99 protein-coding genes, 4 tRNA genes, 1 CRISPR repeat array and 1 riboswitch (2 of these 105 running past the window's edge) are annotated in these 115,343 nt (G+C 29.4%); of the genes, 84 read left to right on the top strand and 19 right to left on the bottom strand.

Annotated elements, in window-relative coordinates; genetic code table 4:
* Nucleotides 1-741 carry the 3' end of an AAA family ATPase gene (locus tag SSYRP_RS04900; RefSeq protein WP_016341190.1) on the top strand. It extends 1,083 nt beyond the left edge of the window, so the window shows 741 of its 1,824 coding nt (coding positions 1,084-1,824); the start codon falls outside the window, past its left edge; its stop codon occupies nucleotides 739-741.
* A 5-nt stretch (nucleotides 742-746) separates the two neighbouring features.
* Nucleotides 747-1,349, top strand: coding sequence for a 4Fe-4S single cluster domain-containing protein (locus SSYRP_RS04895; protein WP_016341189.1), 603 nt, complete (start codon nucleotides 747-749; stop codon nucleotides 1,347-1,349).
* 39 nt (nucleotides 1,350-1,388) lie between these two features.
* On the opposite strand, the gene SSYRP_RS04890 is transcribed toward SSYRP_RS04895, so the two are convergent.
* From SSYRP_RS04890 to SSYRP_RS04880, 3 genes are all read right to left on the bottom strand, one after another.
* Nucleotides 1,389-1,802: an HIT family protein gene (locus SSYRP_RS04890; protein WP_016341188.1), complete on the bottom strand. Its 414-nt coding sequence runs from the start codon at nucleotides 1,800-1,802 to the stop codon at nucleotides 1,389-1,391.
* 77 nt (nucleotides 1,803-1,879) lie between these two features.
* Nucleotides 1,880-3,562: a lipoprotein gene (locus tag SSYRP_RS04885; RefSeq protein WP_016341187.1), complete on the bottom strand. Its 1,683-nt coding sequence runs from the start codon at nucleotides 3,560-3,562 to the stop codon at nucleotides 1,880-1,882.
* Between the two features lie 2 nt (nucleotides 3,563-3,564).
* Entirely contained in the window at nucleotides 3,565-5,850 is a 2,286-nt protein-coding gene (locus SSYRP_RS04880; RefSeq protein WP_016341186.1) for a lipoprotein, read from the bottom strand.
* Nucleotides 5,851-6,028: 178 nt separating this feature from the next.
* Here SSYRP_RS04880 and sufC point away from each other — a divergent pair, with 178 nt between their 5' ends.
* From sufC to SSYRP_RS04830, 10 genes are all read left to right on the top strand, one after another.
* A complete protein-coding gene (sufC, locus tag SSYRP_RS04875; protein ID WP_016341185.1) occupies nucleotides 6,029-6,859 on the top strand; it encodes a Fe-S cluster assembly ATPase SufC in 831 nt (276 codons plus the stop codon).
* Nucleotides 6,843-7,676 carry a SufB/SufD family protein gene (locus SSYRP_RS04870; protein ID WP_016341184.1) on the top strand — a complete coding sequence of 278 codons (834 nt, stop codon included), beginning with the start codon at nucleotides 6,843-6,845 and terminating at the stop codon, nucleotides 7,674-7,676. Before sufC ends, SSYRP_RS04870 begins: the two co-directional genes overlap by 17 nt.
* Nucleotides 7,677-7,678: 2 nt before the next feature.
* Nucleotides 7,679-8,905: an aminotransferase class V-fold PLP-dependent enzyme gene (locus SSYRP_RS04865; protein ID WP_016341183.1), complete on the top strand. Its 1,227-nt coding sequence runs from the start codon at nucleotides 7,679-7,681 to the stop codon at nucleotides 8,903-8,905.
* Nucleotide 8,906: 1 nt separating this feature from the next.
* A complete protein-coding gene (gene sufU, locus SSYRP_RS04860) occupies nucleotides 8,907-9,347 on the top strand; it encodes a Fe-S cluster assembly sulfur transfer protein SufU (protein ID WP_016341182.1) in 441 nt (146 codons plus the stop codon).
* A gap of 15 nt (nucleotides 9,348-9,362) precedes the next feature.
* On the top strand, nucleotides 9,363-10,775 hold the full coding sequence (sufB, locus tag SSYRP_RS04855) for a Fe-S cluster assembly protein SufB (protein ID WP_016341181.1): 1,413 nt from the start codon (nucleotides 9,363-9,365) through the stop codon (nucleotides 10,773-10,775).
* On the top strand, nucleotides 10,775-11,329 hold the full coding sequence (locus SSYRP_RS04850; RefSeq protein WP_016341180.1) for a 5-formyltetrahydrofolate cyclo-ligase: 555 nt from the start codon (nucleotides 10,775-10,777) through the stop codon (nucleotides 11,327-11,329). Before sufB ends, SSYRP_RS04850 begins: the two co-directional genes overlap by 1 nt.
* 34 nt (nucleotides 11,330-11,363) lie before the next feature.
* A riboswitch (cobalamin riboswitch) is annotated at nucleotides 11,364-11,524 on the top strand.
* Between the two features lie 153 nt (nucleotides 11,525-11,677).
* Nucleotides 11,678-12,472: a hypothetical protein gene (locus tag SSYRP_RS04845; RefSeq protein ID WP_016341179.1), complete on the top strand. Its 795-nt coding sequence runs from the start codon at nucleotides 11,678-11,680 to the stop codon at nucleotides 12,470-12,472.
* Nucleotides 12,473-12,521: 49 nt separating this feature from the next.
* A complete protein-coding gene (locus tag SSYRP_RS04840; RefSeq protein ID WP_016341178.1) occupies nucleotides 12,522-13,511 on the top strand; it encodes a hypothetical protein in 990 nt (329 codons plus the stop codon).
* Between the two features lie 54 nt (nucleotides 13,512-13,565).
* On the top strand, nucleotides 13,566-13,931 hold the full coding sequence (locus SSYRP_RS04835; RefSeq protein WP_016341177.1) for a hypothetical protein: 366 nt from the start codon (nucleotides 13,566-13,568) through the stop codon (nucleotides 13,929-13,931).
* An 81-nt stretch (nucleotides 13,932-14,012) separates the two neighbouring features.
* Nucleotides 14,013-14,516, top strand: a complete 504-nt coding sequence (locus SSYRP_RS04830) for a methylated-DNA--[protein]-cysteine S-methyltransferase (RefSeq protein WP_016341176.1) — start codon at nucleotides 14,013-14,015, stop codon at nucleotides 14,514-14,516.
* Nucleotides 14,517-14,520: 4 nt separating this feature from the next.
* On the opposite strand, the gene SSYRP_RS04825 is transcribed toward SSYRP_RS04830, so the two are convergent.
* Nucleotides 14,521-15,669 carry a hypothetical protein gene (locus tag SSYRP_RS04825; protein WP_016341175.1) on the bottom strand — a complete coding sequence of 383 codons (1,149 nt, stop codon included), beginning with the start codon at nucleotides 15,667-15,669 and terminating at the stop codon, nucleotides 14,521-14,523.
* A 397-nt stretch (nucleotides 15,670-16,066) separates the two neighbouring features.
* Between SSYRP_RS04825 and SSYRP_RS04820 the strand changes: the two genes are divergently transcribed.
* From SSYRP_RS04820 to SSYRP_RS04755, 14 genes are all read left to right on the top strand, one after another.
* Nucleotides 16,067-16,855 (top strand): TMEM164 family acyltransferase, encoded by a 789-nt coding sequence (locus tag SSYRP_RS04820; protein WP_016341174.1) that lies wholly within the window; start codon nucleotides 16,067-16,069, stop codon nucleotides 16,853-16,855.
* A gap of 195 nt (nucleotides 16,856-17,050) precedes the next feature.
* Nucleotides 17,051-17,947, top strand: a complete 897-nt coding sequence (locus tag SSYRP_RS04815; RefSeq protein ID WP_016341173.1) for a hypothetical protein — start codon at nucleotides 17,051-17,053, stop codon at nucleotides 17,945-17,947.
* A gap of 779 nt (nucleotides 17,948-18,726) precedes the next feature.
* A complete protein-coding gene (locus SSYRP_RS04810; RefSeq protein ID WP_169336069.1) occupies nucleotides 18,727-19,200 on the top strand; it encodes a hypothetical protein in 474 nt (157 codons plus the stop codon).
* Nucleotides 19,201-19,206: 6 nt separating this feature from the next.
* Nucleotides 19,207-20,316 carry a hypothetical protein gene (locus SSYRP_RS04805; protein ID WP_016341171.1) on the top strand — a complete coding sequence of 370 codons (1,110 nt, stop codon included), beginning with the start codon at nucleotides 19,207-19,209 and terminating at the stop codon, nucleotides 20,314-20,316.
* Between the two features lie 234 nt (nucleotides 20,317-20,550).
* Nucleotides 20,551-20,988, top strand: coding sequence for a 50S ribosomal protein L11 (gene rplK, locus SSYRP_RS04800; protein ID WP_016339340.1), 438 nt, complete (start codon nucleotides 20,551-20,553; stop codon nucleotides 20,986-20,988).
* Nucleotides 20,988-21,674, top strand: coding sequence for a 50S ribosomal protein L1 (gene rplA / locus SSYRP_RS04795; protein WP_016341170.1), 687 nt, complete (start codon nucleotides 20,988-20,990; stop codon nucleotides 21,672-21,674). The genes rplK and rplA overlap by 1 nt, the downstream gene beginning before the upstream one ends.
* A 197-nt stretch (nucleotides 21,675-21,871) precedes the next feature.
* A complete protein-coding gene (locus SSYRP_RS04790) occupies nucleotides 21,872-23,026 on the top strand; it encodes an AEC family transporter (RefSeq protein WP_408020052.1) in 1,155 nt (384 codons plus the stop codon).
* A 9-nt stretch (nucleotides 23,027-23,035) separates the two neighbouring features.
* Nucleotides 23,036-24,040 (top strand): NAD(P)-dependent oxidoreductase, encoded by a 1,005-nt coding sequence (locus tag SSYRP_RS04785; protein WP_016341168.1) that lies wholly within the window; start codon nucleotides 23,036-23,038, stop codon nucleotides 24,038-24,040.
* Between the two features lie 324 nt (nucleotides 24,041-24,364).
* Nucleotides 24,365-26,686 (top strand): type II CRISPR RNA-guided endonuclease Cas9, encoded by a 2,322-nt coding sequence (cas9, locus tag SSYRP_RS04780; protein ID WP_016341167.1) that lies wholly within the window; start codon nucleotides 24,365-24,367, stop codon nucleotides 26,684-26,686.
* A 91-nt stretch (nucleotides 26,687-26,777) separates the two neighbouring features.
* Nucleotides 26,778-27,656, top strand: a complete 879-nt coding sequence (locus tag SSYRP_RS04775) for a hypothetical protein (protein ID WP_016341166.1) — start codon at nucleotides 26,778-26,780, stop codon at nucleotides 27,654-27,656.
* 188 nt (nucleotides 27,657-27,844) lie between these two features.
* Entirely contained in the window at nucleotides 27,845-28,786 is a 942-nt protein-coding gene (gene cas1 / locus SSYRP_RS04770; RefSeq protein WP_016341165.1) for a type II CRISPR-associated endonuclease Cas1, read from the top strand.
* Nucleotides 28,773-29,105: a CRISPR-associated endonuclease Cas2 gene (gene cas2, locus SSYRP_RS04765; RefSeq protein ID WP_201763889.1), complete on the top strand. Its 333-nt coding sequence runs from the start codon at nucleotides 28,773-28,775 to the stop codon at nucleotides 29,103-29,105. Before cas1 ends, cas2 begins: the two co-directional genes overlap by 14 nt.
* A gap of 1 nt (nucleotide 29,106) precedes the next feature.
* Nucleotides 29,107-30,276 (top strand): OLD family protein, encoded by a 1,170-nt coding sequence (locus SSYRP_RS04760; protein ID WP_016341163.1) that lies wholly within the window; start codon nucleotides 29,107-29,109, stop codon nucleotides 30,274-30,276.
* Nucleotides 30,277-30,303: 27 nt separating this feature from the next.
* Nucleotides 30,304-32,123: direct repeats of the CRISPR family, unit length 36 nt; unit sequence GTTTTAGTCGGCTGTCATTTTATTGTAGAATATAAC.
* 110 nt (nucleotides 32,124-32,233) lie between these two features.
* Entirely contained in the window at nucleotides 32,234-32,698 is a 465-nt protein-coding gene (locus SSYRP_RS04755; RefSeq protein ID WP_016341162.1) for a lipoprotein, read from the top strand.
* A 51-nt stretch (nucleotides 32,699-32,749) separates the two neighbouring features.
* Here the strand turns inward: SSYRP_RS04755 and glpK are convergent, their stop codons facing one another.
* From glpK to SSYRP_RS04735, 4 genes are read right to left on the bottom strand one after another with little or no spacing between them, the layout of a single operon-like run.
* Nucleotides 32,750-34,261 carry a glycerol kinase GlpK gene (gene glpK / locus SSYRP_RS04750; protein WP_016341161.1) on the bottom strand — a complete coding sequence of 504 codons (1,512 nt, stop codon included), beginning with the start codon at nucleotides 34,259-34,261 and terminating at the stop codon, nucleotides 32,750-32,752.
* Nucleotides 34,262-34,277: 16 nt separating this feature from the next.
* Entirely contained in the window at nucleotides 34,278-35,453 is a 1,176-nt protein-coding gene (glpO, locus tag SSYRP_RS04745; RefSeq protein WP_041614508.1) for a type 2 glycerol-3-phosphate oxidase, read from the bottom strand.
* Nucleotides 35,454-35,477: 24 nt separating this feature from the next.
* Nucleotides 35,478-36,227, bottom strand: a complete 750-nt coding sequence (locus SSYRP_RS04740) for an MIP/aquaporin family protein (RefSeq protein ID WP_016341159.1) — start codon at nucleotides 36,225-36,227, stop codon at nucleotides 35,478-35,480.
* 55 nt (nucleotides 36,228-36,282) lie between these two features.
* A complete protein-coding gene (locus SSYRP_RS04735; protein ID WP_016341158.1) occupies nucleotides 36,283-36,603 on the bottom strand; it encodes a hypothetical protein in 321 nt (106 codons plus the stop codon).
* A 204-nt stretch (nucleotides 36,604-36,807) separates the two neighbouring features.
* Here SSYRP_RS04735 and ptsP point away from each other — a divergent pair, with 204 nt between their 5' ends.
* The 8 genes from ptsP to gatB all read left to right on the top strand — a co-directional run bounded on the left by ptsP (nucleotide 36,808) and on the right by gatB (nucleotide 46,428).
* Nucleotides 36,808-38,538, top strand: a complete 1,731-nt coding sequence (gene ptsP / locus SSYRP_RS04730; RefSeq protein WP_016341157.1) for a phosphoenolpyruvate--protein phosphotransferase — start codon at nucleotides 36,808-36,810, stop codon at nucleotides 38,536-38,538.
* Nucleotides 38,539-38,612: 74 nt separating this feature from the next.
* Nucleotides 38,613-38,891: a hypothetical protein gene (locus SSYRP_RS04725; protein ID WP_016341156.1), complete on the top strand. Its 279-nt coding sequence runs from the start codon at nucleotides 38,613-38,615 to the stop codon at nucleotides 38,889-38,891.
* 102 nt (nucleotides 38,892-38,993) lie between these two features.
* On the top strand, nucleotides 38,994-39,473 hold the full coding sequence (locus SSYRP_RS04720; RefSeq protein WP_016341155.1) for a PTS sugar transporter subunit IIA: 480 nt from the start codon (nucleotides 38,994-38,996) through the stop codon (nucleotides 39,471-39,473).
* Nucleotides 39,474-39,576: 103 nt separating this feature from the next.
* Complete coding sequence (locus SSYRP_RS04715) at nucleotides 39,577-41,193, top strand: hypothetical protein (protein WP_016341154.1); 1,617 nt, start codon at nucleotides 39,577-39,579, stop codon at nucleotides 41,191-41,193.
* Nucleotides 41,194-41,220: 27 nt separating this feature from the next.
* Complete coding sequence (gene ligA / locus SSYRP_RS04710) at nucleotides 41,221-43,224, top strand: NAD-dependent DNA ligase LigA (protein WP_016341153.1); 2,004 nt, start codon at nucleotides 41,221-41,223, stop codon at nucleotides 43,222-43,224.
* 6 nt (nucleotides 43,225-43,230) lie between these two features.
* The gene (gatC, locus tag SSYRP_RS04705) at nucleotides 43,231-43,521 is read left to right on the top strand and encodes an Asp-tRNA(Asn)/Glu-tRNA(Gln) amidotransferase subunit GatC (protein ID WP_041614506.1); all 291 of its coding nucleotides are present in this window, start codon (nucleotides 43,231-43,233) and stop codon (nucleotides 43,519-43,521) included.
* A 2-nt stretch (nucleotides 43,522-43,523) separates the two neighbouring features.
* Entirely contained in the window at nucleotides 43,524-44,993 is a 1,470-nt protein-coding gene (locus SSYRP_RS04700; RefSeq protein ID WP_016341151.1) for an amidase family protein, read from the top strand.
* On the top strand, nucleotides 44,986-46,428 hold the full coding sequence (gene gatB / locus SSYRP_RS04695; RefSeq protein WP_016341150.1) for an Asp-tRNA(Asn)/Glu-tRNA(Gln) amidotransferase subunit GatB: 1,443 nt from the start codon (nucleotides 44,986-44,988) through the stop codon (nucleotides 46,426-46,428). Before SSYRP_RS04700 ends, gatB begins: the two co-directional genes overlap by 8 nt.
* A 7-nt stretch (nucleotides 46,429-46,435) precedes the next feature.
* Here gatB and SSYRP_RS04690 read toward each other — a convergent pair whose 3' ends face one another.
* On the bottom strand, nucleotides 46,436-47,131 hold the full coding sequence (locus tag SSYRP_RS04690) for a potassium channel family protein (protein WP_016341149.1): 696 nt from the start codon (nucleotides 47,129-47,131) through the stop codon (nucleotides 46,436-46,438).
* Between the two features lie 164 nt (nucleotides 47,132-47,295).
* On the opposite strand from SSYRP_RS04690, the gene SSYRP_RS04685 reads away from it, so the two are divergent.
* Nucleotides 47,296-47,505 (top strand): hypothetical protein, encoded by a 210-nt coding sequence (locus SSYRP_RS04685; RefSeq protein ID WP_016341148.1) that lies wholly within the window; start codon nucleotides 47,296-47,298, stop codon nucleotides 47,503-47,505.
* A gap of 146 nt (nucleotides 47,506-47,651) precedes the next feature.
* The gene (locus SSYRP_RS04680) at nucleotides 47,652-49,220 is read left to right on the top strand and encodes a TrkH family potassium uptake protein (RefSeq protein WP_016341147.1); all 1,569 of its coding nucleotides are present in this window, start codon (nucleotides 47,652-47,654) and stop codon (nucleotides 49,218-49,220) included.
* A 13-nt stretch (nucleotides 49,221-49,233) separates the two neighbouring features.
* Here the strand turns inward: SSYRP_RS04680 and SSYRP_RS04675 are convergent, their stop codons facing one another.
* Nucleotides 49,234-50,226, bottom strand: a complete 993-nt coding sequence (locus tag SSYRP_RS04675; protein WP_016341146.1) for an SGNH/GDSL hydrolase family protein — start codon at nucleotides 50,224-50,226, stop codon at nucleotides 49,234-49,236.
* Between the two features lie 184 nt (nucleotides 50,227-50,410).
* Between SSYRP_RS04675 and SSYRP_RS04670 the strand changes: the two genes are divergently transcribed.
* The 12 genes from SSYRP_RS04670 to SSYRP_RS04615 all read left to right on the top strand — a co-directional run bounded on the left by SSYRP_RS04670 (nucleotide 50,411) and on the right by SSYRP_RS04615 (nucleotide 58,424).
* Nucleotides 50,411-50,501, top strand: a tRNA-Ser gene (locus SSYRP_RS04670).
* A gap of 96 nt (nucleotides 50,502-50,597) precedes the next feature.
* Nucleotides 50,598-52,136 (top strand): cardiolipin synthase, encoded by a 1,539-nt coding sequence (gene cls / locus SSYRP_RS04665; protein WP_016341145.1) that lies wholly within the window; start codon nucleotides 50,598-50,600, stop codon nucleotides 52,134-52,136.
* Nucleotides 52,137-52,194: 58 nt separating this feature from the next.
* Nucleotides 52,195-52,875, top strand: a complete 681-nt coding sequence (locus tag SSYRP_RS04660; RefSeq protein ID WP_016341144.1) for a hypothetical protein — start codon at nucleotides 52,195-52,197, stop codon at nucleotides 52,873-52,875.
* Between the two features lie 3 nt (nucleotides 52,876-52,878).
* Entirely contained in the window at nucleotides 52,879-54,300 is a 1,422-nt protein-coding gene (proS, locus tag SSYRP_RS04655; protein WP_016341143.1) for a proline--tRNA ligase, read from the top strand.
* 51 nt (nucleotides 54,301-54,351) lie between these two features.
* Nucleotides 54,352-55,644 carry a hypothetical protein gene (locus SSYRP_RS04650; RefSeq protein ID WP_016341142.1) on the top strand — a complete coding sequence of 431 codons (1,293 nt, stop codon included), beginning with the start codon at nucleotides 54,352-54,354 and terminating at the stop codon, nucleotides 55,642-55,644.
* 55 nt (nucleotides 55,645-55,699) lie between these two features.
* Nucleotides 55,700-56,074 carry a hypothetical protein gene (locus SSYRP_RS04645; protein WP_236608043.1) on the top strand — a complete coding sequence of 125 codons (375 nt, stop codon included), beginning with the start codon at nucleotides 55,700-55,702 and terminating at the stop codon, nucleotides 56,072-56,074.
* A gap of 80 nt (nucleotides 56,075-56,154) precedes the next feature.
* A complete protein-coding gene (locus SSYRP_RS04640) occupies nucleotides 56,155-57,234 on the top strand; it encodes a TMEM164 family acyltransferase (RefSeq protein WP_016341140.1) in 1,080 nt (359 codons plus the stop codon).
* A gap of 86 nt (nucleotides 57,235-57,320) precedes the next feature.
* The gene (locus SSYRP_RS04635) at nucleotides 57,321-57,545 is read left to right on the top strand and encodes a phosphopantetheine-binding protein (RefSeq protein ID WP_016341139.1); all 225 of its coding nucleotides are present in this window, start codon (nucleotides 57,321-57,323) and stop codon (nucleotides 57,543-57,545) included.
* Nucleotides 57,546-57,559: 14 nt separating this feature from the next.
* A complete protein-coding gene (locus tag SSYRP_RS04630; protein WP_016341138.1) occupies nucleotides 57,560-58,033 on the top strand; it encodes a Fur family transcriptional regulator in 474 nt (157 codons plus the stop codon).
* Nucleotides 58,034-58,102: 69 nt separating this feature from the next.
* A tRNA-Trp gene (locus SSYRP_RS04625) sits at nucleotides 58,103-58,178 on the top strand.
* 62 nt (nucleotides 58,179-58,240) lie between these two features.
* A tRNA-Trp gene (locus SSYRP_RS04620) sits at nucleotides 58,241-58,315 on the top strand.
* A gap of 16 nt (nucleotides 58,316-58,331) precedes the next feature.
* A tRNA-Ser gene (locus SSYRP_RS04615) sits at nucleotides 58,332-58,424 on the top strand.
* A gap of 73 nt (nucleotides 58,425-58,497) precedes the next feature.
* Here the strand turns inward: SSYRP_RS04615 and SSYRP_RS04610 are convergent.
* Together SSYRP_RS04610 and SSYRP_RS04605 are read right to left on the bottom strand one after the other, a co-directional pair.
* Nucleotides 58,498-59,361 carry a DegV family protein gene (locus SSYRP_RS04610; protein WP_016341137.1) on the bottom strand — a complete coding sequence of 288 codons (864 nt, stop codon included), beginning with the start codon at nucleotides 59,359-59,361 and terminating at the stop codon, nucleotides 58,498-58,500.
* Between the two features lie 26 nt (nucleotides 59,362-59,387).
* Nucleotides 59,388-60,227, bottom strand: coding sequence for a DegV family protein (locus SSYRP_RS04605; protein WP_016341136.1), 840 nt, complete (start codon nucleotides 60,225-60,227; stop codon nucleotides 59,388-59,390).
* Nucleotides 60,228-60,360: 133 nt separating this feature from the next.
* Here SSYRP_RS04605 and SSYRP_RS04600 point away from each other — a divergent pair, with 133 nt between their 5' ends.
* From SSYRP_RS04600 to tyrS, 7 genes are all read left to right on the top strand, one after another.
* A complete protein-coding gene (locus SSYRP_RS04600) occupies nucleotides 60,361-61,464 on the top strand; it encodes a M42 family metallopeptidase (RefSeq protein ID WP_016341135.1) in 1,104 nt (367 codons plus the stop codon).
* On the top strand, nucleotides 61,457-62,086 hold the full coding sequence (gene ytpR / locus SSYRP_RS04595) for a YtpR family tRNA-binding protein (protein WP_016341134.1): 630 nt from the start codon (nucleotides 61,457-61,459) through the stop codon (nucleotides 62,084-62,086). The genes SSYRP_RS04600 and ytpR overlap by 8 nt, the downstream gene beginning before the upstream one ends.
* Nucleotides 62,073-63,095, top strand: coding sequence for a nicotinate phosphoribosyltransferase (locus SSYRP_RS04590; RefSeq protein ID WP_016341133.1), 1,023 nt, complete (start codon nucleotides 62,073-62,075; stop codon nucleotides 63,093-63,095). Before ytpR ends, SSYRP_RS04590 begins: the two co-directional genes overlap by 14 nt.
* A 39-nt stretch (nucleotides 63,096-63,134) precedes the next feature.
* Nucleotides 63,135-64,235 (top strand): hypothetical protein, encoded by a 1,101-nt coding sequence (locus tag SSYRP_RS04585; RefSeq protein ID WP_016341132.1) that lies wholly within the window; start codon nucleotides 63,135-63,137, stop codon nucleotides 64,233-64,235.
* Between the two features lie 80 nt (nucleotides 64,236-64,315).
* Complete coding sequence (locus SSYRP_RS04580) at nucleotides 64,316-64,672, top strand: hypothetical protein (protein WP_016341131.1); 357 nt, start codon at nucleotides 64,316-64,318, stop codon at nucleotides 64,670-64,672.
* Nucleotides 64,673-64,674: 2 nt separating this feature from the next.
* The gene (locus SSYRP_RS04575; protein ID WP_016341130.1) at nucleotides 64,675-65,181 is read left to right on the top strand and encodes a hypothetical protein; all 507 of its coding nucleotides are present in this window, start codon (nucleotides 64,675-64,677) and stop codon (nucleotides 65,179-65,181) included.
* A gap of 51 nt (nucleotides 65,182-65,232) precedes the next feature.
* Entirely contained in the window at nucleotides 65,233-66,474 is a 1,242-nt protein-coding gene (gene tyrS / locus SSYRP_RS04570) for a tyrosine--tRNA ligase (RefSeq protein WP_016341129.1), read from the top strand.
* 54 nt (nucleotides 66,475-66,528) lie between these two features.
* Here tyrS and SSYRP_RS04565 read toward each other — a convergent pair whose 3' ends face one another.
* Nucleotides 66,529-66,861, bottom strand: coding sequence for a hypothetical protein (locus tag SSYRP_RS04565; RefSeq protein ID WP_016341128.1), 333 nt, complete (start codon nucleotides 66,859-66,861; stop codon nucleotides 66,529-66,531).
* A gap of 172 nt (nucleotides 66,862-67,033) precedes the next feature.
* Here SSYRP_RS04565 and SSYRP_RS04560 point away from each other — a divergent pair, with 172 nt between their 5' ends.
* The 14 genes from SSYRP_RS04560 to SSYRP_RS04495 all read left to right on the top strand — a co-directional run bounded on the left by SSYRP_RS04560 (nucleotide 67,034) and on the right by SSYRP_RS04495 (nucleotide 87,575).
* Nucleotides 67,034-67,330, top strand: a complete 297-nt coding sequence (locus tag SSYRP_RS04560; protein ID WP_016341127.1) for a PTS sugar transporter subunit IIB — start codon at nucleotides 67,034-67,036, stop codon at nucleotides 67,328-67,330.
* A gap of 52 nt (nucleotides 67,331-67,382) precedes the next feature.
* On the top strand, nucleotides 67,383-68,525 hold the full coding sequence (locus SSYRP_RS04555; RefSeq protein ID WP_016341126.1) for a hypothetical protein: 1,143 nt from the start codon (nucleotides 67,383-67,385) through the stop codon (nucleotides 68,523-68,525).
* Between the two features lie 18 nt (nucleotides 68,526-68,543).
* On the top strand, nucleotides 68,544-70,739 hold the full coding sequence (locus SSYRP_RS04550; RefSeq protein ID WP_016341125.1) for a DUF4091 domain-containing protein: 2,196 nt from the start codon (nucleotides 68,544-68,546) through the stop codon (nucleotides 70,737-70,739).
* 20 nt (nucleotides 70,740-70,759) lie between these two features.
* On the top strand, nucleotides 70,760-71,971 hold the full coding sequence (locus tag SSYRP_RS04545; protein ID WP_016341124.1) for a hypothetical protein: 1,212 nt from the start codon (nucleotides 70,760-70,762) through the stop codon (nucleotides 71,969-71,971).
* Nucleotides 71,959-73,236, top strand: coding sequence for a hypothetical protein (locus SSYRP_RS04540; RefSeq protein WP_016341123.1), 1,278 nt, complete (start codon nucleotides 71,959-71,961; stop codon nucleotides 73,234-73,236). Before SSYRP_RS04545 ends, SSYRP_RS04540 begins: the two co-directional genes overlap by 13 nt.
* Before the next feature lie 190 nt (nucleotides 73,237-73,426).
* Nucleotides 73,427-76,156 carry a magnesium-translocating P-type ATPase gene (gene mgtA, locus SSYRP_RS04535; RefSeq protein WP_051090651.1) on the top strand — a complete coding sequence of 910 codons (2,730 nt, stop codon included), beginning with the start codon at nucleotides 73,427-73,429 and terminating at the stop codon, nucleotides 76,154-76,156.
* Between the two features lie 545 nt (nucleotides 76,157-76,701).
* Nucleotides 76,702-77,262: a lipoprotein gene (locus tag SSYRP_RS04530; RefSeq protein WP_016341120.1), complete on the top strand. Its 561-nt coding sequence runs from the start codon at nucleotides 76,702-76,704 to the stop codon at nucleotides 77,260-77,262.
* A 437-nt stretch (nucleotides 77,263-77,699) separates the two neighbouring features.
* Nucleotides 77,700-78,779, top strand: coding sequence for a lipoprotein (locus SSYRP_RS04525; protein ID WP_016341119.1), 1,080 nt, complete (start codon nucleotides 77,700-77,702; stop codon nucleotides 78,777-78,779).
* A gap of 91 nt (nucleotides 78,780-78,870) precedes the next feature.
* Nucleotides 78,871-81,669 carry a hypothetical protein gene (locus SSYRP_RS04520; protein WP_016341118.1) on the top strand — a complete coding sequence of 933 codons (2,799 nt, stop codon included), beginning with the start codon at nucleotides 78,871-78,873 and terminating at the stop codon, nucleotides 81,667-81,669.
* On the top strand, nucleotides 81,670-83,829 hold the full coding sequence (locus tag SSYRP_RS04515) for a hypothetical protein (protein WP_016341117.1): 2,160 nt from the start codon (nucleotides 81,670-81,672) through the stop codon (nucleotides 83,827-83,829). It begins immediately after the preceding gene.
* A 136-nt stretch (nucleotides 83,830-83,965) separates the two neighbouring features.
* A complete protein-coding gene (dhaK, locus tag SSYRP_RS04510; protein WP_041614503.1) occupies nucleotides 83,966-84,961 on the top strand; it encodes a dihydroxyacetone kinase subunit DhaK in 996 nt (331 codons plus the stop codon).
* Entirely contained in the window at nucleotides 84,961-85,560 is a 600-nt protein-coding gene (gene dhaL, locus SSYRP_RS04505) for a dihydroxyacetone kinase subunit DhaL (protein ID WP_016341115.1), read from the top strand. The genes dhaK and dhaL overlap by 1 nt, the downstream gene beginning before the upstream one ends.
* Nucleotides 85,561-85,956: a dihydroxyacetone kinase phosphoryl donor subunit DhaM gene (gene dhaM, locus SSYRP_RS04500; RefSeq protein WP_016341114.1), complete on the top strand. Its 396-nt coding sequence runs from the start codon at nucleotides 85,561-85,563 to the stop codon at nucleotides 85,954-85,956.
* Between the two features lie 215 nt (nucleotides 85,957-86,171).
* Nucleotides 86,172-87,575, top strand: coding sequence for a hypothetical protein (locus tag SSYRP_RS04495; protein ID WP_016341113.1), 1,404 nt, complete (start codon nucleotides 86,172-86,174; stop codon nucleotides 87,573-87,575).
* A gap of 36 nt (nucleotides 87,576-87,611) precedes the next feature.
* Here SSYRP_RS04495 and SSYRP_RS04490 read toward each other — a convergent pair whose 3' ends face one another.
* Nucleotides 87,612-88,148, bottom strand: coding sequence for a hypothetical protein (locus tag SSYRP_RS04490; RefSeq protein WP_016341112.1), 537 nt, complete (start codon nucleotides 88,146-88,148; stop codon nucleotides 87,612-87,614).
* Nucleotides 88,149-88,383: 235 nt separating this feature from the next.
* Between SSYRP_RS04490 and SSYRP_RS04485 the strand changes: the two genes are divergently transcribed.
* Nucleotides 88,384-90,720 carry a hypothetical protein gene (locus SSYRP_RS04485; RefSeq protein ID WP_016341111.1) on the top strand — a complete coding sequence of 779 codons (2,337 nt, stop codon included), beginning with the start codon at nucleotides 88,384-88,386 and terminating at the stop codon, nucleotides 90,718-90,720.
* A gap of 15 nt (nucleotides 90,721-90,735) precedes the next feature.
* Here the strand turns inward: SSYRP_RS04485 and SSYRP_RS04480 are convergent, their stop codons facing one another.
* Nucleotides 90,736-92,082 carry a M17 family metallopeptidase gene (locus SSYRP_RS04480; RefSeq protein ID WP_016341110.1) on the bottom strand — a complete coding sequence of 449 codons (1,347 nt, stop codon included), beginning with the start codon at nucleotides 92,080-92,082 and terminating at the stop codon, nucleotides 90,736-90,738.
* 161 nt (nucleotides 92,083-92,243) lie between these two features.
* On the opposite strand from SSYRP_RS04480, the gene pepF reads away from it, so the two are divergent.
* A complete protein-coding gene (gene pepF / locus SSYRP_RS04475; protein WP_016341109.1) occupies nucleotides 92,244-94,046 on the top strand; it encodes an oligoendopeptidase F in 1,803 nt (600 codons plus the stop codon).
* A 29-nt stretch (nucleotides 94,047-94,075) separates the two neighbouring features.
* Here the strand turns inward: pepF and SSYRP_RS04470 are convergent, their stop codons facing one another.
* Nucleotides 94,076-94,615, bottom strand: a complete 540-nt coding sequence (locus tag SSYRP_RS04470) for a cob(I)yrinic acid a,c-diamide adenosyltransferase (RefSeq protein ID WP_016341108.1) — start codon at nucleotides 94,613-94,615, stop codon at nucleotides 94,076-94,078.
* Nucleotides 94,616-94,627: 12 nt separating this feature from the next.
* Entirely contained in the window at nucleotides 94,628-96,001 is a 1,374-nt protein-coding gene (locus SSYRP_RS04465; RefSeq protein ID WP_236608041.1) for a YitT family protein, read from the bottom strand.
* 185 nt (nucleotides 96,002-96,186) lie between these two features.
* Here SSYRP_RS04465 and SSYRP_RS04460 point away from each other — a divergent pair, with 185 nt between their 5' ends.
* The 4 genes from SSYRP_RS04460 to SSYRP_RS04445 all read left to right on the top strand — a co-directional run bounded on the left by SSYRP_RS04460 (nucleotide 96,187) and on the right by SSYRP_RS04445 (nucleotide 100,574).
* Nucleotides 96,187-97,398 (top strand): hypothetical protein, encoded by a 1,212-nt coding sequence (locus SSYRP_RS04460; protein ID WP_016341106.1) that lies wholly within the window; start codon nucleotides 96,187-96,189, stop codon nucleotides 97,396-97,398.
* Nucleotides 97,399-97,521: 123 nt separating this feature from the next.
* Nucleotides 97,522-98,508, top strand: a complete 987-nt coding sequence (locus SSYRP_RS04455) for a fructose-bisphosphatase class II (RefSeq protein WP_016341105.1) — start codon at nucleotides 97,522-97,524, stop codon at nucleotides 98,506-98,508.
* A 45-nt stretch (nucleotides 98,509-98,553) separates the two neighbouring features.
* Nucleotides 98,554-99,360 carry an aldo/keto reductase family protein gene (locus SSYRP_RS04450; protein WP_016341104.1) on the top strand — a complete coding sequence of 269 codons (807 nt, stop codon included), beginning with the start codon at nucleotides 98,554-98,556 and terminating at the stop codon, nucleotides 99,358-99,360.
* Between the two features lie 50 nt (nucleotides 99,361-99,410).
* A complete protein-coding gene (locus SSYRP_RS04445; RefSeq protein ID WP_016341103.1) occupies nucleotides 99,411-100,574 on the top strand; it encodes a hypothetical protein in 1,164 nt (387 codons plus the stop codon).
* Nucleotides 100,575-100,604: 30 nt separating this feature from the next.
* Here SSYRP_RS04445 and SSYRP_RS04440 read toward each other — a convergent pair whose 3' ends face one another.
* Nucleotides 100,605-101,465: a Cof-type HAD-IIB family hydrolase gene (locus SSYRP_RS04440; protein ID WP_016341102.1), complete on the bottom strand. Its 861-nt coding sequence runs from the start codon at nucleotides 101,463-101,465 to the stop codon at nucleotides 100,605-100,607.
* Nucleotides 101,466-101,631: 166 nt separating this feature from the next.
* Here SSYRP_RS04440 and SSYRP_RS04435 point away from each other — a divergent pair, with 166 nt between their 5' ends.
* The 5 genes from SSYRP_RS04435 to dnaJ all read left to right on the top strand — a co-directional run bounded on the left by SSYRP_RS04435 (nucleotide 101,632) and on the right by dnaJ (nucleotide 108,577).
* Nucleotides 101,632-103,773, top strand: coding sequence for an ATP-dependent Clp protease ATP-binding subunit (locus SSYRP_RS04435; RefSeq protein WP_016341101.1), 2,142 nt, complete (start codon nucleotides 101,632-101,634; stop codon nucleotides 103,771-103,773).
* A 93-nt stretch (nucleotides 103,774-103,866) separates the two neighbouring features.
* Nucleotides 103,867-104,889, top strand: coding sequence for a heat-inducible transcriptional repressor HrcA (hrcA, locus tag SSYRP_RS04430; protein WP_016341100.1), 1,023 nt, complete (start codon nucleotides 103,867-103,869; stop codon nucleotides 104,887-104,889).
* A gap of 18 nt (nucleotides 104,890-104,907) precedes the next feature.
* The gene (locus tag SSYRP_RS04425) at nucleotides 104,908-105,552 is read left to right on the top strand and encodes a nucleotide exchange factor GrpE (protein ID WP_016341099.1); all 645 of its coding nucleotides are present in this window, start codon (nucleotides 104,908-104,910) and stop codon (nucleotides 105,550-105,552) included.
* 52 nt (nucleotides 105,553-105,604) lie between these two features.
* Nucleotides 105,605-107,380 (top strand): molecular chaperone DnaK, encoded by a 1,776-nt coding sequence (gene dnaK, locus SSYRP_RS04420; RefSeq protein ID WP_016341098.1) that lies wholly within the window; start codon nucleotides 105,605-105,607, stop codon nucleotides 107,378-107,380.
* Nucleotides 107,381-107,452: 72 nt separating this feature from the next.
* Nucleotides 107,453-108,577: a molecular chaperone DnaJ gene (dnaJ, locus tag SSYRP_RS04415; RefSeq protein WP_016341097.1), complete on the top strand. Its 1,125-nt coding sequence runs from the start codon at nucleotides 107,453-107,455 to the stop codon at nucleotides 108,575-108,577.
* Nucleotides 108,578-108,604: 27 nt separating this feature from the next.
* Here dnaJ and SSYRP_RS04410 read toward each other — a convergent pair whose 3' ends face one another.
* A complete protein-coding gene (locus SSYRP_RS04410) occupies nucleotides 108,605-108,928 on the bottom strand; it encodes a rhodanese-like domain-containing protein (protein WP_016341096.1) in 324 nt (107 codons plus the stop codon).
* Between the two features lie 110 nt (nucleotides 108,929-109,038).
* Between SSYRP_RS04410 and SSYRP_RS04405 the strand changes: the two genes are divergently transcribed.
* The 4 genes from SSYRP_RS04405 to SSYRP_RS04390 all read left to right on the top strand — a co-directional run.
* Nucleotides 109,039-111,147 carry a polyribonucleotide nucleotidyltransferase gene (locus SSYRP_RS04405; RefSeq protein WP_016341095.1) on the top strand — a complete coding sequence of 703 codons (2,109 nt, stop codon included), beginning with the start codon at nucleotides 109,039-109,041 and terminating at the stop codon, nucleotides 111,145-111,147.
* Between the two features lie 96 nt (nucleotides 111,148-111,243).
* Complete coding sequence (plsX, locus tag SSYRP_RS04400; RefSeq protein ID WP_016341094.1) at nucleotides 111,244-112,248, top strand: phosphate acyltransferase PlsX; 1,005 nt, start codon at nucleotides 111,244-111,246, stop codon at nucleotides 112,246-112,248.
* 2 nt (nucleotides 112,249-112,250) lie between these two features.
* Complete coding sequence (gene rnc, locus SSYRP_RS04395; protein ID WP_016341093.1) at nucleotides 112,251-112,991, top strand: ribonuclease III; 741 nt, start codon at nucleotides 112,251-112,253, stop codon at nucleotides 112,989-112,991.
* Nucleotides 112,992-113,066: 75 nt separating this feature from the next.
* Nucleotides 113,067-115,343: the 5' portion of an FtsX-like permease family protein gene (locus tag SSYRP_RS04390; RefSeq protein ID WP_016341092.1), read on the top strand. Its footprint extends 1,248 nt past the window's final position; only the first 2,277 of its 3,525 coding nucleotides appear in the window; the start codon lies at nucleotides 113,067-113,069; its stop codon lies off the right edge, out of view.

Here is a 115,343-nt window from a genome sequence, read left to right as displayed (position 1 = left end):
TTCTTATTTGGGGATGAAAAAAATTGTATCCGTTTTGATATGTCAGAATATAATCAAGAAGCTAGTGATCAAAAATTAATTGGAGCACCTCCCGGTTATGTTGGATATGAAGAAGGGGGGCAATTAACTAATGCCATTAAGGAAAAACCTTTTAGTGTTTTACTATTTGATGAAATTGAAAAAGCTCACCCCCGAATTTTAGATAAGTTTTTACAAATTTTAGAAGATGGCCGTTTAACAGATAATAAGGGTCAAACAGTTAGTTTTTCGGATTCGTTTATTATTTTCACTTCAAATATTGGTGCTAGTGAAGTTGACGATAAGTTACCATTTTCGGAAATTCAAAAACAATTTATTGAAAAAGTATCTAACCATTTCCGCACCGAATTAAAACGACCAGAATTATTAGGAAGAATTGGAAATAATATTGTTCCTTTTAACTTTATTAAAGATGAACATTTCAAAGCAACCTTAATTTTACATAAATTAAAACCAATTCAATTTGCTGTTAAAGAAAAATATAAAGTAAATTTAGAATTTATGAATGTTAATGAACTGTTACCGATCATTATGCAAGATGCTGATGATAAAAAAGGGGGACGGGACTTATTAAATAGTATTGAACAACATGTTGTAGATAGTTTAAGTGAGTTTATTTTCAATAACCAAGCCCAGTTTCGCCCTGGTCAAACAATTCAATTAATTGTTCGTAACAGTCAGATTGAATATGCATTGGGATAAAATCAATGACAAATAGTAATTTAATAAATTTTAATCGCTTTGTTTCGTTAACAACAATTGAAGGGCCTGGGAAACGCTTTGCCTTATGAATGCAAGGATGTATTTTAAATTGTCGGGGATGTAGTAATCAAGAAATGATTCCGCTATTAAATAAAAATGTTATGCCTGTCGAGGAGTTATTTAAGGCTGTCCTAGATGCAAAAACCCGCTTTGATATTGAAGGAGTTACTGTTTTAGGGGGAGAGCCATTTATCCAACCAAAAGCACTACTAGAATTTTTAACATTGTGTCAGGCTAATGGGTTAACAACCCTAGTTTTTTCTGGTTATTTATATGAATTATTACTAGAAAAACACCCCGATATTTTGGCCAAAATTGATATTTTAATTGATGGGCCCTTCGTTATTGAAAAATTAGATAAATCACGTCGTTTAATTGGTTCAACAAATCAAAGGGTTTTAAAACTATCACCAGTTTATGCTAATAGTGATTACTTTGAGCAAAGTCTTGTTGAAGCGGAATTTACTGTTGGGGCGAATAGCCTAGTTATTAATGGCGATGGGGCCCATTTATTTGCCGAAAACGACCAAGAACTTAAGAAAAAATAAAAACTCCGAATTATTTATTCGGAGTTTTTATTTTTTAACCTATTTAATTTCTAATAGATTTTTAATTGTTGCTAAATCCTGCATACTATTTTGATCAGGGATCAGGTTAAAGTTATAACCTTTGTTTTTTTCATATTTGGGAACAATATGTAAATGATAGTGGAAAACTTGTTGAAAAGCTAACTCTTTTTCGTTACTAATAAAATTGATTCCTTCTGGTTTTAGGGTTTGATAAATTTGTTGTGCAATTTTTTTAGCGGCAATTGCCACCTCACTTAAATATTTATCAGAAGTATCAGTATAATATTCTGAATGAACTTTTGGAATGACAAGAGTATGGCCATTACTGTTAGGGAAAATGTCTAAAAAAGCATAAACAAATTCATTTTCATAAATTTTATGACTAGGAATTTCTTGGGCAATAATTTGGCAAAACAGGCAATCTTTTTTCATTTTTTAACACTCCTTATTTTAATGTAATTATACAATAAAAAAATTGAAAAAATAAAAATGTTGATAAATCAACATTTTTAGTCTTTTTGAATATATGAGCCAATTTCATCATATAGTGTTTGTGAATAAATATTATCAGGATTATTCGCAAAAGCATTTGAATATAGTTTAGTTTTGGCTGCTGTTTGAAGATCATCGCGAGTAGCAAAAGTATACTCTAATCATTTTAATAATTTTGCTTTTTCAATTCCTTCAGCAGGAGTATTAACAAGACTACCATCTTCATTATAGATTGGATTTCCTTTATCATCGTTTGTTCCTAAAAATCCAACTTGGTTATATAATCAAGTAATTGATTTTTGTTGTTGTAATCATTCTTGGTCCAAATCTTCAATTGGTGAATTACCAGCGTATCAGTTTAAATCAACATTATGTGATGTTTCTGCTTTTTCACTATAATTTAGACTAGTATTTTTCATTAAATCGATTGCATAAATTGGTAAAACAATAACAACTGAACCATAGCGCTTATTACTATCAATAAATTGATAACTTGATGGATTTTGACCTTCACCTGATTTTAACAATCCAACGGCTGCTGGATCAACTAGTTTGTCTTTATAAGCATCAATTCCAGGATTGGTTGTAAAGATGTCGGCAGCTGCAGGTGTTCCTGATGTTTTTTTCATTCCAATGAAACCTTTGAAGTTATTTACTCCAAAAATAGGGTCAATTCCTTCATGATTTTCACTATCAGCAGTACTAAATGCAGTTTTAATGTCTGTTATTAATGCAGCTTTATCAGTTCGAAATTTAGTATTAAAGGCAGCAGGGTCTTTAAATACTCCTCCTGTTTCAAATAAAGCGTTTAATTTATCCATAGGCAGTTTTAATTCTCATGCCATTTTAACATAGGTGTTTCAAGTTGAACCTGTTGTAGTATTTCATGACTGAATAGCATTAAATAATGTTCCATTTTTGTTTAAATAAATTGATGTTTGTCCATTTGTTCGTAATTGATTTTGATGTAAATATGTTGCAGTTAAGATATTATCAAGAACTTTTGGGACTAGAACGTGATCAAAATAATCTTTAAAACGAACTCGTAACATTTTCTTTTGTTTATTAGCATCTTTTTCTTTTGTAAAATCTGCATAAGTTGTTCCTAGATCCTTTGAATCTAATTTAAAATTTTCTTGATCAAGTTCAGAACGACTTTTTGTATAATCAAAGTTTGTCAGACTTTCTGTTCAGAAATATGATTTTACTCCAGCAACATATCAGTTATCTGTTTGATAATCAATTGAATAACCATCTTTGGCAATTTGAATTTCTAACGGATTAGATTTTTCAATACTATTTAAATAACTAGTATATAAATTATCCATCGCTACTTGTTCAACAAAGTTAACTAATTGTTGAGCTATTTTTGAATCGGGACTATCATTTGGTAATGACACAGAAGTAAAACGTGCTCGACTTGATTCTTCCGCCCCATAGAAAAATTTTGAAATAACAGTATTAATTAAACGAACAGCGGCAGTTTTTAGTTCTGCTTTTGTAAACAGATCATTAAATGAGTATTTAACTGTATTTGAAGCATTATCTGAATCAATTTGGGCTAAAACTCACCGTTTAATTTCATCATTAATAGCTGGTTTAGTAAAACGGTCGTTAGTATTACTATTACAAGCAATAACGTTAGTTGTTGTTGCTGTGATAAGTGCAATTGAACCTAATAGGCTTAATAATTTTTTCATTGTTATTGCCCCTTTCTAGTAGTGTAAAAACGATTTGTATTAACATTATTAGGTAAAGTTACCTGATAATTTTGAATGCTATATTTCTCATCTTGCAAATTTACTGTATTTGGATTAATATTTACGATATTTTTAACACTACTTTTAACTTCTGGGTTAGTAGTTCAGAATTTTTCCTCAGTGATATCTTTTAAAATCTTATTAGTTTCAATTGTTAATGCTGGTCCATTTTCTTTATAGTTTTTAATTTTAGTATTTTCTTCTTCTAATTTAGTTCGTAAAGTTGATAAGGCTCCTCCTGAAATATTAGTATCAGCGGCATTAATTTGGTTAATGAATCATGTTGGTTCAACAGTTGTACCTGTTGAGTCTTTAAAAGTTAAAAAATTAGTATATCACTTATCATTATTTAATTGTAAGATGTTGGCATAATTATTAAAGAAATCAAAAATTCATGTTCACCACATTGAACTATCTCCACCTGCGTATGATTTAACTTCACTTAAAAGATTAAATTTTAACGGGCTTGTTGCTGGTGAACTAGTATTAACTAAACTACGGTTTGCCAAATATCATAAGTATTGAGTGTCACTAAAGTGCGTATTCATTTGTTGGCCTTTATCTTTTGAAACAATGATTTGTGATTTATCAGTCATTTGACTATATACATTTCTTGAGTAGTTTAACTCTCTAAATTGTCAGTTGTTATTAAAGGTTCCCAATTTTTCTAATTTATTATCACTAGTACTATCTAGTAAAAATTCATTTCCATCAATATGGGCAATATGTAAACCGTCTGTTACATCAAAGTAAGCAATAATATAGTCATTTGAAGTACCAATTTTTCATGCTTTACTTAATTGAGTTCCATTTGAACGATCAATAGGTTTCATAAGATCATCAAACGTTGTTGGTAAGGCACCAATTGCTTTAGTTTGAGAGGCCTGATTAATTCCATCATAAAGACTAGCTTTTAGAATTCCTGATTTATCTGAGTTTAATGTCACAAGAGTATCTGAAGCAGTAACAGTTTGATCAGTTTTCTTAATAAATTCACTTCAATCGTTTGTTTTTAATGTTGTTAAATCAGCTAATATTCTATCTTTAGCTGATTGGTCAAAAGAATCACTTTTAATTCCATTTTCTTCTACTTTAGCATCAGTTTTAAAATTGTAAACAACTTCTGAATAAGCTAATGGTTTTTCATTTTGGAATCATTTATCAATCATATATTTTTGGAACATTGAATATTGACCAGTATCATATGGTAAATTCAAACTTGGTGTCCCAATTTCTTGTTCTGAGCTACCCCTAAAGATAGGTGTTGCTACAGCCCGATTTTGTTGTAAAAACTTGTTAACATCATAATTGACTCCCGCATCCTTTAATTTTTTTGCAATATTGGCTAAATACTTATCTATTATTTCTAACGTTAAATTGCTTAGGTCTAAAGATGTAGAATCATTAGGATTTAAGTAATCTCCTTTAGCAAAATCATAATTAAATGCTAAAGCTAATTGAATTTTATCATTTATACTTGCTGGTCAATTTTTTTCATCACTATTATTACGTAAAAATTCATTGAAGTTTTTTAAAATTGGAGTTGCTGAGTTAGCATCATTAGTATTATAAGTACGCATATTGTTATTTAACAAAATTTCTGTTAATAATGCTGAAGCACTTTTCGTGTTTTCCACACCCTGTGTCATCATTGCAGCCTTAAAATTTTCTTCTTCAATTTTATATTTTTGGCTACCACTAGCCCCTGAAATATCAGGATAGTTATCATCTAAGAATTTATGATATTCTTTTTCTCAATTTTTCCCAGCTGAATTTTTAAAATCTTGGATTTTATTTTCTAGGCTGTTATTTGTTGCTTGGACTAATAATTTTCATTGCGCTTTTAAAATATCGCTTAAATCATGATAATCTGCAATGTTAATATCTTTTTTGGTATTGTCACTTAGAAATTTCTCCGGGTTAGCTAAAATAGCAACACTTAAAATTTGCATTAATTGCTTTGACATTTTTAATTGTGTACTACCATCTCATTGGTTAGGATCATTTGACCAACTTTGTCCCGTTCTGATGTTAGGGGTTGTTAAAGTATTTCAAATGTCAGGAGATGTCACATCTTGACCCCCATAGATTCCTGGTAATCATGCTCAAATACTATCACCATTTGAATTTTTATGTTTATTTTCATCTTTACTACTACATGCAATAACCCCAGAAGCGGCAGTCCCAGTTAGCACCAAACTACTTAAAATTGATAAAAGTTTTTTCATTTAGGTTCATCCTTCTTTCTTATTTTATTAACCATAATTCTTAAATAGCAACTATATTGTATTAAAAAAATAAAATAAAGTCTACTTTTATTGTACAATAAAAGTAGACTTTATTTAAAAACAAAATAAAAATTTCTTGTTGTAAAAAGGTTATTTATGCAAAATGGAGGGGATAAAAATGAAAAAAATTGAGATTAAAAATTTAGTTGTAAGTGTTGAGGGGGAAAAAATCCTAAATGGGATTAACTTAACAGTTAATAATAATGAAATTCATGCCTTAATGGGACCGAATGGAAATGGGAAATCAACCTTATTAGCAACAATTATGGGTCATCCTAGTTATACAGTTGAAGATGGCGATATTTTAATTGATGGGGTCAGCGTTTTAGAAATGTCAGTTGATGAACGTAGTCGTTTAGGAATCTTTTATGCAATGCAATCACCAGTTGAAATCCCTGGGGTTTTAAACTTAGATTTTTTAAAGAGTATTATTAATGCCCACCGGGATGAACCAATTAAATTGCCAGAATTATATAGTCAAATTAATACAAATGTTAAAAATTTAAAAATTGATGATAGTATGATTCGCCGTTATTTAAACAATGGTTTTTCAGGGGGAGAGAAGAAAAAAAATGAAATTTTACAGTTAAATTTATTAAAACCAGATTTAGCGTTAATTGATGAAATTGATTCAGGTCTTGATGTTGATGCTTTAAGCGTTGTTAGTGAAGAAATTAATAAACGAATCAATGATAATTTTGCGGCAATTATTGTTTCACATTACGATCGTTTTTTCAACTTGGTCCAACCAACCCATGCCCATGTTATTATTAAGGGAAAAATTGTTAAATCAGGGGATAATCAGCTAGTTGAACGGATTAATAAAGAAGGTTATGAATGACTATTAGCAGAACTAAATTTAACAGCACCAGTTGCTAAAAAACAACAACCAATTATTGGTGGGATCGGCTGTGCTGCTAACAAAGGAAATAATGGAAATAACAAGTAATAAAAAAGTTCATTCAGACCATAATTTTTTAATAACGACAGCTGAAAACCAAAATTTAGTACTAAGAGCAACAAGCGATAATGATGATGTTGAAATTACGATTGCAAAAAACCTGCAAGATTTTACAATTTTACTATTTTGTTATTTTGATAAAAAGGTAACTGTTAAATTTCGTTTAGAAGAAAATGTTAATGTTAATATTATTAATATCTATAAAACTAGTCAACAGGACCAAAACTGTGATATTACATATTATCAAAGTATGAATAGTAAAGCTAAAATCTATGATTTAAATATTGCCAATACAAGTATCTTAGCAAATGTTAATTTTGAATTGGCCGGAAAAAAGAGTGCCGTTAGTTATTATCTAGCTAGTTTAGCTGTTGATAGTAATCAAAAAACAGTCAATCTTTATGCCCATCATTTAGCCCCCCAAACATTAAGTGATATTAAAACTTATTCGATTGCCAAAGATCAATCTCTTCAACAAGTTAAATGTACTAGCCATATTGAAAAAACAATGGCAAAATCAGAAGCTCATCAAGAATTGCGCTTATTAGTATTTGATAAAACATCAAAAGCAATTTCGGACCCAATTCTATTAATTGATGAAAATGATATTAAAGCAAGTCACGCTAATGCTGTTGGGATGTTAGATCCAGACCAGATTTTTTATTTACAAACAAGAGGATTAACAGTACCACAAGCGCGAAAATTAATTTGTATGGGTTATTTTAAAAATGTGATTGATGCGATTGTTGATCCAGAGTTGCAAACAGAAATTATCAATGAAATTGATGCGGAAATTGGTGAATAATAATGCAAGATTTTCGTGAAGCAAAAACTTGATTTCCATTTTTTACCAATCATCCCAATGAAATTTATTTTGATAATTCAGCAACAACATTAAAACCACAAAATGTGATTGATGCGATTGGCGATTATTATGCGAAGTATGCTACTAATCCACATAATACCGATAGTGATTTAGCATATCAAACAGCAGTTAAATTTGAAGAAGTTCGTTTCAAAGTCCAACAGTTTATTAATGCTCCGCAAGTGGAAGAAATTATTTTTACCGCTGGAACAACAGCGGGGATTAATCAAATTGCTTATGGTTTAAGAAAACTTATCCAACCAGGAGATGAAATTTTTTTAACCCAACAAGAGCATGGGGCAAATATTTTACCGTGGTATCGCTTAGCAAAAGAATGCCAGGGGGAAATTAAATACTTACCAGAACAAAACTATCAAATTGATATTACTGCTTTGGAAAAAGTTATTAGTCCAAGAACAAAAATTGTTACTTTTGCTAATATTCCTAATATTCTTGGTTATGAAAACGATGTTCCTAGAATTGTTAAACGACTTAAAACAATAAATCCAAATATTATTGTTGTTGTTGATTGTGCACAAGGGGTATTACATACTAAAACCGATGTTCAAGGATGAGGCGCTGACTTTATTGTTTTTTCTGCCCATAAAATGTTTGGCCCAACGGGTGTTGGGGTTTTATGAGGAAAAACTAACTTGCTAGAGCAATTAGAACCCTTATTTTTAGGGGGCGGAATGAATAATGCCATTAATCCAACAGATTTAACTTACCGCAAAAAAGCCCTTCCTGCTTGTTTGGAAGGAGGAACGCCAAATGTTAGTGGTATCTTTGGTTTTGGGGCGGCTCTTGATTTTATTAATAAAATTGGTTTAGATAACATTATTAGTTATGCCGAAAGTTTAAAAGCTTATGCTGTTACGCAGTTTGAAGAGCATTTAAAAGATAAAGTTATTGTTTATAATAAAACAACCCCAACGCCAATCTTAGTCTTTAATATTAAGGAAGTTTTCTCCCAAGATGTTGCTACGCATTTAGGAACAATCGATCATATAACAGTTCGTAGTGGTGATCATTGTGCGCGGTTAATTGGGGCCGTTATTAACGAAAAAAATACTGTTCGGATTAGTTTTACAATATATAATGATAAAAATGATATTGATGAATTAGTGCAGGCAATCAAAAAAGAAACAGCATTTTTAGGAAGGTTATAGTATGAATATTGATAATAAAGACCCGTTATATCTTCGCCAAATCATTATGGATCACTATAGTAATCCGCGGCACAAAGGATTAACAAAGCAAGCAGATACCTTGTATATTCATCAAGCCTCTGATTCATGTATTGATGATTTACAGTTAGAACTATTAATTAAGAACGATGTCATTACTAACGCTAGATTTGATGGTGTTGGTTGCGCCATTTCAACTTCAACAACAGATATTATTGCTGATTTAATAATCAATAAATCAGTTTCAACAGCAATGAAAATTATTGAAAATTACTTGGCAATGATTTATGCAAAACCATACCAAGAAGAATTATTAGATGAATTAGTTGCCTTTACAAACATTCCCAAACAACCAAATCGGATTAAATGTGCGACAATTGGGGTTAATGGTTATGTAAAATTATTAACAACCGAAAAGCAATAAGCAAGGAGCGATAAAATGCCAAAACTAAAACAAGAACAAGAAATTAAAGATCTTTCAAGTTATAAATATGGATTTAATGATGGGGAAATTTCATACTATAATACAGGGGAAGGAATTAATGAAGAGGTCATTCGGACAATTTCGCATTATAAAAATGAACCAGAATGAATGCTGCAGTTCCGCCTTGATTCATATCGTCAGTTTTTAAAAATTAATAATCCAAAATGAGGGCCTGATTTATCATTTATGAATTTTGATGATTATGTTTATTACATCAAACCAACCGATCATGTCGCAACAACATGAGATGATGTCCCAGAAAAAATTAAAAACACTTTTGATCGCTTAGGTTTACCAGAAGCGGAACGGGATTATTTAGCTGGAATTAAAGCGCAGTATGATAGTGAATTAGTTTATGGAAGTATGCTAGAAGAGGTCGAAGAAAAAGGCGTAATCTTTTTGGACTGTGATACTGCTTTACGTGAACATCCTGAATTATTTAAAAAATATTTTGGGACATTAGTACCAAATACTGATAATAAATATGCGGCTTTAAATAGTGCTGTTTGATCAGGAGGGTCATTTATTTATGTTCCAAAAGGGGTTAAATTAGATAAACCACTACAAGCTTATTTCCGTATTAATTATGAAAATGGGGGCCAATTTGAGCGAACATTAATTATTGTTGATGATGATGCGGAATTGCATTACATTGAAGGATGTACAGCGCCGGTTTATTCACGAGATTCATTGCATGCAGCGGTTGTTGAAATCTTTGTTGGGAAAAATGCTAAGATGCGTTATACAACTGTCCAAAATTGAAGTGATAATGTTTTAAACTTAGTAACAAAACGTAGTATTGTTGATACAAACGGTCAAATGGAATGAATTGATGGTAACATTGGTTCACGAATTAATATGAAATATCCAAGTATTATTTTGAAAGGTGATCATAGTAAAGGCCAATGTATTTCAATTGCTGTGGCAAAAGAAAATGTTATTCAAGATGCTGGGGCGAAAATGATTCACTTAGGAAAATATACTTCATCAAAAATTATTTCTAAATCAATGACTTTTAATGGGGGAACAGCCAATTATCGTGGCCTTGTCCACATTGGTCCTGCGGCACAGTATTCGAAAGCCCGCGTGGAATGTGATACCTTAATTTTAGATGGAAAATCACATTCTGATACAATTCCCCAAAATAAGGTTTTTAATAATGAATCACAAATTGAACATGAAGCGACAGTAAGTAAAGTTTCAGAAGAACAATTATTTTACTTAAAAAGTCGTGGCTTAGATGAACAACAAGCCTTGGAAATGATTGTAATGGGATTTTTAGAACCATTTACACGCGAATTACCAATGGAATATGCTGTTGAATTAAATCAGTTAATTCGCATGGATATGGAAGGTAGTGTTGGTTAGTGCCAAACGAGAAAAAAACGTTACGCAAAAACAATTTACAAAAGCGACAAAATATTGAACCAGGTTTACATCAACGGAAAACAGCTAAAATTGTTAAAAAAGTTTTAGCGCATCCGCGGGTTAAAACAGCTAAAATAATTGGCGTTTATTATGCGATTAATAATGAAGTACGAACAGTTGATTTAATCAAAGCTTTGTTAGCAAAAGGTAAAATTGTTTGTTTACCCCGAATTAATGACCAAGAATTAACTTTTTTTGCCATTAACAGTCTTGTTAATACTTTAGAACCCCATCGTGTTTATCAAAGCTTACTTGAACCAAAAGAAAGTAATCCTAAAATAAAAGATAAAAATGAGTTAGATGTTATTATTACCCCTGTTGTTAGTTATGATGATGACAATAATCGTTTAGGCTATGGGGGAGGCTTTTATGATCGCTTTTTTGCGGATTACCAGGGTTTTAAAATGGGTTTAGCCTTTTATGAACAAAAACATTCAACGCTATTACCAACAGAACAAAACGATGTCAAATTAGATGAGATTATTGCTGGTTAGAAAAAAAGTATGATATGATAAAAAAGACAATTTAATAAAAATAGTTATGTTAGAACCAGGGAAATAAGTGAAATTCTTATGCTGTCCCAGCAACTGTAATACGGATGAAAGCCATTAGCCACTGAAAGTAATTTTGGGAAGGCGGCAAGTAAAATGATGTTAAGCCAGAAGACCTCTCTAATAATAATTAGCCTATTATATAACTCCTGGGTGTGAGTCATGTAATTATTTTTTTGAATAATTTAATGATATAAAGTTATATAAAGCATTTTGAACAAATGCTTTTTTCTTTGTTAGGTTATTAAATTGATCATTGATAAAAATATGATATTTTAGAAGGGACTTTAAATGAAATTACCATTACTGCGTGTTATTTGTAAATATTGGTTTACTTCGTGGCACACTTATCTTTTATCATTTGTTTTACCCGTTGCCCTATATTTTATTAGTACACGTGTGACAAATATGTTCAATAGTAATGCTAGCTTTTTAGCATTACCTGGGAGCATTCTTTTAGCGGTTGTTATTAATGGCTTGGTTGATTTACCAATTGCTTTTTTTGAGTTTAAGCAAACAACCTTTGCGCGGCAATTACATTTGCTTCAGGCTTCAACAGGGCACTTAATTATTTCCCTCTTGTTTATTAATTTTTGTGTTAGCATAGCAGCCGGAATATGATTAGTGGTAATTGCAATCGTAAGTTACCACCAAGCAATGCATTTGCCATGAATTAATTGATTAACATTAGGTTGAACAGTTATTTTAGCAAGTTTTACTAGTGGTTTAATTGGCATTATGATTGGCTATTTTCATCGTGATTTAAAAATAATTTTAGTATTAGCAATTAGTGTTTTTTTAATCTTAGCTTTTTTAACGGGGATGTTATTTCCGCTAGGTGTTATTCGTAGTGATCAAATCTTAAATTTTTTAGGATATTTTTTCCCGACAACTTTTTTAGCTAATTTAATGAATAGTAGTTTCTTTTGAAATGTGCCAAGTTGAATCTTAGATTCAAATTTATATCCAAACTTAACTTATTTTTCCCAATTACATAATATTTGGTTACCAACCATTATTAGTTTTGCTTGAATCTTAGCTTTTACATCAATTATTTTCTGACAAAATAGCTATCAGGATAAATAAGTAACCAAGGATAATAAGTCATAATTTTTAAAATTAGAAGGAGAGAAAAATGAAAAAACTTTTATTATTAATGTTAAGTACAACAATTACTGTCAGTCCATCGCTATTATTGGTGGCATGTCAAACAAAAGGAGAAGTTAACGATCAACTGCCTCTTCCACAATGATTAGGAAAATTAAAATCATCAGCAACAAATGGGGTGGCAGTTGGTTATAATGGTTATTTACTACCATCAGTTAGTAACCCTTATCAACAAACAAATTGGGTTGATTTAGAAGATAACCATTACTTGTATTTATATTTAGAAAAAGCAACAACTTTATCAGAAGCGGTTCAATATTTTAAATTTAATGATTCAGCTGATTTAGCATTAACAACGAATATTTTAGAACCCATTACTTTCCATCAAACCGGGGATTATTATGGATCTGATTCGTTTTTAACACAAAATACGTGGGTTAATGGCCGTTCAGTTTTTCCAAATCAAAAATGAGCAGATATTAAAAACAGTAAAAATATGAAACAACTAAATGATAAATTCCAAGCTGAATTTAATACTCATGGGACAATTAGTGATGGTCATCCGATTCAACCGGGTTCAGATGGTCAACAATTTGTTTGATGGAATTCTAATAAATGAGAAACGCTTTTAACAACAAAAACCCAAAAAGATATTTATGGGGTTTGAAGTAACACAAGTGACCCGTTAACGGTTGGAATGAATGTTCCCCTTAGTTTAATTGCAGAAGATTCAATTAAGCTACAAGCAACCCCAGAAGAACATGTTTTTGCTTTAACCCTTAATGTTAAAGAGCGTTGAATTGATAATAATTTTAATATTGTTGAATATGATTCACCACACTGGGGATATTCTTTTTCAATTTTAGATGATAGTCAAGAAAAACTTTATTCTTCTAGTCAATTGATTCCATATCGTTCAAAAACTTTCGCAGTAACAGAATTTAATCAGTATTTAAAAGAACGAGATTTTTATTCTTTTAATGACAAAGGATATCAAGATAGCACTAGTTTACAATAGATTGTGCTGTCTTTCACTTTAGGATATAATTAACCAATAAAGGAGAAAACAAAAATGAAGACATTTACTTGACCAAAAATATTGATGTTAATTGGAGCCGCATGAATTATCTTAATTGGAATTTTATCTGCAGCAGGTGTTGCAGTATCATTATCAATTTATGGATGAGGAAACGATAATGTATCAGTACTTTGACCATTATTATTAGTTTTAGGAATTTTATATATTTTAGTTCCTTTCTCAGTTAAGCCAGGAATTTGATCATTTATTTGAGGATCTGTTATCACTGGTTTGGCAGTAATCTTTTTAATTGGTTTTTTTGTTAGTGCTGATTATAAATCAGTGTGAACTTATTTAGGGGCAATTCCTAATTTACTAATTGGGGTTGGAGCTCTGGGATGAGTTTTAATTCGTAAATAAAGAGTTAATAAAAAACAGATGATATTAATCATCTGTTTTTTATTTTGATACAATGAAAGTAATAACAAAGGTGGGATAATAATGGGACAAACAGTAACTTGATATTATTGTAAAATGATAATTAATAATGAAGAATGAATAATAGCTGCGTCTGATAAGGGGTTAATATTTGTTGGCCAAACAGAGCAAGAACTAATTAATTATAAAGATAAGATAAAAAATCAAGAAATAATTTTGAGGGAAAACGGGGATAAATTAGTCCGATATTGTAACCAAATTAAGGAATATTTTCATCACCAGCGAAAAGTATTTACATTACCATTAGATTTAATTGGGACAACCTTTCAACAAGTTGTTTGAAACAGTTTGTTAACAATTCCTTACGGGCAAACAAAATATTATCAAGAAATAGCCGAGATAATTAATCGCCCGCAAGCAACTCGTGCTGTTGGGCAAGCGATTGGGGCAAATCCAGTTTTAATTATTGTTCCTTGTCACCGCGTAATTGGCAAAAATAAGAACTTAACTGGGTTTCGTGGGGGCTTAACCTTAAAAGAACACTTGTTAAAACTTGAACAAGAATAATAATTTAATTAGTTTTAAATTCTTCTGGGGTTTCAGTCCCTTTTAAAATTTTTATAATACTAATTATTCCTAAAATTGGCCCAATTATTGTAAATCAGCTAAAAATTGTTAGGTTAATCATTAACATAGCAATTAAATTTTTAGCTTGTAGAGAACCTTTTTTCGTATATTTAATTGCGGGAATTAAAATTATTAAAATAATAAAACTAATAATCAAAAGAGAAACCCCACCGATAACTAACCAAAGTGGTCATGATGTAGATTTAAATGCTGCTGCAATTGCTCCTATAATTAATGCTGAAAAAATTAAAATACTAGTTAAAGCAAGAGTTATAATAAAAACTATAATAGTACAACTAAGAGCTAATCTAATTCCAACTTTAACTTTATGGTCAAACTTTCATATTAAACGAATATTATTTGGTGGGGATCATTCCGTAATGTGTTTATTTTTATGACGTTTGATGTATAACTTATTATTAAGTCAAATGTAAAAATATTGCATCCCAATCGCAATCGCTAAAATTACTAACAACGCAATTGTTAATAGAAAAAACCATGTGTCAGAATAGATGTCTAAGAAAAAATATGGGAAAAGAATATCACTATCATATTTGAAATGGTGTAGAATAATGCCTTTAATTAAGGATGTTATTAGGAAAAAAAACATGTAAACTAGAATAATTCATAGATTTTTTTTGGCATGGTTTTCTCAAAAATAATATTTTTTACCACAAGTAAAACAAAAAACGGTGATCATAATAATTGGGTTAATTAAGTGTAAAAAAAATGTTCCAACTCAATGTCAACCGTCATATTGATTAAGTTCATTTCCTTTTGAAGCAATTCCCCCTCAAAAAACTAGCATTGTAATTGTAATATAGGTTGTAATTGCTAGTAAGAGTGGGAATTGGGGATATTGTTGTTTTTTTCGCATTTTAATGGCGGCAATGTAGAAAAAGATTGTTACTAAATAATTGGTTTGAATAGTAAAAAAAGAATAGTAGGTTAAAATTCGTAACCCATAATTTAGATTAGCGAATTTTGGCATTGGGTCAAAAAGTGCAAGAAAGAAGTCATATACTAAAAAGGCAGAAACAACTAGCGCAAGGCTCAACATAATCTTAAAGTATATATTATTAACTTTTAACATTTTTCTTCCTCCAATGTTTTAATTGCTTGGGATAAATAAAATTTTAGTGGTACTTTAAGATAGTTTTTCTGCTTGTAATAATTTTATGCCTTAATTCTAGCAAAATTAATCTTGTTAATCAATTTTGCCTTTGCATTTATAAAGATTTTTAGTAATAAAATTACCAAAAAATATCAAAAAAAGAAAAAACTTACTGGTAAAAAACAAAATTAAATTGTAAATTAATTTTTTAATGTACTATAATTACCTTAAATATCACTTGTATTAACCTATTAGCAATATCAAAAATTATTAATTACAAGGGAGCAGATAAAATGATGATAAAACAAATTAGTTTAGTTTTAGAACAAAATATTTTTTTGGGGATCAAGAAGATAAGGGATAAACTAGCAGACTAATGACAATTTTTTATTGATTAATTGCTCTTGTTCTAATCATTTTTGCTTGCTTATCATTAAATATGTTTCCAAAATTTTATGCTAAAACTGCCGAAAAAATTTATTTACGACTAATTGTTTCTCTGCTTGTTGTTATAGTTCAACTTTCTCATTTTATTAGTTATGCAATGGAAAAAGGATTTGACAATATTATTTCCTATTTTTATTTGCAAGTTTGTACAATTACAAGTTTTGCTTTAATAATTTTATTGATTTATCCAAAAAAAATTTTCTTAGAATGTTTTGCCCCTTTAGCAATTACGGGACCATTATTTGCTTTAGCAGTACCATTAGAATATTATCCAAGTAGTTTTTGATACTATGAATATTATTTTGGTCATGGCGTTATTACTTATGGTTATTTATATGTTTATTGATATGGAATCACTAATTATAAATTTGACCGTCATACTGTTTTCAGATCGGCAGTTACCTTAGTTATTATTTATTTATGTGCGGAGTTATTTAACAACTATTTTGGAACCCAATATATTTTAGATACCTATTGATATATGGCTCGATTATTCCCAGAAGGATGACATATGAAGGACTGGCCTCGCCCAGCTATTACAGCTGTTTTCTTATTTGTAATTGGCCCAGTTGTTATTCTAATTGGGGTTTTACCATTACGGTTTTTTAAACCAATCTATGATTTGCAACAAAAACAGTTTTTACATCCAACATGATCAAATATTCTGTGGGGTAAAATTAAAAAAAGAAAAATGATCGAGGAAAAAGAATCTTGTTAAGATAAGGATTTAGTTTATAAAAACAAAAATAATTTTGTTGCTTCTAATTTTTAATTATTTTTTATATTAATAAATAAGCTTAATATCATTCTTATTAATCTATAAAATAATGATTTATATCGATAACTAAATGCCAAGATATTTTTATCACTAATTAGGTGGGTTTTGGTTAGGCTCACGAAAGGACTTGTTAGAATGAAAACTTTGTTAATTATTTTATCTTCTTTAACAATTGGTGCATCAGGAGTTTTGACTGCTATTAAATCGGGAACAGATAATCAAAAACAAGAAGAACAAAAATTTAGTCTTAATTTTTCAAATGTTGATTTAAACAGTATTGAAAATTATTTTACTGAAAAAGATTTGAATTTGTATAGAGAATTTGGCCAAACGATTAATTTGAAAACAGATTTAAAAAAAATGAATGAAAAAGCTAAACTTGAAGCAGTTAAATTTATTCATAGTATTAAAGATAAAAATTTAACATGAGAACAATTCCAACAAAGTATTAGTAAAAAAGCTCAATATTTTAATGGAAAAGATAATTATAAAATTCCTAATAATATTAATACTAAAATAGAATTTAATAACATTTCATTAAATCAAAAAAATTTTTCTTATATTAGCACATATAATAGTACACAGAGATTAGGTATCAATAATGTAAATGAGGCTAAGAATGTTTTAACTAAATTTGATAAAGACTTATTAACTGCACAAAATTCTTTGGCAACACTTTCAGCCCTTGCCGGCGTTGCGGCAGCAGGCTTTTGAGCGGCTGCATGATGGTTCGGGATTAGTATTCCTTGAGCTATTGCTGCTACAGCAATTTCTGCTTCTTTTGGCGTTGCGGCAGCAGGTATTGGGTTTTACCGTAGTAAACATAATTTAAGTCCTGGAATCATTAATGCTGCAACTTGGGCATGACAAATCCGAACAATTGCGTCATCCTTTAAAGACATTGTCTATCCAATTTTAGCAGCATCAGAAACAGTAGTAGCATCATCATCATGGGCTTTTCCAGCTGCAACAGCTGCGCTTGCAGTTATTTTAGTTATTTATGCTTGAGTATCAGAATTTACTAGTGTTTAATATAATTTAACAAATTAAAGCAACTTAAATTAAAAATAATATTTTATTAAGTTTATTGGTCTTTTTATTTTTCTGGAAACATTTAATATTACAAAAGATACCAGATTAAGCTAAAAAATAAAATTAATTTTATAATTGAAAACTAGAATTTGCAATTAAATTTTAGTTTTTATATTATAATTTAAATAAATATCAACATTATAAAATAGTATTAATTCATAAAATAAATTTATTTATTGGTATTAAAAGTTTATTTGATTTAAAAATAAAATATAATTCAATTAATAAATATTATCGAAGAGAATATAAAAATTGTAATAAAAAAATTAACAATTTAATAAATATAATCTTTTAATAAAATTAGAGGGAAGATCGATAAAATTTATTAAATACATTTTAAAGTTTGGGAATATATGTTACTGTAAGAAAATTAAAAATTAATTCTGATATTGATTTAAAACGAAAATTGAAGGTAAAAATATTTGTATTTTTTAATAGTTCTTATTTTGAAATATTAAGATACTAAAATAATAAATAGATAGGGGTGTATGTATATAATGAACAGTTCAATTAATATTAATGATAATGTTTTAGCAAAAGCAATTATTAATTTTGTCTGAAATATATTAATTTTGTTTGTACCTTCCTCATTAATTTCGTTTTTAGGTATAAGATCTGAATTATATATTAATTTAATAATTACTTTTCTTCCAAGTTTTATTTATATAATATATGTAGGGACTATAATAATATATAGATATTTTAGAGTTAAAAGATATTTGCAATCAATTCTTTTAGAAAAAAATTATTTAGGCAAAGGTTTTTATTTTTTGGATTTAACATCTTTTATTAAAAATAATGATAAAAACAATGATAGTATTTCTGAAAATGAATTGTCTATTTATAAATCTTCATTTGAATCACGTATAAAAATAAAATATAAATTATCAACAAATTCTCTAATAGTTTATACAATAAATAAATCATATAATCAGGATAGTAGCACATCAAAATCAAAATTTAGTCATTTAGAGTTTGACCCGGATAATCATAATAATTTCAATATTTTTTATGCTTTTTCAAATAATTCAAACAAATTAGCTGATTTAAATTCAAATAAAATTCATAAATTATCTGATTTTATTGGATACGCTAAAATTAGTATAATTAATAAAAAAATAGTCTCTTTTTCTTATGTTTCTGATTTTATTAATAGGTTTTCATTTGGAAACTATGTTTTAGAAGAGGAGTAAAATAAAATGAATAATGAATTGATGATCCCAACTATTTCAGATATGATTACTAGAAGTGATACACCTGAATATATTAAAGACACTATAAAAAAAATTAGAAATATTATTGAATATGATATTGAAGTATACAATTTATTGTATTTAAATAATTTAATTAAAGAAAAAGACAGAAAAAATAATAAAAATCCAATAGAAATTAAATTTCATGGTTCTTATAATAGGCATACAGGATCATTTTTCTTTAGAAAAATAGAGCAAAGTGACATTGATATGTATTTAAAAATAGGAGACTATTACTCAAGCCCATCGATTTTTAAGAATAGAAATCAAGTGGATAAAAATTTTAATGAGTTCAAAGATCAATGAAGTTCTGGAATTTATAATAATTTTTGATTTAATAATGATGATGGCGGAATTTCTTATATTCCAATTAGTCATTTTGCAAAGTTTAAGAGAGATTTAACTAATTATCTTATAAAAACATTAAAAAATAATTGCGAAGTTCAGGATTCTAATAAGGTCATAAAAATTAGAACGGGTAATTTAACAATTGAATTAGCAATTTGTGGTGCGTTTTGTTTACAATTGAAAAATAGTTTTAAAGGCTTTGAATTAGTTAAGAAAATTAAAAAATATTTTAAAGATAAAGAATCTAATGGTGAGTATCTATTTAGCGAAGACAATAATTCTTTGACTATATATGGTATAAATGTTATTACATCTGATTTAAAAGAAATTCAAAATTTTCCGATATTAAATGAAAAATTTATCAGATTAAAAAATTCTGCAACAGATGGTTGATTTTCTAGCTATGTAAGATTTTTTAAAAATTTTATAAAATTTATTAACTTAAATACAGAGGAAAAAATACCATTGTCTTCATTTCATATTGAATGTATATTGTATAATATTAATGATAAATTTTTCCTTGCCTTAAATAGCGAAAATGCAAAATATTATTTAAAAAATATTGTTTTAGAAATATTAAATACTTCTGAAAATGATTTCAAATATATAAACGAAATTAATGATTTAATTAGAATTAATAAAAAAATTAGTTATTTTGATTTTAAAGAATCTATGTTAATTATTCAAAAATATATAAAAAGTTATTAGTAATATTGTTGTCTTAGTAACAAACAAAATTAGTTCAAGATGTAAGGTACCATAGACATTTAAGATTATCTAGGTTTTTAAATATATTTGCATTTCTCCTGATTTCTTGTTATATTTATATAGGCACTTATTTTAAATAAGTATTTTTACTGAACAAAATGTGCTTAAATGTGGTAGCAAATTATTTATTTGCGTTAGGACCACAGCGAGAATGCAAACAAGGAGGAATTGCTCGTGGCAAAAATTACAAGAATTGCAAAATTAGAGTTTAATGCAGGGCAGGCAAAACCAGGGCCAGAATTGGCTTCATTGGGAATTAATATGCCTCAATTCTGTACACAATTCAATGATGCAACAAAAGACCGAATGGGAGATGTTGTTCCCGTTGTTATTACAGCGTTTGACGATAAGTCATTCAAATTTGAGTTAAAAACAACTCCAGCAGCGATTTTATTAAAAAAAGCAGCTAAAATTCAAAAAGGATCACCAAAAGCGAAAGAACAAAAAGTGGCTACAATTACCGCGGATGATGTGCGTAAAATTGCCGAATATAAATTAGTTGATTTAAATGCAAATGATGTTGAAGCAGCAATGAAAATTATTGCGGGAACTGCTCGTAATATGGGAATTGTCGTTGAAGGAATGCCTTCAAATGAAGGGAAGAAAGCATAATGGCTAAATTTGGAAAAAAATATAACCAAGCAGTAAAATTAGTAGAAGCTAATAAACCTTATCCAATTTTAGAAGCTTTAGAACTTGCAAAAAAAACTTCAACAACTAAATTTGACGCAACAGTGGAAGTCGCTTTTAACTTAAATGTAGATCCTCGTCATGCTGACCAACAAATTAGAGGGGCTGTTGTTTTACCAAAAGGAACAGGGAAAACTCAAAAAATCTTAGTTTTAACTAATACAAAAGAAGCTGATGCAAAAGCAGCAGGAGCAGATTTTGTTGGTGGGAAAGACTTAATTGAAAAAATTCAAAAAGAAAACTGATTTGATTTTGATGTTATTATCGCAACACCAGACATTATGGCTGAATTAGGTAAAATTGGGAAAATTTTAGGGCCAAAAGGTTTAATGCCAAACCCTAAAACTGGAACAGTAACACCAGATGTTAAAAAAGCCGTTGAAGATGTTAAAAAAGGGAAAGTTGAATACCGTGTTGATAAAAACGGGAATATTCATGCGATCGTTGGAAAAACATCATTTGCAACCGATGCTTTAAAAGATAACTATGATGTTATTTTTGATACAATCCGTCGTGCTAAACCAGCTGCTGTTAAAGGAGCATATATTAAAAATATTGCTGTTTCAACAACAATGGGGCCAGGAATCAAAGTTTTAATTGAATTATAATTCTAAAATAAAAAATTACTAAAATATTTTTAGTAATTTTTTATTTTTTATCCAAGTTTTAATCAAATTGAAGCATATAATATATTTAAGTACCAAAACGTACCAAATTTATTAAAAAGTTTTAAGAAAAGGAGACAAGATATGCAGTGATATCTACAAGCAGATGTGGGCAAAGCAGTTGCAACAACTTTGCAATCATGAGCTTTTTGAAGCGCAATCTTAGCAACCATGTTTGTTATTTTTTAGGTTGATTTTTAACAAAACGGGGAACTTTTAAGAAAGACTGAGAAGCAGTATTAATTAAAGTGGTAATGGTCGTAGGCCTACCAGCCTTAGCATTTAATGGATTTATGAGTGATACTTCAGTTGGGGAAGTTAAAACCCAATTAGCTATTTTATTAGTTGGATTTTTATTTTATATAATATTGGGGATTATAGCAAAGTATTTTTACATTAAATACGAAAAAGATGTTCGTGATGCACTAACTATGTCTACAGTATTTGCCTCAACAACATTTTTTGGAATTCCAATTGTTACAGCTTTATTCGGGAATGAATCATCGGTACCAGCCAATATTTTTAATATTCCGTACCGTGTTTTCCTGTACTCATTAGGATTTATTGTGATGAGTAAATCAGTTGCCCCATTAATCGCAACTGAAGTGCAAACAGTTAAAACAACAATTGTTGATGTTGGGCAAAACAGTGTGATGGCCCAACAAACAGTTGGGGAAATTAAAGCAGCAAAGAAAAAAGCTGTTGTAACAAATTTAAAACAAATCTTTTTAAACCCAATTTTAATTGCAACATTAATTGGTTTTACCTTCTGAGTAACCCAATTAATTCCAGGAATTAAAGTTGTCCCTGATCAGATAAAGATTGGTTCAGGAAAATTGTTCTCACCATTACGATTAGACAATACTTTCCCACCATTATTTAAAATAACAAAAACATTAGAAGGAATTTGTACTCCATTAGCATGATTAGCAATTGGGATTACATTAGCAAAAGGGAACTTTAAAGAAGCAATGGCTGATAAAAAAGTATGATATGGGACAATGATGAAAGTTATTTTTGCCCCAACCGTTGGGCTATTATTAACAATTGTTTTTGCTGCTATTGGAAAAACAACAGGAGCATGACATTTAGACACAATTGGTTTATCAGTAATTGTGATTATGTTAGCAGCCCCACCAGCTTCGGTTATTGTGGCTTATTCAATTAACTATAAAAAACAACCACTATTAACAAGTAATTTAACATTAACAGCAACCTTGTTCTCAATTATCGTGTTACCAATTTGAGTAATTGTAACAACGGCAATTGGAGCAACAAGCTTATTTACATACTAGGAGGTTTAGATGAGCAATAAGATTAAAATGGTATGTTATGGGGTCCGTAAAACAGAACGCCCATTATTTGAAGAACTTAATAAAAACTATGGTTATGATTTAACATTATTAGAAGAATATTTAACAAAAGATAATATTGCAACAGCGAAGGGTCATGATGCTGTCATGGTGCGGGCTAATTGTGATTGTAAAACCGAAAACTTGCTAAAAATGCAAGAGTATGGCATTAAATATTTATTAACAAGAACAGTGGGTTATAATCACATTGATTTAGATAAAGCCCATGAATTAGGATTTAAAATGGCTTATGTGCCAGGGTATTCACCAAATGCGGTCAGTGAATTAGCGGTTGCAATGGGGAATGCGTTATTACGAAACTTATTTTATATGGCTGACCGCCAACATCATACTAATTTTAAAGTTGATGACTTTATGTTTGCCAAAGAAATCCGTAATTCAACAATTGGAATTATTGGGACAGGACGAATTGGGGTAGAAGCGGCGAAAGCATGAGCTGGAATGGGGGCAAAAGTCTTAGGATATGATGTTTACCAAAGCGAACATGCGAAAGAAGTATTAACTTATGTTGATTTAGATACCTTAATTAAAGAAAGTGATTTAATTTCATTACATTGTCCTTATATTAAAGAACAAAATCATCATTTAGTTAATAAAGACTTTTTAGGAAAAATGAAACCAGGATCAGTTTTAATTAATGCAGCTCGTGGGCCTTTAGCGGATTTAGAAGCCGTTTATGAAGCGGTTAAGAGTGGGCATTTAAAAGGAGCAGGGTTAGATGTATTAGAAAATGAAGGAGCAGTTTTCTTCAAAGACTTTAATGGTCAACCAACTCCCGATACAATTACTAATAAATTATTAGAATTATATCCTCGCGTTATTATTACACCCCACATTGGTTCTTATACTGATGAAGCTGTTAAAAATATGATTGAAATTACGTATGAAAATTTAAAAGTTATTCTTAGTGGCGAAGACTGTAAGAATAAAATTTAAATAAATTTTTAACATATAAAAAATACCTTTAAATAAGGTATTTTTTATATGTTAAAAATTATTAATTAAAAAGAATTTTAATTAATAGAAAAAGATTTTTTTTGTTATAATAAAGTCAAATAGCAACTATATCAAAATATAATTTTAGTAAAAATAATTTAATATCTTATTTATATTATTTATTAGTTTTGCGTAGTTAAATAAATATTTAAATTAAGTTTTTCCTAGTCTAATAAAAAATTAAATAATGTTTATCTTATCTGTAACTATAATTTTAATTTGTAGTTGAAATTTAAAAATTATATATTATTTATAGGAGGTTTTATGAATTATAAAAAACTAATACTAGGTTTGGATCTAGGAATTGCTTCATGTGGTTGAGCAGTAACTGGCCAAATGGAAGACGGAAATTGAGTTTTAGATGATTTTGGGGTTAGACTATTCCAAACCCCAGAAAATTCAAAAGATGGTACAACTAATGCGGCCGCTCGCCGTTTAAAACGAGGAGCAAGAAGATTAATTAAGCGAAGAAAAAATCGAATTAAAGATTTAAAAAACTTATTTGAAAAAATTAATTTTATTAATAAAGCATCATTAGATAAATATATTAATGAACACAGTGCAACTAATTTGGTAGAAGATTTTAATAGACATGAATTATATAATCCATATTTTTTAAGAAGTATAGGGATTACAGAGAAGTTAACAAGGGAAGAATTGGTTTGGTCATTAATTCATATTGCAAACAGAAGAGGTTATAAAAATAAATTTGCTTTTGATATTGAGGGTGATGGAAAAAAACGAGAAACAAAATTAGATGAAGCGATTAGTAATGCATTAATTAGTTCAAATTTAACCATATCACAAGAAATAGTTAGAAATAAAAAATTTCGTGATGCTAAAAATAAAAAAGCTCTTTTAGTTAGAAATAAAGGTGGAAAAGAAGGAGAAAATAATTTTCAATTTCTTTTTGCTCGTGATGATTATAAAAAGGAAGTGGATTTATTATTAGCAAAACAAGCTAAGTTTTATCCAGAATTAACAGAAGAAATAAGGGCTAAAGCTGCTGATATTATATTTCGCCAGAGAGATTTTGAAGATGGACCAGGACCAAAAAAACAGGAATTACGGGAAATATATAAAAAAGAAAATAAACAATTTTCCAAAAACTTTACACAATTAGAGGGACGATGTACTTTTTTAAGAGAGCTTTCTGTTGGTTATAAATCATCTATTTTATTTGATTTATTTCATATTATTTCTGAAGTTTCAAAAATATCTAAATATATTGAAGAAAATGATCAATTAGCGCAAGATATTATTTCCTCATTTTTATATAATGAGGCGGGTAAAAAAGGAAAGACACTTTTAAAAGAAATATTAAAAAAACATCATATCAATGATGATATTTTTGATACAAATGCCTATAAAAATATTGATTTTAAAACTAATTATTTAAATTTATTAAAAGAAGTATTTGGCAATGATGTATTAAAAAATTTAAGTTTAAATAGATTAGAAGATAATATTTATCATCAATTAGGATTTATTATTCATACAAATATTACCCCTGAACGAAAAGAAAAAGCGATTAATCAGTGATTGCTAGAAAATAATATTATACTTGCTAAAGAAAAATTAAACATTTTATTAAAACCTAATTCAAGTATTTCAACAACAGTAAAAACTTCATTTAAATGAATGAGTATTGCCATTTCAAATTTTTTAAAGGGAATTCCATATGGTAAATTCCAAGCCCAATTTATTAAAGAAGATAATTTTAAATTACCCGAATCATATGCAAAACAATATCAAAAATACTTAACGGGCGAAAAAACTTTTGAAATGTTTGCTCCAATTATTGATCCTGATTTATGGCGGAATCCGATTGTTTTTAGAGCAATTAATCAAGCCCGAAAAGTTATTAAAAAATTATTTGAAAAATATACTTTTATTGATCAAATAAATATTGAATTGACACGAGAAATGGGGCTTTCTTTTAGTGACCGTAAAAAAGTTAAAGAACGCCAAGATGATAGCTTAAAAGAAAATGCTAAGGCCAAAGAATTTTTAATGGCTAATGGTATTATTGTTAATGATACAAATGTATTAAAATATAAATTATGAATCCAACAAAATAAAAAATCGCTCTATTCGGGCAAAGAAATTACAATTGCTGATTTAGGGGCATCAAATGTCTTGCAAATTGACCATATTATTCCATATTCAAAATTAGCAGATGATTCTTTTAATAATAAAGTTTTAGTTTTTAGTAAAGAAAATCAGGAAAAGGGTAATCAATTTGCTGATCAATATGTTAAGTCATTAGGAACTGAAAACTATAATAACTATAAAAAAAGAGTTAATTATTTATTATTTCAAAATCAAATTAATCAGAAGAAAGCTGAATATTTATTATGTTCAAATCAAAATGAAGAAATATTAAATGATTTTGTCTCTCGTAATTTAAATGATACAAGATATATTACTCGCTATGTAACAAATTGATTAAAAGCAGAATTTGAATTACAAAGTAGATTTGGTCTTGCAAAACCTAAAATTATGACTCTTAATGGTGCAATTACCTCAAGATTTAGAAGAACATGATTAAGAAATTCACCATGGGGGTTAGAAAAAAAAAGTTAGAGAAATTACCCCTTGACATCATGCAATTGATGCAATTGTAATTTCAAATTTTAATAATTTTTCTGAAATTCAATTTGCCAATGATATTGTAATGCTAACAACTTACCGTAATAAATTATCTGATAGCGAATGAAATGAACTTTATAGTCAAGTTTTAAAAAAATGAAAAAATAATAACAACTTATATATTCCAAATGTTGAAAATAGATTATTTTTAATTAAAAATAATAAAAATTCATTAAGTCATTATAGTTTAATTGATAATTTAAGTAATATTATTACTCAACGAATGCCAATAGAATTAACAAAAGAAATTGTTAAACAAGAAATAGTTGATAGAAAAACAAAAGAAAAATATGATGTAAAAATAGCAATTCCAAAATTTGTTTGTGTCAAAGACCCGGATGAATATTTAATTAAAAATAAAGAAATGATTGGCAATATTCGTTATCCTTATGCATCATATAAAATTGATAAAAAAAATTCTGGGGATTTATTAGGCAGTGAATTACCTGTTCCTAAAACAGCTAAAAACTTATATAAAGATGGCGAAGTTAATCATTTAAAATATTTTGTTGATAGTAAAAATACAATTTGAAATAATGAATCTTATGCTTTTTTAAATATTTGGAAAGATGATGGTAAAAAACATGGCTATGACTACGAATTTGTTAAATTTAACAATTATTTCAAAGATAAAGAGAAATTTGTAAATAGAGGCTATAAACTATATAAATCAACCCTAGTGAGATTTATAAGAGATGGAAGATATCATTATAAATATTATCAAGCAAAAATGGGGTCTAAAATTTATTCAAATCTATTAAATACAGTTTTTATTTCTGTTTCTGAAAAAAGTAAAGAAATTTTTACTGTTCAAAACTCTTATGACTCGTTATCAAATTGATTTAATAATTTAGAAATAGTCCAAATTGATATTTTAGGGAATCCAACTTTAGTAAAAATTTAAAAATTTTATTAAAATTATCATCATTTTGTGTTAACATAATAGTGAGTTATGAAAATAATTCATATTCTACAATAAAATGACAGCTGCTAAGATAAACGCTTAGTCGTGTAGGAGGGTCATCCTTATAAAGACCGAGAAAAACCACCTATTTTTAGGTGGTTTTTCTTTATTTTAGGTTAAGAAAGATTATGTCTTGAAGAACACTAATTATTAATAAGTCAAAAAAAATTAATGTAAAAAATAATAATATTTGTGTAACAGATAGTGAAGGTAAAGAAATTTTATTTGCCTTCACTGAAATTAATTCAATAATTTTTGAAAATAACTATACCCTAGTTTCTTGCAATTTATTAGCTAAAATTTGTCAATATAATATTTTTGCTGTTTTTTGTGATGAAATATATGAACCAAGGGGATTATTACTATCAATGTCAAATCATTTTCAGCCTTATGCAGTTTTAAATATGCAACTTAAAATTACAGCAGATTTAAAAGAAAAATTATGAAAAGAAATAATAAAAAAGAAGATATGAAATTCTTCAATTGTTCTTGAAAATGTTACTGATTTTTTTGAAGTTGTTTTAATCCTTCAAAAATATTCCAATGAGGTAATAAATGGAGATTTAACAAATAGAGAAGGTTTAAGTGCTAAAGTTTTTTTTAGAACATTATATGGTAGTGCTTTTATCCGACAAACTGATGATTTAATTAACTCTGCCCTTAATTATGGCTATAAAATTTTAGTTTCCTGTATTTCAAGAACCCTAGTTAAATATGGTTTGATTTTACACTTAGGTATTCATCATATTGGAAAAACAAATCCTTACAATTTATCCTATGATTTTATAGAACCTTTACGCCCACTAGTTGATTACTGAGTTACTAAAAATTTATATACTTTAGATGGGAAATTAACCTATAATCAAAGAATCTCCCTAATTAAATTATTAGATGAAAAAGTTGAAATTGATGGACGAATTATGAATGTCAATAATGCAATTAATTATATGATAAAAAGTTTTATTTCTTGTTTAAAAGACCAAGATGAAAATTTATTAAAATTACCGTCCCTTTTATTAAAAGATAGTAATAATAACGATGAGGAGGAACTTAATAGTGAAGGAGAGTAGGTATCGTCAAATGAGAATGATAGTATTTTATGATTTACCAACTATTGTAAAAATTGATTTAAAAAACTATAATAAATTTCATAAATTTTTAATTAAAAATGGATTTTATATGATTCAATATTCAATTTATTGTAAATTATGCATAAATTTGGATGAAGTTAATAAAAATAATAACAAAATTGATTTAAATAAACCTCCAAAGGGCAATATCCGTATTTTAGTTATCACAGAAAAGCAGTATGAGTCAATAAAAATAATAGTTGGTAGTAAAAGTTACCAAGAAAATTATATGACAACAAGTACAGTGATGGAGTTATAACATGGAATATAAATTAATTAGTTTTAAAGATCAAAATAAAGAAATACAAACATTTAAATTATATGATAATAAACTTTTAATAATGGGGGACAATAATAGTGGTAAAACCCGGCTTTTAAATAAATTAAGTAATGGTTTTTTAGGAAAGGATAGTACTTTTCATATTGATGATAAGCAAATTGGCTTTGGAGATTATCAGGTAGTTTATTTAAAAGAAAAAATGGAATTAGTTGAAGAAATTAAACTAATCAAAACTTCAGATTTTCGAAATAAGTTAATTAAATCAATAAATGAGATTATTTTAAATAACAACAAATATAGTCAAACTTTAGATTTAATTAAGAAAATTAATGATTTATTTAATTTCCTTTTATTAGAAACTGATTTAATTTCTAATAATAATACATTAATTAATTCTTCATTACTTTTAAAATCAAATTTTTCTAATGTTTCTATTGAGGGATTTATTGATAAATTATTAAAGTTTGATATTTATAATAATGAAGAGTTATTAATTGATGCAACTAAGTATAGTTCATATCATTTAAGAATATTGTTATTAAATATTTTAGTTAAATATAGTGATATAAATGATAAACTTCGTCCTGTAGTTTTTATTATTGATCAGCCGGAGTTATATGGTACTATTAATTCTTTGTGACAGTTAATTAATGACATTAAAAATTTAATTAATGAAAAAAGCATAACTATTTTAGCTTCAAATTGCCCAATTTTATATAATTTTTTTATAGATGAATTAGAACAAGTTGTATTTTTAAAAAATAATAAAATTAATTCATTTGAATTTATAAAGTCAATAGTTGCAAAAACAATTTCTATTTATGCATTTTTAGATTCAGATAGTTGTGAATATGAAGTTTTTCTAAAAGATTTAAGTTATGTTTTAACAGACGAAGATATAGTATTTGAAAAAAATAAGTATTTAAAAAATAATATGTTTTTTATTTTGCATGCTATAAATTGTAAAAAATTATTTTTAAAAATATCCGCTATTAATTTGTTTAATATTACAAATGATATGTTTTGTTTAGAATTAAGTAAAGAAAATATAATTTTTGTCTACTTATTCTTAAAAAATTTGGATATAGAACTTATATTAGAAAATGATATAAAGATTTTTTTTGATAAATGCAATTGGCTATTTAATTAATACTTTTTTTGATATAATAAATTTGAGGTTTTAGTCGGCTGTCATTTTATTGTAGAATATAACTTGATGTATATGGATCAAACAATGGTCTTAGTTTTAGTCGGCTGTCATTTTATTGTAGAATATAACGAAAATATAAATAATTATGTTGAAGATTTCGTTTTAGTCGGCTGTCATTTTATTGTAGAATATAACTGCTTATGTTGTTCCATATATTGAAAGTGGGTTTTAGTCGGCTGTCATTTTATTGTAGAATATAACTTATTTGATAAATATCAATTTGAAATGTTAGTTTTAGTCGGCTGTCATTTTATTGTAGAATATAACTCAAGCAATAGATATATAACAGGATCAACAGGTTTTAGTCGGCTGTCATTTTATTGTAGAATATAACATTTAATGCCAAGTGATGTTGATGATATTAGTTTTAGTCGGCTGTCATTTTATTGTAGAATATAACAATCCATCCATAATAATAGCTTCATTAGGGGTTTTAGTCGGCTGTCATTTTATTGTAGAATATAACACATCACATACTATACTAGCAAGTAGTTAGGTTTTAGTCGGCTGTCATTTTATTGTAGAATATAACTAGTTTTTCACAAGGAGGAGTAGCTTATACGTTTTAGTCGGCTGTCATTTTATTGTAGAATATAACAAAATAAGTATGATAAGATAAAAGGGTCAAGTTTTAGTCGGCTGTCATTTTATTGTAGAATATAACTTGGAGCATTTGATTATTCAAATACTACAAGTTTTAGTCGGCTGTCATTTTATTGTAGAATATAACATATTATGGATAATACTTTTAATAAAGATTGTTTTAGTCGGCTGTCATTTTATTGTAGAATATAACGATTCCAATGAATGAAACAACTTATGGAGAGTTTTAGTCGGCTGTCATTTTATTGTAGAATATAACAAAATACTGTTTATATGATTGATAAAATTGGTTTTAGTCGGCTGTCATTTTATTGTAGAATATAACACGACTTAATTTTGTTAAAGTAGTAATTTCTGTTTTAGTCGGCTGTCATTTTATTGTAGAATATAACATGAAAAGCTTTAACGACTTACGAAATATGGTTTTAGTCGGCTGTCATTTTATTGTAGAATATAACTACAGTTAGATTAAATGGTGTAATGCCAATGTTTTAGTCGGCTGTCATTTTATTGTAGAATATAACTATTGATTGGTGGTGTTATTGCCACAATCGGTTTTAGTCGGCTGTCATTTTATTGTAGAATATAACGACGAGTTTATGGACTACTTAAAAAAAGTTGTTTTAGTCGGCTGTCATTTTATTGTAGAATATAACTTAGCATATGTTGATAGTGTGTTAGCTATTGTTTTAGTCGGCTGTCATTTTATTGTAGAATATAACTTAATCTATTGCAACTTATTAGCACACACTGTTTTAGTCGGCTGTCATTTTATTGTAGAATATAACCTCCTACTCATTCAGCACCACACAACAGCAGTTTTAGTCGGCTGTTATTTTATTGTAGAATATAACAAATTTACCTTCTATACAGCAAATAAGGTCGTTTTAGTCGGCTGTCATTTTATTGTAGAATATAACTAACAAAAGAATACTTTAACTTCCCCGACTGTTTTAGTCGGCTGTCATTTTATTGTAGAATATAACAGGGGTTACCTGCCCTATCGCTACTCACTGGTTTTAGTCGGCTGTCATTTTGTTGTAGAATATAACAAACCATTAAAGCGATTAGCATTCACATTGGTTTTAGTCGGCTGTCATTTTATTGTAGAATATAACTGGATCATTACAAAGTTGAAAAAAACAAGAGTTTTAGTCGGCTGTCATTTTATTGTAGAATATAACGCACTAGTATAGTTCTTTTTACTTAAAAAAATATTGTTTTTTAAAAAAATATAAAATATAATACTCTTGAAAAACTATTAAAATGAGTAGGGTTAGTCAGGAGACATAAAATGAAAAAATTACTAGTAATGTTTACTGCAGTTTCCATGATAACATCTACCTCGTCATTAGCAGTTTCTTGTGGTCCGGATCGAAATCCATATGTTTCAGAAAATAATAAAGTTGTGCTTAATAAATATAATTTTCAATTGGATGAAGACTATATTTATGCAACATTAATTTTTGGGGCCTTAGTCAATGACAATACGAATATAACAAAATTTAATGCTTTTTTTAATGATAATGATAATCATTATATTGATTATTTAAAGGTTAAAGAAGAACTACCAGTTCAAGATAAATATGATAAACGGATTTATCATTTTACAATAATTAGAGATTTAAGATACTCAGCAATAATTGATTCAGAAGTTAGTTGTACTCTTTCGTTTAATATAAATAATACAATTCAATTTTCTAACAATTTAAAAACAAAGATAACTATCTTACCCCCAATGAAACAAACACAGTCGTAATTATTTTTAATATAACAATAAAAAAAATAGCCATACTAGGTAGGCTATTTTTTATGCGATATCTTTTAATCAATTAAATGTTCGTGCTACCGAAACTTTTCAACCTTTTAATAATTTTTTAACAATTATCTGATCTAATTTTGGTTGATATTTTTTGTCAACAATTAAAATATCTTTGATGTCATCAATTGATGCTCAGAAATTTAAAGCTAACCCTGCTAAGAAAGCTGCTCCCATTGCCGTTGTTTCAATGTTTTTTGGTCGGACAACTTCCACTTGACTAATATCAGTTTGGAACTGCATTAAATAATTATTGCGACTTGCTCCGCCATCAACTTTAATTGTTTTAATCGCTTGTTGCAAATCTTCTGCCATTGCCATAATAACATCATATGATTGATAAGCTAATGATTCTAGTGTCGCTTTAACAAGATGTTCTCGTCTTGTTCCACGTTCTAGACCAAAGATTGCTCCGCGTGAATATGAATCCCAATATGGTGAACCTAAACCAGTAAAGGAAGGAACAACATAAACTTGTTGGTCATCATTTACTAAACTAGTATATCAATCAGTTTCACTGGCATGATAAATAATTTTTAGAGCATCTCGTAATCATTGAATTGCCGCTCCGGCCACAAAAACTGATCCTTCTAAGGCGTAAGTAATTTTATTATTGTAGTCTAAAGCGATTGTTGTTAATAGACCATTACTTGATTTAACCGGAGTTTCTCCTGTATTCATTAAAATAAAACATCCTGTTCCATAAGTGTTTTTAACTTCTCCAGGCTCTAAACATAATTGTCCGAATAGCGCAGCTTGTTGGTCCCCAATTGCACTAGCAATTGGAATGCGAATTTCAGTTTTTTTGCTCAATAGTCCTGGGAATGTTGACCCATATACTTCTGAAGAAGATTTAACCATCGGTAAAATATTTTTTGGAATATCAAACAGGGCTAATAATTCTTCATCTCAAGTTTGGGTATGAATATTAAACAACATTGTACGACTAGCATTTGTTGAATCCGTAATATGGACTTCCCCCCCAGTTAAACGATAAATTAATCAAGTATCAATTGTTCCAAACATTAGATTATTATTTGCCGCTAAAGTTCGTGCTCCTTCAACATTATCCAAAATTCATTTGATTTTTGAAGCTGAAAAGTAGGGGTTTATAATTAAACCAGTTTTTTCCCGAATCATTTCTTTTTTTCCGGCTTTAATTAATTCATCACAGTAGTCAGCTGTTCGGCGATCTTGTCAAACAATGGCATTATAAATTGGTAATCCTGATTGGCGATCTCACATGACAACTGTTTCCCGTTGATTTGTAATTCCAATCCCGACAATTTCTTCAACGCTAATTTTAGCTTTATTAACAGACTGGACTAAGGTTGTTCGCTGGGAGTTTCAAATCTCAATAGCATCATGTTCAACTCACCCCGCTTTCGGGAAAATTTGGCTGAATTCTAAGGCATCACTAGCAACAATTTCTCCTTGATGATTAATAATTAATGTTCGACAACTAGTTGTTCCTTCATCTAAACTAATAATATATTTTGCCATTAATATTCCTCCTTTCTTAAATTGTTGGAATAATTTCTTTTTGGATTGGGTCAAAGGCCGGGTTAACTGTTAAATCTAATCCTGTTTCTTTTAATAAAGTTGTAATGTATTTTGCAATGGCTGGTGCTGAACTTAGTCCCGGTGATTTTGTTCCAGCAACATTAATAAATTTTGGATTAGCATGAGCCCTAGCTAAGTAAAAATCTTTTGTTACTGGTTCAATTGGGCGTGACCCAGCAAAACGATAGCAATTTTTTTCCATTTTAATTGCTGGAATAATATGCTGGCCAATTGCTCCAATTTGGGGTTCCATTGCCGGGGTTACTAACCGCGTTTCATTTTTAGGGACATCTTCTTGGGCCGTTGGGCCAACTAATAGATGGCCATCTAACATTGGCGCAACAATAACTCCTTTGCCATGAATTGTGGGGACCATAAAAACAATATTGTTTACTAAGTGTCCTTCACTTTTTTCTAAGACACAATATTCACCGCGTAAGGTTGTTAATTGAAAATCAGGATAGCCAGCCATTGCGGCAATTTCATCGCAATAATGTCCGGCGGCATTAATAATGTATTTGGCATGATATGTTTTAATCTCATTTTCTGTTTTAGCAGTAATTGTAAAATAATTATCTTGATAAGTAATGCTAGATACCAACTGGTCTAAACAAAGATTAACACCATTTTTAATACTATTGGAAAAGAAACTTTTCGTTAAAACAACTGGATCAACAACATAAGAGGAGGTACATAATAAGCCCCCAATTACTGCTGGATTAAGATTTGGTTCAAGTTGATGAACTTCTTTTTGATCAAGTAGTTTTAAATGCTCTGGCTTAACTTGATTTGTTAAACCCCGTTGGTATAGTAATTCTAATTGTTCTTGTTCGGCTTTATTAAAAGCAATTACTAATGAATTTACTTGTTGGTGGGGAAAACTTAGTTCTTTAAAAATTACTTGATAGAGATGATTTCCTTCAAGGTTTAACTTTGCTGTTAATTTACCTGGTGTTGGATCAAATCCTCCATGGATCACCCCCGAATTTCCTTCCGAAGTTTCCATTGCAACTTTTTTATTTTTTTCAAGAACAACTACTTTTAAATGATAGCGACTTAATTCACGGCTAATTGCCGCCCCAATTACTCCGCCACCAATAATACAAACGTCATAAATTTCTTCGTTAGTCATCATTTCTTCTCCTCGCTTTATTGGTTAAAATAGTAAAAAGATTGCTCCCCCAACTAAGCCAGCAGCACTAGGGGCAAGTACTGGGACTCAACTGTAACTTCAGTTTGAACTACCTTTATTTTTCAGTGGTAAAACAAAGTGTACTAACCGAGGTGCTAAATCCCGAATTGGGTTAATTGCATAACCAGTTGTTCCTCCTAATGATAATCCAATTCCAAAGACTGTCAGTCCAACAAATAATGGACCTCAAGCTCCTAGACTAAAAGTATTATATTTTCCAATTGCTAAAATGGCGCTAACTAAGACAAATGTCCCAATAAATTCAGCAAAGAAATTGAAAAAATTGTTTTTATGAGTTGGCCCAGTTGAATGGATTGCTAAGACAAAGTCTGGTTGGTCAGTAACAGTATCTTTAATGTGTTTTCAATAAAAAATGTCTACAATAATTTGACCAACAATTGCTCCAACTAATTGGCCAAGCAAGAGGGCAGGTAATAGGTACCATCCGTTTGCATTAAACCAAGTTTGTTGAACAACCATTGCAAAGGTTACAGCAGGGTTTAGATGGGCAACCCCTTTTAGGGCACTAGCGACCATTGCCCCGACTAAAACGGCAAAACCTCATCCAGCAGTAATTGCAAAAAAACCTTGACCATTTCCCTTTGTTTTTTTCAGAATTGTATTAGCAACAACACCATTTCCTAAAATAATTAACAACATTGTCCCGAAAAATTCTAGACCAAAATGTTGTAAGAATAATCTTGTTTCTTCCATAATGATTAATTCTCCTTTCTATCTTTTTTATAACATTTTCGGGGGCTTAAGTTTGCTAAGAATTCTTAGCAACGGGGGAAAGCGCTAATAACTGCAGATAATAATTGGCAAAACAACTATTAATTTCTTGCTGAATAATTGTTAAATTTTCTCGTCATAATTGATAATTTTCAAGATTAAAAAGAATCGCACTAAAAATATGAATAAGATCAAGTTTAATGTATGGTTTATGACGATTAGTATCTTTGGCAATCGCAAGGCGATAACCTTCGCGCGTTAAGGATAAAAAAGCCGCAAATTCAAGCTGACTAATTTTTAAATGCATACGAATATTTTCTAAACAGGTAATAACTTTTTGGTAAATTTCTGTTTCCATTCAGGACTCCTCCTTGTGCAATTTTCAATTTTTTATTGTTAGTTATTAAGACGGGTGGTAAATTAATTGTTATTTTATTATATTGTAAGGTATTTTGATTCAATTGAAAAGGGTGTAAGAAATAAAATAAAATTATTCAACTTTTGTTTTTTCGTTTATAATAAAAATGAAGTGAAAATTTTTAAATAAAAGAGGAGAAAAAATATGTCAAATAAAATGCAAGGAATTGGTGCTAGTCAAGGGATTGCGATCGCCAAAGTTTTTAAATTAGAAGAACCAAAATATCTTATTCCTGAAGAAAATGTTAATGATACAACTGCTGAAATTGCAAAATTAGAAGCAGCAATGACAAAAGCTAGTGCTGATATTACTAGATTACAAGAAATTACTTTAGAAAAATTAGGAGCAGAAAAAGCAGCTATTTTTGAAGCTCATGGCCAAATTTTAAATGACCCAGCAATGATTGATGATGCAAAAGCAATGATTAATAATGATCAAAATAATGCCGCTTTTGCTATTCACACAGTTGCCCAAAAATTTATTGCGATGTTTAGTGGAATGGATGATCCATATTTTAAAGAACGTGCCGCTGATATCAAAGATGTTACTGACCGTTTAATTAAATATTTATTAAATGTTCCAGTATTAGACTTAGCAACAATTAATGAAGAAGTTATTATTGTTGCTGATGATTTAACACCATCACAAACAGCACAATTAGATCCAAAATTTGCCAAAGGATTTGCCTGTGATATGGGAGGAAGAACAAGCCATGCCGCAATTATGGCGCGTAGCTTAGAAATCCCTGCAGTTTTAGGATTAAAAACAATTACAAGTCAAACTAAACACCATGAAAATATTATGATTAATGGTGAAACGGGAGTTGTTATTTTAAACCCAAGTGATAATGAAATTGCTGAATGAACAGCTGCTCGTGCTAAATTTGCTGAACAACAAGGGGAACTATTAACTTTTAAAGATAAAGCAACTGTTTCAAAAGATGGTTACACAAAATTTGTTTTAGAAGGAAATATTGGATCACCAAAAGACGTTCACGGGGTATTAGACAATGGGGGTGAAGGAATTGGGTTATTCCGTAGTGAATTCCTATACATGGATAATGATCACTTCCCAACCGAAGAAGAACAATTTGTAGCTTATAAAGAAGTGTTAGAAAATATGCAAGGGAAAGCTGTTATTATTCGAACATTAGACATTGGGGGAGATAAAACATTATCATACTTTGAATTCCCACATGAAATGAATCCATTTTTAGGATATCGAGCAATTCGTTTATGTTTAGATAAAGAAGACGTATTCCGAACACAATTAAGAGCATTATTACGTGCAAGTGTTTATGGCCATTTAGGAATTATGTTCCCAATGATTGCAACCGTTGATGAATTTAAAGCAGCGAAAGCAATTGTTTTAGAAGAAAAAGCAAAATTAGTGCAAGAAGGACATAAAGTTGCTGATGATGTTGAAATCGGAATGATGATGGAAATCCCAGCCGCGGCAGTAATTGCTGATCAATTTGCAAAATATGCTGATTTCTTCTCAATTGGAACAAACGATTTAATTCAATATACAATGGCTGCTGACCGTATGAGCCAATTTGTGTCGTACTTATACCAACCATATAATCCATCAATTTTACGATTAATTAAATCAATTATTGACGGAGCACACCAAGCAGGAAAATGAGTTGGAATGTGTGGCGAAATGGCCGGAGAAGCGGCGGCAATTCCATTATTAATGGGAATGAAGTTAGATTACTTCTCAATGTCAGCGACAAGTATTTTAAATGCTCGTCGAATTATTAGTAAATTAGAAGTATCAGCAATGGAAAAATTAGTTGAGCAAGCAATTATGTGCGAAACAAATGATGAAGTTTTAGCGTTAGTTGAAGCCGCAACAAAAGAAGCATTGCAATAATTAAATAATTTCGTTAAAATTACACTATATTAAAGTAGTGTTTTTTTATTTTTAAGTTAGGAGATGTAAATCCAATGAATACAACCTTATTAATTGCCCTCATTCTAGTGGCTGTTTTTGGTGTTTTAACTTTAGTTAGTGGATTATGGTATTGTTGAGAACGCCATCAAAGAATTAAGCAGACCCCAACAGGAGTTGCTGTTGATTCAAAACAAAAAATTAGCGTAAAAAAACTGTTAGTTAAAAATAAAGCCTTAATTATTTTATTAATTTTTTCGCTATGTCTGTTAGCTTCTGTTGTTGTTATGATTGAAGGTCTTGTTATTATGACCCCAAATGTTTATGGCAGTTAGCAAAAATAGTTAGCAAAGTTATTTGCAAATTTGTCCTCGTAATTCTAAATTTTATAGTATACTTAAAGTATATTTCAAGAATTTAGAAAGGGATAATTCAAAATGGGATTGTTTACAAAAAAAAGTAAAGAGATTGAAATTATTGCCCCAGTTGATGGTGAAATAATTAAATTAGACGATGTTAATGATGAAGTATTTTCACAAAAAATGTTAGGAGATGGTTTTGGAATTAAACCAAGTGCCGGAAACTTTTTAGCCCCAATGACTGGAAAATTAATGACAGTTTTTCCAACTGGTCATGCTTATGGAATTAAACATGCAAGCGGAGTTGAAATGTTATTACACATTGGAATGGATACAGTTTCATTAAATGGTGAAGGTTTTAACATTAAAGTTAAACAAGATGATAATGTTAAACAAGGAGACTTATTGTGTGAAGTTAATTTAAGCCAAATTAAAGATAAAGTCCCAAGTTTAGACACTCCAATTGTTTTCACACCAGATGCAATTGGTAATCATACAATTAAACTTTTAAAAACTGGAAAAGTTAAACAAGGTGAAGTTGTCGCTGTTGTTGAATAACCAGATAAAAAAATCTTATTAATAAGATTTTTTTATTTTTTGGCAATTATCCTTTTTACGACACTTTTTGCTATAATTGTTAAAAAGAAAGGAAATTAATTCAATGGTTAAACTAATCTTTATTGCGATTGCTTTTTCAATATATTATTATTGGATTTTTTCCTCAACAGGGGCAGTTTTAACAGAAATGCTAAAATTACGAACAAAAAATATATATTTTGGGATGATTATTGGTTTTTTCTTTTATTTTGCTGTTGTTTCGCTCTTTTTAATGCCGTTTCAATTAATTCCGGATTTACGTTATATTTTCCTAGTTTATTTACTAGGGGCTATTAATGTCCTTTATTCCTTAGTCCTCTTAATTTTAATTCGGTTTTGATTTAATATTCGTTTATTAGATAAAAACCATGCCATTTTTTTGTTTGCGATGGCGATTTTTATTGTAGTTTATTATCTTAAAAACTACTTTATTTCGCCGGCCGGTCAAAATCTAAATACTAGTTATATTTTAACTTTCTTTACCCGTGATCAAAAAGATTTAACTAAATTTGTCTTAGACCCTAGTGTTATTATTGGTAATACCAGAGCTTTAGCCTCATTGGGATGGTTTACGAATGTTTCAATGTGATTTACAATTACTAACTTAGATCCGAATGAAATTATCTTAAATTTATTAGATATATTAGATGCGATGGTGTTTGCGGCATTATTTGTTACGCTATTAAATAATTTTTCACGTAAAAATAATAACAATTTAGTTAGTGGGTTTTTTTCCCTCCTAATTTTAATGGGTTCCAAACTCCTAATTTATTATTTTGGTTATGATGCCTGGCACCCCGAAAATATGATTACAAACTTATTTTTTGTTATTTTTATTATTTTAAGTATTTATACTAATGCTGAGTATCGCAATCGTAATATGCCCTGGATCATTGGAATTATTTTTACAAGTTATATTACCTTTGACTGAGATGCTACTTATATTATTCTTTTCTTAGTTTATGTTAGCGGTTGAATTACAATGTTGAAGTACCAAGTAAATTTTTTAAAGGATTTAGTAAAATTTACGATTTTCCCAACAATTTGTTTCATTTTCTATAATATTTGATATGGGACAATTTGATTAATTTTTGTTTTCTTAGGGTTAATGTTAATTATGATTATTTTATCGATTTTACTATATCGGAATTATGCACGGATTTTTGAAATTGAGAAGGCAATTTATAGCCATAATCGGGTTTTAATTTTTGTTATCCCAAGTTTATTTACAATTGCTTCTGTTTTAATTTTATTAGCTTCAGGAAAAATTAAACTTGATTTTTGAAATCTTGAAGCAATTGCTTCCTCAATTTATACTCAGTTAGGATTAGCAAAAATTAAGGACTTAGCTAATAGTATTTTCTTAATTATTTCCTTTATTTTTCTTGGGTTTGGATTATTATGAATTTTCTTTATGGAACGAATTCCCAATTTTTCAGCTAAAACCTCAATTAATATGTTGGCAATTTTAACGGTTACTTTCTTTAACCCCTTAGTTGGTCGTTTCTTAATTTGGCTCTTTAATGACCGGGCTTTATTAAATAATGCAACCGTCTTTATTGTGGCGATTTTAGTTGCCATTAATACGTCTGTTTATGCCATTAAAATTAAACAATTTAAAAAAATTACTTGAAAACCGCAGCAAAAACAGCAAAAGCAGATTAATTACAAGCAAAAATAACTATTAAAATACAATGGAGGAAAAACAATGAACCAAGCAGCAGCGCAAAGCAGAATTGAAGAATTAAAACAATCGTTAGAAGAATGGAATTATCAATATTACGTTCTTGATAATCCTAGTGTTTCTGATCAAGAATATGACCGGGCAATGCAAGAATTAATTGCTTTAGAACAAGAATTTCCGGCTTTAATTACCCTTGATTCCCCAACTCAACGCGTATCAGGGACAGTTAGTGAAAAGTTTAGTAAATATTTCCATACGAGTCCAATGTTAAGTTTAGGGAATGCTTTTAACTATGAAGATTTAGTTCATTTTGATGAACAAATTAAAGAATTAACGGGCCTATCAGCAATTGATTATACTTGTGAATTAAAAATTGATGGCTTATCAATTTCATTAGTTTATCAAAATCATCTATTAGTAATGGGGGCAACACGAGGTGATGGTATTGCGGGAGAAGATGTGACAACTAATATTAAAAAAATTAAATCTATTCCTTTAAAAGTAGCCCAACCTAATTTGATTGTTCGTGGGGAAGTCTACTTATCATTAGAAGAATTTAATAAAATTAATGCTGAGCGAGCGGCGAAGGATGAACCACTATTTGCTAATCCTCGTAATGCTGCCGCTGGAACGTTACGGCAATTAGATTCAACAATTGTGCAAAAACGAAACTTAGATGCCTTTTTATATTATTATGTTAATGCCATTGAAGATGGGATTCCAACCCAGTATGAAGCTTTAAAACATTTAGAGGGATTAAAATTTAAAACCAATAAAGAATATCAATTATGTCATAACGTTGATGAAGTATGAAATTATATTCAAAAATATCAAGATTTACGTCATCAATTAGGTTATGAGATTGATGGAATTGTCATTAAAGTTAATGATTTTAAATTATATAATCGAATTGGTTATACCGCTAAAAATCCGAAGTGAGCAGTTGCTTATAAGTTTCCCGCTGAAATTGTTACAACAAAATTAGTTGATATTTTTCCTAGTGTTGGACGAACTGGCAAAATTACCTATAATGCTGTTTTAGAACCTGTTCGCATTGCTGGGACAATTGTGCGCGCGGCAACATTACATAATGGTGATTTTATTATCAAACGCGATATTCGGATTGGTGATTATGTTGAATTAAAAAAAGCGGGTGATATTATTCCTGAAGTAATTCAGCCGTTACTTGATCGACGACCAGAAGAGACAGTTAAATGAACGATGGCTAAAAAATGTCCTGATTGTGCTAACTGATTAGAAAAAACCGATGATGAAGTTGACCAATATTGTGTTAATTCTTTATGTCCAAAAAAAATTACCCGGGGATTAGAACATTTTTGTTCTCGCAATGCAATGAATATTGAAGGTGTTAGTGAAAAGATTATCAATCGTTTATTTGATTTGGGATATTTAAAAAGCTTTAGTGATTTATATTTATTAGAAAATTATCGTAATGAGATTATTGAATTAGATAATTTTGGTGAGAAATCTTTTCAAAATATGATTGACTCAATTAATCGCTCAAAAGAAAAGTCATTAGAACGATTGTTATTTGCCTTAGGAATTCGTCATGTTGGCCAAAAAACAGCCCAATTATTGGCAAAAAAATTTCAAACAATTAACGCAATTCAAAACGCAACAGTTGAAATGTTATCAGTAATTAATGATGTTGGGCCAATTGTTGCAACTAGTGTAGTTGACTATTTTAATGTCCCAAATAATGTTGAAGAAATTAGCAAATTAATTAACCACAATGTTAATGTTAAGTATTTAAAAAGTGATAGTTTTGTTGTTCAAAAATTAGAAAATCAGCGCTTTGTTATTACGGGGACATTATCAAAACCGCGGGAATATTTTAAAGAATTAATTGAAAATTATGGGGGCCATGTTTCTGATAGTATTAGTAGTAAAACAACTTATTTGTTAGCCGGAACAGATGGGGGTAGCAAATTATTAAAAGCAGCAAAATTAAATGTTAAAATAATTAGTGAGATAGATTTTATCAACCTAATTGAAGGAGGAGAATAGGAAGTAATGAAGATGACAACAGAACAGTTAAAACAATTAGCAAATGATATTATGCTAGATTTTGGGGCGGAAGAATTAGAGAAATTAAAAAATGAATTTGATGTGATTTTAAAACAAATGGATTTAGTGCAAAAAATTGACACAACAAATGTTCATTCAATGCATTTTCCTTATAATTTAACCGTTGATTATTTACGCGAAGATGTTGAGCCAATTGCTGAACAACAAAAAGATATTTTAGCATTAGCACCAGTTGCAGAAGGGGATTATATTGTAATTAATAAGGTCGTAAAATAGAGATGAAGAATTATACAGTAAAAGAATTACATGAAAAATTAGTGGCAAAAGAAATTACCCCTTCAGCGGTAATTAAAGATAGTATTGCCAAATTAAAAAAATATCAAGTTTTAAATGCAACTGTAACAGAATTAGAAACAATCGCAACAAATTTTGCCGCGCAATTAGATAATAGCCCAATTTTACCAGGGGATTTTTTAGCGGCGATTCCTTATGTAGCGAAAGATAATTTTGCGACAAAGGGAATTTTAACAACTGCTAGTTCAAAAATTTTAAGTAATTTTGTTCCTACATATGAATCAACTGTAACAGAGTTATTAAAAAAAGAACAAGCTATTTTAGTCGCAAAAACGGCTTTAGATGAATTAGGAATGGGTGGCCATGGTCTTTATGCCTATACGGGGGATGTTTTAAACCCATGAGATTTAATAAGAATTACCGGGGGTTCATCATCTGGTTCAGCAGCTTTAGTCGCAAGTGGAGTTGTCCCATTTGCTCTGGGAACAGATACAGGAGATTCAGTTCGTAAACCAGCTAGTTATTGTGGAATTGTTGGTTTTAAACCTAGTTATGGTTTAATTTCACGCTTTGGGGTTATCCCATATGCACCATCATTAGATACAGTTGGTTATTTTACCCGTTCTGTTGTTGATAGTGCCATCATTTTAGATTATTTAGCAAAAAATGATCACCAAGATGCAACATCATTGGCTAGTTCAGAAAAAGATTATTATCAAAACTTAACAACCGATTTAAAAGGGAAAAAGTTTGCGTATTTTCCGTTTGTTCATAAGCAATTATCACCAGAATTAAAAACAGCTTTTAATGAGTTATTTGTAAAATTAAGAGAACAAGGGGTAGAAATTTGTGAAGCAACATTCCCAGAACAGTTATTAAAAACATTATTACCAGTTTATATGATTATTTCTTATGCCGAAGCAATTAGTACCCATTCAGCGTTAGATGGAATTAATTTTGGTCTTCGTGTTCCAGGTGAAACATATGAAGATGTTATGATTAATTCGCGGGTTAGTGGTTTTGGTCGTGTTGTTAAACGTCGTTATGCAATTGGATCATATGCCTTATCAAAAGATAACCAGACCTTATTATTTTTAAAAGCAAAACGAGTTCGTCGTTTAATTGTTGATGAATTAACAAAAGTTTTTGCTAATTATGATATTTTATTGCTACCATCAGCAACAACAGTAGCACCAAAAATTAGCGATGTTAAAGCACATACTTTAACAGAGGAAGATTTAGAATTTTATTTTGATGATTTGTTAGTTTTAGCAAATATGATGGGTAATCCATCAATTACTGTGCCGTTAACATTAGTTGATGGTTTACCAGTGGGGGTAAATATTAATGCCAAACCGTTTGCTGATCAAATTGTTTTAAATGCTAGCTTATTAATCGAAGAAATTACGGGGTTAAAAAATCTTGTTGCCCCAGGAGGAGAAGATAATGAATAATTTTGAAGTTGTTATTGGAATTGAAAATCATGTTGAATTAAAAACAACAACAAAAATGTTTTCTCCGGGGCCAGTTAGTTATGGGGCAACCCCAAATACGAAAGTTAATATTATGGATCTTGGATATCCTGGTGTAATGCCAACCGTTAATAAAAAAGGAGTTGAGCTAGCTTTAATTGCTTGTCATGCTTTGCACCTTGAAATTGACCCAATTGTCCAATTTGATCGAAAAAATTACTACTATCCAGATTTATCAAAAGGATTCCAAATTACCCAACAATATTATCCAATTGGAAAAAGAGGACATCTAACAATTATTGATGAAGATAATACTCCTGTTGTTGTTAAAATTGAACGTTTACACATTGAAGAAGATACGGCTAAACAATTACATTATGAAGATAAAACCTTATTAGATTATAATCGCGCTGGAATTGGGTTGATTGAAATTGTGACAGAACCAGTTTTACGAACAAGTTATCAAGTTCGTAAATATTTAGAGCAATTACGGGAAATTTTATTATATGCAAATATTAGTGATGCCAAAATGAATGAAGGATCATTACGTTGTGATGTTAATATTTCCTTACGTCCCTTTGGGAGTAAACAATATGGGAATAAAGTTGAATTAAAAAACTTAAATTCCTTGGCAAATGTTGAAAAAGCAATTGAGTATGAAATTAACCGTCAATCACAAATTTTATTAACGGGAGGAACGGTTGAGCAAGAAACTCGTCGTTTTGATGAAAAAACAAAATCAACGGTTTTAATGCGGAAAAAAACTGATGCCACCGATTATAAATATTTTTCAGAACCTAATATTTTCCCAATTAAGTTAGCCCCAGAATGAATTAATGATGTCATTAAACAAATTCCAGAATTACCAGCGGCAAAAAGGGTTCGTTATCAGAAAGATTTTCAGTTAAAAGAAACCGAAATTGAAGTTATTCTACAAGATTATAATTTAATGCGCTTTTTTGAATTAACTGCTAGTCAAACAACAAATTATGCAATGTTAGCGAATTATTTAATTGGTGATATTCAAGGTTATTTAAATCAAAATGGTTTAACTTGAGGACAAATTACTTTGCAACCCGAACAGTTAGCAGAAATGTTAAATTTAATTTCTGATAATACGATTTCAACAAAACATGTTAAGACAATTTTACCAATTTTATTAAAAGAAAATGTCAGTCCAAAAAGTTTAGTTGATAAATTAGGTTTAAAACAAATTACTGACCCAGCTGAAATAGCAACAATTATTGAACCAATTATTGTTGCTAATGGGGAAATGTTATCCCAATATGATGATCGCCCAGAACGGGTAATTAAATTCTTTATGGGAGAATTAATGAAGTTAACAAAAGGGCAAGTAGCGCCAGAAATTGGCCAAAAAGTTGTCGAAGAGTTAATTGTTAAAAATCAAAAAAAATAGATGGAAATTACTTTCCATCTTTTTCATTGTCGGTTGTTTGCAGTTTAATTACTAAATCGTTAATTGCATTAATTTTTGAAATAACTAATAATTCATCTCCTAATTTTAATGTATCAACATCAGCTGGCAAAATAATTCGGCCTTTTCTTTTAACATGGACAATATTATAGTCCTTGTTGTTAATTAAACGTAAATCTAGTAATGATTGTCCTTCAATTGAAGGTTCAGTAACAATAATTGAAACTGATGCATAGTTTTCATCAACTGTTTGAATTTCAATATCAACATCAAATAATGCTTTTGAAGCAGTCATATGCCCAGCCATTACATCTGGTTGAACAATATTAGTGATTCCTAATGCCTTTAAGATTCTTGTGTGACGAGAATCTTTTGCTTTCGCAATAATATTAACAACACCAATATCTTGTAAACTAATGATTGTTAGAATACTTGCCTCAATATTTGTCGCCATTGTCACAATTACCGTATCATATTGTTCCATTCCTTGCTCAATTAAATTAGCTTTAATAGTTGTATCTAACGCTACACCATCAACTTGCTCATAACTTGCCACCATATTATTAATTTTTGTTTGGTCAATATCAAAAACCATAATATGCTGTTTTTTCTGAATTAATGTATCAACAATTGCTTGCCCAAAATTATTAATCCCGATAATTGCAAAACTTTTTTTTCGTGCCATTTGTTATCTCCTCAATTTCTAGTATAAACATTATACTATTTTTTACTTTTTTAGGCAAAAATATCACGAAGATTAGGCCCTTAACATTTACGGAAAAATGGGGTAAAATAAGATTAGTAATATTAATTCATAATAACTTTTTAAAAGAGGAAAGGATTAATTTTATGACCAGAAATGATAAAGAAAAAATTTTAGCGCATTTTCGCCGCCAATTTAATGCCCCAGATATTTTCCCTTGTGTATTATGTGGAGAACCAACTGAGGAACACCAAAGTTGTTGTTCAACTTGTATGTATGATTTAACCCCAAAAATGATTGAAGATTATCAGCGGATTGGGCCGGAAAAATTTTGATTTAAATACTATGAAAAATAATTTTAAAATTCTCAATAAAGCAAAACTTTATTGAGAATTTTTGTTTAAAAAATGATTTAGTGCTATTTTATTAACTAATACGGATATTATTAAGACCTTGTAGTATAATGTTATTAATAAATAGAGATGGTAAGGGGTATAAATTAATGCAGATTTATCAGCAATTTTTTAAAAATATTTTTAAAAGAAAGCATGAACCAAGTAAAGGCAAGGGTGAAGATACTGCTGCTCCAATCACCCGCTCACGCTTTCATTTTTTACCGTTTTCAAAAGTCGCTGGAAAACTATTTTTAATCTATGTTTTAGTTGTTTTTATTACCGGTTTTCTATTATCTGTTCCGGGGATTGTTGTTGGGAATCGCATTGTTTATGATCCTTGGGGAGAAATCATTGGGGAATATAATTTTCAGTGGAATTTCTTAGTAGGATTATTTACCGCTTCAAGTGCTTTTTCTGATACCGGATTATCAATTGCTAATGCTGCCGCTGATTATACTTTTTTTGGCCAATTTATAATTATTGTTCTAATCCAAATTGGTGGTTTTGGAGTTTTAACATTTAAAGTAATGTTGCTTGTTTTATTAGGGCGTCGGATCTCAATTAAAGATCGTCAATTAGTCCAAGGGGAACGCGGAAGCAGTAACTTTGGTCAAACAATGGATTTAATTAAAAATAGTTTTATTTTTTTAGTTATCATTGAGTTTATTGCCGCAGTGCTACTATTTTTTAATTTTTATTTTTCACCAGGATCAACAGCGGGGGAACATATGATTGATAATGTTACTTACCATGATTTTTGAAATAGTTTATGAAGTGGGGTTTTTCACTCCGTATCAGCAATTAATAATGCTGGGTTTGATATTATTGGAAACTCATCGTTAATGCCATATAATGGTAACTATTTTATGCAATTTATCTTTTTATTTGAATTTGTTATTGGTGGTTTAGGGTTCCCAACTTTTTATGATTTAAAACGTAAAATTATTGCCTGAAAAAATAAGGAAAATGTTAAATTTAGTTTATTTACTAAAATTAACTTTATTACCTATGTTCTAATTTCCTTTGTCGGAGTTTTTGGTGTTTGGTTAATTGAATTTGTTAATATTAATGCTCCAGGAGAATCAATTTTAGCGCAAGCATCATCAAATTGGAATGGTTTTATGAATGTCTTTTTTAATACCATGTCAACGCGGAATGCTGGTTTTTCAACTGTTGATATGACCAAATTCTTACCCGGATCGCGGGCAATTATGTCGATGATGATGTTTATTGGATCTGCTCCCAGTTCAACAGCTGGAGGGATTCGGACAACAACCTTTGCGATTATTATTTTAGCAATTTGATCGGTTATCCGGAATAATGACAGTGTTAACGTCTTTAAACGGAAAATCCCCAATGAAACGGTCAAACGGGCATTAGTTGTCACGGTAATTTCCGGCATGCTTGTTGGCCTAGCTGTTACAATTATTTGTGCTGAAAATCCCCATTTAAACTTCTTAAATGTTTTATTTACAATTTGTAGTGCCTTTGGGACAGTAGGATTAAGTGCCTTTTCCTTTACCGAGATGTATGGTCTAGGAGTTTTTAGTACGTTAGTTTTAATTCTGTTAATGTTTATTGGACAATTAGGAGTTTCATCAACATTATTAGTATCAGTACGAGGAACAGGGAAAAAAGAATATAGTTATGTTGAAGAAAACATTGTTATTGGTTAAAAAAAAGAAACTTTTATCAAGCTTCAATAATTTGGTATAAATCTTCGGCGACTTTTTGATGGGCCCATCTTGTTGGGTGAAAATTATCAAAAAAGAAGTGTTTGCTTAAATTTTCGGGACTAGTATTATCATAATATTTTGGAATAATTTTTCCGGTGCGCAGCTCTTTAAAATCAAAGTTAACACAAGGATCAGTAATATTATGGTGAGGATCAAGCTCTTGAAAAGCCAACAGAAATTGATTTGAACGGGTAAATAAATCATATTGTTTAATAATTATCTTTTCATTTTGGGCGGCTATTTTGGTGATTATTTTATCAATTCCGCTATTATATTTTTTTGTCATTTTTGTTGCTAGTTTACGTTGTTCATTATTTTGAAAATAGGGGATACTTCCCAAATCAACGCTATTAATTAACAATAAATTTTTAACTCCTTGTGTAATTAAGACATTAAGAGTTTGTTCAAGATTAATTAAACTATTATTTAGGTGGTTTTGTTTAACTGCCAGCTCAGTATTTTCTGTCAAAATGTTAATTAAATCATTACCACCAATTTGAACAATAACTAAATCTGTTGTTCCAACATTATGTTGTTCTAGTAATGCGGTTGCTTGGTTTGCAAGATTGAAATGGTTAAAAAATAGCCGTGATAATAGGTTATCCATTGGCCCTGTTGTGGCCCCAGCAATAGCATAGTTATTGCCATGTTTACTATATTTTTCATCTTTATATATGAAACTTCATCCGGCTGTTAGGGGTCAACCCATTTTTTCCGCTAACACTTTAACACTCACATCACCATTTGTAAAAGAATTATTGACAAATGGTTTGGGCATCATAATGGCCTCAACTGTTTCGGTTTTTCCAGCATTTAAAAGAACTGTTCCAGCCGTGGCCAGACCATTTGAATCACTTAAACTATCACCCAAAATAAAAAAATTAGTAAGTTTTTGATTTCCTGGTTTTGCTGTTTTATTACTATCTTTTGTGTTATTAAATAACATATGAAATACCATCTCCATTGCCTTGTTGTAAAAATAACTTATTTTAAATATAACCGAAAAACAATAGATGTCAAGAAGAAAAAATTATTGTCGTAAAAAGTTTTAGATAAAGATTTCCGAAAAAAATAGTTGTTTTACTTGTTTAATAATTTAAGTTTTGTATAATAATAATTGTAATCAATTTGGAACAATACTCAAGTTGGTGAAGAGGGCACCCTGCTAAGGTGTTAGGTCGGGTAACCGGCGCGAGAGTTCGAGTCTCTCTTGTTCCGCCATTAAATTTAAAGATTAGTTATGAAGTTATATTTTACTATAACTTTTTTTATTTTAATTGATAAAATATAAGTATGAAAATAATGTGGGGTTAAGTTATGAAAAATTGGTTAAAAATTATTTTATCAATGATTTTCTTATTTGGATTAGTAGTATTAGCAATTGTCGCAGTAGCAGTTGTTTTTAACATTCAATATACTTTTATTTTTCTGGGGTTTATTTTAATTGACTTTTTGTTTTCTTTTGTGATTTTTTTCTCAAAACGACGTTATGAAGTTAAATTTTCTTGAATTATTTTTATTAATTTTGTCCCAATAATAGGGCTTTGTTCATATTTTATGTTTGGACGAAAATACCATTATTCAAATCAAAAAACCTTATTTTATGAAAAAATTAATAAAAGGGAATATCAAAATAATTTATTAACAAATAATGAAGCTAAAAAAACGGCTGGTTTATTACCTCAACATTTTGTTAAAACAGTTGATTTAATTAATGAAATTGCGGAAAAACCGTTATATCAAAATAATGCGATTGAAATTATGGAAAATGGCGCAAAATGTTTTCAACGAATGTTAGATGATTTGGCCAATGCTAAATCATATATTTTACTAAATTATTTTATTATTGCGGATGGGGAATTATTTGAAATTGTTTGTGCTGTTTTACGTGAGCGAATTGCCGCTGGGGTCCAAGTTTTTATGATTTATGATCATGTTGGAAGCTATTTTAAAATTAGTAAAAAAAGTATTCGTAAATTACGAAAAATTGGGGTTATTGTTCAAAAGTTTTTACCAATTATTACTCCATTTATCAATGGTAATGCCAATTATCGTAATCACCGTAAAGATGTTGTAATTGATGGTTTAGTCGGTTATACGGGAGGAATTAACTTAGCAGATGTTTATGCTAATCAATCGGCAAAGTTTGGTTTATTTCATGATGTCCAAGTTCGGATTGCTGGAAAGGCCGTCCGCGGATTAGAAGTTACCTTTGTTGATGATTGATATTTTGCAACAAAACATCAAGAAAAGTTAACAGAATTAGTCCCAGCGATTTTACAAACAAAAAACTATAATAGTCAAGGAACAGCGATGGTTCAAATTGTTAGTCATGGTCCAAGTATTGACCAATCAATTACAAAAGATGTTTATTTATCGTTAATTAATAGTGCGCAAAAGCGAATTTGATTATCAACACCATACTTTATTCCCCCAATCGAATTAATTGAAGCGCTTAAATTGGCTGCGCGGTCAGGGATTGATGTCCGTTTAACAATTCCAGGTCTAACGGATAAAATTTTTGTTCTTGATATTACGAAAACTTATTGCCGTGAATTAATTGCGGCGGGAGTAAAAATCTTTGAAATGAATGGTATTTTTAACCATAATAAAATTGCCATTTTTGATAATGATGTCACAATTATTGGTTCTTGTAATTTAGATTACCGTAGTTTTTTTGCCGATCATCAAACAAGTGCAATTATTTATGATCAAACGGTTGTTGAAGCTTTTTTACCACGCTGAGAATGAGACTTTCAGCATGCTATTATGTGACAAGAATGACCAATTAAATATAAGCCATTAAAATATCGCTTTTTGTTAGTTTGTCTAAAACTTTTTGCACCAATTTTATAAGTTGAAATAAAAATAAAGTATAATTATTTTGTAAGTAAAAGTAGAAGGAAGTGGGCTAATGTTATTTAATAAATTAAAAAAATCAGATGACCAACATGAACCAGAGCAAAAAGAGAAAAAAGTTAAAAACTTATTACAAGAAGATAAAGATGAAGCAGCAGTAGCAGAATTATTTGAAGAAAAACCAGTTGGGGATGTTAAAACTGGCTTTAGTTTTCGCCGTCGAAAAACCCAAAAAATTATTAAAGAAATTAATAATCAAAAAGTAAAAGTGCTACTCTTTTATACTGATGTAAAAAATATTTTACGACAATTAGAGTTTGGCCTACAACCGGTTAATAACATTCATTTAGGTAAAAATGATGAATATACTGTTTGAACCTATTTAGAAAAAAAAGATCATTTAGAATTTGAGTTAGATAATTCAACACGACACTTTTTTTGAGAGTGAATTGCTGAGCAAAAAGTTGATCCCAATCAAATTGCAATAATCGCTTTAGATATTAAAAAATTATATGAACAGACAAAAGCGGATTGAGAATATGATGAAGTGACTCGCCGGATTAAAATCTCTGAAAATATTAAACCAGAAGTAATTTCATGAATTTTAGTTAAAAACCCAGAATATGTTAAACGGATTGAACAATATTTAATGAGCCAAAATAATTTAAAAATTAAATTATTTAAAGGGGAAAAAGGTAATATTGAAAATTTAACAGTTAAAAGTAGAAAGAAGTAAATTATGAGTAAGAAATTAGATAAGATAACACCTCGTAGTGTTGACTTTCCCCAATGGTACACTGATATTGTTTTAAACGCTGATTTAATTAGTTATGGGCCAGTTAAAGGGACAATTATATTTAAACCTTATGGTTATGCAATTTGAGAACATATTCAACAAATCCTTGATGGGGAATTTAAAAAATTAAAAGTTAAAAATGTTTATTTTCCATTATTAATTCCTAAATCATTGTTTAATAAAGAAAAAGATCATATTGAAGGTTTTGCTCCGGAAGTAGCAACAGTCACAAAAGTTGGTGATAAAGTGTTAGATGAAGAGCTATATATTCGTCCAACTTCTGAAGTATTATTTGGGACGTTTTTTAGTAAGGAAATTCAAGGTTATCGTGATTTACCATTATTATATAATCAATGAGTGAATGTCTTACGCTGAGAAAAAACAACCCGCCCATTTTTACGCACAAGTGAATTTTTATGGCAAGAAGGACATACTGTCCATAGCAGTGCACAAGAAGCCCAAGATTTTACTTTAAAAATTTTAAATCTATATGCTAAATTTGCTGAAGAAACATTATTGTTACCAGTTATTAAGGGTCAAAAAACGGAATTTGAAAAATTTGCTGGAGCCGATAAGACATATACAATTGAGGCATTAATGTATGATGGGCAAGCTTTACAATGTGGAACAAGTCACTATTTTGGCCAAAATTTTACTAAACCATTTGATATTAAATTTTCAAATAAAGAAAATCAATTAGAGTATGCTTATTCAACATCATGAGGAGTATCAACACGACTAATTGGGGGAATTATTATGAGCCACAGTGATGATAGTGGGTTAGTATTACCTCCAGCAATTGCCCCAATTCAAGTGATGATTGTTCCAATTAAAAATGATGAACAATTAACTACAGTAAGTAATGAAGTAATAGCAGCTTTAACAAACTATCGTTGTGAAATTGACTTTTCAGACAAAAGCTATGGTTTCAAAGCAGCAAATACTGAAATTAAAGGGATCCCGTTACGAATTGAAATCGGGCCACGTGATTTAGCTGAAAATAAGGTGACAATTGTTCGCCGTGATAATTTTGAAAAAATTCCAGTTTTATTGGCTGATATTCCAACTGTTGTTGATAAACTGTTAAAAGAAATTAGCGTTAATTTATATGAACGTGCTTTAAATAATCGTGATGCAAATACAAAAAGATTAAATACTTTTGCAGAATATAAAGCGGCGCTTAACGCTGGAAATGGTTTATATTTAGCGCCATTTTGTGGCAAAATTACTTGTGAAGAAAAAATTAAGGCTGAAACGCAAACAACAACTCGTTGTATTCCCTTTGGCATTGAACAAGAAAAAGCAAAGTGTTTTTACTGTCAAAGTGATTCAGAATTAATTGTTTATTTTGCTAGGTCATATTAAAAAGGAATTTAACCTCTTATTTAGGTAAAACTAAAATAGGAGGTTTTTATTTTGTTTGCTGTTAATGAATCATCAATTTACAATAATGATAGTCATAATTTTATTGGCAACAATAAAATTAATTTAAGTTTAGATGTGGCAATTGAAACTTTAGCCCTTCCTGGTGGGGAAGGTGAAGAATTATATCCGTTTTATTTTCGTCCAACAATTGGGATGATCGAACCATGATTTGACAAACATGGCCAAACAACAGAAATATATCGCCAAGATCGCTATGGCCATTTTAAATCATACCAATGATTATTTAATCATTTTCCAAGTTTAAATCTAAAGATTATTGAATTAGAAGTTGTTATTAATGTTAATAATAAAAAAGGTTGTCTATTTGATAATTTAGTCAAAAGTAATAATAATTATATTATTAATATTAAAGATAAAACAATAAGCTTTGGGCATTGAGCAAAATTAGCTATTCCTAATGGCTGTTTTACGACAACTGAGGTTAATAAAATGAGCACAGTTATTACAATTCCTAGTTTAGAAGATAATGGTCTTGTGGCAAAAACATCCTACTTAGAAACAATCGTTAATTTACACAATAAGGTTGAAGCTGCCCAGGAACAGTTAAAAATTAGTCCATTTCTGAAATATCAACTATATAATATTGCAACGGGTGAATTTTATCAAAAAAGCACTTTGGCAGAAAATAATTTTGAAATATCATTTAATCACATGACAAATAATTTTATCGACCAGCTCTTTAAGATTAGAACTGAACTTGTGTTTGATAAAGAACAGTTTAAGGGTTTTCCAATTGATGTTTGATCAAAAATTGATAAAATCAATAATTTTTATAATTATAATTTTAATCCGCTTCTAACAGAAACAACTATTATAGAAAGTAAAACAAAGTATGATAGTGATAAAATCCGTGGTTATTTACAATATGATTTCGGGACAAAAAGTTATTATCATCATTTCATTGATAAACCTTATTTTGATTCTAAAAAAGAAGTAGTTAGTTTTCAACCAAATTTTGACAATAGGATGATGGGATTCATTACTAATCCTTTTTTAGCACAAGAACAAGTATTTTTATCAACAAAAATTTTACAGTGAAATATTACAATAAATCAAATTTTAGTATCCCAACCAAATTATAATAACTTAAGAATAAAAATTCTTGAACAAGAACTTGACCCTCATAATGAACTCACAAAATTAATAGATAGTTTTAATCAAATTTATCTAATAAATAACTTTGATTTAAGAAATTATTTTAATCAGGAATTCACGAAGGAAGTGTTTGATACTTTTTCAGCGGAGTTTTATTATAAAAATTAGTAGTAAAAAAGTTATTATTTGGATTTTAGTTTTTATTTTTATAATTTGTGGAGGGGTGTTAAGTTATTATATTTATCAAAAAATTATGATTGAAAATAACAAACCAAATTTACAGATCGAGAAAAAACCATCACCGCCTGGAAAACCAAAGCAACCAAATGATAATTATCAACCCTATCATCTCAGGCTAAGTTTTCCTAATCAAAAATCATTAATTAATTATAGTAATCAAGAGTATTTTATTATTAATGATGCTTTTGAAATAAGTTTTTTGGGACAATGGATTAAAAGTTATCCTATTATTAATCAGAACAAGAGTTTTTTAGGCTTTAAATTCAGTAATGAACTAATAGGAATGTCAAAAACTATTTTAATTTATCATTATAGTTTAGATTATGAGCCTTTTCTTATTTGGAAAATTTATCTTTAAGGTCAAAACTACTTTATTTAATTTTAAAAATTAGATAAAATAATATTGCTTTTATATTAATTAACATTAGGAGGAAGAGAATGAAGGCGCAATTTAATCCATCAGGGAAGGGGCCATGAGGTTTTTTAGACCCAGCAGGGAGTTATCAGCCGGGTTTAGGATGACAAGAGCAATTGGCTTTTAAAGGACAAAGTTATCTTTTTCAGCTTGTTGGGATTGTAATATTTGTTTTAATTGTGGGGTCACTATTTGTATTTAAAAAATATTATGCTAAAACAGCAAACTGAAAGTGATTTCGCATTTCAATAGGGGTATACCAAATTAGTACTTATTTTATTTGCTATGCAATATGAGCAGCTTATTTAGCAGTAGTATTAAAAGAAAACTGATTTTGAGGACCATCAGGAATGTCAAAAGTACGACCATTAAGTGAAATTATGCCATTACACTTATGTAGTATTCATCAACTTTTATCGGGCTTTCTATTGATTTTTCCGAGCAAGCGTTTTTTTGAGATTTGTGCCCCATCAGCTTTAGTTTTACCTGTATTAGCAATTGTTAATCCAGTTAATCCTTATTGAAGTTTGGATAATATCTTTTACTATAATTATTTTATTTTACATACACTTATTATTTTTTCATATATTTATGTATACAAGTATGGTTTAGTTGGTCGATCATATACAGGTCTGTTATTAAAATGGCAGTTTTTATGATTATTTGTATTTTCAATTGTGGCAGTGATTTGGGACGGAATTTTTAATGCTAATATGTTATATGTTGGTCCTAATGGTGGTAGTCCTTGAAATATTGGGGGCTTTAATGTTGGAAAATGAAACACAAACTATGTTGGGGATAAATATATTTGGCCATTAGCTTGATTTTGGATGGTTATGCTAGGAATTTTATTAATTTTACCAGCCCATGTTTTACTTTTCTTTATTAAGCAAAATGGACAGTATGATGAAAAAACAAAAAGAATTATTTACAATAGTAAATCACAACAAAACGATTTTTATGGGCAAATGGGGAAAGAATATATTTTCTTCACTTTTAAATCATTCTTTTGAAGTAGGGCAAAATTAAGAGCAGAAATTATTAAAGCAAAATTAGCAAATTATTTTGATAATGAGATTGAACAATTATTAAAACTAAAATAATTGTTTTTATTTTGCCAAGATAATTTCAATAATCTTTTCCCTAAAACTTTGTTATAATAAATCTATAAACAAAAGGAGCGGATTATATGAATATTTTAGAAGAAATTAAAAAAGTTTTCCATGAAAATGGGATTAAACAAAATATTACAATGGATACTGTTTTTAAAGATTTAGGAATTGACTCGTTAGATTTAATGGATTTAGTTATTATTGCTGAAAAAAAATTAAATGTTAGAATTCCTGATGATAAATTAATGGATATTAATAAGGTTTCCGATTTAGTTGCAATAATTGAAGAATTAAAAAAATAGGAGACTTTTAGTTTATGGCGTTGTCGTATGAAAAAATTGTTGATTTACTGAAAGAAAAAAACTATCGCTTAACGGATATTAGACTTGCTATTATTAAAATTTTAACAACAAATGAACATTTGACTTTAGCTGAAATTGTTGAACAGTTAGAAAAAGAATTTAAAAATGTTAATTTAATGTCAGTTTATAACACAATTGATTTATTATTACGTGAGCATATTGTTTTTACCAATACATTTGATGGGAAACAAATTTGATATGATTTGGCCCAAAATCCTTCAGTTCATATGATTTGTGATGCTTGTAAAAATGTCGTTCATATTACGGATTCAGAAATATTGCAAAAAATTGATTTAATAAATTTAAGTGAAGGAATGAAAAAAATGGCATGAGAGCCAATTCATTTTAAAATTGAAGGCCATGGTTTATGCAGTAATTGTTTAAACAGTGGGGAAGGTCATAATCATTTCGATGATGATCTTGATTAATAATTAAAAATTTATTGCTATTTAATTTTTATTTGTTAAAATAAGTAAGTGTTTATAACACTTTTTTATAGGGGTGTAGTTCAATCGGTAGAACAGCGGACTTCAAATCCGTTGGTTGTGGGTTCAAGTCCTGTCACCCCTGCCATATTGATGTTGAAAAGTAGATGATACTTTTTTTTATTTTATGGTATTATTTTACTGTGAGATAGGGGTGTAGTTCAATGGTAGAACAGCGGTCTCCAAAACCGTTGGTTGTGGGTTCAAGTCCTGTCACCCCTGCCATAATTTACATTAAATTGGAAGTATACCCAAGTCTGGTTGAAGGGGGCGGTCTCGAAAACCGTTAGGTGGAGCAATTCACGCAAGAGTTCGAATCTCTTTACTTCCGCCATTTAATTTAAACAAGAAAATTTAGACAAAAAAATTAGGAATTTACTTCCTAATTTTTTATTTGATAAGATATGTTATTTCAAGTATTTTTGTGGGAGAGCAATTACAGCAATAGTATCTAGACCAGCATGGGCCAGAAAAATTGGCGCAATATCTTCAACTTTATAGGATACATTTAATTCAGATAGTTTTTGAACTGTTGAATCTCATACTTTTGGACTACATTCAGCTGTTTTTAAAACAAAAATTTGGTATGTTTCTTTAATTTTGCTAGCAAAATTTTTAAAGCTTTCTACTAAAGTTTCAATTAATGAATTAATTGTTCGTGATGTTCCAATTTTTTTTGGGGTTTCTCCTCATTGAATTAATACTTTAATTTTTAATAAACTAATTAATGAAATTAAGATTTTTCCAACGCGGCCACCTTTTGCCAAACGATCAACACTACCAGGAATCATTGCCATATAACTTTCTTTTTCAAATTCATTTGTTTTAGCAATAATTTCTTCGACAGTTTTATTTTCTTCCACTAATGATTGGGCATAAATAACTAAATTTTTTAAAGCAAAAGCAGCAGTATGATTACGAACAACATGTACTTTTCCTTTATAGTCTTCTTCATGGCTAATTGTATATGCTGTTGCATATTGACTTGAAAGTTTTTCAGCAATCGGATAATGAATAATTTCGTCATAATCTTTTAAGATTTCATCATATTTTTGCATCAATTCTCCATTTGAAGCTTGACTAGTTTTTGTAATTCCCGATCGAACAGTTTCAATAAAATTAAATTTTTCGCGATTTTCTTCAGTATCATAAATATCAATTTCATTATCTAAAATAATATGTAAGGGAAGCACAAAGATCCCATATTTTTTAGCTTCTTTATCTGTAAATCCTGCTGATGAGTCAGTCAAGATGGCTATTTTTTTGCTCATATTTATTTCTCCTTACTTTTTGAAACTTATTTATCTCAACAAATTAGTGCAATAGTATTTGCTCCAGTATGGGCGGCAATAACGTTTGGTAAATTTGCTAGCTGATTAATTTCAAATCCTTTTTCTTTAATAATGTTTCTTACTTCTTCTAATAGCTCGTCATTCATTTTTGAATATACTAAATCAATTTTTCGTGATTCACGTTCTTTCTTAATTTGGGTTAGAGCTGTTTCTACTGCTTTTTTAAATGTTCGAGTTTTATCAAATTTATCAATTTTACCATCATAACGTAAAATTGGTGTAATTTTTAAAACTTTGGCTAATGCCGCAGCGGCAGGGGTAATTCGCCCCCCACGTTTTAAAGTTTCTAAACTTTTAGGAACAATAAAAGCACTAAAGTGTTGTTTTAACTCATCAATTTTAGCTTGAATTTCTGCAACATTAATTCCACTTTTAATTCATTGGTAGATATCATCAATCATCTTTCGAATGATTAAACTAACACCATCAGTATCAATCACAAAAACGCGATCTTTATATTCATCCTGCTGAGAAAGCATGTATGTACTGTCATGTTGTCCTGATAAGCCTTTTGATAAACCGACAAAAACAATTTTTTCGTAAGTTTTTAGTAGGTCATTTCATGTTGTCATCATTTTTCCTAACGGAATTTGGCTAGTTTTGATAACTTGGTGTTCTAAAATATCATAGAATTCATCGTATGAAATAACGTCATCATCATCTTCTATTTCTGTTCCATCTGGGAAGTTTAACAAAAGAGGTAATAAATATGTATCCTCATATTGCTTTAACATTTCTTTCTTAACCCCAGAAGAGGAATCAATTAACAGGGCCACTTTTTTCATATGTATCCTCATTTCTTTATTAATATTAAAATTTTTTAGCTTTCAAAATAAATTACTGCATTTAAAAATATACTAGTAATACTTTAATTATAAACTTTGATATAATATTTTCAAGAATGAAAGGGAGATATCAATGAAACTTTTAGATAATAGCAAAAAAATGTACGAAGAAATTTTACAAGCCTTTGGACCATCAGGATGTGAGTTCCAAGTGACAGAATTAGTTAAAAAATATTACCAAAAATATACCACTGAAATTATTCAAGACAATTTAGGCAGTTGTTTTGCCGTTATTCGGAATAAAAAAGGGATAACTAACCCCAAAAAAGTAATGTTAATGGCTCATGGTGATGAAGTTGGCTTTATGGTTCGCCAAATTAATGAACAAGGGTTAGTAAGTGTTAATCCATTAGGAGGAATTTGAGAGCAAACACTATTAGCAAAACGTGTCAAATTATTGACAGATGATGGGCGTTTTTTAACGGGGGCTTTTTCGGCCATTTCTCCTCATCTTTTGACCCCTGCGGCGCGAGAAAAAGCCACCCCAATTACTGAAATGTTAGTTGATTTTGGTTTTAGTTCAAAAGCGCAAGCCCTTGCTGAGGGAATTCGACCAGGAAACTTTTTAATTTGTGAAGGGCCAACTGTTTTTTTAAATGAAAAAAGGTTATTATCAAAAGCAATTGATAATCGAATGGGGGTTATTTTAGGGTTAGAAGTATTAGAACGAATCAAAGATCTTGATTTAGATTATGATTTATATGTTGGTTTTTCAGTTCAAGAAGAGGTAGGAACACGAGGAGCACGGACAGCAACAAGTCTAATTAACCCTGATTTTGCAATTGTGACAGATGTTTCACCGGGGCAAGATTATAGTTCAACAGCTGCTTTTGGACAACTAGGAGCGGGGGTTATGTTACGTGGGATGGACCGCGGTTATATTACCCGCTATGATTTATTTCAATATCAAATGGCTTTAATGGCAAAAGAAGAAATTAAATCACAGTTTTATATTTCTCCTGGGGGAACAGATGCGGGGGAAGTTCATTTACATGACTATGGGGTTCCAACAATTCAAGCATGTTTAATTGCTCGTAATTTACATACAATTAGTGGTATTATTGATTTAGATGATTTTAATGAAACAATTAAATTGGTTACAGCAATCGTTAAAGATTTAGATGCCGTTAAAATTGATAATTTTAATTTTGTTAATAGGAGTATAAAAAATGAATAAAAAAACAATCGGACTTTTTTATAATTTAGGATTTGACACATTATTTGGTTATGTTAAAGATTTTGATCACAAAAATTCTACCCAAGATGGGGATTTAACTATTTTTTATGATCAAGAAAATCAATTTGTTGGTTTTAATTTACTTAATGCAAGCAAAAAAATAACTAGTGAGTTATATCATGGGATTAATAGTGATAATCAACGCTTAATTGCTGAATTAGGTTCAGTATTAAAATTAGAAGCTGGTCTTTGAGAACAGTATAATCAAGAACCACAGTTTTTAGTTGGGGAAATTAATAGTCGTGTGCATCATCCTAATTCGGATAAATTAAGTATTTGCCAAGTTAATTTGGGACAAAAAAATGAACAAATTGTTTGTGGGGCTCCGAATTGTGATCAAAATCAAAAAGTTGTTGTTGCAACAATTGGAGCAATTATGCCAAATTTAATGAAAATTGTTCCTTCCGAGTTACGGGGAGAACAATCAAACGGTATGCTATGTTCTGCACGTGAATTAGGGATTGCAAATGACAATCTTGTTAAAGGTTTACTAATTTTAGATGACCAGCAATATCATACTGGTAACAGTTTTTGAAAGGAATATTATAATGAGCAAAATTAAGGATGGATTTTATAGTGCCGTTTATTTTCAAAAAACAGCTAAAATTTTAAAAGCAGAACGTCCCAACGATATTGTTACGATGCAGTTTTTTCAACGGAATGACAATGTTAAGTTATGTGGAATTAATGAGTGTGTTGATTTAATTCGCCAAGAAGCTTTTAATCCAGAAACATTAGAAATATGGGCCCTAGCTGATGGGGATTTGATTAATGCGAATGAACCTGTTTTAAAAATTATTGGTCACTATAGTAATTTTGGTCATTTAGAAGGTTTAATTGATGGAATTTTAGCGCGACAAACAAGTATTGCTACTAACTGTTATCGTGTTTTACAAGCAGCCCAATCAAAAGCAATTATTTTTATGAATGATCGTAATGATTATTATTATAATCAAGCAACAGATGGATATGCGGCATATATTGGTGGAATTCGAAAGTTTGTTACCCCAGCGCAAGTATCATTATTACCAGAAAAATTAACACCAATGGGAACAGTTCCCCACGCTTTAATCCAAGCTTTTAATGGTGATTTAGTTAGGGCCTTAGAAGCTTACCAAAAACATTTCCCAACAGAAGATTTAGTTGCTTTGGTTGATTATAATAATGATGTTATTAAGGATTCTTTACTGGTTGCAAATAGATTTCCAACCTTAGCTGCTGTGCGTGTGGATACTTCACAAGCATTAACTGATAAATATTTTCTTGGTAAAGAGGATGAATATTCAGCAACACCAGTTAATGGTGTTAGCAAGGAATTAATCCAAGCATTACGTCAAGCCCTGGATAATAATGGTTATCAGAACGTTAAAATTATTGTTTCTTCTGGTTTCAATGCCGAAAAAATTGCAATGTTTGAAGCAAACCAAGTTCCTGTTGATATTTATGGGGTTGGTCAGTCATTAGCAAAATTATCGGTTGGATTTACCGGGGACTTAGTGATGTTAAATAATGTTAAACAAGCAAAATTTGGCCGTAGTAATATTGAAACAAAACGACTAGTTAAACGGTAAAAAATGTTTTATAATTAAAGTATTAATGGAGGGTTTAAAATGAGTAATGATAAAAAACGAGAAGTTGAATCTTTTTATAATCATGATGGGACTTTTTTTGGCCATCCCAATCAACCAGACCGTAAAGCCCAAGAAGGGGAAGTTAAACAGCAACACCAAGAAAAACCAGCACAAGAACCAAAAAAACCAACTTTTTTTACAGGTTTAAGTGAGGTTATTTCGCCGTTATATGGTAAAAAAGCAAAAGAACCAAATCAACGTGATGCGGTTGGTTATGATCAAGTTGCTAAAACAGAAATTAATTTGGCAAGTAGTTCAATTCAAAAAATTATTAATGAACAAGTTGATGAAAAGAAAAATAATTTTGTTAAACCAAGCAATCAGTCGCCAAAACAGTTAGATGATCAAGTTGATAATTTAGTGAAAATAAAGTTATCAGAAAATTTACGAGAAAGTAATATTACTCCTGCGGTAAAAAATAATGATCAAAAATTTTACCGTAGTAATAAATTGTCAGAACAAGCAGCAAAAACTGAATCATTTTTATTCCGTCCACGTAAAAATGGGGAAAATATCTTTGGGGAACGGACAGCAGAGTTAACATTAGAGTTGGAAAATATCAAAGAAAAAATTCGTAATACTAATCCACGTTCTAACTTTAGTAGTAATTATGAACAAACAGCAATGTTTGGGGGAATTGAAGAACAAAAAGAAATTAATCGCCAAATTCAAGATGCGATTAATAATGTCTACCAAGTGGAAGATGATTTTTCAGAAGATATGCCGTTGAGTGATCGCCGGAAAAAAATTGAAAGTAATTCAATTCATGCCAGTTCAATGCGACTACAAAAAATTAAAAACTTGCAAAATCTTAATTTACAAGATCAATTTTTACGTCGGCCAAAAACAATTTCTCAAAGCTCATTAGATTACCATAAAATGTTACAAAAATTACGCGATAAAAACCCGGATGAAGAAAGTCGTAAAGTAAGCAAATATTATGCTAATAATAATCCCTATTTAGAACGAATGATTAAATTAGAGGAAGAAAATTTCGAACAAGCAAATAATAGCCGTAAAGAACGAATTCATGAAGAGGCAAGCCAAGTTAAAGACAATAATTCAAATAAAAATCGATAGACTGATTTAGAAAGTTTTTATTTAAAGAACAATAAAAATAAGTTATAATAGACTAGTAGAAATAAACAGTAGGTGAAGAAATGTATTTAATTTTATTAGCATCAGAAGGTGATTTGTTAATTTCCCAAACAATTTTAATTATTATTTTATTGTGTTTAGCAATTGTTTTTTGTTTTTATGGAATTATTGCGGCGCGTAAAGTTGCAATTGCGGCGAAAAAATTTGATTATTTTGTTGAGGATTTAACATATAAATCAGAAATGTTAAATTCAACAGTCGACACTGTTGTTAAAATTTCAAACTATATTGATATTTTTGAAGCGTTCACAAAAAGAAATGTGAAAGCATGAGTTAAAGTAATTGCTCGTAATAAAGATATTGCTTATCGTCTTGTTGATAAATTAAAAGAATTTGCTAATTCTGATGAGAAGAGTTAAAAATGGCTTTTAAGTTAGTTAAAACAGCAGTTATTATGGTAGCTGGGATGTTAATTGCCCCAAAAAAAGGATCAGAATTACGACAAGACTTTGTTAATTTAATTAAAAAATATAATCCGCAGTTAAAAGAAATGGTTAATAAAATTGAAATTGTTTGAGAAAAATCGCAAGGAATTGAATCAGATGAAGTAGCCGCTGACATTGAATTAAAAATTAAAAATGTTCGCGGAGCGGTTGATATTTTAGAATCATCAACAACAAAAGAAATGGCTTATAAAGCTCTGAAAAAAGTTGATGCCGGAGCAGTAAGACTAATTAAAGCTGCCGCCAAATCACCAAATGTCCGAGCAGTTGCAAAAGATTTAGCAAAAATTACTGTTAGTGTTATTGATGAAGGGGTTAAAGTAACCGAAGATTTGAAAAAAACTTCTGCTTCAATTTCTGAGCGAATTATTGAAGAAGGGAAAACAACCCAAATTAAAAAAGTAAAAAAAATCGAACAAGAATAAACTCTAAGATTAGAGTTTTTTAATTAATAAGAGTAATAGGAGAAATAACAGATGAGTATTATTAAGGAATTAGAATGACGGGGATTATTAAAACAGTTAACTAATCCGGAAAAAATTTTAAAAGCCCAAGAACTAAAAAAAGGAGTTTATTGTGGATTTGATCCAACTGGTGATTCATTACATGTTGGACATTTAATTCAAATTTTATTATTAAAACGTTTTGAACAATTTGGTTTTCAGCCGATTGCGATTATTGGTGGGGGAACAGGAATGATTGGTGATCCCAGTGGTAAAAAAGCGGAACGAACATTGTTAGATGATAAAACAGTTAATCAAAATGTTGAGGAAATTACGTCCCAAATGAAGACATTAATTCCTGATGTTAAAATTGTTAATAATGCTGATTGATTAGGCAAAATTACTTTGATTGATTTTTTACGTGATGTTGGAAAAGACTTTAATATTAGTTATTTATTGAATAAAGAAAATATTAGTTCGCGTTTAGAAACTGGTTTATCATTTACGGAATTTTCATATACGTTATTACAGGCCTACGACTTTTATCAATTATATGTAAATTATGATTGTGTTGTTCAAACTGGAGGTAGTGATCAATGAGGAAATATTACTTCAGGAACAGATTACATTCACAAAAAAGTTGGGGAAAATAATTTAGCATGTGGTTTAACAATGAATTTGCTAACAAAAAGTGATGGTACTAAATTTGGAAAAACTGAATCAGGGGCTGTTTGATTAAATAAAACAAAAACCTCTCCTTATGAGTTTTATCAATTCTTTTTTAATCAAGAAGATAAAGAAACAGGGAAGTTATTACGTTATTTAACCTTTTTAACAGAACCAGAAATTAAAGCAATTGAAGAACAACATGCTCAAAATCCAGCTAGTCGTTTTGCTCAAAAACAGTTAGCACAAGCGATTACTTTATTTGTTCACCAAGAAAGTGGTCTTGAACAAGCATTAGCAGTTAGTGAAGCATTATTTACTGGTAATGTTAAAGCTTTATCAGCAACAGCTGTGGAAAGTTTAAAACAGAGTTTAGAACAATACCAAACTGAAACATTTGATTTGCCAATCCTTGACTTATTAGTTAAGGCAAATATTGTTAGCTCAAAACGAGAAGGGCGCGAATTTTTAGCCCAAAGAGCAATTTTATTAAATGGTGAAATTGTGCAAGATGAAAATTATCAAGTTAGCATGGTAGATTTATTATATGACAATTATTTAATTGTTCGTCGTGGGAAAAAGAAATATCATTTAATATATCAAAAATAATTGAACAAATTAAAAAAGTTATGGCCAATTACCATAACTTTTTTAATTTGTTAGTTAGTTTTTACTTTTATCATCATTTTGCGATAAGTTTTTTTCATATGCTTCAACAACTGCTTTATGAAATAAATAGTCATCTTTTGAAATATTTTGTACAATACGTTCTTTAATTTCTTTTTCTAAAAAAAGTGAAATTGATTTGTGGATTGTTTGGATAGCATTATCAATCTCACTACTTGGATCAATAAAATCATTTAATAATTCAAATTTTTCTTCCCAATTTAGCGTATTAATAAATTCTAAAATAAATTTTGGATTTTCTTTAATATATTCTGACAGCGGTTTATGTTTATGGTTTTCAATAAAAGTTTGAATTTTTGTTGGCAGCATTCTTTTCACTCCTCTATGTTATCCTTAAAATACATATTAATTATACCATTTTAAGCAATAAAACTTAAGGGTTTTAACGCTGTTTTTAAATAATAAATTATCTTGTAATTATTTTAAATAATTAGTAAAATAATTTGGTGAACTTTAAAATTAAAGTAGGGGGATAACAAAGATGAAAAGTATTTGTTTAGTATGTTCGGCCGGAATTAGTACTAAAATGATTGTTACTAATATGAATGAATTTTTAACAACTAATCAAAATGATATTAAGTTTTTGGCTGTTAATATTAACGAATTAACTTCGGAAAATTATGATGTTGTTTTATTAGCACCACAAATTGGTTATTTAAAAGATAAGGTTACAACAATTTTTAGTAATCAACCAAATGTAAAAATTGAAATCTTACCATCAGATTTATATGTAAATAATAATGCTGAGGGTATTATTAATTTTATTAAAAACCTATAAAATTATTTATAGAGTTATTTCGTAGTATGTTTACGAGAAATGGAGGTTCCTTTTGAAAAAGATAGTTACAATAGTATCATTAACGTTTCCAATAGTAATTATTTTTTCATTTTTAGGAACCTTTTTTTTATGACATGAATCAAAAGATATTGCGAAGATAATTACGGAACAGTTTCTTTTTGAAAAAAATAATTGAGCTTTAAATAGTTTAAGGGGATATGATGATGGGTTAATGCCATCAATTCGTAGTACTGTTATTAATAATTTAAGTAAAACATTCCCAATGAAAGAAATTAATTCATGAAAAATTGAAGTCTACTACGGCCATGTTGATGATAATAATTTTTATAAGGCCCAAAAAATTGATTTTAATGACTTTTTTAATACGGATTTAATTTTTTGATTTACGGTTGGGATTTTTGCAACAAAAGAGAGTAGTTTCTATGGGCATACTTTTTTAGAGCGTGATTACCGCCCAGCCTGAGCATTCCCAGAAGAACAAATTATTAAATTAAATAATAATAAACCGCTGAATAATCTTAATAATCTTATAACAAGTTGAAATAGCTTAGTGGGCAATAATTTAGTATTAGATGGCTTTAACCACCAATTAAAAGACATGGGGTTAGATACAAGTGCCGGAATGGAATTACAAAAAGGGCAGATTAAATTAAATTCTAACTTAGAAAAATATTTAGAAATTAGTGACCAGTTTGAACCAGAAAAAGATAACCAGATTAAAGTAAAATGAGATATGTTTGAATATGTCCCCGAAAAACTATTAGCTTCAATGTGAAAGTTTAATCAACCAGAAATCATGATTTCAACAGGTGCTACTGTTGAGGTTAAAAGTAGTGACTTTAAAAAATATGAGTATGCCCAAATTCCTGGTAATAATACTTTGGAAACAAAATTACAAGATATATTACCAGCAATTGAAATTTATGCCAATGATATATTAGAAAAAACATATGATCGCCCAGTTGACAGAAAAACGTATCAAATTCGTTTTCGTAAAAATGGTTATTCTGATCCAAATTTATTAGATTTAAATACCAAAATTGGTAGTTTATACACATATACAAATAGTAACAAGGAAAAATATCATTGAGTTTGAATTGAATTTTATGATTCATTAGACACATCGTTTATTTTAGACACTGCCCCAGGGTTACATATCGGATTTAACGTTTAAGCTGTAAGGAGGAAAAACATGAAACTACTAAGTTTACGAAATTGAATTCAGTTTTTATTAGTTGGAATAATAGTTCCCCCTTTTGTCATGACTGTTATTAGTTGTACAAGGTATGGGGCTAGTGGAAATAATAATTCATCATCAGAATATGTTGATAAATATAATTTTCAATATGGTTGTAGTGAAAATAATATTGCAGTTGATGATAATAATTTTTTTCATACGTTTTATGGGGATGCAAAATTTAATTATAGTGCCTACAATCTTAATGAAAATAATAGCCCTGTTTTTTATGGCAATCGCGATAATTTATTTCGTTGTTCAAATGATAATCCAACCTTAACAGCTTGAAAAAATGAACATACAAACATTCAACTAATTTTGCTAAATAAACAAGAATTAAATAATTATCAAGATTTAAGCTTATCAGTTGAAAGTGTTGATGATGAAAAGGGTATTACTGCTGACCCAGTTTTCTTAACTTATATTAAATCTTTTCCGAAAACGGCTGCACAAAATCATACAATTTATCCAGGGTCACAATATATTCCTGATGCTTTTGGAGAAAAAACGTTAGCAAAAATGGATTTTAATGTTCAACCAGTTTGAATCAGTCTTTTTGTTAATCAAAAAGCATCAACAGGAATTCATAAAATGAAATTAACATTAAAATTTTCTTATAATGATACTCCCCAAGTTATTAATCGTCCTTTTGAAGTGAATGTAAAAAATTATCTTTTAGATACCGATGATAGTAGCTCCCCAATGAATGAACGCTTTGGATTTAGTGCGACATCATTTCCTTCAAACCCAATGTCATATATTAATTTAGACCAAAGTGATGAAGATATTTTGCCAGTAGATGAAAAAGATGATGCGCCAACAATTGGTCCGATTCCAAATAATATGCCATATTATTTGCGGGCAGAAAAACGACCATATTTATTAGCCCATTTAAAAGCTTTACGAGCAAGTAATAATTTTTATTTATATGGTCCTGGTTGAAACCACCAGTTAATTCAATGAACAGGGAAATTGAAAAAAAGTGGTTGAAGTGATGAAAAATATGATGATTATATTAGTAAGGAAGATTTAAATAAGGTTTTAAAAGATCAAGATTGAGAATGAACATTTGATTTTAATGCATTTGATGAGTATTTACGAGTTGTTGCCCAATTAGGCTTTACCGAATTTTTATTTTCGGCAATGGCCCCAGGGACTTTTACTTTCTTTTATTTAAAAGGCGATGATGCAAAACAAGGAGTACAAACAACTTTCCCAGTGGAATTAATTCGTAGCAATGATGGAAGACCAGGAAAAAATTTTGATGCGTACTTAGATTTTTTACATAGTAAATTTATTAAGGCTTTATCTGATCATTGAAACAAAATTAGAGATTTACCAGAATTTAAAACCCCAAGTGGAGAACAAATTCATTTAGCAGAATCATTTGATGAAATATCACATGAAGCTGTTAAAGCAACAATGGATAATGTTAAAAAAAATGATCAATATGGTTTAATTGATTCAAGTGTTTTTGCTGGATGACGCTTTCATTATGACCCTTTTAATGAAGATGATATTCAAAATATCTTTTTAAATCAATATGATGAAATTATCTTACAGTATCGGGAAGTAGTTGAACAATTTGATAACTTAAACATTTATAAATTGCGTAGTAATATTATTCGTCGTCAAAGTTTAGGACATACAACAATGTTATATACTTCATGAAATAATTTTCCAGCCGCTTATTTACAGTCTGATAATAGTGAACAGGTTTGAGGTCCTTTAATGGCCTTTAAGGTTGGAGCTAATGGTTATGTTCGCTGGTCTTATGATTTATATGATAAAGATTATTATGCTTTACGGGAAATGGCCGGAAAATTTGAATCGGGAGATGATAATTTAGTTTATGTTGGTGATATTAATGGACCGCGTTATAGTACTCGTTTTAAAAGTTATGTTGAAGGAGTTCAAGCAATTCATAAGCTAAAAACTTTAATGAAATTATATCCGGAAGAACAATTTAATTTAAACCGTGCTTTAAATGGCATCGGGTTTGCTAGTTCAACAACAAGGGATAATAAATATAAATGATATCCTAACAAATATCAATTGAGTGACATTATTTTTGAACAACCAGGTTTACAGTATCATAAAACAATTGGTGAACAGGTCTATGAATTAATCTATTATCTTAATTCATTCTAAAAGAGAAAGGGACAGTAACAATGAAAAAATTATTATTAAGTATGCTAAGTTTATCATTATCTGTAACATCATTTACAAGTGTTATGAGTTGTCAAACTTCAATTGTAAAAGCTGAAGATTTTGATTTAGCGACAATTTCAGAAAGTCTCTTTACTAATTATCCTTGAACAATTAATGAGATGTTAAGTAGCCAATTGGGAAAATTTGATAGTTTGCAGAGTACGGTTAATAAAATTTTAATGCAGAAAATCCCGAGCCTTGATTTTTTCAAAATAAATATTGAAATTTATTATGGTGGCGAAGAAACAACTAATAAAAATACATTAATTGATTTTGCTACTGTTGGTTCTTTTTTTCCGATCACATATTTTACAATTCATATTGTTCCCAGTGAATTGGGACATTATCAAAATGAAAAATGAATTACCGTTAATTGTGATGTTGATTTTAGTGAATTATCATTTTTTGAAGATAGTAGTGCTCATTTTTCTAACCATCCAACAAAGTTATCACAAGCAGAATTGTTAGATGGGTTTATTAAGTCCTTTAATAGTTGAGGACAAACAGAAGAAGGGATGGGGGCTCTCAAGAGTATTTTTGAAAAAAAAGGTTTATGAAATAATAATAACCTTTTGCCCCAAGAAGTTTTTAATATCATTCGACCAATGGGCAAAGATACAAGTAATTTTTTAAAGTTTGATGAAGAACATTCACGTTTGCAATTTGATCAAAGCGTAACAGATAGTTTTTATCAGCCCTATTTAGCTGGTGTTGGTTTTAATTTTAATGTTAAACAAGAAATTTTAGCTGTGTGAAATGTGACGATTTCTTCGACAGATTATAATACAAATGATTGAAGAAACATTGATTGAAAGCCATTGCCAAATAAAGTCTATGATGAGACAACAACAGTTGGGGATGTTGTTAATGATGTTGCACAATATTTAGCAGAATGATCAGGACATGTCCATAATTCACATTTTATTCAGGGATCTGATTTAAATGTTATTTTAAAGAAAGGTTATAAACCTGAAGGAACAGATTTTTGACCACCAACAACATTATTAAAAAATCTATGAAAATCAGACGAAAAATATGGCGAATTACCATATGTATATGCCTGAATCAAAAGTAGTAACCAAAGTTATTTAAAAATAGATAATCAAAGTGGTTCAGCTGGAACCCATGTTACTTTTAAAATCAATAGTGAGGAAAAATTATGACAGAATTAGGAGTATTAAAGTATTATCTTATTTTAAATATTTTATTAGGAATTTTTAGTGTGATTTTTTTAGTTAGTTATCAGTATTATTATTGAACAAAGAAAAAAAGTCATCAAAAAGTTTTAATAACAAAATTATTTTATTTAGTAAATGGTGGATTAGGATTAGCATTTTTATTTGCCTTAACTGATTTGATTTTAATCTTAATTTCGGCGAACTTAACTTTTGTTCATAACTATTTTCCGAATTGAAATTATCCTGGGCGACTGGTTTTTTATACGATTTTTTTGACTGCCAGCTTTATTTCATTATTATGAGCTATTTGTGCAATTTTCTTTTTTGATAAAAAAATTATTTTATTTTTAACCCCAACTACTTTATCAACAATGTTTACAATTTTTCCTGTCAATCAAGAAGCAATTAAAGTAACGACTTTTGCGACAACAACTCTTTTTGAAGTTAATGAAATTAATTTACAGTATCGTTCAAAAAATAAATTAACAGCAGGGCTAATTACTTACTATGATTTAAAACCTAAAATTAATGACAATGAAAATTTTAATAACAATTGAAAAATTTTAAATAAACAAAAATATACAACAAAAATTGCAGCTACTATTTTTGCAAACAGTAGTGCTTTTGGGACTTTATACTGACAAGTTTTCTTTCAAAAGTGAATTAATTTTGGATTGTTTCTTCTTAAATTAGTTGCAACTTTAATGATAACTTATATTTTTGTTTCGGGGATAGTCCATTTTTTCCCAAAGGAATGAATTTTTTATTCTTATGATGGTAAAAACTATCTTTTAAAAACGAAAAATTTAGTTTTTGTTTTAACGATTTTTTTAATTATTTTTGCAGTTATTGAAATTATTGCGCTAAGTTTTAATTTAATTGTAAATTTACGGACAAAAAATATTGTAATGACAAGTTTTATTATTGGTCAAATTATTGGTTGAATTGTGTCCTTAAGTTTATTGCTTTACTTTTTCACAAGTATCTTTTTATTAGTAGATTACTTAAATGCAAAAAATATTACGCCAACTTTACCAGCACCAGTAATTGTTGCTAAACTATTATTTTGAATAAATGAGGATTATATTTTAGGAATGGGATTAATTATTTTGAGTTTATTAATTGTTAATATTATTACCTTGGCTTTAACTATCTGAAATTATCATTGAGAAAAAGGGACAATAAAACTATATCGTAAATTTAATATTTCGCTCCCAACATTAGTAATTAAAAACCTCTTTAAACCTTTAGAAAGATAAGATTACTTAACCGCTATTAAGAAAGCGGTTTTTTAATTTCGAAAACTTAATTAACCTTTACTGAAGGATTTTCTTTTTAATATACTAAATTCTTGCTTTCCCTAGGTTTTTTCGTTAAAATAAAAAAAGTTTAATAAAAGTGATTATTTTTACTTGGTTGTTATTTGATAAATAGAGAGAAGACTTTCGAATGGATAAAAAAGTTATGAAATTCAAATTTAAAGGAAAAACAAAAAATCATCAAAAAGATCTTGGATTTGTTAAAACAGAAGAAATTAAAGCAGTTTCTCAGTTTTCACAATCAGAAATATTAGAGCATTTTGAAATTGCCAAATTTGGATTAAATTATGAAGATGCAAAAGAAGTTGGAAACAAGTTTGGGGATAATTCACAAGAAAAAATTAAATTTCATTGATTATTACGGTTATTAAAGGTTTTATTAAATCCTTTTAATATTGTTTTAGCGGCAATTGCTACTTATAATTTGCTTAGTTATTTCTTAATGGCCGGAGACAAGTTTGAATTAATTGCCACTGGGATTATTTTTGCGATGATTATTATTAGTTCAACAATTTCATATATTCAAGATATTCGTAGTTTCTTAGTGACAAAAAAACTGACAGAATTAGTAAGTAGTAAAATTACTGTAATTCGGTTAGAAGATGATGAAAAAGTGAATGAAGTTTCTGTTAAAAATAATACAACATTAATTCGTGAAGCGAAGGAATTAGAAATTCATGAATTAGTTCGAGGCGACTTAATTTATTTATCTAGTGGGGACCTTGTTCCAGCTGATGTACGAATTCTATGAAGTAATGATTTATTTATTAACCAAGCTAGTTTAACAGGAGAATCAATGCCAGTTGAAAAGCATGCTAATTATAATCCAAATAAACCAAGTTTATTAGAACTACAAAATATTTGTTACACTGGTACTAGTGTTATTTCTGGTAGTGCGATTGGTATTGTTGTTGGGGTAGGGAAAGATACTTATTATGCAACTATTTCGAAAACAATTTCGGAAAAACAACCCCCAACTAGTTTTAACAAAGGGATCAAACGAACAACATGATTACTATTATGTTTTATGTTAGTAATGGTACCAATTGTTTTTGTTATTAATGGGGTAACAAAAAATGATTGAATTTCAGCTTTATTATTTGCGATTACTGTTGCCGTTGGTTTAACACCAGAAATGTTACCAATGATTGTAACATCAAACTTGGCCCGGGGTGCTAGTCAAATGAGTAAGGCAAAAGTTGTTGTTAAAAAACTAGAATCAATTCAAAACTTAGGAGCAATTGATATTTTATGTACTGATAAAACAGGAACATTAACAAATGATAATATTGAATTAATTGATTATCATTTATTAGATAATAAAAAAGATAAACAATTATTAAGTTACTTATTTTTAAACAGTTACTTTCAAACAGGGTTAAAGAATCCATTGGACAAAGCAATTATTCAATATGTTGAAAAAAATCATATTAGTTTATTAAAAGAACATTATACGAAAATTGATGAGATTCCGTTTGATTTTAATCGGCGAAAATTAACAGTCGTTGTTTCCGATGAGGATGGCGACCATACTTTAATTTGTAAAGGGGCAATTGAGGAAGTTGTTAAAAACTGTACGCAAATTTTCTACCAAGGGAAAGTGCAACCACTAACTGATGATCATTTACGAATGATTGAAAGTAGTGCTGATAAATTAAACGCCCAAGGTTTAAGGGTGTTAGGTTTAGCTTATAGTGCTGGGCATAATGATGATAGTTATTATTCAACTGGTGATGAAAGCAATTTAATTTTTATGGGCTTTGCTTCTTTTTTAGATAAACCAAAACCTTCCGCAGCAAAAATGGTTCAGTTGTTACATAAAAATGGGGTGGATTTAAAAATCTTAACCGGCGATAATGAGCAAGTAACAAGAGCAATTTGTGATCGAGTTAATTTGCATGTTAAAGGGTTAGTTAGCGGGGATTACATTGAAAAATTAAGTGAGTTTGAATTACGAGAAGTTGTTGAAAAAAATAATATCTTTGTTAAATTAAATCCGTTACAAAAAGCAAAAATTATTACAGCTTTAAAACAAAACGGTCATACTGTTGGGTTCATGGGGGATGGAATTAATGATGCTCCCGTTTTACGACAAAGTGATGTTTCAATTTCTGTTGATAATGCAACCGATATTGCGAAGGAAGCTTCAGATATTATTTTGTTAGAAAAATCATTGCTAGTATTGGAAAAGGGAATTATTCAAGGGCGCAAAATTTTTGGAAATATTCTAAAATATATTAAAATTACAATTGCTTCAAACTTTGGAAATGTTTTAAGTATTTTAGTGGCTTCGGCTTGATTACCATTTCAACCAATGGCCCCGATTCAACTATTATTCCAAAACTTATTATATGATATGTCACAATTAGCGGTCGCTTTTGATAAGGTTGACCAGGAATTTTTAAAGACCCCACAGCGGTGAACAACAAAAGATATTTTACCGTTTGTCTTTATTAACGGACCAGTCTCCTCAATCTTTGACATTCTAACCTTTGTCTTAATGGGTTACTACTTTGGTGTTTTAAGTAATCCAAGTAGTATTAGCTCCGACCAAGTAATGTTATTCCAAACAGGATGATTTGTGGAAGGATTAGTAACACAAACTTTAATTGTTCAAATGTATCGAACAAGAAAAGTTCCATTCTTCCAATCAATGGCGTCATGACAATTATTATTGGCAACGTTCTCTGTTATTACAATTGGAATCACGTTACCATTTACTCCATTGGCAATTAATTTAAGTTTAGTTAAGCTACCTGCAATTTATTTTGCCTTCTTTACTGCTTTGATTCTCGGTTATTGTATTATGAGTCAAAGTATCAAGATGTTGTATATCAAATTGTTTAAACGGTGGTTATAATAAAAAAGTTTACTATGATTGGTAAACTTTTTTATCTAATTATTAAAATTTATTTATGATTTTTAATAAAATTATCTAACTTTGTTTCAATCGCAGTTAGTTTTTCCATGATTTTTGCATGTTGATCATGATCATGATCTTTACAATGTTCCATCGTGATATTCCTCCAATTGTAATGAAAAATTAAAAGGTAATATGTTACTAAGTATACCCACCCAACCCACGCCAAATTGTTATTAATTAGTAAAATTTGTTGAATTAAAATTTTGTTGCTATTTATTTTTATCTTAGCACGATTTATTGTTAATACAATAATTTTATTTTTACAAAGTTTAGATTAATTATAAATTTTTTATAAATATCGTCCAAACTATTGTTATTTTTTTCCATTTTGTTATATTTAATTTATGGAACATCCATAAAAAATAGTTACTAAACATAATTTCAAAATTTTACCAAGATCATTGTGCCAAAGAATAAATTTAGTTTAAAATTTAATTATTTTGGCTTTTTGTTTGTAACATTAGAAAGAGAGTTTAAAAAAGATGAAAAAAATTTTAGCAATTTTAGGAGCGGTTAGTTTAACAGCTTCAGTATCAACAACTCTAGTAGCATGTAATAACAATAAAAGTGACCCAGCTGTTCAAGCAGCAGTTGATAAATTAAATAGTGCAGCATTAGATTTAATGTATGTTAATGAATCAGAAAGTGTTCAGTTTATAAACACAAAAACTAATAAGAAATATAGTATGATAGAAGCTACAAATTATGCTGTGAATGCAGCAAATACAAGTTCTAGTAATGCTATTGAAGGTATTAGTATTTTAGGTAATAAAAATAGTCAAGAAGATAGTCCATATTTTTCTTTAGATAAAAATGACATTTTTTCTAAAAATGATTTTGAAACTAAAGATGACTTTGCCGAAATTAGAGACCAAGTTGGAAAAACAATTCATGATCCAACTACAAATTTAAATTATATATTTAAAACTATTCAATATACTAGTTCAAGTTTTACAATAAAAGATAAGACAGAACAAAATGTTACATTTTATTGAGCAGGTTATTATATATATGCCGAAATTGTTAAATCTAAAAAAGCATAAAATATCTTAGTAAAAAATAGTTTTAAAACTATTTTTTTATTTAAGCTATAATAATTATTTAGTTTATATGATACTAAGTAATACTTTAAAGTTTTCACTTTATATCAATTTTTTCTTGCATTAATTTTTGGTAAATTTTTTCAAAATAATTATTTTTTTTAAGTAAAAATATATAAAATTAAATATTTTATTATCTAAAATATGTTAAGATAAAAAAGACATATTTTATGTCATCATGAAATTTATGCTAGGAGTTATTATTGAATTTTAAAATAATATATAAATTTAGTAATAAAAATTACCAAGAGTATCAAAGTATCAAGATGTATTAAAATAAAAATTAATTTTAGATCTTAATATTAATTAAATATTAAGAAATTATTGTTTTGTAAGAATAATAAAAAAATTTAAATATAAAGAAAGGAAATATTACATTAATGAAAAAGTTATTATCATTGTTAGGGGTTGTTTCATTAGTTGGAACAAGTGTTACGCCAGTTATTGGTTGTGGAGCAAAGCCAGTTAGTCAAGAAACTATTCATGACAAAATTAAAAAGTCTTTACAACATCAAATAGTATTTGATGATGATTGAATTATAGATTATGATCAATCAGAGGAAAATATTGAATATTTTATTAACTCAAATTTAGATTATAAATGAACATTTTTTAATAAATTAATTACTGACTTAGTAATGAAACAATTAATTAAAGATATTCCAACTTTATTGGACGTTTATCCTGATTTTAGTTTATCTGCAACTATTTCCTTTGAAAATAAAATTTCAGATTTAAGAGAAACTATTAAAAATGGGGAAGCTGCAAATATTATTTATGATGTTGCGTATAATTTGAATCAATTGCAGAATATAGCATTATCTGAAATTCAAGCAGCAAATCCTGTGCAACCTCCAGTTACAAGTGGGGTATTATCATATTATAATGGTTCATTATTTGGTCAATATAAGATTTTAGGTTCAAAATTACAAAATCAAATTTTATTTAAAAATGATAATTTTATTTCTGATAATCAAAGAAGACTAAATTATTTAACAGAAATTTTAAACCATAGTAGTGCTATAATTTCAAATAATGGTAGTTATCGCAAATTTTTATTTATGCCAGATTTTGCAATGCGTATCGGTTTTGAAAAAGATAATTTTCCTAATCACGATTTAGTAGAGCAAATTTACAATGATAATAATATTTTTTATGATAAATTAAATATTATTAAATCCAATATTATGAATAAATTTTTAAAAAATAATTCTATTCTTGATATAAAAATGTTTATGCCAACTGTTTTTGATGATGTTCAATTTGAAATAAGTTTAGACAAGGCTATTTTAGCGACTGATCTTAAAAATAATAGTGAGTTAAAATATGTATACGGATCACAATATTATGATAATGGAATATTAATTTTAAATGTTAAAACTAGATTAAAATATCAAGGAATATCAGCAAACTCAACTATTGATGAAAAAATAGCTTTTGGAGTCATTTATGAAGACTAAATAATCAAGTCTTAATAAAATAATCAACTTTAATATTTAAATTTAATTTTTATAATAATCTTACAAAACTAGAAGAACAGAGGTTTAAAAAATGAAGAGTAAGAATTTAAATGCTCGAGAGATTATTGAGCGCATTTTTAAGTCTGGTCAAAAGCCACTTTGAAAATCAAAGCGATTTATTAGTTTTGTATCAACAATAATTTTAATTGGGGGAACAGGGATTACAACAGGAACTATTTTGGCAACTAGAAATCATGGTCAAGAAATTTATTATAAATTTGATGATAAATATTTTAGTTCGCAAGAAAGTGTTGCTAATTATGCTCGTAGTGGGGCTAATACTCGTTCTCTTGGTTATAATACAAATAATTATTTGTTTGATGGTCAAACTTTTGGAACAAAAGAAGCCTTAAACAAATATTTAAATCAAAAATTTCCAATTAATAAAGTTAAAACAATTAGAAACCCAGGTAATTATACTATTAATAGTAGTGGTGAATTATCACGAGATGTAATTTCTGCCTCATATGAACAACCTGTAACAGTATATCGTGGTAATGATGGGAGTGCCTATTTAAATAAAAATGATGCTTTAAGTACTTTCCAAAATTATCAAAAAGTTTATAACATTGAAGGAGAACTTCGTTACAATGAATATGAAGCAAGAGAGTTATATGAAAATTCAATTAAGAAAAAATTAGAAAATAGTGATAATAGTAAAACAGCTTGTTATATTCAAGGAACAATTTGTCAAACTGAGAAAGAAATAAAATCTTGATTACGTAATGGGATAAAAAATGGTTTTGAATATCAAGGACAGTATTTTTCGGATTATAATTACTCCGAATATAAGACAGTAATAGCGAATATTGATGAATATACCGTTAATAAATATGTTAAAGAAGTAGTTAATCCTGATAAAAATTCATACTGAATTTCTCATGATCGTGCCTCAACAGGTCAAGGTTTTTTTGTTGGACCTAAGTATGTAGAAACTAGTCAAAAATTAACAGGTGCTAAGTTTGAAGAGGTTAGTTCTTATACCCCATCCCTTTTGTTATTTGCTGGATTATCTGGGGTAGTAAATGATATTACTACTTATCTTTATGAAGAAAAAGTAGAAAAATATACTGATTGGAATACGAATAATTTGCTCCATTTTCTAGAATGATTAAATAAGAATAAAATCTTAAGTTTAAAGAATATTAATAAAATAAAAGAGTTATTTTATACCTTAAATATTTCTAATCAACTTTTATCAGATTCAACCATAGGTTTAGGAGATATTACTGACCCAACTTTTACTGATTTTCATAAATTATTAGTAGCAATGAAACGAATGTTAACTTATCAAAAAGTTTATGCTTCATCAGTTGAAAGTGATGTTAAACAATTAGAACAGTTATTTAAAGAAATTATTGTTGAGATTTTAAATAATAATCGAGAAACTATGACATTTTTATTTGAAAATGATGATTTAGAAAATAACTTAGGAGCAGATTTTTTATTGAATTCAACAATTGGATTTGAAGATATATATAATCTATTCTTAAACGAAACAGCCTTTTTTGAAAGCAACAGCGATAAGCAAGCAGTAGTTAATGCTTTACAAAAAATTGAGAATGCAATTGATAATGTTGTTGGAATGATTAATGGTGTTAGTGGGTTAGCTGATCAAATTAAAGAGAATTATAAAAAGAAAAATACTACTGATGCAAAAGTACAAGAAAATCGTGGTGAAATTAAAGATAAAATTAATGGCGGGCTAAATGATAAAGCCTCTGAAATCAGTGATAAAATGCATATTAATAATAAAAATAGCCAAAAAATTCAACCACGGGCAATTGGCGCTTTTTTTAAAGGTTTTGCTGCGGTATGAGAAATTTCAAAAGCTCTTAGTCTTATTTCATTAAAGACATTAGAATTTAAAATTGACAATGAACATTCCCTATATTACATGGTACCAACTTTCCGAATTCCCGTTTTAGGAATTGATTTAAAAACACCACAACCGCAAACTAAAATTACGGAATTATCAGCATCAGCTTTAAAATACATGTTACCAAGTGATTTAGAAACAAAAGATCAAAAACTATATGAATTTAATGATCATTATTATTTATCAAAAGAAAATGCCAAAAATGATTTAATTGAAGCAATTTATTTACACCCTGAACGTTATGTTCCTAATAAAAAATTAATGATGAGTATTATGGCCCAAGATATTCCCTATATTTTACCATCACAAATTAGTGATGCCAATATTTGTGGAACTACTTCAAATGATGATGATTGTATTACCCAAGCGGATTATGATACGAAATTAAGTGAAGAAAAAAATAAATTTGTGAAGGAAATGTTTGATAAATATTTTGTTCCAAATAAGAAAGAATTTTACTTAGATGGTTTTGGTCATTATTTTGAAACTCAACAAGAAGCGTTAGCCAGTTTAAAAGAAAATGTTGCGCAATCTAATTTTAATGTTTCATATCAGTATACAACAAAAACTGGGAAAAATATTTTGGCTGATTCCCTAACTGAAATTCAAGATTTTGTAAAAAATAACGAAATTATTGATAGTAAAGCTGTTATTAATTCGGATTTAATTACGACATCAAACTATGATAGTTTATCAGAATATGTTGGGTTAAACTTTGATGTTTATGAACTGAGTTATTTTGGTGATAAAAAATATTTTATGTCCGCAATGCAAGCATGGAATTACGTTCTAAATCACGTTAACTATCAAACGTTAAACTTTGATGCCAATGCCAAAACCTTTGCTTTTGGTAAACATGAATTCTTCTCAGAAAATGATTTTATGCGCTGAGTTGAATTAAATACAGTCCAAGTAAGTGCAAAAGAAGCAAATGGAAAGGTTGTGAATTAAATGTTACGATTAATAGCTTTAGCATCTTCTTTAATAACAGTAACCCCATCAATGACAACAATGACTTATTATGCGCTAAACGATAATAGTAATCAACGAATCATTGATCCAGAAATTTTACGTGAAGATATTTTCAAAAATAGTATTTATGGGGGGCAAGTTAAGTACAGTGAATTTGATGGACAAACTTTTTATTCAGATGAAGCATTAAATGAATACCTCTTACAAAACAATAAAGTAACTTCTATCTTAACTTCTTCTAATCCCAATAAAATTATTAAAAATTATGAACATATGACATTAGATGAAACAAAAATCTATGATGCTGACTTAAATAATTTTAAACAACTATATCGTGATGCCTTTGGGAATGTGGCATATAGTCGCCAAGCAGCTCTTGATACTTATGTTAATAAAGGTCATGTTAAAGCTCAATATAGTTATGATGGGTTTTACTGATTTGATACCCCAGAAGAAGCCAAAATTAATGAAAAGTATAATATGAAAATTAATAAATCGTTATATTATATTTATCAAAATCAATATTATAATGTCTTTAATGATAAAGATATCAATGCTTTATTATCTTTAATGGATGAAGGGTATTATGCAAATATTAATGAATCATTAACTCAGAGCCCCTTACAAAACCCCATTATTGAAAAAGGGGATAGCAAATTAATTTATGATTTATTAAAAAAAGATTTCCAAAAAGATTGAAATGGGGATTATTATAATCAAATCACTGAGTCTGAAACGCAGTATAAATTGTCTATTGCACCCTCAGCAAGTAACCGAATTACAGTTCAATATTTTGATAAAAATGGTAAGGCAATAGGAGGTGCAACTGATTATTGGGCTGGAAGTGCTTTTACTTTTGAACCACTTAATGTTAAGTATAATAGTGGACAAGAAGTAATCAATGGGTTTAAAAATGCCAAATGAGGTGAAGGAACTGAAGGAACTCCTGGATTTGGTTGAAGATATAAAACAACAACTTTAGAAGGTTATAAAAATGGTCAACAAGTAAAAGTAAAAATAAATCTTGTCCCAACAAAATGAAGCAAAGGTGGAGGCAAAACTCCAGCTCCAAATTTAAATGATTATAGTTATGCTGATCAATCAACGGGAAAAATTAAATTATACTCAAATCCAGATAAGCATGATGATCAATTCTTAGATGTAACCCCAGAAAAACAAGGGGTTTATTCACCAGATAATATTACAACTGAAGAAAAAAATAAATTTTATAATGAATGATATGATAAATATTTCAATAGTGTAATTACAAATTTTGGGGTTAATGACAATCGCCAAGTAACATACGATGACATTAAAAACGGTAATTATATTAAAAATGTTGTCTTTGATGGGGAAGGATCAAAAGGGTTTATTTATAAAGATAAAGCTTATGATATTAATTATAGTAAGGGTTATAGTCAATCTTTAATTGAAAGTTATTTACACTGAGTTGAAATTAAAGCTAAATTATTAGAAAATCCTGTAACAGTTGAAGGGAAAACTGTTTATCAATTACGTAATGACTTTTTAGCAACAAAAGAACAGTTAGATAAATTTTTATATTTAGAAGGTAACTTTCAAAGTAAACTAATGTACTCATATTCACCAGACCCTGATATTTCTGATCGCCAGGGGAAAATGTTAGCTCCAACATTAGAAGAAGCGAAAGAAAAACAGATTATTAACGATAATAAAACTCTTCGTAAACAATTTATTGCCTATGATGCTTTTGGTAATGAAGAAGTTGCCAGTGCTAGTGCAGAAGACGCCATTCGTCAGTTAACTAATAAAATTCAATTAACTTCAAAATTTATTCATAAAAAAGAAATTAGTTCATGAGATCCAAATGTGAAAAGATCATGAGATTTAACAATTTCTGATGGTCGCTATAATGTCTATCGAATTGAAGATCCAAATCAAGGGGGTAAATTTATTTACTATCCATCCCAAGACTTAGCTTTAGCTGCTGTAAAAGCCAATGCGAAATTAAGTTCTAGTGTTAATACGTTAGAAAAAGCAATCTATTTATATAATTATAGTGCCACAAATGGACAAGTTATTCCTTTCGTTTTCTATGATAACGATGTTAATAGTGTTATTAAAAAAATCTATCAATATGAAGAGTGGACAGTCAATTAGTTACTGATAATTTCTGGAAAATATTTTTCAAAAAAGTTTTATTATCCAAATAATAAAACTTTTTTTCTTTCAAAACAGCATGTTTAGAGTTAAAATAATGGTGACATACAGCCTATGTCTAGGAAGGATGATAATATTGAAAAAGTTTATTAATAATATCAACGATATTGTTCCAGAAATGCTAGAAGGGATTACGTTAGCTAACCCAGCAACCCTAGAACGAATTGATGGCTTTAATATTATTATTCGCAAGAATAAAAAAAATAATAAAGTTGCCCTGATTAGTGGCGGAGGTTCTGGTCATGAGCCTGCCCATGCTGGTTATGTGGGGGAAGGGATGCTTGATGCTGCTGTTTGTGGGGAAATTTTTACATCCCCAACCCCTGACCAAGTTATTTCCGCAATTCATGCCGTGGGAACAAAACAAGGAACATTACTAATCATTAAAAACTATACCGGGGATGTAATGAACTTTGAAATGGCAATGGAAATGGCCCAATCAGAAGGTTATACTTGTGATTATGTTATTGTTAATGATGATCTTGCCCTTGAAAATAGTACTTTCACAACAGGAAAACGAGGAATTGCCGGAACTATTTTTGTCCATAAAATTGCCGGTGCCAAAGCCGAAACAGGGGCTTCGTTAGCAGAAGTGAAGCGTGTAGCTGAAAAAGTTATTGCCAATTTAGGAAGTTACGGCATTAGTGCTGATGCCTGTACAGTTCCTGCCAATGGGAAAAAAAGTTTTATTTTAGCTGATAATGAAGTTGAAATTGGGTTAGGAATTCATGGGGAACCAGGAGTGGCTAAAACAACCATTAAACCAGTTGATGAATTTGTGACAGACCTTTACCAAAAAATTAAAGACCACTTGAAATTAACAGCAAATGATCATGTTGGGGTAATGATTAATGGTTTGGGGGGGACTCCCTTGATGGAATTATCAATTGTTGCTCGTAAAACCTTAAAATTACTAGCAGCTGATCAAGTTACTTGTGAAAAAACTTTTGTTGGAAACTATATGACGGCCCTTGAAATGCCTGGTTTTTCAATTTCAATTTTAAAATTAGACCAAGAGTTAACAGAATTGTTAAAAGCAAAAGCAGTAACCCCAGGAATGGTAGTTGTTTAATGGAACAAGCAAAAATTTGACAAGCCATTACGGAAAAATTAATTGCTAACAAAGAATTACTAAATGATTTAGATCAAGCAATTGGTGATGGTGATCATGGGACAAATTTAATTCGTGGGTTTAATGAAGTTATTAAAGACCCAGTAAAACTAAATGGTACTTGGCAGGCATCATTTAACTTTGTTGCAATGACCTTAATGTCAAAAGTTGGAGGTAGTTCCGGGCCATTATTTGGGATCTTCTTTTTAAATATGAGTAAAGCAATTAAAACTGCGAGTACACAACAAGAATGGTTAGATGCTTATTTAGCTGGCATTAAGGCGGTTAAAACGCTTGGCAAAAGTGATGTTGGGGAAGGGACAATGCTAGATGCGTTAATCCCAGCAGTTAAAATCTTGGAAAGTAACTTAAATTTAAATAATAAAGATCTTTATAAACAAATGGCTTTAGCCGCACAAGAGGGCGCGGAAGCAACAATTACGATGCTAAAGACAAAAGGGCGAGCGTCTTATTTAAAAGAACGTTCTGTTAATCATATGGACCCTGGGGCTAAATCAGTTAGTCTAATTTTTGAAGCGGTTAGTGAGGCTTTACAATAAATGGTTGCTGTTTTAGTTGTTAGTCATTCGTATCCTCTGGCTAAAGCAGTAGTTGACTTTGTCAGTGAAATGAAAATCAATAATTTTCCGTTTCAGTTTATTGGCGGTATTGAAGATGGCCAACGATATGGCACTGACCCGATGCTAATTCAAAACAAATTAACAGAATTATTGGTTGATAATGATGTTTTAGTGTTATGCGATTTGGGAAGTTCAATTATGAATACACAAGTAGCCATTAATTTTTTACCACCAGCTTTACAAGAGCGGGTTGCTATTGCTGATAGTCCTTTTTTTGAAGGGACGCTTGTGGCTGTTACTAGCAATCATCTTACGATTGACTTAGCAACCTTAAAGCAAGAAGTAGAAAATATGAGTCGAATCGCAAAAATATAGGGAGCAAGTAGCAATGCTTCAAAATCTAGGAATCCCAAGTTATTATAACTAAGGAAATGATACTAGGCTAATCAATTCAAAAAGGTTTAGTATAATCAAATTTTTAAAAAGTAACTTGGAAAAAGTAACTGTGGTTACTTTTTTTGTGAAATTATTTCTTGAAAAAGATTTTTTCGTTATAATATATGTATAGAAAAATAGAATAAGGTGATGGAATGCGCAATATTGTGCGAAATATTGTAACATTAGTATTTATCATAATTAGTTATTTTGCTTTTTCAACTTGAATTAATTGAATGACGCGCCAACAAGGAAATACTGTTATTGTTCAAATTATGACACCATTTCAAGTGGTAATTTTAGGATTAATTTTTGCAATGATTATTCCGACTTTTAAATCAATTTTTTTGGCATCATATAGTTTGATGCGTAAATACCAAAAAAATAAAAATCAATTTTTATTATATAAGTATGATAAATTAATGCTAATTTTACGAATGATGGAACGTAATGTTAATGCCAATAATGTTGATGGGTTAAAACGTAATTTTTGAAGTTACGACAATAATGATCTTATTCGTCCTCAATTTGTGGAATCGTTAGTTGCGGATTTAAAGACAGCTGTTGTGCGCGATTATGCCTTACCAAAATATGGTAAAGTTGTTAAAGAAGTAATTAAATGTTGTGAAGACTTTTATCAGAAGGAACGAGCTGTTTCAACTGGGAGTGTTAAACGCCGCTTGTTTTTCGATATTAGTCAGGGTTATCAACTAACATCCCAAGGATCAAATTATAATATTCATTATTTTGAAACACTATATAGTAAAACAACTAATAAACAACAATTAGGATGAAAAATTTATTCATTATATATGATTAAATTTAATTATTATTTTTTATTCTATGGTCTTGGTTTAGCAGCCCTAGTTGGAGTTATTTTCTTTCCACTAATCGGGCAATATAGTCATTTTAATTTGACAACATGAGGAGTATCACTTTTAGTGATGGTGTCTGGAGTTGGTGCCATCATTAGTCATGGTGTAAAGTCACTAACATTAAGCAAAAAAAAGGAAGTACGTAAGTATTTAATTTTACCCGCTGTTACTTATTATTTCTTAATTTTACTAATATTTTTAAATATTGCAGGATCAATCATGCTCTTACCAAGTATCACAGCTATTCCTCCGGAAAGTACAAATATTTTTGAATCAGGAGCATTACCATTTCTGTTTGCCTTAGCAAATTTAGTTTTAACAACGGCTTTATTAATTTATATTTTAGCAACATTAATGGATTATTTAAAAGGACCAGGATTAGTAAAAGAATATTTGATTGAAGGAATTATTTTACCGCTAGTGATGTTTTTGGCATTTACAATTACCCGCACTACTTTGATTATTTATTATGATGACCCACAAGGGTTAAATCCGTTTGTAAATATGATTCAAACCTTTTTAACCGCTGCCTTATTTATTTATTGAGTTGTTAACTGAATCTTTAGTAGTATGATGTCAGCTGTTGTTAATAATAATAAATATTTAAAATTACATGGTGTTAGTCAAACACCAAAAAAACAACAAAAAACTAATAATAAAAAAAATAAAAAAGCTAATGATTAAATCATTAGCTTTTTTGAACAAATTTTCAAACTATTTTTATTGATAATCAAAATATGAATTAATTCTTAGTCCTTCACTAAACAAAATATTATTATCAATTGGTAATGAGTCAAAATAATTGGTATAAATAATTTTATCTATCGTATAAGCAAGTTTAAAAATAATTTGAGATGTATGAGTTGTTATTTCTTTTGTTGTATAAAATTCTTCTATCGTAAAGTCACGTTGTTCTTTTATTAAATTAGTAAATACGATATCAAAAGCTGGTCAAACTGCATATAATGTTGTTTGCGAAAAAGAAAATAGTTTAGTATCAACAAAATAGATTTCTTTGCCTTCTTGTTCAAGAGGAAGAGAATTCTTTGTTGCAAAAATTAAACTAGATAAAAAATCAATTGTTTTATATTCCCCAACTAATGTTTTTTCGGGAGCTTTTTTGTGAAGCATTGTTACCGATTTTAATTCTTCTTCCTGTTTTTTACTATTAAAGCTAATATTATTATTTATGATAATTGGTGCTGTAGCTGCAAACCCTAATCCTGTTGCCCCGATTAGGGATAATAAATTTTTCATTCTAACAAGTCCTTTCCTTCTAACCCACCCAGACCCTACCATTTTAATAAATAATGATAGTTAATATTATTTTAATGATTTAATTAATTTATTTGTTATGGTTCTATTTTAGTCTTAATTTAATTTGAAAACAAGATTTGCAAGATGAGATATTATTACACTAATTGTAAAAAGGAAAATTATATCCTATAAAGTAAATAGTTTATGTAGTATCGATTTTAAGGGAGGAAAAATATTGCGAAAATTATTTACATTATTTTTATTTGTCTGTTTTACTTTTACTTATTTAGTGTATTATCCGTTTAATTTCATCCAAGATAATTTTTTTAAGTTAGTATCACCTAGTACAATAGAAAATGTTGAGCCAGTTGATAAAGTTAAATTAAATCCCAATTTATGTTCTTTCGATATATCAGGTACTTTAAAACAATTGAGAAAAGAAAATAATACTAATGTGACAATTTATGGCCCGGAAATTTTATTGTATGATTTTGAAACAGAAAAAATATCTTTAAATCTATGAAAGAATTTGGTTGAAAATTTATCTTTTAGTGTAAATAGTAATATTAATTTTTCAACCGGAGAAGAGGAATCTGTTTTATCGAAAAATGTAATTCTTAAGACAGAAAGAATTAATGAAAAAATAATTCGCATGCAAGTTCAATCTTTAAAAAAAGATAACAGTGTTGGGACATTGCAAACTTTGACCTCCTTATATATTAAGTGTGATAATAAAAAACTGGTCTTAAAGATGGGTATAATTTTAGAAAATGAAAGTTTAAAATATTTGAATGTAAGTATAAAAATTAGTTTAAAACTTAATGGAATTTTTTATAAGAAAAAATTAAATTATGAAGAAACTAAATTAAAACTTAGCGAATTGGTAAAAACAAAAGAAATAGTTTTTGATAGTTATAACAATGATATGAAAGAGCGAGAAAAAAATATATTATCTAATTGGGATCAGTATTTATTAAAAATATTTAGACAGAATAAATATCTAATTAATTTTTTTACTATTCCAAATATAGATCTGCAGGGTAATTTAATTTCAAGCTCTTTTTACTTAAAAATACCTTTTTCTAATATTATTTTAAATTATGATTTTGTTTTCAAAATTAAATATCAGCTAACAGGGACCGAAAATATTAATAAGCGATTAATAATTATGGCTGGAAGAAACTTTAAGCAAGATTTTAATAATGACAATAAAAATCAGGATTATGACAAAAACATTTTTTATAATCAGGGGGTTAATGTTAAATTATTATCAAAATTTAAAAATGAAAAATTTTATTTAGATAATAAAGAAATTGTTGGCGAAGATAGGATTGATTTATATTTATGACCAAAATTAAATGATACCCAATATGAAATTAAAATTATCGGTGAACAAAATAATAAGCAAAATATTATTTATAATAAAAAAATAGTAATCTCAGGCTATTCAAAATCAACAAATTTTTATTCCACAGATGGAAGAATGGCAAAAGAAGAAATTACTTTTGGTAATATTGATTACCCGGTGGTATCGTCAATAATAGAAACTAAAAGTAATTTAACTTTAGAAATAAATTGATCAAAAATTAATTTTCTTTATTTATATAAGCTTGACGATAATTTAAATCCGATTAAAAATTATAAAGTTAATGATAAAAAGTTTACTATTCAAAAGGATGGCATTTATAATTATAGGGTTTATGAATCTTCGGGACGAATCCTAAACTATTATTTTTTTATTGGAACTAAAAATATTTATTATCAAAACTATTTTATTTCCGATCATTTTAAGATATTAAATAAATTTTTAACAACAATTAGAAATCCAATTATTTTAGATTCAGAAACAATCTCTTATGAACAATTATTATCTGAAATTGATAATTATTATTTTTGAAATAACAATGCTAAACCGCTAGTGAATTTAAAAAAACTCAATTTAGAGAAAATATTACAACTACCAAATGCCATTAATAATAACGACTCAATAAATAGTATTAAATTATTAATAATCGATGTTTTAAATAACTATGATTTAATTTATAAGAGAGATTATTTTATTTATATTAATAAAATAGAATTATCTGATTTTAATAATATTAAAAATGATTTATCAAATGGGGTTAAAAAAATAAAAATAATAGCGAACCCATATTCATCAAAAGTTACTGGCGAATATCTCATTAATTTTTCGGATAATATTTTTGATTTATCCCAAATTGATTTTTCAATTTTAACAACATCAACTCACTTAAAAAGAGAATATATTAAAATAATTAATGATACTTTAATACGCAATGGAGTTTTAGCCACTAAAGATATTGATTATAGAATATTTTTTGATGATAATAAAATATTAATTAAAGCGATTAATGGTTCCAAAAAATTAACTAATGAACAAGTAATCTATTTTCCGCTGGCAAAAAGAGTGGGGCATTTTTTTAATACTGTAATACCTAAAAATATTGCAATTATTGTAACAATTGTTTTTATTATTATATATTTACTTTTTTTTGTTCTGCTCTTTCGCCCAATTAAAAAAATTTTAAAAAATAAAAAGAGTATGAGTTAAATTCTCATGCTCTTTTTATTTAAACATTTCAAATAATGTTTTAAGCATAACCCCTGTTCCACGGTTATTATCATCAGCTGTTCCAGCAATATCTAAGTGAATATATGGTTTATCTTCGACAAATTCACATAAGAATGCTGCGGCTGTTGAACTACCGGCAAAACGTGAAGGTTCGGCATTTGTTAAATCAGCAATTGGTGTTTTGCGCATTGCTTCAAAATGCTCTGCTTTAATTGGCATTCTTCAAATTTCTTCATGTGAATGTTCAGTTGCATTTGCAAATTCTTGATATCATTCATCATTATTAGCAAATACTCCTGTCATTGTTTTTCCTAAAGCTACTAAGATTGCTCCTGTTAATGTTGAGGCCTCAATTAATTTTGTAACATTTAATTTACGGATCGCATATGTAATCCCGTCGGCTAAGACTAATCTTCCTTCAGCATCAGTATTATCAATTTGAACAGTTTTACCGTTCATTGAAGTAATAATTGATTCTGTTAATGTTGCTTTACCCCCAATGCGGTTTTCAGTTAAACAAGCAACAGCAGAAATATTAACATTGGCTTTTTGTTTTGCTAAAGCAATTATTGTTGAACAAACAATTGCTGCTCCTGACATATCAAATTTCATCCCAACCATTGCGTTTGAAGGTTTTAAGTTATATCCTCCACTATCAAAAGTAATTCCTTTTCCAATTAAACCAACTTTTTCAGTATTTGAAGGATTACCTTTATATTCTAAAACTACTACACGTGGTTCTAAATTACTTCCAGCATTAACGGCTAATAATAATCCCATTTTTTCTTGTTCAATTTCTTTTTTATCTAAAATTTTAACAGTTAAGTTTGGAATTCCGGCTGCCATTTCTTTTATTTTATTAGCAAACATTTCTGGATACATTAAGTTTGGTGGAGTATCTTGTAATGTACGGGCAAAATTAACTAATTCCATTTTAATTTTAACTTCTTCAAATTTTTCTTGGGCACGGCTACAATTGTGAAGCAAGTTAATTGTTGGTTTAACATTATTTTTTTTAGTTGTTTTTAATGAGAATTCTTCATAATCGGCATAAAAAACACTTTCCATGATTGCACGACCCACACAACTATTTTCTTGTGCGCCTTTTTTAAAACTATCAATATCAATATTTACGTTATATTTGTTAGTTTTAATAAAATTGCAAATAAATTTTGTCACTGTTTTAAAGTCTAATGCTTTATCAAAGTAAGCATAAATTGTTTTATCTTCACTAATTAAAGTTGTGCGATTGCTTTCTTTTATAATTAAGGGGTTAAGTTCATCTTCTTTAAAGACTGCTTTTAATGTCAGTTCTTGATTTTTATCATTTAGTAAAATCATTGGATTAATTCCTTCTTTCTAATTAATTATCTAATATAATTTATAGTAAGAATTATAACACTTGCTGGTTTTAAAATCTCATAAAATTAAAAATTTATCAAATATTAATTTTCCCTTTAATCAGTTATAATAGAACTTGTAAGAAAGAAAGGGGCAAAGCCATGAAAAGAAGCGAAGTTGCAAATGAATATAAATGAGATTTTTCACACTTGTATCAAGATGTCCAAGCGTGAAAAGCAGATTTAACAATAATAGTTAAGAAATTAGAAGAAATTATTACCTTCCAAGGTAAATTAAATGATCAAAAGATTTTTAAAAAATATCTTTTATTAGATGAAGAAATTGATTTAATTGCTAGTAAGTTAGGACAATATTTACATATGGGAGATATTGACACAACTAATCTAGAGTATCAAGAGTTAAGCGGAATTTACTCAAATACAATTAATCAAATTGCAAGTAAATTAGCTTTTGTTGCACCAGAAATTAAAGCAGTCGGGGAAGAAACCGTGATGAATTGGGTAAAAAATGACCCAGATATTAGTCAATATGAGTATGGTTATCGTAAATTTTTCCGTAGTAGTAAACATATTTTGTCAGCACGTGATGAAGAAATTTTATCAATCGTTGCTCGTAGTCGGGGAGCTGCCGATGATTTATATGATTTATTAGCTTATGCTGATCGTAAACCAGTTTATATTACTCATAAAGGGCAAGAAGCGGAATTAACAAATGCCTTGTATAGTGAAATTATGGAAAAAAGTGACCCCTTAAAAGACCAAGGGTTAAGAATTAAAGTTTCAGAATTGTTTACAAAAAACTTGGTTGAGAAAAAGCATTCTCTTGCTCGTGTTTATGAGGCGATAATTCATGAAGCAGTTGAGGATGTTCAATTACGCGGTTATAAAAATACTTTACAAGCAGCGTTAAGTAGCGATGATGTTGATGAAGAAATTTATGCTAGTTTAATTAAATATGGTAAAAAACATAGTAATTTATTTGTTCGCTATGAACTATTGTTAAAAAATTATTTTAAATTTGAAAAATTTTATGCAACAGATCGTAGTTTAAAATTAGTTAAAAATGTTGCTAGTTTAGACAAAAAATATACTGTTGAAGAGGCAAAAGATTTAATTCGCACAGCTTTAACACCTTTAGGTGATGAATATTTAACACAATTAGAAAAAGCTTGAAGTAATAATCGTATTGATTATTATGAAGATACAAATAAACGCGATGGAGCCTATTCATCTGGGGGCGCTGGAGTTGAACCAATTATTTTAATGAATTGAGATGGCACAATTAGTTCAGTTAATACTTTAGCCCATGAGGTTGGACACTCTGTTCACACATTATTAGCTGATAGTAATAACCGTTATCCGCTAGGAAATTATCCAATTATTTTAGCGGAAGTTGCTTCAACAGTAAATGAACATTTATTATTTGATTATTTATATTCAATTGCCACAACTAATGATGAAAAAATTTATTTACTACAAAATCGGATTGAAGAAATTATGGGAACCTTTTTCCGTCAAATTCACTTTGCAGATTTTGAATGAACAGCGCACCAAAAAGTTGAAAACAATGAGCCATTAGATGCGGATAAATTAGCTGATCTTTTTGCCCAAAAATCAGAAGAATTTGGTTATGACGTTTTTGATAAATTAGATGAAAAAGGAAAACCCTATGGTTGAACAAGAATTTTACATTTCTTTAATTCACCATATTATGTTTATAAATATGCCACTTGCATCGTTGCTTCATTTAAACTTTATAATGATGTTTTAAATCACCATTCTGAACAGTTAATTAATTTCTTAAAACAAGGTGGGAATAAAGAACCGTTATTGATTTTAAAAGATATTGGGATCGATTATACTGATCAAAGGGTGTATGATCCATTAATTGAAAAATTAACAGCTTTAATTGATGAATTAGAATTATTATTAAAAAATAAATAAACAAAAAGTCCGAACAATTGTTCGGACTTTTAAAATTCAATTCCTTTACGAGCAGGAACATTATCATAAAAATAATGTTTTTCTGCAGAAACAAAACTAATTAAATCAACAGCACTAGCTAAAGTTGGTGTCATATGATGACCTGAAAAAACCATTTCAATGTTTGGGTTTTTATTTTTAATTAGGGCAATTAATTCTTCTTCGGTGATTAATTCATTAACTATGCATCCTAATAATTCATCAACAATAATCAAATCAATGCCTTCTTGCTGAGATAACGCTTTTAATTCTTCAAAACCTAAGCGCATTTCAGTTTTTAATATTGCTTTTTCTTCATCATTCATTTCTCAAAAAAACTTTGTATTTGAAGAATAATAATTTCTAATTTCTAAATTTGGATGTTTAATTTCTGCAAAGAAAAGCATTTCTCCTGATTGACGATTTTTTAAAAATCGTAAATATTTAACATTTCAGTGATAGCCAAGAGCTCTGATTGTCATCCCATTTAAAATAGAAGTTTTACCTTTTCCATTACCATAATAAATATGGGTATAGCCTTTTAATTTCATTTCTAGTTCTCCTTATTTTTTATCACGGGGCATTTCCCCAATTTTATAAGCTGATTGGGAGCGAATAATGGCTCCAGGGTCAGCTAGTAGGACAGTTTCTTTAATTTCCCGGAAAAAAACCAACGGGATTGTAATCATAATTAGGATACTGTCATCTCTAATATTATCATCAAATGTTCAATCTACTTTTCAAGCACATTGATTATGAATTCCTTTTGCTTTTAAGCGTTCTGAAACAAGATTTGGTTTTTCGGAAATAATAAATAAGGTTGTATTACGATAACGGGGGAAAATTTTATTCGCCACTAACCCAGCAATAAAAATAACCATAAATGATGCAAAGAGAGGAGCTGAAAAGTAGTAAAGACCAAAACTAGGGTTGGGGTTATTTGATTTAATTCCATAGCTCATCGCTCAAGTTCCTAATAGGATTATACTATTAACTAAAATTGAAATATTTCCGATTGGTTTTTCTTTTTTTCGAGCAATATAGTTATTAATAAAGTCGGTTCCCCCTGGGCAGGAACCAACTTTGTATAAAATTCCATAGGCAATCCCTGTTAAAATAGCCCCAATTAATCCAAAAAAGAAAATTCACAGGTCAAGGATTGTTTGATCTTTGATTGTACTTAGATTTTGTAAAAAGTAGAAATCATTTGAATTAAGATAAGGAATTCCATGATATGAACCAATCCCATTAATAATAATATGAAATAGGATTTGGCCAATCATATACATTAAACTTTTAAGCGTGAAACTAGCACCAAGTGTCTTTCAGCTAAAAATAATTAGCGGAATATTTAAGACAATAAAGAAGATATAATATAGTAGATTAGAATTATTAATATTATCAATAGTTAATGGGGGAAAGATAAATTGGGCAAAAATCCGTCCTAGAGCTCCAATTCCGGGAGGCAAAATTCGACTTGGTGAAAAGAAATAGTCAAAAGCAATTGTGGCAATTAACGCCGCTAAAAATATATAACCATAATTTTTCAAGTTTGTGATTTGAAAATATTTTTTTAAGGAAAAGGGAATTTTCTCTTTTTTATTTTTATAATTAGGTTTTAAAACGGCAATCGGATTTTCAATATTTAAGTAATTTTCAGCAGCAATTAATTCTTGCTCATATTCAACAATCTTTTCGACTAGTTTATTAATCGCACTTTTTTCAGTAATTTTTAATTGTTCAAGTGCTACTTTTAGTTTAAATTCTTTTTTTTGATCAGGATTTACTTCTAGTTTTGCCAACCGTTTTTTAATGCTTTTTCGTGTTGTTTCAGTTTGATTAATATAATGTTTTAAGGTTTTTTGTGTTTGACGGATATTCTCTTTGATATTTTCATACTCTTGTTGGGTAATTTTTCGTTTCTTTTCCACTGTCATGACTCCTAAGTTACTTTAACTATACAATAATTAGTATATGCTTAAAAAATCTAAAATGTAAAAATATTTTAATATTTTTAACTATTTATTTTTTTTTATGTTATAGTAATAAGAAATAATTGTAATTATTTTTTTCAAAACAAACACAATATGGAAAATTAAATAGAAAAGGGAAAAGAGCAAGAATGAGTCTAAGAAAACTTGAAAAAACAAAAGCTACTCAGCTAGTTTCAGCAGCTGAGTTTAAAAAAATTAAATCAAAAAAAACAGTAATTGTTGGAATTTCGCATGGTCTTATTGCGGCCGTAATTTATTCCCTTGTGCCGTTACTATTATATATCTTGCCGTCAAATGGAGGTTATGGTGATTTAAATTCAACTTTAAACACAACCTTTTATGTGACAATGCAAGAAATAATGGCAGCAGTTGTAATGTTTTTATTTTATAAACCAACTAATTTTATTCGTTATTTTAAAAAATTGCGCCATAAATCGGCGTGATTAATTATTTTATTTGGATTCCTTGGGGGACCATTTGCGATGATTTTTTTACAATTAGCAGTGTTAATGACAATTAATGCCGCTGGAAAAGTTGATGGGACTGTCCCTAACTTATTATTAAATTTAAATGTTATTTTAGCCGCCATTGGAAGTACAATTTTCTTCCGTGCTCGCCAAAGTAAATATACATGAATTGCTTTAATTCTTTCAACAGTATTAATTATTGGAATGTCAATTAACTTTGCTATTGAACAAGGATTAAGTTGAAGTTCAATTGGGGGAATGTGTTTAGCATTAGTAACAGCTGGACTATATTCTTTAGAAGCATTAGGAATGTCACATTTAATGCGTAGTTCAAAAGTAAAATTCACTGACAAAGAAGCAGTTTCAATTAAAACTGGTTCATCAGCAATTATTATGCTAGTTTTTGGGTTACCAATCGCAGCATTAGTTGATAACCCTCATCAAGGATTTTGAGTAGGTTATGAAGTATTTAGTAATTTTCAATATTATCAATATTTAATAATCTTCTTATGTGGAGGAGTTATTATGGGAACAGGGCGTATGTTGTATTATTCAGGGTTAGCAAAAGCCGGACCAACTTATACAACAGCAACGCAGTTGTTAATGTTCTTTTGAACACCAATCTTCCAATATTTATTTATTGTAATTGGGGTTCCAAACGAAATTTTACCACCAACATGATACTATTGAATTTATGTTATTCCAATTATCTTTTGTACCTTCTTGATTTCAATTAATGAATATATTATTTTTGCCACCGAGGTTGGTTGGCGTAAGGCCTTTTCGGAACTATTTCATAAGGTTGAAGTGGTTGAAGCATTACCAGATGAAAAAGAAAAAGATAAATTAGTTGAAAAAACTAATAAAAAATAAAAAATAAATAAGGTTGTGCCGGAAAAAAAGTTTTAAAAAGATAAAATTATCCGCGCAAACCTTATTTTTTTATGATTAAATTATAATAACAAAAAAGAAATAATTAGATGGATGAGGAAAAGCATGGAAACAAATAGTCTTTTATTTTTACGAGCGGTTGAATTAGCAGTCATTGCCGCATCACCATTAGTGGGAAAAAATGACAAAAATAGGTTAGATCAAAAAGCGGTTGATATTATTAATAGACTATTAACAAACAACAATGCAAAAGCAAAGATTGCGATTGGGGAAGGTGAATTGGACGCGGCACCAATGCTATACCAAGGCCAAACGTTTAGTGAAAACCAGGCTATTACGATTGATATTGCCGTTGATCCAATTGAGGGAACTTCGCCCGCTAGTAAAAATGAAGAAGGTTCAATTTCATGTATTGCCATTGCAAAAGCAGATTCAATGTTGCAAATTCCTGAAATGTATATGGAAAAGCTATTTATTAGTAAAAATTTAGCAAAATATGTCGATTTTAATTTAGAAATTTTTGAAATTTTGAAAAAATTAGTATCAGTTAAACCAAATTTATCATGTATTATTTTGGATAAACCTCGCCATCAATTAATTATTGCTAAAATGCGTACCTTAGGAATCGAGATTTATTTGATTAAAGAAGGGGATGTTTTAGGCGCAATTGATGTTGTTCTAAAAAAAGCTGATTTCTTATATGGAACTGGGGGTGCTCCGGAAGGAGTTTTAATGGCTTCTCTTGCGATAGCAACAAACCATCAAATGTGAGCAAAATTAGTTGGCTATGATCAAATTTGACCAAATGAACCAGAAACAAAAGAACGGGTTGCAATTGAACAAAAGGTTTTACAACAAAAAAAATTGACTTTTAAGACAATTTTCACTGAACATGATTTAGTTCAAGATGAAAGCACGATGTTTTTTGCCGCAAGTTTAACTGGGGGAACAGTTTTAAAGCCGTTAACCGTAGTAAATGATGAATTTGTTGTTAATTCATTTATTGGTTATAACAATATTTATCATCAAATTGTTTCAAAATATCCAATTAGAAAAACAATGGATGAATTATTAATTCATTATAGTAAGTAAAAATAGTACTAAATTTATTATTAATTAATAGATGGAGGTATTAATATGTTGGACCAAGTGGAAAAAGTTGTCCTAGGAACGATGGGGATTGAAGACGAAAATGTCATTATTAATGCCCTAAAAAATGGATATCAAATAATTGATACTGCTGAAGAATATCAAAATGAAAAAATAATCGGAAGAGGAATTAAGCATTACCTTAATGAAACTAACCATGAGCGAACAGACTTAATTATTGCAACAAAAATAAGTGCTCAGAGTATTGAGAAAAATCAAACTAAAAAAGTTGTCTATCAAGCATTAGAAAATCTACAATTAGATTATTTAGATATTGTTTTATTGCATCATCCTGGTCTTAATTTTGAGGCAACAATTAAAGCCTATGAAGATTTATTGGCTCTTAAAAAAAGAGGGTTAATTCGGGCGGTTGGTGTTAGCAATTTTGACAAAGATATGATTAAATTATTATATAGCAAAACAGGGTATTATCCTGAAATTAACCAAATAGAATTTAGTCCTTTTAACCAACGATGAGACCGAATCCAATTTTGCCAAAATAAAAACATTTTAGTTCAGGGATATGGAACATTAAAAGGTTTAAAAAAGAGTGGCTTGTTATCACAAAAAACTTTGCAAGCAGAAGCGGAAAGATATAATTGTACTATTTTTCAACTAATCTTACTATGAGTTAAATATTTTAATATTCAACCAGTTGTTAGTGCCCATAAACTTACGCATTTACAGCAAAATATTTTTTTACCAAAAGTTAAATTAGCAAGAAGTACCATTAAATTAATTACTAGTTTAAATATGTATGAAAATATTTATCCAGAATTATTTAATATAATATAATAAATTAAATTATTTAACCGCAAAAATTATTTTTAAAGGAGGGCAGAAAGATGGTTAAAGCTACAAAAAATTTAGTTTTAATAATTATTTTAGTTTCAGCAATTGCTGCTGGGACAATTATCGGGATTGTTGCTTGATATTTTACTAGTGTAGCGATCCAAAAAAATCCTTATGAGACAAGTTGCTTATTATATCAAAATCATAGTTCAGAAAAAGTTGATTTAAGTCGAGAGAATAATTCAGAAAAATTATTAAACCAATTAGCAGAAGACAACACAATTTTATACAATCAACATCGGTTTGTCTCTAACATTAATAATGATGATGTTGCTTTAATTAAACGCTGTGAAAGTAATATGCTTTATAAGGCTAGTTCTGAAGCAATAAATAATTTTAATAGGTTAGTTAGTGAGCCAAAATTTAATGACCTAACAAATGTTGAACAAGCATTAAGTAATAATAATTATTATAAATATGAATTAACAAATTTAAGCCAGCAAGCAGATTTTGGGGATAAAGAGAATTTTAAAAATAATATCATAAAGTTTTATACTGCTTTCTATAACCTGTATGGGGAAGAAATGTTTAAACAATTACTTTATAATATTCAAATATTAAAGATAATTGATAAATTAGAGAAAGAGAAGGAAACTACTGTAGCATATACAAGCAGATTATTTGATAGACGGGGCTTTTTCCAATGTATTGCCTTTGGCCCGTACGCTGGGAAAGTCAGTATTGCAAAAAGAGAATATAATACTGGTTGATGAGCTGCTCCAGATAATATTGAAGTGCTTGTTCATGAAACAGGGCATGCGCTAGCAAACTTTGCATATATTTTAAAAGGAAGCCGTAATTTAATTAATAACAATTTTAATCCTCAACCAGGTGTTTGTTCAGATTTAACTTCAATTGGGGGAGAAATAAATGTTTATATTGATCGAGTTGACCCAAATGATTATCTTATTAATTTTTTAGGTCAACGGGCAGGCATTAGCAACAATTTTTTTAAGCAACAAATATTAGCAGCATGATCATTTGTTCAGTCAAAATATGGCCGTAGTGGAGTTAAAGATTATGGGGGCAATGGCGAATTATTTGCCGAAGCTTTTGCCCAGTGGTTTTTAACTCCAGATGATAAAAAAGGTTTAAATTGAGAGATCTTAAATGAATTCTTTACGATGGCTTTAAAAAATAGATATTTATTATGATAAAAAAATAGGTTTATTAAAAACCTATTTTTTTTATACTTCTTCGCCAGCTAGTAGTTTTTCTAAATAATGGCCAACACCACCTTCTTCGTTAGTCAAATGGGTAATTCCACGTGCAACTGTTTTCAAAGCATCATTACCATTTTTCATCGCCACTCCGTAACCAACAGTTTGTAACATTTGCTGGTCATTTAACTCATCACCAAAAGCAACCACATCACGAATATCAACGTTATAGTATTGGGCTAAAATAACAGCAGTAAAGCCTTTTGAAACAATTTTATTAGTAATATTAATCATTAATTTGCCATCTTTACTTTTCGCCCCAATATGGGCATGAACTGAATTTTTATAGTTTTCTAAAGCTCGAAAAATTGTATCTTTATCTTTTTCATCTTTAAGATATAAGGCCATATTACTAGCAGGACCACGTCATAACTCATAAGGATTAGCAATAAAATACTGATCATCAATTTCATTATCGAGATGAAAATAGTTTTCAATGGCGGCATCTTTTTTTCAACAAATCGCTTTGTCATAATGTTCAATTAATAAGTTATCAAGTTTGCCAATAATATTAGGATGGTTGATGATTCCGGTAATAACATCATAAGAAATTGAGAAAACAATCCGCTTAAATTCACGTTTTAATGGATCATGGATATGACCACCATCAAAATTATTTAACAGCGTATCTAAGCCTAATTGACGATAAAAACGGATACTTGCCCGATATGGTCGCCCCGTAATAATACAAACTTTATGACCATCCATTGTTGCTTTTTGCAAGACAGCTAATGTTTTTGGATGAATTGTTATTCCATCATTCATTAATGTTGTCCCATCGAGATCAATTAAAATTAAGCGTTTTTTATTTAAATGTTGTAATTGCATTTTTACTCCACCTTACTATTGCTGCCTTAATTATATCCAATATTTATTATAATCGGAAAATTTTGATAATTTTAGCAGTAAGACCTTGTATTTGCTAAAATATCTGCTATGATTAAGATATATTAGCAATCATAATAATGGAGTGCTAACTAGGGAGGTAGGTATTATGGAATTTCAACAACAGTATGAACCAGGCAAAGATCCAAAAATTCTTGAAAAATTTACCAAAAACTTAAATAAAGAGGCAAGTATTGGTAAATTAGAACCGATTATTGGCCGTGATGATGAAATTAATCGTGTGATTCGAATTTTATCACGTAAAACAAAAAATAACCCTGTTTTAATTGGGGAACCAGGAGTTGGGAAAACCGCAATCGTTGAAGGGCTAGCCCAACGTATTATTAAAGGAGACGTTCCAAGTAATTTAAAAAATAAAGTAATTTATGAATTAGATATGGGAGCTTTAATTGCTGGGGCTAAATTCCAAGGGGAATTTGAAGAACGGCTAAAAGCGATTATGAATAAGGTGAAAGAATCAAATGGGGAAATTATCTTATTTATTGATGAATTACACTTAATTGTTGGCGCAGGTAAAACGCAAGGAAGCATGGATGCTGGAAACTTATTAAAACCAATGTTAGCTCGTGGAGAATTGCATTGTATTGGCGCGACAACATTAGATGAACACCGTTTATACATTGAAAAGGATGCGGCGTTAGAACGAAGATTCCAAAAAGTAATGGTTAATGAACCAACGATTGAAGAAAGTATCTCTATTTTACGGGGATTAAAAGAACGCTTTGAAACTTATCATGGGGTTAAAATCCATGATAATGCTTTAGTTGCAGCGGTTAACTTATCGTCACGTTATATTAGTGATCGTTTTTTGCCTGATAAAGCAATTGATTTAGTAGATGAAGCATCAGCAACAATTAAAACAGAAATTGCTTCAGTGCCAACCGAATTAGATACATTAAACCGTAAAATTATTCAGTTAGAAATTGAAAAAGCAGCCTTACAAAAAGAAGCTGATCAAATTTCAAAAGATCGTTTAGCTGATATTGAAACCGAATTAGCACCATTAAAAACAAAACAAGAAAAATTAGAAGCCCAATGAAATAGTGAAAAAAATGCCATTAAAAATCTAAAAGAGGTTAAATCACAAGTTGAAAAATTAAAAAAAGAACTAGATTTAGCTCAGTTAACAGGGGACTTCAATCGGGCTGGAGAAATTAAGTATTCATTATTACCAGCATTAGAAGAAAAATTACATCAAGAAGAACAAATGGCTTCTGAATCACATTTATTAAAAGAAGATGTAACAGAACGTGATATTGCGAAAATTGTTGGTAAATGAACAGGGATTCCTGTTGACCGCTTAGTTGAAAAAGAAAAAAGTAAATTATTAAATTTAAATAAAATTTTACGAAAAAGAGTTCGCGGTCAAAATGAAGCAATTGAAGCTGTTGCGGATGCAATTTTAAGAAGTCGCAGTGGTATTAAAGATCCTGACAAGCCAATTGGAAGTTTTCTTTTTTTAGGACCAACTGGAGTTGGTAAAACAGAAATTGCGCGTAGTTTGGCATACGTCTTATTTAATTCAGAAAAACAAATGGTCCGCTTAGATATGTCAGAATATATGGAAAAACATGCCGTAAGTCGTTTAATTGGAGCCCCTCCGGGCTATGTTGGCTATGAACAAGGAGGGCAATTAACTGAAGCGGTTCGTCGTAACCCATATTCAATTGTCTTATTTGATGAAATTGAAAAAGCTAATCCTGAAGTGTTAAATATTTTATTACAAATTTTAGATGATGGTCGTATTACTGATGGTCTTGGTAAAACAGTTGACTTTAAAAATACAATCATTATTATGACTTCAAATATTGGGTCAGAATATTTATTAAATGAAAATAATGAAGGTGTAGGCGTTAAAATTCAAAAAGAATTAGCAAAACATTTTAAACCAGAGTTTTTAAACCGGATTGATAATGTTATTGTCTTTAGTGCTTTATCAAAAGAAATTATTAAAGAAATTGTGGAAAAAGAATTAGGGGAATTAACTCAACGAATTGAAGCAAATAAAAATATTCGATTAGTATTTTCCGAAGCTGTTTTAGAAAAAATTATTAATGAAGGCTATGATCGTGAATTTGGAGCTCGACCAATCAAACGTTATATTCAACGCAATATTGAAACGTTAATTGCGCGAGCAATTATTACTGAAGAAATTAAAGAAGGTAATTCATACACAATTGATGTTGATAATAACAAATTAGTAATAAAAACCAGTGCAAAATTAAATTAGCACTTGAATTATTGAAATGATAATTTATAATGTTATTGTTAGCACTAAATAGTGTTAATTGCCAGAATATTATTTGGAAAAGGAGGTGCTGATATGTTAACATCACGACAAGCCAATATTTTAAAAATTATTGTTGAGGAATACACAAAAACAGCACAACCAGTTGGTAGCAAAACAATAATGGAAGCAGATTTAATTGATGCTTCATCGGCAACAATTCGCAATGATTGTGCATTACTTGAAAAAGAGGGTTTTTTAGAAAAAGAACATGCTTCTTCAGGGCGAATTCCTTCAACAAAGGGTTATCGTTATTATGTTGATAATTTAATGCATAGTAAAAACATTGATGATATTAAAAACCGGATTGAGTTATTGTTTTCAAACCGCAATATGACAATTAATGATATTTTAGATCAAACAGGCCAAATTCTTAGTGAAATGACAAATTTAACAACAGTCGTTGTTGGACCTAACTTTCAAGAAGAACGGTTAAAAAAATTGGAGTTACTACCAATTTCAGATAAACAAACATTAATTATCTTTGTTTTATCCAATGGCCATGTTGAAAATAAGTTGTTCACAATTGATGATAATATTTCAATTGAAGACTTACAAATTTCAATTGAATTATTTAATACAAGGTTAGAAAATACCAAATTAAATGAGTTATCAGCTAAATTTGAGGTGATTCGCCCAATTTTAGAACAACAAGTTCAACACCATGAATATATTTTAAAACAATTTGCTAATGCCTTAACAAGTATTATTAAACCATCATATTCAACGCATGGGATGCAGTATATGTTACAAAATCCTGAATACAATAATCCTGAACGAATTAAACAAATTATTCAGTTTATTGAAAATGTTTCGCCATTTAACTTTTTTAAAAAAGTCCAAAATGGTAAAAGCAATGCGGTTTCGATTCAAATTGGTAATGAAATCCAACTTGATAATGGCAATGATGATGTTGCCTTATTATCAACAACATATAAAGTTGATAATGTTCAAGAAGGGGGAATTGCCTTAGTAGGACCAAAACGTTTGGAATATGATAAGGTTCATGAAATTCTTGAGTGATTAGCTAATAAAATCCGAGAAACATATCAAGAATAAGAGAAGGAGGTCTAAAAAGTGAGTAAAGAAAATATAAATGATACTTCACCATCAAAGTTAAAAGAAAAAATTGAGCACTTACGTAGTGAACTTGTTAAAAATCAAGATTTAACAAGTAAAGATATTCGTCATGAATTAGATCCAGCTGAAGAAGGCTTAACAAATATTACAGAAGGTAAAGATAATTTGGAAGTTGTTATCTCTGAATTGGAACAAGAAATTGACTTATTATTAAAAGATAACAATCGCTTACGTGAAGAAAAGTTGCTAGTTTTAGCGGATGGGGAAAATTTAAAAAAACGAATTCATGAAGAACTTGGGGAAGTTAAAAAATTCCGTGCCTTTGGTTTCGCCGAAAAATTATTACCAGTGCTAGATAATTTTGAAAGAGCTTTAGAAGTACAAAATGTCAGCGGGGAAGTTAAAAACTTTTTAACCGGATTTGAAATGATCTATAAATTAATTAAATTAACATTTAGTGAAGAGGGAATTATTGAAATTCCAGTCAAAACAGGCGATGAATTTGATTCACAATTGCATGCAGCAATTGAAACAATTGAAAGCCAAGAAGTAAAATCAGGAGCGATTATCCGTGTCTTACAAAAAGGTTATTACTTACATGATCGTGTCTTACGTCATGCTGCGGTAGAAGTCGCAAAATAACAAAATAAAATAAATTAGAAAAAGATAAAACAGAAAAGGAAGGAATGATATTATGTCAAAAATTATTGGAATTGATTTAGGAACTACAAACTCTTGTGTTGCTGTCATGGAAGGAAAGGAATTTAAGGTTTTAGAAAATCCAGAAGGGCAACGTACAACTCCCTCGGTAGTTTCATTTAAAAACGGGGAAATTATTGTTGGGGATGCTGCTAAACGTCAAGCAGTAACTAATCCAAATACAATTAGTTCAATTAAAAGAAAAATGGGAACAAATGAAAAAGTAGATATTAATGGTAAAAGTTATTCACCTGAACAAATTTCAGCTGAAATTTTACGTTACTTAAAAACTTTTGCTGAAAAGAAAATTGGTCAACCAGTTACCAAAGCAGTTATTACTGTTCCAGCGTACTTTAATGATGCTCAACGTCAAGCAACAAAAGATGCTGGGAAAATTGCTGGGCTAGATGTTGAAAGAATTATTAACGAACCAACAGCTGCTGCTTTAGCATATGGAATTGATAAAACAGATAAAGAACAAAAAGTTTTAGTTTACGACTTAGGGGGAGGAACATTTGACGTTTCAATTCTTGATTTAGCTGATGGAACATTTGAAGTATTATCAACTTCAGGAGATAACCATTTAGGAGGAGATGACTTTGATGAAGTTATCATCAATTGAATGGTTGAAGAATTTAAAAAAGAAAATGGCATTGATTTAACAACTGATAAAATGGCAATGCAACGTTTAAAAGAAGAAGCAGAAAAAGCGAAAAAGAATTTATCAGCACAATTACAAGTTGAAATTGCTGCACCATTTATTACTGCTCGTGATGGAAATCCATTACATATGAATTTAACTTTAACACGTGCTAAATTTGATGAAATGACAAAAGGTTTAGTAGAACGAACAATTGAACCAGTGCGTAAAGCGTTAGCTGATGCAAAATTAAAACCAAGTGATATTGATCAAGTGTTATTAGTTGGAGGAAGTACAAGAATTCCTGCTGTTCAAGAAGTAATTAAAAAAGAATTAAATAAAGAACCAAACCGTACAATTAACCCAGATGAAGTTGTTGCGATGGGAGCTGCAATCCAAGGTGGGGTTTTAGCTGGTGATGTTAAAGATGTTTTATTACTTGATGTTACCCCATTATCATTAGGAATTGAAACTTTAGGGGGAGTCTCAACAGTGTTAATTCCTCGTAATACAACAATCCCAACTTCAAAAGCACAAGTATTCTCAACTGCTGTTGATAATCAACCTGCTGTTGATATCCATGTCTTACAAGGAGAACGTAAATTAGCGGCTGATAATAAAACATTAGGTCGTTTCCAATTATCAGGAATTGAACCAGCCCCAAAAGGAATGCCACAAATTGAAGTTAAATTCTCAATTGATGCAAACGGAATTGTATCAGTTGCGGCAAAAGATTTAAAAACAAACCAAGAACAATCAGTAACTATTACTAGTGGTCAAGGATTAAGTGAAGAAGAAATTCAAAAAATGGTTCGGGAAGCTGAAGAAAACAAAGAAAAAGATGAATCAAAATTAAAAAATATTGAATTACGTAATAAAGCAGAAACATATTTGGCAACAATTGATCAAGCATTAGTAGGGAACCGTGATAAAATGGCTCCAGAACAAATTGAACAAACTGAAACAATGGTCAAAGAAATTAAAGAATTATTAGAAAAAGAAGATTATGCTGGTCTAGAAGCAAAAATGCAAGTGCTAGAAGAAGCAATGGCCCAAGCAGCGCAATTTATGAATCAAGCTCCAGGTAGTGATGAAGAAAAAATTGCTGAAGATGAAACAAAAGAAGACTAATTTAATTAGTTGGGATAACTAAAACTTTAGTTATCTTTTCTTTCGAGAGTAGAAAATAGGATGGTGAACAAAATGTCAAAAAGAGACTATTATGAAGTGTTGGGAGTTAGTAAAACAGCGACTGACGAGGAAATTAAAAAAGCATTTCGCCAGTTAGCAAAAAAATATCACCCAGATGTTTCAAAAGTCCCTGATGCCGAAGCAAAATTTAAAGAAGTAAATGAAGCTTACGAAGTACTATCTGATCCTTCAAAACGTGCTAACTATGATCAATTTGGTCATAGTGGAATGGAAGGAATGGGTGGCTTTGGTCAAGGCTTTGGTGGCTTTGAAGATATTTTCTCTGGTGGCTTTGGAGGCTTTGGCGACATTTTTGAAAACTTTTTTGGTGGGGGTGGCAAAAAGCAACGTGCTGGCCATAGTCAACCAATTAAGGGGCAAGATTTAGCAGCTCAAGTATCAATTTCTTTAAAAGAATTAATGTTTGGTAAAACAATTACCTTAGAAGTTGAATTAGATAAACCATGTGATAGTTGTGAGGGAACAGGGGCTAAAAACCCTAAAGCTGATATTCATCAATGTACGACATGTAAAGGATATGGTTATGTAAATATTGAACAACGTAGTTTGTTTGGAATTATCCAGTCTCAACAACCTTGTCCAGATTGTAAAGGAAAAGGAAAAGTAATTGTTAATAAATGTCAAAACTGTAAAGGAAAAGGTCGTAGTTTGGGAAAAGAAAAGATTGACTTAGAATTACCAAAATCAGTGGCCGGCAACCATCTACGTTTCCGCCAAAAAGGAAACTATGGTTATAATGGTGGACCACGCGGTGATATTTTTGTTGATTTAATTATTAAACCAAATAGTTATTTCAGCCGTCTTGATGAAAATACCCTAGGTTTAAAACTTCCCGTAAGTTACTTAGATGCATTATTGGGTGGGGAAATTACTGTCCCAACATTTGATGGGGATGTGCGGTTAAAATTACCACCAAATACAAAATCAGGAGCCGTCTTTAACATTCCAAATCATGGCTTTTTCCGTTCACCAACTTCAGTCAAACGTGGTGACTTAATTGTCACAATTGATATTGCCATTCCAACAACTTTATCAAGTGCTGAAAAAGAAAAACTGAAAGAATTAAAAGAAGCTAGTGATTTTAAAGTAACTAATAATTTTTATGAAAACTTATAAAAAATTGTAGAGATATCTACAATTTTTTTATTTTGCCTTATCTAATCAACGATAATAACCATATATCCCATGCTCTAACACAAAAGCATTATGATAGCCATGCTGACGTAGTTCATGAGCGGCGTCACTACTACGATTACCCCCATTACATAAAGTGATAATTAAATCATCTTTATCATCAATAAAATTTGCTGGATTAGCAATTAAATCATAGAGATAAACATTTTTACTATTAGGTAAAGTTTTTAAGGAATTAAATTCAATTGCTGTTCGGACATCAAGGAGTAAAGCTTTATCTTTTAACTTTTCAAAAGTAGAATTATCAAGATAAATTGAATTATTTTTCATCATAACAAGCCCTTCTTTCGCTTAATTTTCATTATAATAATATCATAACATCTCTGCGCTAAATAGAAATAATGTATGATAAAATTAACAAGAATATAAAGAAAGGCGAAATTATGGCAAAACAAATCTTTAAAAAAATAATTAATAATAAGGAAATTATTGTTGAACATGGGCAGTTAGCAAAACAGGCAAGTGGTTCAATTTTAGTTCGCTTAGGGAATACTGTTATTTTGGCAACGGTGACAACGAACCTAACTCCAACCGAATTAGATTTTTTCCCCTTAACAGTGGTATTTCAAGAAAAGTTATATTCAGTTGGAAAAATTCCGGGCGGGTTTTTAAAACGAGAAGGAAAACCATCAGAATATGGAATTCTATCGGCCCGAGTTATTGACCGAGCTTTACGACCATTATTTTCGGAAAACTTTCGTAATGAGGTCCAAGTTGTCATTAATGTTTTAGCTGTTGATAATGATCATGATGTGCGAATTGCTAGTTTATTTGGGGCCTCATTAGCGTTAGGAATATCAAAAATTCCTTTTAATGGTCCTGTCGCTAGTGCCTTAGTTACAATTAACGAAAAAAATGAAATCATTGTAATGCCAACCTTAGAACAATTAAATAATGGGCGCATGGAATTGATTGTTGCGGGAACCGAAAATGAAATTAATATGGTGGAAGCAGGTTGTGAACAATTACCTGAAGAAGAAGTTTTACGGGCAATAATGGCTGGTCATCAATTTATTAAGGAATTAAATGCTTTCCAATCTGAAATCATTAATGCTGTTGGTGAACCAAAAATGGTGGTCGAATTATTTACGATTCGCGAAGACATTATCAATTTTGTTCAGGAAAATTATGCTGATCAATTAATTAAAGCCGCGCAAATCAGGGAAAAAATTGAGCGCTATCAAACAATTCACGAAATTGAAAATCAAGCAATGGCCCAATTCCCTTTGCCAGAAGGAAATGATGAAAAATTAAAACGGCGAATGTTGCTAGAATTATCAACGTGTTTAAAAAATGTTGTTCGCGAAGAAATTCGTCATCAAATTACAGTACAAAAATTACGCTTAGATAATCGTCAGTTAGATGAAATAAGACCATTAGCTAGTGAAATTGATTTATTACCAATTGTCCATGGTAGTGCTTTATTTACCAGAGGAGAAACACAAGTTTTATCTGTTGTTACTTTAGGAGCATTGGGGGAAAATCAAATTATTGATGGTATTACCGATGAAGAAGGCAAACGTTTTATGCATCATTATAATTTCCCACCTTTTTCAGTTGGAGAAACTGGGCGGATGGGAGCGCCATCACGGCGTGAAATTGGTCATGGGGCCCTTGGTGAAAAAGCGTTATTACAAATCCTTCCAAGTGAAAAAGAGTTCCCATATACTATTAGAATTGTTTCAGAAGTATTAGAATCAAATGGTTCAACTTCGCAAGCGGCGATTTGTGCTTCAACATTAGCGTTAATGGCAGCTGGGGTCCCAATTAAAACCCCTGTTGTTGGGATAGCAATGGGTCTGGTAAAAAATGATGAAAATTACACAATTTTAACAGATATTCAAGGAATGGAAGATCATTTAGGGGATATGGACTTTAAAGTTGCCGGAACAAAAGATGGGATTTGTGCTTTACAAATGGATATTAAGATTAGTGGTATTACCGAAGAAATTTTATGAGAGGCTTTATTGGCAGCAAAAAAAGCGCGCGCAACATTATTAGCCAATATTTTAGCAACAATTCCAGCTCCGCGAACAGAATTGGCCCCAACTGCTCCCAAAATGAAAACATTTATGATTCCAGTTGAAAAGATTCGTGATGTAATTGGAACGGGTGGAAAAACTATTACTAGCATTATTGAAAAATCAAATAATGTTAAAATTGATATTGAAGATGATGGACAAGTGACAATTTATCATAAAGATTATGAGGCGATAAATAATGCCTATCAATTAATTAAAGATATCGTTTTCCCTGTTGAAATAAATCAAGAATTAATTGGAACTGTTGTTAAAATTGAAAAATTTGGTGCCTTTGTTAATTTAAAAGAAAATTTAGATGGATTAATTCATATTTCTAAGCTAGCAGATCATCGGGTTGAAAAAACCGAAGATATTGTTAATGTTAATGACAAAGTAAAAGTGAAAGTAATTGAACTTGATAGTAAAGGAAAAATTAAACTTCAGTTATTAGAAGTAATAACAAGCAAATAGTAGTTTGCTTGTTATTTTTTTTAATTTAATTTTTTCAAACCGATATTTTGTTATAATTAATGTAATAAATGTATTAATAGAGTAGGAGCGAAAATTATGCACAAAATTGCGATTGATATGATGGGAACAGATTTGGGAATTGCCCCAATTATTGATGCTTTAAAAGTTTTTGTTAAAAAATATTCCGATGTTTTCTTTGTCTTAGTTGGAGACAAAGCTGCGATTAAAGAAGGGTTAAATAATAAAAAAATTGATCCAAGTCGCTATGAAATTTTACATACTAGTGAAGTAATTGCGATGACCGAAGGAATGATGGAAGTTCGTCGTAAACCAGATAGTTCAATGGTTCGTAGCGCCGAATTATTAGCAAATGATAAGGTTGAAGCTTTTGTTTCAGGAGGTTCAACAGCAGCTTATTTATCGGCTTGTCATTTTATTATTGGGGAATTAGAAGGAATTAATCGTCCAGCTTTTATGCCTTTTATTCCAACAATTAAAAAAGGTAAAAGTGTGATGATGTTAGACGTGGGGGCTAATTTAGAAAATAATGCTCGTGATTTAGTTAATTTTGCATTGATGGCAACTGTTTATGCAAAAGTAATTATGAATTTAAATAATCCAACCGTGGGGTTATTAAATATTGGCCACGAAGAGTCTAAAGGGAAAGACTATCATAAAGAGGCCTATAAAATGTTACAGGGGAATAATAATATTAATTTTTATGGTAATATTGAACCCCGTGATATTACAAGTAATATTGTTGATATTATTGTTACCGATGGCTTCACCGGTAATGTGGCCTTAAAAACATTAGAAGGAATGGCTAAAAATTTAATGGCCGTTTTAAAACAAGAGTTAACAAAAAATATTTTTCGAAAATTAAAAGCCCTAAGTTTAAGAAAAGCCTTTCGTGGTGTCCGTGAAACATTTGACTATCGTAATAATGCCTCAGCCTTAATGTTAGGATTAAAAAAAGTGGCTGTTAAAACCCACGGAAGTAGTGATGCTAAATCATGAATTAGCACGTTAGAAATGACGAGAAAAGCAGTGATTAATGATTTTGTTAAAAAAATTGAAGCTGAAATTAAAAAAGGAGTATAAAGATGACATTTCATTTGCAAGACCCAACCCACTTATTTAATAATTTACAAAAATATTTTGAACAATATCAAATTAAGATTAAAAATGAACAATTTTATTTTAAAGCTTTAACGCATAATTCATACGCTAATGAAAATAATCTTAATTATACATATCAGCGCCTAGAATTTTTAGGGGATGCTATTTTACAAAAAGAGGTATCTTTATATTTGTTTTTAAAATTTCCGGAAATGAACGAAGGGGAAATTACAAGTTTGAGAAGTAAAATGGTCCGTGAAGTAACATTAGCAGAATTAACACGTAATATTAACTTGGGGCAATTTCTTTTAATTGGAAAAGGGGAAATTAAAACAAAAGGATATGAAAAAGATCGGATTTTAGCCGATATTTATGAATCAACGATTGCGGCCCTTTATCTTGACTTAGGTGAAGAAACAGTTCGTCATTTTATTGAACAAACTTTATTAAAAATGGTTTCTGACACCGATTTTTTAGAACAAATTCGCGATTACAAAACAGAATTGCAAGAATTTTTACAAGCTGGTGATAGCCGCGTTTTAGAGTATAAATTAGTTGGGGAAGAAATTTTAGAAGGTAATCGAACAATTTATACTGTTGTTGCAGAAATTGATAAAGTACGCTATGGGCAAGGACAAGGCTATACCCATAAAACAGCTGAACAATTTGCGGCCCAAGATGCATTACAAAAATTAGCAAAAAATAATTTAATATCAAAAAATTAAAAAAACAGTTTTTATAACTGTTTTTTAATTTTCTGTTGTTATAATTAAAATAGATTTAAGTCGCAGGTGTTGAAAATGGTTAGTTTTGTTTTGTTAAAAAATTTCTGAAAAAGTTTTTTAAAAAATAGTCTTCAAGTTTTAGGGCTATTTTTAATGCTCGGGGCAATGATAACATTATTTTGTGGGATGCAATTATCCCATGATTTGACTAGCACCCAGTTAAAAATTATGGGAAAAGATCTTTTTGCGACAAATACTAGTTTTGAAATAAATGATCCGTTGGAAATTGTTAATAGTGATAGTAATATGTCTTATAGTTTAACTAATATTAATTATATTAATAGTGATGGAAAAATTAATGTTAAAAAAGCTCACGCTGCTAATTTTAAGCTAACACCTGTTGCGGGAACAAAATATTACCAAGTAACATTTGATTCCCATTTAGATAATAAAGATAATTGAATTGGGTCAAAGAGTCAGAACCAATATTTCAAAGACCAATTAGAAAAAAGTAATGAAGTAAAATTAAAGTTTGATCCTTTATTTTTAGCTAATAACCCTTATTTTCTATCATCCCAAGAATTTGCAGAATTAAAGAATTACTTAATTGAACCGGATTGAACTGGTTTAATTCCATTTGTTAGTTCACCTGATAATAATGAGTTAAAAAATGATTCTTACTATCAAAGTAAATATAAGGATTTTGCTAACAATCAAGCTCGAATTAATCAATTAGAAATTAAACTATTAACAAGTATTATATTTGGTTCAGTATCGCAAAAAGCCCTGATTTCACAAACAATGGATATTTATGATATTTTTAGAACTCAGTATTTTTATTTACAAAGTGTTGAGGAAGATTTTTGAACAAAACCAATCATGATTAGTGGGGATTATGATAATTTTATCAATTATCAGTCGGAAAATGATATTTTACCAGTTATTATTAACCCAACTTATGCTTCTAATCATGGTTATCGCATTGGGAGCATTATTAATATTTATAATTATAATTTTGAAATTGTGGGTCTTGCAACCAATGCTTATGTTAATTCTAATTATTATGCGAAACCATTTACACAAAATGCTTATACATGATTACGCCAAGAGGATTTTGCTTTAATAAAAAATTCAATTACAAATGAAAATGATCAGTTTATTACCGATGATGCTTATATTTTTTATGGGGCAGTTTATCCCCCTGAACAAGAATTAAACCCTGACTTTTTAAAAGACCAATATAGTTGATACTATCTTGCCAGTTTATTTAATAACGCAAAAATTAATAATTGAGAAGTTCCCTGAAATCCATTAGATAATATTATAACTTTTATTAAGACAAAAGAAACAATGACTTGATCATTAATTAGTGCAATTTCGATTTTATTAATTGTATCCTCATTTATTATGATTAGTATGATTATTAATAAATTATTGGTAACTAATCGAACAATTATTGGTAACTTAAAAGCGCAGGGTTATTCAGCAACTAGAATTACAACTAATTTAGTAACTTGTTTTTTCTTTTTAGCCTTAATTATTACATCCTTATCATTATTATCAAGTTGATTATTCTCATTGGTTCTAAATATTACTTATAAGAATTTTTTAGAATTTACAGCTTATCTTTCAGTTCCAACTTTGTGAACAATTTTAACAATTATTGTTTTCCCAATTTTGGCAATTTGTTTATACGCAGCAATTTTTATTTTAATAAATATTCGTGTACCAGCTTTAAGACTAATGACAACTAATGTTAAAAAACCAAAATTACCAAAAAATGTTTTTTGAGCACATTATTTTGCTAAATTAAGTTTTCAGAAAAAAATAACCTTAAAATTTGCCGCAACAGCAAAATGAAAACTATTGTTGACGATTATTACTACAAGTATTTCGGGGGCAATGCTATTTTCCGCTTTCACAACTGTTCTTAATTTTGGCCAAGTTAGTTATAATTTAAAAAATAATTTAAATTGACATTATGCTTATAATTATAATAATTCTTATAATGCAAATTCTCCACCATATGATTTTTTAGTTTATGATAGTTTGGAACAAATTAAAGATCCAAAAGTGCCAGGGAAAACAATCTTAGACCCAACAAAGGAAATTTATACAAAAGAGCTCGTATTGGAAAAAGTTGTTACTCCCCAACAAACGCTTTGTGGCCCACATATTGAGGGAGTTTCAGAGATAACTAGTTTAAAATACTTATGGTTTTATGCAAAAACATATGATTGGTATGCTAATAATTGTCAAAATACGCCATATTATGATGAAATTACTAATTTAATTAATAAAAGTATTTATGGTTATATTATTGATCAAGTTAGTGAAAATAATGGAATTATT

Source organism: Spiroplasma syrphidicola EA-1 (genome assembly GCF_000400955.1).
In the GTDB taxonomy this organism is placed as follows: Bacteria; Bacillota_I; Bacilli_A; order Mycoplasmatales; family Mycoplasmataceae; genus Spiroplasma; species Spiroplasma syrphidicola.
This window is presented reverse-complemented; position numbering and strand designations above follow the sequence as displayed.